This is a genomic window from Thermostichus sp. MS-CIW-30, from assembly GCF_054058015.1.
In genome coordinates, this window is sequence record NZ_JBSRZW010000007.1 from 1 (window position 1) to 111,340 (window position 111,340).

Below are 111,340 nucleotides of genomic sequence, written 5' to 3' on the forward strand. Positions count from 1 at the left end.
AGACTTTTGACCAGCAAACCTATATGGAGGAGGGCTTTCCTCCCGACACCAAGCCTGCGGCTATGGTGCGGGCCTCCAGCCCGAAAATTTGGTGAAGCCAAGATGGACGTGATCCCAGATGAACCGATTGTGATTGCCAGCCTGCTGAGCCTGGCTTTGCTGGGGATCTTGATTCTGAACTTGGCAGGGCGTGGGTCTGGGGATGCAGATTAAAAGGTTGACAAGCTTACTTATCCTTCTTTAGGATTAGGATCGCCTTGTCGGAGAGCGCCCCCATCGTCTAGAGGCCTAGGACACATCCCTTTCACGGATGCGACAGGGGTTCGAATCCCCTTGGGGGTATTGGGTCAGAGTTATAAGATGAAGCCGTCAACAGGGGATCCCTGGCAGCGGTGACACCTTACTCAGACTTTACTCAGAGAGGCTTTGCCGCCACAAACCACTCCAGATACAAGCTGGGAGAGCGGGTCATCTGGGATCCCCATACAAGCGGCATGGGCAGCCAGCCAACTGCCACTCCGTCGAGGGGGATCCCTATTCCACCCTTACTCCTCAACAGGGGAAAAATCTCCAAAGCAGCGGCCTAGAAGGTTAGGCTTAGTTGTCCAATCGGCTACGGCTTGGGTTTGAGCAGACCTAGGGCCTGCCAGGATCAGGTGCTGGCCACCAGAGCTTCAGCCGGCGTGGCGGCGACCAACAGCTCGTCTTTGATGAGCTCTGCCAGCTCTTGCAGTTGGCGAATCGCCTCTGCTCCTTCCAATTTCATGAGCTCTCGGTCATCCCGCATTTCTGTCCAGCTAATGGAGCATTCGGAAACCAAAAAGCGGATTAGGTGCCCCTCTCGTAAGCTGACCATAAACGAGGCACTCTCGAAAGACGTACCACAGGTGTAGCAAGAGGCTGGGTAGCCCCGCTTCTCCAAAACGATGGCCAGAGCCTGCAAACTCATCACCAGATCTTGAACATAGCTGCGGTATTGTTCCGCCAACCGTGTGAACATCACACTCCTCCCTAACGGATTGGCACTTTTGGGGCTCAGCCTAGCTGCAAATGACCTAACTAGTAATTTATGCTTAGGACTAGGATTACATCTATCATAACAATCGACAACCCCTCAAGGAAGTGATTAAGGCCACAGAGTAGGCAAAGTCTACTTCAGGGAAATGTAGTATTCAACACTTCTCTTAACAAAGACATCAAAATTTACCTCGAGTCAATGCTCTTATCTATCGGGATCCTCACCCAGTGCTTGGCCCAGTCTTTTCTCAAAATGGCTCAGGGCTGCTCGTGTCAGCAGGACAGTTGCCTCAAAGCTTTCTCTTGCAAGGGTCTCACCGATCGCGAAGTAAGACGCGGGCTTTTGACAAGAGACCGGCGGGAGTGTCAAGTGGGCCAAGGCTTGCAGACGAATGCAGATCAAGGTGGGTTCCCGCCCGATTATGCTGAGAAAATTCTCGGCATGGACAATTGAGAAGGAACGGCTTGATGCTGACACCTGTTGATCTGGAAAAACGAGTGGCTTATTTGCAGAGTCCCCAAGCCATTCGGGATCGCTGTCGGTTGCTATTGGAAAGGGTTTTGGCCGGTGAATCAGAGCATTTTCGCCTCGACCTGAACCGGCTGGGATCCGTAGCCGACTATGTGATCACCACAATGCGGGCCCATTATCCCAACGGGGAAATTCCCTTCCACAGCCGCTGGCAACATTTTCAAGTGGGATCCGGGGAGCGCCTAGCCCGTTTGGAAAATCGACTTAAAGACATGGATCCGCTGGAGCGGCTGCGATGCAAGTGGGATCTGGCCATCGTCAGCGTGTTGCTGGACGCAGGGGCAGGCTCTGCCTGGAAGTACCGGGATCCAGAAAGTCAGACGGTGGTGGGTCGTTCCGAAGGTTTGGCCTTGGCCAGTTTCGACTGGTTCTGGCGAGGTGGGTTTTCCAGCGATCCCCAGCAGCCTCTGCAGGTGGATGCGGCGGGCCTGGAGCGGATCACCTTGGCGGATTTGGCAGCAGCTTTCCAGGTGGGGCCGGAAAATCCTTTACTGGGACTGGAGGGGCGCTGGCAACTGCTGCAAAGGTTGGCACAAACTTTGCGGGCTCAACCTCATTACTTTGGATCCGGTCACAATCTTCCCCGTCCTGGCCGGTTGTGGGAAGCAATCCAACCCGAGGATCCCAGCGGTGGGATCAAAGCAGCACAGGTCTTCCAGGCAGTTCAGAGGGGGTTTAGCTCCATTTGGCCTGGGCGAGTCTCGCTGGCCGGGATCCCTCTGGGGGATGTCTGGCCCTATCCCCACCTGCCCCAAACGGAGCCGGGGAGCCATTGGGTGCCTTTTCACAAGTTGTTGCAGTGGATGACCTATTCTCTGCTGGAGCCGTTGCAGCAGGAGGGGATCCCAATCGGGGGTTTGGATGAGCTGACGGGTTTGGCGGAGTATCGCAACGGGGGGCTGTTTGTGGATTTGGGGGTGATCCAGCTCAAGCAGCCGGAGATTGGGCAGCAACCGCATCCCCCAGATTCGACGGTGATTGTGGAGTGGCGAGCCCTGACGGTGATTTTGCTGGATCAAGTTGCCTCCTTAATCCGGGAAAGGCTTGGCTGCTCTGCCCAGGAGTTGCCCCTGGTGAAAATACTGCAAGGGGGAACCTGGACGGCAGGGCGGCAAATCGCTGCCCAGCTCAGGCCAGATGCTTCTCCCCCCATCCAACTGCTCAGCGATGGCACGGTTTTTTAGGGATCCCCTTTCGAGATTCTTAAGAAGTTCTGTAATAATCTCAGGGCCAAATCAGGACGGGATCCCCAGTGCAGATGCAGGTACGAAGCGTGAAGACGCTCGGTGGCCCATCCTTCCTGTTGAAGCTGGGCGGGGGATCCCCAGCTGTAGATTGGGCTGGGGGAGATGGGGGTGCTGCGGGAGCGGTGAAATTCATGCCCGCGCAGGCGATCCCCGGCTGGCGCCAGCAGGGTTGGGCGCAAAACGGCAGCTGCGCGGTAGCCCAAACATAGCCGGTTGGCCATGTCTACTGTGATGGGCAACAGCCCGGCCATCGGGTAGGTCTTTCCCTGAAAATCGGTGAGGGATTGGCCCAGCACCATCAGTCCGCCGCACTCGGCGTAGAGGGGTGGGTGGGTGGGCGGGGGAGGTTGTTGGTTAATTCTCTCAGATAGAGGTGCTGCAAACAATTCCGGGAACCCTCCCCCCAGCAGCACGCCGTCACAGGGCTCCGGTGGCCATAGCCCCACCTGGAGGGGGGAATACTCCAGCAGCTCGGCTCCACAGGCCCGCAACAGATCCAAGTTGTCGGCGTAGTAGAAGTTAAAGGCGTGGTCTTGGGCCACCGCCACCCGTACCTGTTCGCAGCGGCGGGGCGGAGTCCTTTCGGTGAGAGGGGGGATCCCTGGCCACAGCTCTCCTACCGCTGGAGGAAGCCTCCGAATGAGGGGCAATAGGCTATCCCAATTGACGTGTTGCTCGGCCAGCTCGGCCCAGGCAGCTTGCCAGTGGGGGAAGTGATCCAGTTCTGAGACAGGCACCAACCCCAGGTGTCGGCTGGGCAACCGCAAATCCTCCCGCCGGGGAAACTGGCCCAAGACTGGGATCCCCGCTGCAGCCGCTGCCTGCTGCAAGATTTGTCCATGCCGCTCCGAGGCCACCCGGTTGAAGATCACCCCAGCAATGGAGAGGCGGGGATCCCAGCGGCTCAAGCCGTAGAGCAAAGCGGCCACCGTCGTTCCCATGCCGCTGCCATCGATCACCAGCACCACAGGGATCCCGAGCAGGCGGGCCACATGGGCGCTGCTGGCAAAAAAAGGCTCCGTTCCGCCCTCGGGGAGGGGCAGGGATCCCGGCGCTCGTCCATCGAAGAGGCCCATCACCCCCTCTACAATGGCTCCATCCTTGCCCTGGCAATGGTGGCGAAAGCAGCGCTGCACAAAGTCCTCGTCGGTCAAGAAGGGATCCAAAGTGCGACAGGGGATCCCGCTCACCGCCGTGTGAAACAGAGGATCAATGTAATCCGGCCCCACCTTGAAAGGTTGGATGCGCAGGCCCCGTCGCCTCAGAGCGGCCAACAGAGCCAGAGTGATGGTGGTTTTGCCGCTGCCGCTTGCTGCCGCCGCCAGCAGAATGGCCATCTTTCCTGCCCAAGGGTTAGAACTCGATGCCGATTTGCGCCTTGATCCCCTGGTCACGGAAGGGATGCTTGACCAAAGTCATCTCCGTCACCAGATCGGCTCGGTCGATCAACGCTGCCGGCGCGCCCCGCCCCGTCAAGATCAGGTGAACCCGCTCCGGTTTCTCCGCTAGCCCGGCCAACACCCTGTCCGGCGAGAGATATCCCAACTTGAGGGCGACATTGATCTCATCCAGAAGCACCAACTGAAACTCCCCGCTGGTGAACAGCTCCCGCCCCTTTTCCCAGGCCGCCTGTGCATGGGCGATGTCTCGCTCCCGGTCTTGGGTTTCCCAGGTAAAGCCCTCTCCCATGGCGTAAAAAGCTATTTTCCCCAGGCCCAGCTCTGGATGCTCGGCCAATTTCCGCAATAGCTTGGCTTCTCCTGGATCCCAGGCCCCCTTGATAAATTGCACCACCCCCACCGACAATCCCTGGCCGAGGGCGCGGAAGATCATGCCAAAGGCAGCCGTGGTCTTTCCCTTGCCCTGCCCGGTGTGTACGATGATCAAGCCCTTGTCATCTCGCATGCCCGACAGACGCTGCCGCTGGATCTGCTGGCGTTTTTGCATTCTTTGGCGATGCCGCCAGTTTGGGTCGGCCTCTGCGCCCGGTGAAGACTCCGCACCGCTATCGCAAGCGTCCTCAAGTTCTGTTGTCGAGAGGGGCTGGGATCCCGAAGCCGGTGCAGGCCAGCCAGACAGGGCGGGTTGGGCCATAATCAAAAGGAATCGAGATTCGCCACACAGGCTGAGGGGAACTGCACCACTGGCGCGACCGTCGGGGCAAACCCAAGTTCCCCACAGTGAACCGCCTTTATCCTAATCCGGTTTCATTCGGCTGGGATATGAGAGAACCGGCTGCTGCTTTCCGAGATAGCCTGCTAATGTACTGCTTCATCTGGGCAGTGCTGGCAATAGGGTGTTTTCAAGTCTTGCCCCGCATCCAAGTCGTATCTGCCGCCGAGTTGCAACCGTGGCTAGCGCCCAGCTACTTTGCAGGTCTGGGGGGATCCCTATTGGCAGCCTTGGGATCCCTGTTGGCCATCTCAGCCGAAACGACGCCAAATCCTGCCGACAAAAAGCATCTGCACCGCTTGGCTTGGGGATTGGGGACAGTTGGCTTTCTCGGCGTTCTCTCCCCCCTGGGCTTGGCCGGCGCATTCTTTCTCAAAGCCGCTCAGGGGACAGACTGGTGGCAGGGTCTGTTTGGCTGAAGCCGCCCACAGCTTATTTTTTTGACAAATGGGCGGAGGTTGGGGGTACTATAGGGACAAGTTCCGTTCTTTATCCAGAGCAGACTGAGGGACCAGGCCCAATGAAGCTGCGGCAACCCGGCGGAAGCCTCCGCTACGGTGCCAATTCCTGCGGTTAGTCAGTAACCGAAAGATAAAGGCAATAAAGTTTTCTCTAGAGGATAGCCCTCTTTGGCGGGGGACTTTTCTGGCAACTTTATCCTTTAGCAGCTCCCATAGCTCTGGTCGCGGCAGCGGGGCAAGGCCTTCGCGGCAGTGCTGGTGCGTCAGCGGTGCAGAACGCTTGCTGGTTGCTGGGCCTTTCCTCTGGCTGAGTTGGGGCTGGTGCGGAGCACCTGGGGATCCCTGGTTGGCTCTTTCTCCGACGGATAATGAACGAGCGGGTGAGCCTTGTTTTTTGTTCAGCTAGAAATCGCAGGAGCCCCGCACTATACCCGTAGGGTCAGTGTCGGGAGGAATGCGGAAGTTACGATAGAACCATGACCCAAGTTCTGACCGTCTCCTGTAAGCTCAAGGTGTCCCAGTCGCAAGCCGCAAAGTTGGACGCGACAATGGATGCCTTTGTGCAGGCGTTGAACTGGGTCAACCAAAACACGCCCGAGAAAGTCACCAACGCCGTTAAACTTCAATCTCTGTGCTACCGCGAAATCCGTGCCCGGTTCGGCTTGTCCAGTAACTTGGCTCAGCAGGTCTGCAGACGGCTGGCCGGTGCCCGCAAGGTTGCCCAACAGAAAAACCGCCCCGTCAAAGCGTTCAAAGGAGGCTTCGCTACCTACGACGCTCGTATCTTTTCGTTCCGCGAGAAAGACTGGACGGTGTCGCTGACCACGGTGGAGGGTCGAGAGCGCTTTGAGCTGGCGATTGGCCGCTACCAGAGAGAACGGCTGGCGGGCTCCAATCCCAAATCCGCCACTCTGGTCAAGCGCAAAGACGGCTCCTACTCCATTCAAATCTGTGTGGAAACGGAACCGTGCCCACCGCAACGCACGGATAGAGTGCTGGGGGTGGATTTGGGCAGGACGGATATTGCCCATACGTCAGAGGGGGACAACTGGAATGGACAGCAGTTGAACCGAATCCGAGACCACTACTCCAAGCTGAGGGCGGCACTCCAACGCAAAGCCAGTAAGGGCACCCGCAGTTCGCGGCGCAGATGCAGAGAACTGTTGCAACGGCTGTCTGGCAAGGAGAGGCGCTTTCAGGCGTGGGTCAATCATCGCATCTCCAAAGCTATTGTCTCTAGGGCAAAAGCTACCAACAGCGCTCTTGCTCTGGAAGACCTGACAGGGATCCGGAAAAGAGTCAATCAACAGCCGCGCAGCAAAGCCGAGCGGCGCAGGGCCAACAGTTGGGCGTTCTACCAACTACGTCAGTTTCTGGAGTACAAGGCGAGGGTTGCAGGGGTTTCTCTGATTCTTGTGCCGCCCGCCTACACGTCGCAGACCTGCCACTGGTGTTTGCACATCCATCCCGATCCTGCGCAATCCTACCGCAGTGGCAAGTCGTTCAAGTGTGGGCACTGTGGATGGGAAGGGGATGCGGATTTGAATGGTGCGAATGTGATTGCGCTCTTGGGGGCTGTCGTAAACCAGCCTAGAGGTCCGGGCTTGTTTTGTTCTCTGGTAGAGCAGAGCAGGCTCAGGGCTACTGAAAGCCCGCTCCGTACCGCTTTAGCGGTCGGAGTCGGGTAGTTTACGTTCTCAGTTCTAGCTTTTAAGGAGAAGGTTCGTTGTCCAAGTCGTTTTTGTTTTCCTCGGAGTCGGTGACGGAGGGGCACCCCGACAAAATCTGCGATCAGATCTCCGATGCCATCGTGGATGCCCTCTTGACGGCGGATCCCCTCAGTCGGGTGGCCGCCGAGGTGGTGGTCAATACGGGCCTGGTTTTGTTGACCGGGGAGATCACCTCGCAAGCGCAGGTCAACTTCACCCGTCTGGTGCGGGACAAGGTGGCCGAAATTGGCTATACCGATGCCAAGAATGGGTTTTGTGCCGAAAGCTGCGCGGTGTTGGTGGCTTTCGATGAGCAATCTCCCGATATTGCCCAAGGGGTGAACATGGCCCTGGAAAGTCGCGGCTCCCAGGAAGATCAATTCGACTTGGTCGGGGCCGGGGATCAGGGGTTGATGTTTGGCTTTGCCTGCGATGAAACTCCCGAGTTGATGCCCTTGCCCATTAGCTTGGCCCACCGCCTCAGCCGCCAGTTGGCCACGGTTCGCAAAAACGGCACCCTGCCCTATCTGCGCCCGGATGGCAAAACGCAGGTGACTGTGGCCTATGAGGAAGGTCGCCCGGTGGGCATTCACACCCTGCTCATCTCCACCCAGCACACACCCACGATTGGCGCCATTACGGAAGAGGCGGCGGTGCAAGAGCGGATCCGCGCCGATCTCTGGGAGGCAGTGGTCACGCCGGTGTTTGCCGAGCTGCCCATCAAGCCGGATAGCCACACCCGCTTCCTCACCAATCCCACCGGCAAGTTTGTCATCGGCGGCCCTCAGGGAGATGCGGGCCTGACCGGACGCAAGATCATCGTCGATACCTACGGCGGCTATTCTCGCCATGGGGGCGGGGCCTTCTCCGGCAAGGATCCCACCAAGGTGGATCGCAGCGCTGCCTATGCGGCTCGTTACGTGGCCAAGAACATCGTGGCAGCTGGCTTGGCGCAAAAATGTGAAGTGCAGGTGAGCTACGCCATTGGGGTAGCCCGCCCCATCAACATTTTGGTGGAAACCTTTGGCACAGGGCGCATCCCCGACGAAGAGCTGTTGCGGCTGGTGCAGCGCCACTTCGATCTGAGGCCGGCAGCCATTTTGGCCCAGTTCCAACTGCGGGAGCTGCCCCGCCAACGGGGGGGACGCTTCTACCAAAATGTAGCGGTCTATGGTCACTTCGGGCAAACTCACCTGGATCTGCCCTGGGAGCGCACCGATAAAGCCGCTCTGCTGCGGGAGGAGGCTCTTGCCAAGGCGACTGCCCTCTTGGCCTAAGAGGGGATCACTAAGACGGCCTGCTGCCTCAATGCTTGCCCTGGTGCAGTTGCTTAACCAGGTGGGGTAGCTCCGGCAGGATCAGGCTGCGCATAGCCAGTTGCACGGCTGCTGGGGAGCCAGGCATGGAAAAGATCAAGCACTTTCCGTGGATCCCGGCGATGGCCCGAGAGGCGATGGCCCGACTGCCAATCTGGGCATAGCTGAGCTGGCGGAAGATCTCCCCAAAGCCGGGCAAGGTCTTTTCCAGGAGAGCCTCGATGGCGTCGTAAGTGGTGTCGCGGGGGGCGATGCCTGTGCCACCATTCAACAAGATCACCGGCAGGGATCCGGCCCAATCCTGAACCTGCTCTCGAATGAGCTGCGGTTCATCTCGGAGAATGCAATATCTCTCCACCCGGTGGCCGGACTCCTGGAGGGCTGTGCAGATAAACTGGCCGCTGTGATCGGTTTCAGGGGTGCGCGTGTCGCTGACGGTGATCACCCCACAGGGCAAGGAGGCAATGTGCTCCGCACCGCTGTCGCAATCGAGGGGAAAGTTCATGGCCAGGATCCCTGAGGAAAGAGAGTGGCAAGCCCATCAAGACTGTCCCTGAGGGGGCTCGGCAGGAGTTGGAGGGTCAACGACCGTCTGCGAAATCTCCGGGAATGTGCTCTGCACCTCTGTCGCGAACGATGAGGACTCTGTCCCACCGGCACGAGGGGACTGGGCGAGCAGGCGGCGCAGCTTGGGGGGAAGCTCCTGCAACTGCTCCAACAACAAGTTTAGAGATATGGCCGGTTCTCTGGAAAACAGGGATCCCGCGGGGGGTACCGGCGGCAGAGGAGAACAGGCAAAGGCAGCCGCAGCCAAAGAGCGGATCCGCTCCTGCTGCTCCTGCCAAAGGAACTGGCCGATTTCTGGGGGAAAGGTAAGATGAGGAGAGCCGCGACGCTGCCAAAGGCGGAGAAGCTGCTCCACAGAGGCGGCCTTGTACCGCCCCTGGTAGAGGGCTTCTAGCAAGGCTGCCGGGATCCAAAGATCCGGGAACAACTGGCTCCAGCGCTCCACCCAAACCTGGCTGGGTTGACCTTCCAGCTCAAACCCATAGTGCTCCAGAAAGGTGGCAGGATCCATCAGCCCATGGCAGCCCAAGGAAACTCAACTCAAGCTAGTCCAGATCCGCCGAGACAAAGGGGAGATAAAGCCTTTCTCCCTGGATCTCGCAAGACAGCTCTCGTCCAAGAATACCCCTATTTGCCTTTCATGAAGGCTCTGTGAAGAGGCTATAAAGCTGCAAAGCTGCGGTACGCTTAAAGACTCAGTGGCTGACGGGCCCCAGCTCAAGCGCTGCCTCCAGAGCGCGCTCGCTATCAGGAAACTGCGTCAGCAGCCGTCCTAGGAAGGCGACATCTCCCGTCAGGCCGTACAGAGCCATGAGCACATCCCCAGCATAGCGGCTCTGGGGGAAGCGGTTCAGCAGCTCATTGCCGGCGTAGATCGCCTGGCGGGCATAGCCATCCTGCAGGGCTTTGGCTTCCAGAAAGTAGCTGTAGCTGAGGCTGCCAGGATCCACGTAGTCCGGCAGTGACGTGTCGAACAAGCTGGTATCTTCTGTCACTCCTGGGGGGAAGCCCGGCAGCGGATAGATGGCTGCCGTTTCCTCGGGAGGGTAGGTGGTGTACTGGCGGTAGAGGATCAGCACCTGCCGGTACAGGCTTTCTTCCTGAAGATGGGCAGGGGCGGTGGGATCCGCCAGCACAGAGCCGAGTAACTCTGCTGCTACAGCATGGTGATTGGCCCGCTGATAGTCCGATAGAGAACTGGAGGAAGCTGGTTGCGGCGGCGCGCTTCCATCAGCATCCCCACTCAGGCCACCGGCACGGGTTTGGTTAAACAGCCACAGGTACCCATTGCGCCAACCGTCGGCAGCGGCCCAGTGGGCGGCCAGTTGATAGCGTTGTTGGGGAGTGGATTGGGCTTGCCAACGGCTCAATTGGCGCCAGCGTTCTCGTTGGGCCTGGATTTTCGGTTGCAGAGGGGTGCGGCTGGCGGGCACGGGATCCCAGTCGTCCAGCCAGTAGCCGCCATCCAGCAAGGGGTAGCGATCCAACACAGCATCCAAAGCCAGATTTTCCGTCAGCTGCAGGGCTAGGTCGTAGCGGTGTTCGCGGGCGAAGCGAACCGCCAGAGCATAGCGGACGGCGGCGGCCAGAGGATGCTCGCCGTGGCGGTCGAGAAAAGCTTGCAACTCGCTGGGGGTTGCACCGCTGTCTAAGAGCAAAAGCAGGCGGCGGCGCAAGACGTAGCGCATGTCTCCATCGCCGAAGGGATCCGCCAGCCAATTGGCCAAAAGGACCAGTGCTTCTTCCCTTTTGCCCTGCCACTCCAAGGTGCGTGTCAGCCAGAGGGGCGGCTGCGCCGCTCTTCTAAAACCCTTGCCTTTGACCATTCCTGCAGTGCATCCCCCGATTTCTTGGAGGCCTGAGTTGCCAGCACCCTTTCAGGATAGGCTCTCCCTTAGCCGGCGGTTGCCATGGCCTTCAACCCCTTCAAAATCAGGTAGTCCAGAATACTGGTGTTCTCCTCGCCGCGATAATTAAAATTGGAGCGCACCAGCCACAGCCCCTTCTGAGTGCGGCAACAGAGGTTCAGCAGCGTGCGGGCCAAAATCTGTTGACGCGCCTGTAAATCCCGCGCCGCATCGAAAACCTCCCCGTCCCATTCCGGCGTCAGCACACGGCTGTTGTAGAGCACATGCCAGAGGGAGCGGGACCAGCTGGGGTTGGTGATATCAAACCAAAATTGGTAATCCGCCTCCAAACCCCGAGTGATGTAGGCCCCCGGAGTTGCAACTACCAAGTAACGGGAATAGTCGGGCTCGAAGCGGCTGCTGCTGGGGGTCTGTCCCGAGCGGATCATGGCCAAAAAGGCGGGATCCCCTTCGGCAGGGAAGGCCTGACGAAACCGTTGTGCCGCTTCCATCAACACGCGCAGCAGCTCTTGATCCTGAGGGGAAGCAATCACCGAGGCCAAGTGATCGGCAAAAAACTGCTGGAAGAAAGCGGCCAATGAAGGGCCGGGACGATAGCCGCGCAGCCAATCGAACAGTCGCTGGTAGCGCTCCAGGTTGGCAAACCCTACTCGCTCCGGCTGCCGTACTGCTGTTCGGGGACGCAGAGAACGCCCCACCGGATCCCAGGTATCTTCGGCCAACAGAGCTGCCCGGATGGGATCCAGCCCCAGCACCCAGCTCAACATCAGCCGCCAAGCTGGCAAAGTGGGAAAAGCACCCCACTCAGGGTGAGCCAACTCTGCTGCTGTGAGCACCGCCCGCACCAAGGGATAGCGAATCAACGCCGGGAAAGGGGCAATCGGCAAAACTGGCGCTTCCGACAATTGCTCCTGCAAGCTCAGGCTCACCCCCGCATCCATACGGGGCAGCAAAACAGCAATGCGATGGGCAGGGATCCCGGCCCCCAAAAGCCGGCGAATTTGGGCAACCATCACCTCCACCGCCGCAAACTGGGTCTCCTCCTCCAGCGTTTGCACCCTCGGCAGCTCTCCCCCCCTCGGCTCGGGCAGCGGATGGGAAAACTGGGGATCCAACACCCGCGCAATCTGCACCCCCAAGCGGATCATGCCTGCTGAGGCGCGATGGCTCCCTTCCAGAAACTGAACCTGCGTTTTTGCCATCAAGAAGTCAGCTACTGCCTCTGGGATCCCGGTCAAAGAGACCCCGCCGCCGAGGGTGTAGCTGAAAAATTGGCTTTGCAAATGGGCTTGCCCCTGCCGGTAAAACTCCAGCGCCACCCCGCAACTGTCTTCCGCCTGATCTACGATCAGATGATCCCACTCTTGCCAAAACTCCGCTAGCGGCAGGATGTGTTCGCCAAACAGCCGAATTTGCAGACCAAAATCCAAGGATCCCAACCGAAGCGCTGCCTCCCACAGCCGACCCACACAGCAGCCCATTGCCTGCAAAGCCTCTGCCCGCCGCGGATCTGCCTCCTCTGGCCAAGCCTGGGCCAGCCGGGATCCCACCTCTTCTGCCGGCAAACCCGAAGCCCCTGCAATATAAGCAGCACTGCTGATCTGATCCCAGATCTGGAACTCCTTGAGCCCGACCCCGGCAAAGGCTTCCCCATGCCGAGGGCACAAAGCGCAGGCTCGTTCGCAGAGAAATTGAGTGAGATCTTTGGCCAAGGGGATCGGCTCCAACGAGCGTGGCAACTGGGGGACACGCTCACACACCTGTGGCCAATGATCGGCCAGAGAGCGCCCAACCCGCTGCAAGAACGTCTCGATCCGCCACGGCCCCACCAAGCCCGAACTGGACTGCTGCAAGCGCCGCAGCACCTCATCCGCTTGCCGTTGACTCCGCACCAAAAATAAGACCCGGCCCGGATCGGCTCCTGCCTGCAACAATCTCCGATAGTGATCTACACAAGCCTGGGTCAGCCCACTGCCTGCCCAGCCCATTACACTTTGGAAGGGAGATGGCTTCCCTGGCCAATGGCTCTTTTCTTCCACTTGAGCTGCCCTTACCCTCTCCGGCCTCTCCAACCAACCCATTTTCTCAGCAAAAGTCTGGACAAACGGGCCTTCGCTTCATTATGATTGTTTTCCGTTGCCAACTGAGTCCATCCGCTTTGGCGACCTGGTGCGCTGCTACCCCAGATACTGCCTCTTTAGCAGGTAAGTCTGAGCAGCTCTCAAAAAAAGCAGTTTGGCGTGCAGCTTTGGGGGTGAACTAAGCAAAAGGCTCAGCGTTGCCGGCGCTGAACTTGGCCTCGGGGGATCCCTACCTTGCTCTTTCGCCTCAGCCGGCAGACTCAGCTTTGTCTTGAGCTTCCTGCTGCCACGCTATTGCTGTATGCCTATCCATCCGGCTAACTGAGCCATTGGCCTACGGCCTGCTTCGCGAACGGCTAGCCGATTGTCGGAGTGAGCTGGCTCTCAGTTGATGAAAACGAGTCGTGCAGGCTCGATTGGAGGTTCTTGTGGCACTTGGCATCCTCGGAAGAAAAGTCGGCATGACCCAGATCTTCTCTCCAGAAGGGCTGGCCATTCCGGTCACTGTCGTGCAGGCGGGGCCTTGCACCGTGACCCAGATCAAAACCCAAGCCACAGATGGCTACAACGCCATTCAGTTGGGCTACTTGCCCACTGCCGAAAAGCATCTCACGCGGGCGCAGCGGGGCCACCTCACCAAAGCGGGGGTGACAGAGCTGCTGCGCTACCTGCGGGAGTTCCGGGTTGACCAGCCAGAAGCCTACCAGTTGGGGCAGAAAATTACCGTCGAGATGTTCTCCCCTGGCCAATTGGTGGATGTGGCCGGTACCTCCATCGGGCGAGGGTTTGCCGGCTATCAAAAGCGCCACCACTTTGGTCGTGGCCCCATGTCCCACGGCTCCAAAAACCACCGCCGACCGGGCTCCATTGGCGCCGGTACAACCCCAGGCCGCGTGTTTCCGGGGATGCGCATGGCGGGGCGGTTGGGAGGTGGCCGAGTCACCACCCGCAAATTGCAGTTGGTGCAGGTGGATCCAGAGCGGGATCTGCTGGTGATCAAGGGTTGCGTGCCCGGGGTAGAAGGAGGGCTGCTGGAGATCACCCCTGCCAAGCAGGTGGGCAACAAGCGCTAAGGAGGGATCCCTGGGTGAAACCAAGGCTGACCCGCATCCGCAAAGACGAGGAAACCATGGCAAGTTGTGTGGTGAAAAATTGGCAAGGGGAAACGGTGGGCAGCGCGGAGCTGAGCCTTAAAGTTGCTCGTCCCGAAACAGCCGCCCACATCCTCTATCTGGCACTGCGCCGGCAGATGACCAATGCTCGTCAGGGCAACGCCCACACCAAGACCCGAGCTGAGGTGCGCGGCGGCGGTCGCAAGCCTTGGAAGCAGAAAGGCACCGGTCGGGCCCGTGCCGGCTCCATCCGCTCCCCACTTTGGCGCAAAGGGGGGGTGATCTTCGGCCCCCGCAAGCGGGAATACAACCTGGCCATGAACCGCAAAGAACGGCAACTGGCCCTGCGCACCGCTCTGCAAAGTCGGGTGGAAGACCTGATCGTCGTGGAGGATTTCCAGGAGCAGCTCAACCCGCCCAAAACCCGTGCTGTGGCCCAGGCTTTGCTGCGCTGGGGGGTGATGGAAGATCAATCGGCTCTGCTCATCGTTGCCGAACGCTCGGAAGCCGTAGAGCGGGCCGTGCGCAACATCGCCCGCGTTAAGCTGATCGGCCTGGATCAGATCAACGTTTTCGATCTGCTCAACGTCGATTGGGTGCTGATCACCGTTTCTGCCCTAGAGCAACTCAAGGCCCGTTGGGGATCCGACGCTGCGCCGGCAGTTCTGGAGACTCCCTCTGAGGATGCACCTCAGGCCGACCTAGCCGAAGATCAGGCCCTGCCCGGAGATGGGCCGGAAGATCAGGCCGTTCCAGAAAGCGAACACGAGGAAGCAGAGCAAACCCCAGCCCAACCTGAGGCCCAGGAAAACCAAGCTGCCCTCCAAGGACGTCCAGCAGATCCGCAGGGGCCAGAAGAGCAAACCGAAGAGCCCCAAGATCCAGCAGAAGAACTGGCTCAAGGAGCAGAGCCGTCAACGGTAGAAGAGGCCGAAGCAGCCCCAGCAGAGGAGGAAAGCGATGACTGAGAGCAAGCGGATCCTGGCCGACGTCCTGTTGCGCCCCGTCATCACCGAAAAGGCAACCGCCTTGAAGGAGCAGCGCAAATACGTCTTTGAAGTGCTGCCCACTGCCACCAAGCCGCTCATCCGAGCTGCTGTCGAAGAAATGTTCCGCGTGCGAGTCACTTCCGTCAACACCCTGAAGCCCCCGCGCAAGCAGCGGCGGGTGGGCCGCTTCGTTGGCTATCGCACCCGTCCCAAGCGAGCCATTGTGACCTTGGCCGAGGGAGATTCCATTACCCTCTTCCCGGACACCTAACCCCCCTTTTTGAGTTGTTGTCATCCCATCCCCCACCCCTACCCGAGCCATGGGCATTCGTACTCTCCGACCTTACACCCCCAGCACCCGTCACATGACGGTCTCTGACTTCGAGGAGCTGTCCCGTGACGAGAACGGCAAGCGGCCCAGACCGGAAAAGTCGCTGCTGCAATTTATTCACCGCAAGAAAGGGCGCAACAACCGTGGCGTCATCACCTGCCGGCACCGCGGTGGTGGCCACAAGCGGCTTTACCGCATCATCGACTTCCGTCGCGACAAGCGGGGGATCCCGGCGACCGTCAAAACTGTGGAGTACGATCCCAACCGTAGCGCCCACATCTGCTTGGTGGAATACGAAGACGGAGAGAAACGCTACATCCTCGCTCCCCGCAACCTAGAGGTGGGAGCCACCATCATGGCCGGGCCAGAGGCCCCCTTTGAGATCGGCAATGCCATGCCCCTGGAGCGGATCCCCTTGGGAACGGTGGTTCACAATGTGGAGCTGTATCCCGGTCGCGGCGGGCAGATCGTTCGCGCCGCCGGGGCTGGCGCTCAAGTGGTGGCCAGAGAAGGCAAATATGTCTCCCTCAAGCTGCCCTCCGGCGAAGTCCGCATGATCCGCGGCGAGTGCTACGCCACCATCGGCCAACTGGGCAACGTTGACCACAACAACATCAGCCTGGGCAAGGCGGGTCGTAGCCGTTGGTTGGGGCGCCGTCCCAAGGTGCGTGGCTCGGTGATGAACCCTGTGGATCATCCCCATGGCGGCGGGGAAGGGCGAGCCCCCATAGGCCGCAGTACCCCTGTCACCCCTTGGGGCAAGCCCACCCTGGGGTACAAGACCCGCAAACGCAACAAGCCCAGCAACAAATTCATCGTGCGCGGTCGCCGTCGCGGAGGCCGCCGGGACAAGGGCGGAAGGGCTGCTCAGTAGCCGCTGGCCATTCGCTCCCCGAAGCTTTTTCGACAGTGAATTGCTTATCAAACGGTTGAGGTTCTTATGGGACGTTCGCTGAAAAAAGGCCCCTTTGTGGATGCCAAGCTGCTTCTCAAGGTGGAGAAGATGAACGAGCGCAACGAGAAGCACATGATCAAGACCTGGTCGCGGGCCAGCACCATCTTGCCGGTCATGATCGGCCACACCATCGCCGTTCACAACGGCAAGCAACACGTGCCCATCTACATCACCGATCAGATGGTGGGTCACAAGCTGGGGGAATTCGTTCCCACCCGTACCTTCCGCGGTCACGCGGGGAGCGACAAAAAAGCCGCTCGCCGTTGAGAGGAATAACGAACAGGAAAGTATCGAGTAGGCAAGGAGAGGGCCATGGCCGATTCATCCCCTGAGGTTAAAGCGGTAGCCCGCTATATCCGTATGTCCCCCTTTAAAGTGCGGCGGGTGTTGGATCAGATCCGTGGGCGCACCTATGCCGATGCCCTGATTCTTTTGGAGTTCATGCCCTACGCTGCCTGTGAGCCGGTTCGTAAGGTGCTGCGCTCGGCGGTGGCCAACGCAGAGCACAACAACGGCTTGGATCCCTGGGATCTGGTGATCAGCCAGGCCTATGCTGATCAGGGGCCCGTCCTGAAACGGTTTCGCCCCCGCGCCCAAGGGCGGGCCTACCCCATTCGCAAGCGCACCTGTCACATCACCATCGCCGTCCGGCCCATAGAGGAAGCTGAAGCGGCGACGGCCTCTTAACCTCCTGTATTTCTAGCCCTTTACCCTTCAACCGACACCACCATGGGACAGAAGATCCACCCCACCGGTTTCCGCCTCGGCGTGATTAAGGAGCATCGCAGCCGCTGGTTTGCCGATCCAGCCCGCTACCCAGCCTTGTTACAGGAGGACGACCAGATTCGCACCTACCTGACCAAGCAACTGAGCAGTGCTGGTTTGGCCGATATCCAAATCGAGCGCAAAGCGGATCAAATTGACCTGGAGATCCGGGCTGCTCGCCCTGGGGTAGTTGTGGGTCGGGGCGGATCCGGCCTAGAGACTTTGCGCCAAGGTCTACAGAAAGAGCTGTCCGCGCTAGCGGGACAAAGCCCTGGTTCACGAGGTGGCGGCGAACGAACCATTCGCATCAATGTAGTAGAGGTCACCCGTGCCGACGCCGAAGCGACCTTGCTGGCGGAAAATATCGCCCAACAGTTGGAACGGCGGATTGCTTTTCGCCGCATCGTGCGCCAGGTAATCCAACGGGCCCAGCGGGCAGGCGTACAAGGGATCAAAATCCAAATTGCCGGGCGTCTCAACGGGGCCGAGATTGCCCGCACCGAATGGACGCGGGAGGGGCGGATCCCTTTGCATACTTTGCGGGCCGACATCGACTACGCCGAGCACCTCGCCCACACCACTTTCGGCATCATCGGGGTCAAGGTCTGGGTCTTCAAAGGGGAAGTTCTGCCCGGGCAGGAACGCCACGAACAGAAGTTTCCCCTGCAACAGCCCAAACGTCGGCAGCAGCGGCGGCGGCCCACCTTTGAAGATCGCTCGGCTCAGGAGGCCTGAGGGCCAACACCGGAACGTCCAGGGATCCCTATCGCAGTTGACTTAAGGAACGGCCATGTTAAGCCCCAAACGCACCAAGTACCGCAAGCAACAGCGCGGGCGCATGAAAGGCAAAGCGACCCGTGGCAACCGCATCAACTTTGGGGAATACGGCCTTGTGGCCCTAGAACCCGCCTGGATTACAGCTCGACAGATCGAGGCCAGCCGTCGAGCCATGACCCGCTATGTTCGGCGGGGCGGCCAAATCTGGATTCGCATCTTTCCCGACAAGCCCGTTACTCAGCGAGCCGCGGAAACCCGCATGGGATCCGGCAAAGGCAACCCTGAGTACTGGGTTTGTGTCGTCAAGCCGGGCCGTATCCTCTTCGAAATGGGGGGAGTGGCAGAGCCTATCGCCCGCGAGGCCATGCGCCTTGCCGCCCAGAAGCTGCCCATTAAGGTCAAGTTTGTAACCAAAGCCGACTTTGAAAAGCCAGAGCCCGCCCAGGCAACGGCTTCAGAGGTGGCCACCAGCAGTGTATGAGGAGAGTTCAGCCATGCCCATGCCCAAAATTGCTGATGCCCGTGCTTTATCGGACGAAGAGCTGAGCAACGAAATCTACGCCGTCAAGAAAGAGCTGTTTGAGCTGCGTTTGCAGCAGGCCACGCGGCAGTTGAACCAGCCCCATCTCATCCGGCTGCGCAAACACAAGCTGGCGCAACTACTAATTGTGGAGGGAGAGCGTAAGCGGGGCAAACGCCCAACCAAGGAGGAGTAATGGCTGTTCGGGAGAAGATTGGCATTGTTGTCAGCAACAAGATGCAAAAAACGGTGGTTGTTGCTGTGGAAAATCGAGTTGCTCACCCGAAGTACGGCAAGATCGTCGTCAAGACCAAGAAGTTTAAGGCCCACGACGAGGAAAACCGCTGTCAAGAAGGGGATCTGGTGCGCATCACGGAAACCCGTCCCCTTAGCCGCACCAAGCGTTGGCAAGTTGCCGAAATCCTGAGGGAGGTGAAGAAACTATGATTCAGCAGCAAACTATGCTGACGGTGGCCGACAACACCGGTGCTCGCAAGATGATGTGTATTCGCGTGCTGGGCAGCAGTGGCCGTCGCTACGCCAGCTTGGGCGATGTGATCATTGGTGTCGTCAAGGATGCCCTGCCCAACATGCCCGTCAAAAAATCCGATGTTGTCAAGGCCGTTGTTATCCGCACCGTCGATACGGTACGTCGCCCTGACGGCATGTGCATCCGCTTCGACGACAACGCCGCCGTGATCATCAACAATGATGGCAATCCCCGTGGAACTCGTGTTTTCGGCCCTGTAGCCCGCGAGCTGCGGGAGAAAAACTTCACCAAGATCATCTCCCTGGCCCCGGAGGTACTCTGATGGTTCGCCCCCTCAAACCCAGCCAAATTCAGCGCCTAGTTCGGCGCCCCGGCATTCGCAAGCACCGCAACAGCCTGCGCTACAAAATGTGTATCAAGCAAGGGGATACCGTGCAGGTGATCTCCGGCGATGACAAAGGCAAAATCGGCGAGGTGCTGCGCGTTTTTCCCGAGCGCAACATGGTTTTGGTGGAAGGGGTTAACATTGTTACCTACCACCGTAAACCCCAGCGAGAAGGGGAAAGTGGCCGAATTGAGACCAAGGAAGCTCCCATTCCCGTCTGCAAAGTGATGGCCTATTCCAAGAAGCAGGAGGTGGCCAGCCGTATCGGCTATCAAATCACCGCCGATGGTCGCAAGGTTCGCGTCCTTAAGAAAACGGGTGAGATTCTCGACTAAGCTTTTGATCCCTTTCCACCATTGGTTTGGCTCTGACCCAGCCCAGAGCCACAAGGAGAAGCCACCATGCCCCAGCGTCTGCAAATCCACTACAACACCGTCATCGTCCCCAAGCTGCAAAAGGAGTTGGGCTACACCAACATCCACCAGGTGCCCCGCCTGGAGAAGATCGTGATCAACCGCGGCTTGGGGGAAGCTTCCCAAAATGCCAAGGCTCTGGAATCCTCCATTGCCGAGATCAGCGCCATCACCGGTCAGCGTCCGGTGATCACCCGCGCCAAAAAGGCAATTGCCAGCTTCAAGATTCGCAAGGGCATGCCGGTTGGCCTGATGGTAACCCTACGGCGGGAGCGCATGTATGCGTTTTTGGATCGCCTGATCAACATTGCTCTGCCCCGTATCCGTGACTTCCGCGGCGTCAGCCCCAAAGCCTTTGATGGACGAGGCAACTACACCCTGGGCATCCGCGAACAACTGATTTTTCCCGAAATCAACTATGACTCTGTAGATCAGTTGCGAGGTATGGATATTTCAATTGTGACCACTGCTAAAACCGACGAAGAGGGCCGTGCCCTGCTCAAAGCCTTTGGCATGCCCTTTGCCTCTTAGCTTTGCCCACCCTGAGTTTCCTTGATTGATCTTCCGAGGAGCACTGATGGCCCACACCAACGACACGATCGCCGATATGCTCACCCGCATTCGCAATGCCACCATGGCTCGGCACGAGTCGGTGGCAGTTCCGGCCACCCGCATGACCCGCAGCATCGCTCGCGTTCTTCATGAGGAAGGGTTCGTCAGCGAATGGAAGGAGGAGGGAGAAGGGATCCAAGCCCGAGTGGTGTTGCGATTGAAGTACAAGGGCAAAGGCCGCAACTGCAGGCCCATCATCAATGGCTTAAAGCGGGTGAGCCGACCCGGCCTGCGGGTTTACCGCAACCACAAAGAGCTGCCCCGAGTGCTGGGAGGAATTGGGATCGCCATCATCTCCACCTCCAACGGCATTATGACCGACCGGGAGGCTCGTAAGCAGGGCATTGGTGGTGAAGTCCTCTGTCTTGTCTACTAGACCTTAAGTTTTCTCTGGTCAGGAGTTTTTCCCATGTCCCGTATCGGTAGACGCCCCATCGCCCTTCCTGCCAAGGTGGAGATCCAGATCGACGGCCAACACATTGCAGTGAAAGGCCCGAAAGGTCAACTGTCCCGCAGTTTGCCGCCCTTGATCACAGTCCAGCAAAACGCTCAGATGCTCACGGTCAGCCGTCTCAACGATTCTCGTCCTGCCCGCCAACTGCACGGCCTCTGCCGCACCTTGGTCGCCAACATGGTCGATGGAGTATCCAAGGGATTTGAGCGGCGGCTGGAATTGGTGGGCGTGGGCTACCGGGCTGCCATCCAAGGCAGCAAGTTGGTTTTGAACGTCGGCTACAGTCACCCTGTGGAGATCCCCTTTCCCCCCGGCATCCAAATTGCCGTTGAGGGAAACAACATCATTGTTGTCTCAGGCACAGATAAAGAACTGGTGGGCAATACTGCTGCCCGTATCCGAGCCGTCCGGCCCCCAGAGCCCTACAAGGGGAAAGGGATCCGTTATCTAGGGGAACAAGTTCGCCGCAAGGCGGGTAAATCCGGGAAAGCGAAGAAGTAAATAGCCCATTGCGAAAGCGGGACGGAGTCCTATGAAAGCCAGCCGCAAAATCACCACCCAACGTCGTCATCGACGCATTCGCCGCAAAGTCTTCGGCACTGCCGAGCGGCCTCGCCTGGCCGTGTTTCGCTCCCATCGACACATCTACGCCCAGGTGATCGACGATGTAGCCCAGCATACCTTAACCTCCGCCTCCACCTTGGACAGGGAGCTGCGCGAAAAATTCAAAGAAACCGGGACGGCTACTCAAGAAGCGGCTGCCTTGGTGGGCCGCTCAGTTGCCGAACGAGCCTTACAGATGGGCATTTCCCGCGTGGTTTTCGATCGGGGGGGCAAGCTCTATCACGGGCGCGTTCAGGCTTTGGCAGAAGCTGCCCGAGAAGCAGGGTTACAGTTCTAGCTACTGAGGACATAGCACATGGCTGAGCAGAGGGAACGTCGCAGAAGCAAAAAAAACCGCGAAGAGCAACCCACCGAGTGGCAAGAGCGGGTCATCCAGATTCGCCGCGTCACCAAGGTGGTCAAGGGCGGCAAGAAGTTGAGCTTCCGCGCTGTGGTGGTGGTCGGCAACGAGCGCGGCCAAGTCGGGGTTGGCGTAGGCAAAGCCAACGACGTGATTGGAGCAGTACGCAAGGGGGTTGTGGACGGTAAAAAGCACCTCATTGAGGTGCCCCTCACCAAAGGTTTGTCCGTACCCCATCCCATGCAGGGGGCAGGCGGCGGTGCCACTGTCTTGGTCATGCCAGCAGCTCCCGGCACAGGCGTCATCGCAGGGGGGGCAGTCCGCACCGTTCTGGAGCTGGCAGGAGTACGCAACAGCTTGGCCAAGCAACTGGGATCCAGCAACCCCCTCAACAATGCCCGTGCTACCATCGATGCGCTGCGGCGGATGCGTACCTTTAAGCAGGTGGCCCAAGACCGAGACATCGATGTGCGCCGCCTATTGGGCAAGTGATGGACAGGTATATCGAGCAAGTGAGCCAGAGGTAGACATGCGACTGGAAGACATTCGGCCTCAAGCAGGTTCGACGCGGCGGCGGCGGCGGCTAGGTCGTGGCGTTTCTGCCGGGCAGGGGGCCTCCTGTGGCAAGGGGATGCGGGGGCAAAAGGCCCGCAAGGGGGGTGGTACACGACCCGGCTTTGAAGGGGGGCAGACTCCCCTCTACCGGCGTTTACCCAAGCTTAAGCATTTCCCTCGCTACAGGCGGCGTCTGGAATACACCCTGGTTAACCTGCGCGCCTTGGCGGATCTGCCTGCCGGCAGCGAGGTCAGCCTGGAAAGCCTGATGGAACGAGGGATCGTCACCACCAACGATGGCCCGCTGAAGATCTTGGGGGATGGGGAAGTCAGCGTGCCCCTGACGATCAGGGCGGCGGCTATTACCGCTTCAGCCAAAGCCAAGATCGAGGCAGCCGGAGGTCGGGTGGAAATCTTGGGATCCTAAACCCCTTCTTCCCGTTGCTCTGGCCGGCTTCTGCCGGGTGGCGCTGAGTTGCACTTTTTTGATTTTGCTTTGATTTTGCCGACTGCACCACCGGCAGCGTAGAGTGGTAGATAGCTCACCTTACCTTTTGCTCCCGCGAGATTCTCTTCCCTATGGTTGACACACGAGGTTCCGCCCCCTCTGCCCAAGAGACCTTTATGCAGATGGCTATGGCCTCTGGCCTGCGCAGCCGTCTGTTTCTCACCTTGGGCTTGCTGCTGTTGGTCAGACTGGGCATTTACATCCCCATTCCCAGTATCGATCGGGCCCGCTTTGCTGCCGAAGCTGCCAACAGCCCTGTGTTTGGCTTGCTGGATGTCTTCTCCGGCGGGGGGATTTCTGCTTTGGGAATTTTCGCCCTTGGGATCCTGCCCTTCATCAACGCCTCAATTATCATGCAGTTGCTGGTCTCGGCCATTCCAGCCTTGGAGAACCTGCAGAAAAACGAGGGAGAACAGGGGCGGCGGCAGATTTCTCAGTACACCCGCTATGTCACCTTGGTTTGGGCCATCATCCAGGGCATTGGCATTTCCTTTTGGGTGCGGGAGTTTGCCAGTACCACCAATGAGTTGGCCTTCATGGCCTCCACCACCTTGGCTCTGGCGGCAGGATCCATGTTTGTGATGTGGCTGGGAGAGATGATCACGGAGAAGGGGGTGGGAAGTGGCCCTTCGCTCTTGATCTTCGTCAACATTGTTGCCACTCTGCCCCGTGCCCTCGGACAGACTATTAGCCTGGCCCGTGCCGATAGCAGCACCATCGGTGGCATCTTGCTGTTGCTGGCAATCTTTTTGGTCACCATTGTCGGCATTGTCTTTGTCCAAGAAGGCAGCCGCAAGATCCCTATCGTCTACGCCAAGCGCCAGGTGGGCAACAAGCTGTTCCGCGAGCAGAAAAGCTATCTGCCCCTGAGGCTAAACCAAGGGGGGGTGATGCCGATCATCTTTGCCTACTCGGTGATGTCCCTGCCTCTGGCCCTGGCCCAGTACACCCAAAACCTGACTTTGGTGCAAGTGGCCAACTTCCTATCCCCCACCTCCTGGTTCTACATTCCTTTTTATTTCGTGCTGATCCTCTTCTTCAGCTACTTCTACGCCTCTTTGCTCATCAACCCGGTGGATCTGGCTCAAAACTTGAAGAAGATGGGGGCCAGCATTCCAGGGGTACGCCCGGGCAAGGCCACTGCCGAGTATGTCGAAGGGATCCTCAACCGCCTGACGCTGCTGGGGGCTTTGTTCCTGTGCGCGGTGGCCATCATCCCGACGACGGTGGAACGGGCAACCGGCATCACCACTTTCCAAGGTTTGGGGGCGACCTCGCTACTGATTTTGGTGGGGGTGGCGATCGAGACCTCCAAGCAGATCCAGACTTATGTCATCTCACAACGCTACGAAGGGATGGTCAAACAGTAGTGCCGAGGTTGATCTTTCTGGGGCCGCCGGGGGCGGGCAAAGGTACACAGGCGGAGCGGCTGGCGGCCATTTACCACACGCCCAAAATTTCCACAGGCGATCTGTTGCGGGCCGAGGTGAAAGCCCAAACGCCCCTGGGGTGCCAGGCCAAGGTTTACATGGATGCGGGAGAGCTGGTGCCTGACGAGGTGCTGATCGGGATGGTGAAGGGGCAGTTGCAGCAGTCTCCGGAGCAGGGTTGGATCCTGGATGGATTTCCTCGCACCTTAGCCCAGGCAGAAGCCTTGGAAGAGCTGCTGCAAGAGCTGGGACAAGATTACGACTACGTCCTCAACTTGGAGGTGCCGGATGAGGTGGTGGTGGCCCGGCTGCTGGCCCGGGGCAAGGAACAGGGGCGCAGCGATGATGCGGATCGGTCAGTGATTCTCAAGCGGCTGGAGGTCTATCGGCAGCAGACGGCTCCCCTGATCGATTTTTATGAGTCCAAGGGGCGCTTGCAACGGGTCAACGGCAACCAGCCGGTGGAATCCGTACAGGAACATCTGCAGGCTCTTCTGGAAGGCTTCAGGAGGACGGCGTGATTAGAGCAGGAGCTGGAAATTCCCCCCAGCGGCGGGGCATGCAGCTTATTGAGATCAAATCTCGCCGCGAAGTGGAGAAAATGCGGCGGGCCGGTCGGGTGGTGGCCCAAGTATTGCAGGAGATCGCGGAGCGCCTAGAGCCGGGCTGGACTACGGCAGATATCGATACCTATGCTGAGAGACGGGTGGCCCAACTCAATGCTTTGCCCAGTTTCAAGGGCTACTACGGCTTTCCCGCCTGCGTTTGTGTCAGTGTCAACCATGAGGTGGTGCACGGGATCCCCAGTCCCCGCAAAGTGGTGCAGCCGGGAGATGTGGTCAAAGTGGATTTTGGCGCCATCGTCGAGGGCTGGCATGCGGATTCCTGTATCACCATCGGCCTGGAACCCCTGAGCGACGCAGCTCGGGATCTGATCGATACTGCGGCCAAAGCCCTGCAGACGGGCATCGACCACGTGCGCCACGGCGTTTGGCTTCAGGATGTCTCGGGTGCCATTGAAGATTACATCGAGGGGCGGGGCTATTCTGTGGTGAAGCAGTATGTCGGTCACGGGGTGGGGCGCAACCTGCACGAGGAGCCGCAGTTTCCCAACTATCGCACCCGCGATCTGCCCAATCCCAAGCTGCGCTCCGGCATGACGGTGGCCATTGAGCCGATGGTGAATGCGGGGGGAGAGGCAACCCGAGTGTTGCCAGACCAGTGGACGGTGGTCACGGTGGATGGCTCTTGGTCGGCTCAGTTTGAGCACACGGTCTTGGTTACCGAGTCTGGAGCAGAAATTTTGACCGATCGCACGCCTTTTCAGTCCTAAGGGATCCCCTAATGAAGGACTGCAACGGTTAGGATAGAAGAGATGGAGTATATTTTCATTTCTTAACAGCGCGTGTCGTCGCGGCTGTGGATTGTTCTGTTGTTTGTTATGTCGTTTTTGGGAGGGCTCATTGTCTAAGGAAGATGCCATTGAAATGGAGGGGGTCGTTACCGAATCCCTGCCCAACGCCATGTTCCGAGTGGATCTGGACAACGGCTTCAACGTGCTCGCTCATATCTCCGGCAAAATTCGCCGCAACTACATCAAGATCTTGCCCGGCGACCGGGTCAAGGTGGAGCTGAGCCCCTATGACCTCAACAAAGGGCGCATCACCTACCGCCTTAAGAAAAAGTAGGTTCCCTAGCTAGGCTGCTGAGGATGAAAGAGCTGAGCCAAGTTCTCAAGATCGGGCTCTGGACTACTGTCGGCGGCTTGGGTGCTCTAGCCGTTTTCAACGCTTGGATCTCTTCCCAAACTCAGCCTCTGCAGAGCCTGCTGCCGGGAGAGGAAAGGCATCACTTCTGGCGCGGCCATCGCCTGTTTTACAAGGTCATGGGATCCGGCCAGCCGTTGTTGTTGTTGCACGGCATTGGGGCAGGCTCCTCCAGCTATGAGTTTCGTGCCATTATGGCGGAGCTGGGGCAGCACTATCAAGTCTATGCTCTGGATTTGTTGGGGTGGGGCAACTCAGAACGTCCAGATTTGGAGTACACCGGCAGCCTCTATGCCGAGATGATCGGGGATTTTGTCCAGCAGGTGATCGGGCGACCGTGTCACGTCATTGCCAATTCCCTCTCGGCAGGGTTTGTGCTGCGCTCGGCCCGCCTACAGCCCCACCATTGGCAGAAGCTGCTGCTCATCGCCCCTCTGGGAGACAACAGCCTCATCCCCGATGCCCTCGGGATCCCTTTGGCCCAGATTGCCTATGGATTCCTCAGCCTGCCCGTTTTGGGGTTGGCCTTCTACAACGGCATCACCGCCCCCTGGAGTGTACGCTTGTTTACAGAGCAGAGCTTGTTCTGATACATTTACGCTGAACACTGCTGAACATCACTGTTCAACTATGCAGCGATAGCATTCTGTTTGTTTCCAAACAGAATGGCGGTATCCCGCAAAGCTTTGAGTAGAATACCCAAAGCGCAGTTTCCGTGTCGTCTTACTACCAATTTTCTGCTTTGCTTTGGCTACCATGTTGGCAGACTCGAAAGTAAACAGAAAGATCAACTGGTAGTAATCCGTACTGAACATATTATACATTATTTTCAGTATAGTTGAGCTTATTATTGACTAGAGTCATGCTCCCCCAGCTACGCCCTGGATGATGGGGTGGTGGACTACTATTACCAGGCAGCTCACCAAGCGGGGGCTCAATTTGCCCCCCGTTCTTTTCTCACCGGCAAGCTCAACTTGCCCATCGAAGACGACTTTCGCGTGGTGACCAAGCCCATGGTTCTGGTCTGGGGAGAACAGAACCGCCTCACCGGCCCAGAACAGGCAGAGCGGTATCGCGCTTTGCGCCCGGAGGTGCCGATATACCGGTTGCCAGGGGCTGCTTTTCCGCACATTGAAGCGCCGCAGACCTTTTTGTCGGTGGCTTTGCGCTTCTTGGCCGAAGCCGATCCTGCTCTACCGGGATGACGGACAGGGGATCCCTTTGCCCCTTGGCAGAAAAAAGTGGAAGATTGGCGCAAGAAGCAGCCCTAGCGCCAGGGGTAAGGGCCGTGCTCTCGGTTGACGTGACCATCCCGAGCGCAGAGGGGAGTTGATACAAGCCCGGCAACTCAAGTGGGCTCCCCGGCCTTATCTTCCCAGGGATCACCATCCACAGGAGTGGAGCTGGAAGGAGGAGGGGCAGGCTCAGAAGGAGGGGCCTCTTCTTTGGCATACTCCTGTTCCCAAGCCGGTTGTTCGGGGGCGGGTGCGGGCTCAGGCGGGCGTGGACGCACAGGCTGCGGCTCAGGTTCAGGCTCTTCTTCTGCGTAAACGTCTTCTTCTTCGGCCTCGTATTCCTCGTCGTATTCTTCTTCGTAATCCTCCTCAACGGCGGGACTCTCGACAGCACTGGGCAGGGCAGGAGCCGGGCTAACTCCGGCTTCCCAAGGGGGCTTACCGATTCCCAGGGTTTCCAAAATCCCCTTGGCCAGTTGGGTTAGGCGGGTCTCAGCGCCATCGGCAACAATAAGGCGATCCCCGCCCACAGAGACAATCTCATCGGTGGAGAGCAGATAGGTGCTGAGGATAAAGCCGGGTAAAAAGGTGAGGCCAAGGTTGGAGAGCACCAAGCCCGTGATGATGCCGGAGACGGAGTTGAACTCAAAATCTTTAACTTTGCCAAGGCGGATCCCTTCTTCGGTTACCACCTCGCTGCCAACCACGCGACTCAGGCCCTCCAAATCCAAGTTATCGTCCAAGTTATCGAAAACTTCTTCGCTGGGGACAAGAACTGCATCCTGACCCAACGCTGTTACTTGCCGCAGCTCCATCAAACGGGGGGATCCGGCAAGGGCTTTTTCCAGCACCCCCAGCACCAGAACCTGCTTGGCTTCCAGATCCGCCCAAACTTCGCTGACTACCCCAAGCCGGGCTGCGTTGCCCTGGCTGATCACCTGCGTTCCCAGAACCTGTGACCGCCGACGAACCTCTGATCGCACCAGCGCAACAGATCCTTTCCCAGTCGTCATGATGGTTTCCCCGTCGTAAGTCAAAACGTTCCCGTTGTTGGGCTGCGTGTCTGACACAGTTCGCCAGAATTAAGTAAGTTAATAGTACCACTGCCTGTCTCCTCCCTCGCGGGCTGCCCAGGTGGGATCCCGGCCAATCTGCCTGCTCCAGGCCAGAAACTGCTCTGCCATCGCGCCCAGGGAATAGTGCTCTTCTGCCCGTTGCCGACAGCGGCTCCTGTCGATGTGATCTAGGCGCTCTACAGCCTCTGCCAAAGCTGCCACGTTGTCCGGCTCGACGATCCAGCCGGTTTCTCCATCGCTGACAATTTCCGCGGGCCCACCCCGGCGGTAGGTAATCACCGGCACGCCACAGGCCAAAGCTTCCACCGCCACCAAGCCAAAGGCCTCCACCCACTTGGGGGTCATGATCAAGGCTGAGCATTGCCCCAAGATCCGCTGCATTTGCGGGGTGGGCAAAAACCCTCGGTAATCCAATTGGGCATGCGGGTACTGCTCTTGGATCTGCTGCCAGTAGCCTGGCTCTTGCAGGTGGCCTAGGATCACCACCGGCCTTCCCGTCTTCTCGGCTAGGGCAGCACAGTCTTCCAGGCCCTTTTCGGAGGCAATGCGCCCAATCCAACACAGGGATCCATTCCCTTGGGGCACAAAGTCGTAGAGGCGCAGATCCACCCCGCAGGGCAGATAGACAAAGGGATCCCGACCTGCCGCCATCTCGGCTCGGGCAAAGGCAAAGGTCTGGGCTTGCGCCCGCGAATGCACCGCCAGCCGACCAGGGTAGCGATGGGCAATGTGCTCTAGAGCCTGATCGACGGCATCGCTGAGGGATCCCATGCTGACGATGTGGGCCACCGGGGTGCGGAAAAAATCCGTCAAATAAAACGAGAGCCAATCGTAGCTCCAGTTCACGATTAGATCGAACTGATCTTGCAGGTGGGCAGCCCGCTGCCACAGGTTGGCCAGCAGAGAGGGGGTGTGGATCAGAACCGGCTGATCGCGGCGCTGGGTTTGCGCATAGGCCGGGGGAAGGCCCGCCACCGGCTCGATCACCTCCTCCGGCAACTCCGCCATTCGGGATCCCACAGGGGCCAACACCCGCACTTGGGATCCCATCTGGAGTAAGACACGCGTCAGGTTGGCAAGATTGAGCTCCACACCACCACCGGCCCCGGATCCCAGAGGTCCAACAGGGGTGGAGAGGAACAGATAGCGGTAGGGACGAGCCATAGGGAGAGCCTCGGTAGCTCAGCCCATTGTCTTCTCAATCCGGATACCCGACTCCTTTTGCCTGGCCTCAAAGCCCACAGCCTGCCCAGAACTTTATGAGGCTTTGGCTACAAAAATTTCTCCCTTCTCCACCTTGACCTTGTAGATGGCCAGGTCTGCCTTGGCCGGGCCACGGGTACGGCTGCCATCGGCAGCAAAAGCCGAGCCATGACAGGGGCAGACAAAGTTCTCCCCCCGCCAGTTCACATCACACCCCGCATGGGGACAGGCGGCATCCAAAGCCAGCAGAGAATCTTCTTTTTGCGGATCCCCGACCAGCCAGAGGGTGGCGGTGTTTTTCCCAAAGGCGTTTTCCACCTTGAAGGGGCCATCTTTGAGATCGGCCAGAGTGGCAACTTTCACAAACTCCGGCTCAGAAGCCTTAGAGCCAGAAGCAGTTCCCTGGGCCAGGGCAAAACGGCGCCGGGTAAACCCAGGTAACCAACCCACCAACGAGCCAAAACCGAGAGCCAGCCAGCGAAGAAAACCACGACGATTGTTGTACATGGCTATGTGTCCTTGGAGGTGTGCGAAATGTAGGTCATGAGCCAGCAAAAGACCGGCCCCTTCAGAAGGGATCCCCGTACAAATGCTGCCCTTAACATTTTGTTACACCGGAACAGTTTCGGCCAGGGCCAAGCCGCACTTTTTCCGGCTAGAGTACGCAGTAGCCCTCTTCGTTGCTTGAGTACCGGGGATGGGCTCTTGCACTGCTGGAGCTTAGGATCGAGAGGTAAACAGCTCAGCAACCGCGCAGGCAAAGCCGGGCAACAGGGGAGAAGACAACGCATCCTGAGCCAACAGCGTTTCTACCAAGACCAACTGGGCCTGTTGTCTGCGATACACCCCTACTCTCTGAGCCAGCCGATCGACGATCCAGTACTCTTGCACCCCATGCACAGAGTAGAGTTTCCGTTTTGCCAAGCGGTCTCGATCCTTATGAACTTTTCCAGGTGATAGGACTTCAACCACCAGCTCAGGGGCACCCCGAAAATGTCCTGCTTCATCTTGAATCTGTGATAGCCGCTCATAACTAACCCAAACAACATCGGGAGACACATTATCAAATTCGGAAAAGAGGATCCCTGGCATGATTGAGGGTTCTCCCAATCCTGTTTCTAGCGACCACCGATGCAGTGCGGAGAACAAACACCCGATAATGTGCTGATGTTTGTGATGAGGAGAGCGAGTCACCAGCAGTTCTCCGTCGATGATCTCGTAGCGGATCCATTCATTCTCTGGAAGAGCCTCGATATCCCGAGTGGTCCAGCGTACTTCTGTAGCAGTCATTAGCTATCCCTATAGCAATAAATGGTGCTATGCCCAGGGCACCCTGCTGCTGTACCTACGACACTGGGCCGACAACTGCAACGCTGTCGCAACAGCGGGAACCGCACTTGGCGTAGCCAAATCTTAGCCCAGGATCCCGTTCACAGAAGCGAGACGGAGTCCTTCCTCTCTAACCACGACGGCTCAATGGATAGAGGTTCTCTAGAGCTGGACTATTGGCTGCGCTATCGTGTGGGGCTAGTTGGGATAGATGCGCAAGCGGCGGTTGGGCTCTTCGCCAAAGCTTTGGGCCCGCAGGTGGTAATGTTCCACCAACTGGTGTTGGAGCTTGCGGATCAGAGGCGAACGGGGCAAAAGTTCCACCGGCTGAGACTTGGGAATGACAATTTGCTCCACCGCCAGGCGGGCTTCTTCCAGAGCTTCGGTTTCATCGCCTGAGCTGGCGCGAATGAACAGCTCCAGGTCGGAATCGGATCCATCTTCGCTTTCGATGTTGAGGATGTGGCGCAGGGCGCGGGCCAGGGCAATCAGAGTATTGGCCTTAACGGTGTGAATCGGGATCTGGCGGGAGTGGGCCATCTGCTGGATCTTGGAACGGCTGCGCACCTGGGATCGCAAGGCCAAGACAATGTCCGCCCCATCCAGGTCTTTGGTGACATCCGCCGGCAGTTTCAGGGTTTGGATCACCTGCTCCAGGTAGAAGCGGCTCACTCCGTAGGGGTAGATCATCAGCGGCCCATCCGGATTCTGCTGCCGTCCTGTCGGGGCTAGGGCGGATCCCTCCCAGTCCAAATCTTCTTCTTCGTCAGAGCCGGATTCCGCTTTGGATTCGGCCACCACCTGAGGGGCAGGACGGGATCCCGCTGGCGTTAGCGGGACGGAGTCCTCTCGCCTCTCCAGGAGCAAACCCGATTCTCCTTGCTGCTGCGAGCGACTTTCAAGCGGCTCTGAAGGCAGAGCTTCCATCCGTCCAGAGCGTTGCCATCCTCCCCGCTCCCGTGCTGCGGAGATTGTGCTGCCGGCGGGGGGCCATTGGGGGCCAGATAGGGCCGGGCGCTCATTCGTGACTATCACCACCTGGCCGCGTTCGTCTAAACTGCGGGTTTGGGTCAGCGGCTCGCGGTTGCGCAAGAGACGATCCACAGTGGCGGCCACATCTTCGTGGATGACCCAGCGGGATCGCTCCAGCATCTCTATGGCAATCTCAAACGTAGGGGGAGCTTTGCGCTCCAACACACTCTTTTGAGAGCCGCGCCGCCGCGCCTCTTCATCTCCCAGGGTGACGGATTGGATCCCGCCTACCAAGTCGGAGAGGGTGGGATTTTTGATCAGGTTGTCGATGCGGTTGCCATGGGCGGTGGCCACCAGTTGTACCCCCCGCTCGGCAATGGTACGAGAGGCCAAAGCTTCCAGTTCAGTGCCGATCTCGTCGATAACTACCACTTCGGGCATGTGGTTTTCCACTGCCTCAATCATCACCTTGTGCTGCAGCTCTGGGCTGGCCACCTGCATCCGTCTGGCCCGGCCAATGCCCGGGTGGGGCACATCGCCATCGCCGGCAATCTCGTTGGAAGTGTCGATAATAACCACTCGTTTGCCCAGCTCATCCGCCAGCACACGGGCAATCTCCCGCAAGGCCGTGGTTTTGCCCACCCCTGGTCGGCCCAGCAACAGCATGGAGCGCCCCTGTTCCACCAAGTCGCGGATCATGCTGATCACGCCGATAACGCAGCGACCCACCCGACAGGTAAGGCCAATGATTGTGCCTTGGCGGTTGCGAATGGCACTGATCCGGTGCAGGGTAGAGGCAATGCCTGCGCGGTTGTCACTGCTGAACTCTCCAACCCGGCTGATCACCTGATCCAAGTCGGCCCGGGTGATCACGTCCTCGGAGAGGTAATCGGCAAAGCCGGGGAAGCGGGCTTCGGGACGGCGGCCCAAATCCAGCACCACCTCCACCAATCGATCCAGGTGAGGATGCTGTTCTAGGCGCTCGCGAATTGGAGCCGGCAGGATATCCAAAAGCTTGCTCAGGTCGTCGCTGTATTGAACCTGGCCGGGAAAGCCGGTACGTTCACGTAAGCGGTGCGGAGCACTTTCCGGATCCATCGACGGACTTGGGGTTGAGGGCTGTACGGGGAAACTCATGGCTGAGCAACGTCGTTAAACGCAGGAAAAACAGGTTTGCCTAAAAGCAACGGATCGCCGCTTTACTTGCTGCACCAACTGCTTTGCCAACGGGATCCCTGCCACCAATCCAGGATTCCATCCTGACTCCGATGAGCTGTGAGCTGGCTCTTCCAGATAGGCTGACACCAACTGTCGCGCATAGCTGCCGAAGGCCACCCCCGCCACCGGCCACCGGGGATCCAACAGCGGCACCGTTTGGGCGTTGGTTCCTCCTGCCAATTGCACATAGCCGGGCAGGCCCATGTTCAGCACCTTCTCGGCCAACTTTAGGGCAGCTTTGCCGGTGCCAGCTCCAATATCGCCACTCATAGGCCGGCCATCCACCTGCCAGATCAACACTTCCGGCAAGGGATCCATAAGAGCCAGCAAATCCCTCAAGTAAGCCTCTAGGCCCGGGCCATCGTTAAAGCTAATTGAGATTGCCTGGAGCTGAGGTAGCCAGGGCTTCAGGGATCCCCACAATTGCTCGAATGACCTCTGGCGACCAATGCAGGTGTGAATCTCCACCGCTTGAATGCCCAGCTCGACCAAAGGCGGCAAAACTTCTGACAAAGCGACCTGGTAGCCGAAGGTGGCAATGCGCCGGTGGGGGCAAACCGGCTCACAGCGCCCACAGCCGTAGCACAGCTCTGTCTGGATGTGGACTTGAGCAGGAAGGGCTGCCTGTGTCAAGGCATGGGGAGGACAGACTGCCAAACAAGGCTGAGGACAGTCGGCAGGACAGACGGGAGCCGTCAGCACCGCCTTGCGGAAATGGACGTCTTCGCCGTCATTGACGCTGACCATCAACCAAGGGAACCCCGCCTGGGGATCTTCGGCTTGTGCCCGTTGGATCCCTTCTTGAGCGGCCCGCACTATGGCCGGATCGGCAGCAACATCAATGCAATCTGCCCCGGCCAGCGTGTAAAGGAAAGCCAGCTCCCGAACCGAGGGCAAGTGGTGGAAACTTGCGCCGCAGATCAGCTTAAACCAGGTACCCTGTTGCAGCGAGGCGGTTGGCAAGGTCACAGGCACAAGAAGCCGCTAGCAGGATGGGAATCTGAGCCGCAGGCCATCTATTTGAGATGGTAGCAAAGAAATTTCCAGGATCCTGAAGAGAGCATGACTCTAGTCAATAATAAGCTCAACTATACTGAAAATAATGTATAATATGTTCAGTACGGATTACTACCAGTTGATCTTTCTGTTTACTTTCGAGTCTGCCAACATGGTAGCCAAAGCAAAGCAGAAAATTGGTAGTAAGACGACACGGAAACTGCGCTTTGGGTATTCTACTCAAAGCTTTGCGGGATACCGCCATTCTGTTTGGACTTCGTCCCGCTAACGCGAATGGAAACAAACAGAATGCTATCGCTGCATAGTTGAACAGTGATGTTCAGCAGTGTTCAGCGTAAATGTATCAGGTTCAGGCGCTCTGCAGAGGTTGCCAACGAATTGACCGTTCTCGGCCCAGTTCCACCACAAACTTCACTCCCTTGTCTTCCCGACTCAGCTTCACCAGGTAGGAGAGTTCCTGTTGGCTGAACACATGCCCCTCGTAAAACCAAAACACCAACCCCTTTGCTTTCGGGGGCAAGGTGGCCCGATACTGCTCGATCAACGCGGGAAAGAAATAGGTGCGCCGCTCCGATTTGCCCAGCGTGGCAGGCCGTACCCCATGAATGCGCGTCAAATAGCTGGCCAGATCCCCGATTCCCTTACTGGAGAGGGTGACCACCTCATACCCAGCTCCGCGCAGCCGCCGCAGGTAGTGCCCTTCGGATCCCCCCTCTGGGGTTACAAAGATGGCCAAAGCCCCAGATTGCTCCAGTTGCTGTACAAACTTTGCACCTGAGCCGACCAGCAGCATAGGAAGAACTCCATGACTCGTCTAGGGTTGGACAAGCAGCCCACCTGCGCTCATTGTAACGGGATGGCGCCTGAAGCTGGGGATAGAAGCTGCCAATGGAACCCATAGAATACTGGCTATCTCCCTGTTTTGCAGAAGGGAGCGTAAAGAAGGGTTAAGATACGGGTAACCTGCTTGCAGGTCTCAACCCACAGGTGGCGGACAAAGGCGGATGGATCCCCCTAGTAGGGATGGCCTCCCCGCCACTTACACAGCGACAACAGATGAACCTCATCATGCGACGACGCGAGCTGTTGACCTTGGCGGTGGCCGGGTTGATTACAGCACCACTCAGCTTAGCAGGAGAGCAAAGAGCAATGGCCCAACAGACTTATCCCTTCACCAAAACCGACGCCGAGTGGCGGCAACTGCTCACCGAAGAGCAATACTATGTGCTGCGCCAAGAGGGCACTGAGCCCCCCTTCCGCAACGCTTACTACGACAACAAGGCCCCAGGTATCTATGTCTGTGCCGGCTGTGGGCAGGAGCTGTTTTCCTCAGCGGCCAAGTACGACAGTGGCACCGGTTGGCCCAGCTTTTGGGAGCCGATTGCTCCCCATGTGATCGGCACCAAGACGGACTGGAAATTGTTTGTGCCCCGCACGGAAGTCCACTGCTCTAACTGCGGTGGGCATCTGGGGCATGTGTTTCGGGATGGCCCCCCACCCACGGGTTTGCGCTACTGCATCAATTCTGCTGCCCTCAAGTTCATCCCAGCCACCGCCTAGAAATCCTCTTGGCTCCAGCTAAAACTGAGCCGCCTGTCTGGGTGAGCCTATGTCGGACTACACGTTCCTGGATGCTGCTTCGATTTTGCTGCGGGAGGGCCTAGAGGCTCTCTTGGTGCTGGTGGCACTGCTGGCCCTTTTGAGCAAGAGCGGGCAATCGGCTCAGAAGCGCTGGGTGTGGATAGGGGGATCCGCGGGCTTGCTGGCAGCGGTGATGCTCGGTCTGCTGGTGAAGCTGTTTTTCCAGCAGATGCTCACCCACACGCGACAAGAGGTGCTGGAAGGGATCACCGGGCTGGTGGCAGCAGGTTTGTTGTTCTCGGTCAGCCTTTGGTTGCACCGCCGGGCTGCAGTGGCTTCTTGGCAAACCTTTGTGCGGGAACAGGCGCAGGCGGCACTGGCCACGGGTCAGGTTTTTTCCTTGGCTTTTCTGGCCTTTGTGGCGGTGTTTCGCGAGGGGGCGGAAACGGTGCTGTTTTATGTGGGGTTGGCCCCTTCCCTCTCGGCAAAAGATTTTTGGCTGGGGATCGGCCTGGGATCCCTGGTGTTGGTGGCGGTGGCGATCTTGCTGCTGCAGGTGGGGCTGAAATTGCCGCTGGGAGTTTTTTTCCGGGGTCTAAGTCTGCTGATTTTCTACTTGGGCTTTAAGTTTTTGGGCAGTGGCTTGCACGCTCTACAGGTGGCGGACTGGCTGCCCATCACTCCTCTTGTTGGGATCCCAAAGCTGCGCTGGCTGGGCATATATCCCAGTTGGCAGACGCTGCTCCCCCAACTGGTGCTGCTGGGAATAGCTTTCGCCTTGTGGGTGAGACAATGGCTGCGGGCTGATTCTGCTCAGAGGCTTTCTTCGTGAAAAACGCTCTCCACGAGCCCTGTGGATTCCACCAGCCTTGAGCTTGATGAGTCCTGGTTCTGGTTTCGATGGATGGCAACCAAAAGGCTGCACCCAGTCACGCCTTCCAGTCCAAGAAAGCAAAGCCTACCGGCAGGGATCCGGCAGGCCGCTGGATTTTGTCGGAGATCCCCAGTAGGAAACCCTGTCGATCGCTACGGAATCGACAGAGAGCATCCACTCTGTGGGGTTCCCGAGAATCAGGTATCGTAGACCCGGCATTCAACAGCATCTGGGTTTTCAGCGCAGTGCTTCTCTAGGCTGCTGGGAGTCCTCGGCTGGTGGCTGCGAGCTGCCAGCACTTCTTCAACCGCATCCCAGGCCGCACGGCAGTGGGGATCCCCTTCGCCGTACTCAGAGCAGACGTTGCGAGCATTTTCCAGCTCTTTGGCGATCACTTCAGACAGTCCCATGTTCTCAAGCTCCTTTAGACTAGATGGGGCCGGTGGCCCGCTGATGTAACCGGTTGACGCAGAACCTGTAGGGATTCGGTGTAACCGAGGATCAACAGGTAAAAACCAGCCGATCCAGACGGGGAATAAGTTCAGGATAATGACCTTGTGCCAACCGAATTGATCAACCGGATACATTACCTATTCTAAACAGTGACGGCAGGGGGGTGCAGCTGCGCTTTCGCGATCTCTTTGGGATCAGGATGCGCAGGGATCCCTCAGGCTCCAAACAGTTGTTCAATCCGTTGCCGCACCTGCTCTGGGGATCCCTGTTGACGCACTTGACCTTCCGAGAGCAAAATCGCCCCATCTGCCCATTCCAGTTCCGCCAGCCGATGGGTTACCCAGAGGGCGGTGATGCCTTCTTGATCCACCAGTTGCCGGATGCACCGCAGCAAATCCGCCTGGCTGTCGGGATCCAACAGGGCTGTGGGCTCGTCCAAAAGCAGCACCTCGCTGCGCCGGGCCAAAGCCCCTGCCACTGCCACCCGTTGCTTCTGTCCGCCGCTGAGGCCGTGGATGGGCCGACGGATCAGGTGCTTTAATCCGACTTGCTCCAAGGCTGTTTCCACCCGCTGGTGAATTTCCGCCAAGGTCAGAGCCTCTGCTCCCAAGCCAAAGGCCACATCGGCTCCCACCGTGGGCATGAACAGTTGGTGATCCGGGTTTTGAAACACATAGCCCAGCCGACCGCGAATCTCCAGGTGGCCCGAAAGGGGCTGGGGATGGGTCAGGGATCCGGACAACAGTTGCAACAAAGTGGACTTGCCGCTGCCATTGGGCCCCAAGAGCATCCACAACTGGCCCTTGGGAATGACAAAACTGCACGCCTGCAAAACCGGCGGACGTTCCGGCCAAGCAAAGGTCAGGCTCTCCACCCGAATGGCCACCTCAGACATGGGGATCCCTTAGCGGCAGAGAGAAAAGGGCTGTCCTCAGCTTTGCAACTGGGCCAAAAAACCGGGACGGGTTCCCATGGGGCTGGCGCTGCTCGACTTAGAAGTCATTTGCACGCCACACAACTCACCGGTGAGCAGAAACACCTTTTTGCCGGTGCGGTCGCAGGTCAGCTCCAAACTCTGAGGGGATCCACTCTGCAGAGCATTGACGATGCTTTGGTAGGCCCGGTTGGCCGCTTCTTCCTCTTTTTGGTGGACAACGATGGGGGCAGGGTTCCCTTTCAGGAGCAGTTCCAGAGTGTACATGGCTGACCGTTGCGTAGTGGGCCGTGGGACAAAAGAGAGGCACCCAGAGGACGCCGTTGGCGACAGCAGGACGAAGTCCTTTTCCAGTATCGCAGGTTGGGCCAGGGTACCGGCAGGCTCAACAAATGACGGGGGAGTTTCTCTCGCCAGATTAGGCCAGGCCGGTGCCGAGAAAAGGCAGCAGGCTAATCAGCAACAGGCCCAACGTGGCCAGGGATCCCGCCAAGAAGGAGAGGGATCGCCCAATGGGAATATCGGCAATGTAGAAAAAGTTGTAGAGCAGCCGCGCCAGCAGAAACACCCCACACAGCACAGCTACCCCTTCATCTCCGCTGAGGCCAAAATACCAGGGATCCGAGTGAGGGCCGGTGATGTAGGCGATCAACGCTGCTGCCGCAAACATCCCAAAGGTCTCAAACCCGTTGGCGTGGGCCCAGGTGGCCCGTTGCCCGTAGGGAGGTAGCCTATCAAACATAGCCCGAGGAGCATGCAGGTCGTAGCCAACGCGGGCACGGGCATAGCCCACCACCCCCATGGGCAGATAGACCAAGAGCATGGCTGCCGCAATAGAGAACAGGGGGATAGCTGCGAGAGGAAGGCTTGGCAACATAAGGCAAAAGGACGGTGCAAGATAACAGGGGAGAGGAAGGAGCCCAGCTCGGGCAGGAGCTATTGCCGGGAAAACCAACACCAGAACCATTATCTACCGGGCTGGCCAGCCGGGCAGAAGCCTGATTTGGTGATTGATGCTTGGGTCAGGAGATCTTGCGGATTTGCCGGCGGCGCTCCTCATATTCAGCGCGGGTGATCAAGCCCTGTTTCAACAGGCTTTCCAACTGCTGTTCGGGATCCCGGGCTTCTCGCCCTTCCACACTGGTCCATTCCAGCTCGATCAACTCTCGGTTGAATCGAAAATCGAAATCGGCATTGCTCATGGTCAGGATCCACAGCCCTTCCAGCAAACAAAGGGCGCGTACCCCGTAGCTGAGGATCTGCAGCGGGATGGAAGGAACGAACACCATCAGCCCCGCCACCAAGTAGCCCCAGCCCCAGCGTTGGTGCCCCATATAGAAGCGCTGCAACCCTGGGATCAGCACCCCCAGCATCGCCAGCCAACCGGCCACCTCTCGGACCAACCGCCGACGTTCCTGCGGGGGCATATCAGGGCCCCTGCTCTCGGCCATAGACTGCACCAGCTAGATGTGCCATTAAGCTAGCTCAGTTTTGGCCGCACAGGGCTCAGGAACTTGGATCCAACCTCAGAAGATTTTTGAGCAGCATCCCGCCGCCTATACTTGATGGGGGCGGTTCGGGGAAGGAACATGGCAGAGCGGGAGCTATCGGTAGCGATCTTGGCAGCGGGCAAAGGTACCCGGATGCGATCACGGCTGCCCAAGGTGCTGCACAAGCTGGGATCTCTGTCTTTGATCGAGCGGCTGCTGCGCACGGTGCTGACGTTAAAGCCCCACCGCTGTCTGGTGATTGTGGGTTATGAACAGGAGCAGGTGCGCCAAGCCCTGCGGGAGTACCCGGTTGAATTTGTGGAGCAGGCCCAGCAATTGGGCACCGGACACGCCGTTCAACAGCTGTTGCCCGTCCTGGGCGGTTTTCAGGGGGATCTGCTGGTGATCAACGGGGATGTGCCCCTGCTGCGGGCAGAAACCCTGCAAGCTCTGGTGGAGCGCCACCGCCAGATGAACCCAGAGGTAACCTTGCTCTCGGCTCAGGTGGCGGATCCCTATGGCTATGGGCGGGTATTTTGCGATGCCCAACAGCGGGTGCTGGAACTGGTGGAAGAGCGAGACTGCACCCCGGCCCAACGGCAAAATCGCCGCATCAACAGTGGGGTGTATTGTTTCCACTGGCCGGCTCTGGCCCAGGTTTTGCCCCATCTCAACAGCAACAACGCACAGCAGGAGTACTACCTAACAGATGCCGTCAAGCGGGTGGGCAAAGCCATCGCTCTGGATGTTGCCGATCCGCAAGAAATTGTGGGCATCAACGACCGCCGCCAACTGGCCCAGGCGTACCAGATTTTGCAGGATCGCCTCAAGGAAGCCTGGATGGAAGCCGGGGTCACCTTTGTGGATCCCGACAGCAGCAGCCTCGAGGAAACGGTGGAATTGGCCCCCGATGTGGTGATCGAGCCCCAAACCCATCTGCGAGGGGTGTGCCGCATTGGGCCGGGAACCCGCCTGGGGCCGGGCAGTTGGATCGAGTCCAGCGAGATTGGATCTGGGTGTCACATTCTCTACTCGGTGGTCAGCCACAGCCGCATCGGCAACCACGTCTGGATAGGCCCCTACGCCCACGTGCGCCCCCACAGCCAGATTGGGGATCACTGCCGCATCGGCAACTTTGTGGAAACCAAAAATACCCAGATCGGATCCCACAGCAATGCCGCCCACTTGGCCTACCTGGGAGATGCCAAGCTGGGATCCCAGGTCAACATCGGCGCGGGCACCATCATCGCCAACTACGACGGCCAGCAAAAGCACTCTACCGAAATTGGGGATCGCAGCAAAACAGGCGCCAACTCGGTTCTGGTGGCTCCTTTGCAGGTGGGATCCAATGTCACCATTGCTGCCGGCTCCACCATTCCTGCCCGCTACCCCCTGCCGGATGACTGCTTGGTGATCGCTCGCTCCCGCCCGGTGGTCAAGCCCGGCTGGCGACTTGGGATCCGCTCTTCCCGCCCCCAGGAGCCCCAGCCCATGCCACCGGGATCCCTCAAGATTTATCCCTTGCGCCTCTTCCCCGGCCAAGATCTCAAGCAGGAACTAGAGCGATTGGCCCGGCAGCAGCCCTTGCAAGCGGGGTTTGTCCTCAGCGCTGTCGGCAGCCTCAGCCAAGCCATCCTGCGCCTGGCCGACCAAATGGGGGATCACCTGCTGTCGGAACGCCTGGAGATCCTGGCCCTGAGTGGATCCCTGTGCCCTGACGGAGTCCATCTCCATCTCACCGTTGCCGATGCCCGAGGCCAAACCTGGGGGGGACACCTGCGCCCCGGCTGCCTCATCTACACCACCGCCGAAATTGTCCTCGCCGACAGCCCGGAGTATCGCTTCTCCCGTCAACCGGATCCGGCCACCGGCTACCTGGAGTTGCACATCCAACCCGTGGCAGGGGATCCCTGCTGGCCGTCCCCACCCCCCCAACCCCAGCAAAACCAGCAGACAAAACCAGAGGCTGACAACAGCAGGCCGAAAAGCTTACAGTAGTCAACATGAGTTACCTAAAGCTAAAGGGGGCTTGTGAGCGCCAAGCCGAAAGCTTCACGGAACTCATGGACGCTTTGCGGTGTGGCGGGCATATTACTGGGTTTTCGGACGCAACTCATTCTTAACCGCAAGCAAACAACTCTAGCCGCCCAACACGCTGGGGTAGCCCGCCACGCCTATAACTGGGGCTTAGAAGTCTGTCGGCAAGCCCTGGAGAACCAGCAAAAACTTCCCACCGCCATTGACCTGCACAAGCGCCTATTGGCCGAGGCGAAGAAAGAACATCGCTGGTACTACCAGGTCTCCAAATGCGCCCCTCAGCAGGCATTACGCAACTTGGAGCAAGCCCTTAAGCGCTGGCGGGGTGGGTTGGGGAAGTTTCCCCGCTTCAAACGCAAGGGAGTGCGAGACAGCTTTTACCTGGAAGGGAGTATTCGCACTTCTGGCAACCGCATCAAGGTACCTATCTTCGGTTGGCTGCGCTGCGCAGAGCTGCTCCCGGTGACCACACCCAAGAACGTGGTTGTTAGCTTGAGAGCATGACTCTAGTCAATAATAAGCTCAACTATACTGAAAATAATGTATAATATGTTCAGTACGGATTACTACCAGTTGATCTTTCTGTTTACTTTCGAGTCTGCCAACATGGTAGCCAAAGCAAAGCAGAAAATTGGTAGTAAGACGACACGGAAACTGCGCTTTGGGTATTCTACTCAAAGCTTTGCGGGATACCGCCATTCTGGTTGGAAACAAACAGAATGCTATCGCTGCATAGTTGAACAGTGATGTTCAGCAGTGTTCAGCGTAAATGTATCAGCCGGACATTGGTACATCTCCTTCAAGTACGAAGCTCCAACACCCCAGGTGGAGAAGACCGGAGAGGTGGTGGGAGTGGATTTGGGTATCCATCACCTGGCCACCTGCTCCGGCGGGGAAGTGTTTCCCAATCCCAAGCCCTACCGCAAGGCCCAGCGGCGTTTGGTCAGGCTGCAACGGCGGCTGAGCCGTAAGCAGAAAGGCTCTGCCAACCGCAAGAAGGCGGTGGTGCAGTTGGGCAAAGCTCACAAGCGGGTGGCAGACATAAGGACTCCGTCCCGCTTACGCGATCGGCAAGACAATCTGCACAAGCTGACGACTTACCTGGCCAAGAGATACCGAGTGGTGGTGATAGAGGACTTGCAGGTGAGGAACCTGCTCCAGAACCGCAAACTGGCGGGATCCCTGTCAGACTGTGGGTTCTACGAGCTGAGGACTCCGTCCCGCTATCGCGAACGGCGACAGCTAGAGTACAAGGCCCGGCTCTACGGCTGTCAGGTGGTGGTGGCGGATAAGTTTTATCCGTCCAGCCAACTGTGTTCAGGGTGTGGCCACAAACAGAAGATGCCACTCAGCGAGCGGGTATTTCGCTGCCCGTGTTGTGGTCTGGGGATAGACCGCGACCGCAATGCAGCGCTGAACCTGGTGCGGTGGTATTTTGAGTGCTACTTAAAGCGCTCAACTACCCCAAGCTCTGGGGAAAGAGACGCCTGTGGAGATTCCTCTGGCGGGGTGGTAAGCCTGAAGCTTACTACCAGTCACGAGTCGTGGAAGCAGGAAGAAAGCAGAGACGCGACAGGCACTGAACACTCTGGAAGTGTTTGTTAGCGTTTCGTAGGTCTTTCGGAGCGGTCATCAGTACCCCGTTGAGCAGCCAGAAATTGCTAAGCTTAACGCACGGATGGCAGTATCCGGCCATGCCCCGAGTGACAACTGCTGACGAGCTGCTGACAGAATATGCCTCTGGCGAGCGCAACTTTCAAGAATCCAACCTGGTGGGGGTGGACTTGGTGCGCTCCAACTTGCAAGGGGTGAATCTGAGAGGGGCCAACCTCTCCTTTGGCAAGCTGAGTGGCATTAACCTGCAGGAAGCCGATTTGCGCGGCGCCGATCTCAGCTCGGCCAACTTGATGGGGGCCAACCTCCGCGGGGCCAATCTTTGGGAAGCCAACTTGATCGGCGCGGATCTCAGCTTTGCCGACTTGCGGGAAGCCAACTTGCACGGTGCCTACCTTTGGGAAGCCAAGCTAACCCGCGCCCAACTGCAGGGATCCGATCTAAGCGGGGCAAAAATCGGCGGAGCAGTGCTGACCGGCGCTGACCTCAGCGGAGCCACCCTACCCGACGGGAGTGTGCGGGCTTGAGCCACCCCCCCAGCAGACAAGGCAGAATGGAACTGTTGCGACGGGATCCCTGATGTTACTGCTGTTCAACTTGGTCTTGACACTGCTGCTGGCTTTGGGAGTGGCAGTCCTGGCCGGGCAAAACCCCACCACCCTGACCGTACATTTCTTAATGTGGCGCTCGGTGGAGCTGCCTTTGGGATTTCTCATCGCCGCGGCTGTCGGCTTGGGCCTGTTGACGGTGGGGCTGGGCTCTCTCCTCTGGCCTGGGCGCAGCTTTTCTGCCACCGCCCGCCAATTACAAGAGCGGGTGCGCCAACTGGAAATGCAGGATCAACCGCCCCAATAACGGCCAATTCCCAAAGGGATCCCCCTGCTTTCTGGCTTTGGCTCAACAGCTTCGATCCCCTGCAATTCTACCTGCAATTCTATAGTTGACTTGACAATCTTGTCGCTGGCCCTAGGGAAAGCATGCTGGAATGGCCCACCGATGCGAGACTGGGCGTAAGCTGAGAAAGGATCCCTTCGCCGTCTGCTTGATCAGTGCGTATCTCCAACCGTAACCATGCCTCATTCCCAACCTACTTCCCCGGATAGCTCTCCCCAAGACCCACGGGCCCTGCGCAAAGCCCTGCGCGGATCCAGTACCTACTTCGCCAAGGGGTTTGAAGAACACAAGGATCAAGCTCAACTGGAGCTGCAAACCACCTACAAAAGCCCCCTTGTGGAGCAAATCCGCGCCCAGGCTTACCGCTATCAGCGGGGTGACATCACCATTCACCTGGCCAAAGCCTTTGGCTTTTGCTGGGGCGTGGAACGGGCGGTGGAATATGCTTATGAAGCGCGGCGACGCTTTCCGGATCGGCAACTGTGGATCACCAACGAGATCATCCACAACCCTCTGGTAAACCAGCACCTGAAGGAGATGGGGATCCGCTTTGTGGAGAAAGGCCCAGACGGCAAGAAGGACTTCTCTCAGATCCGGCCCCAAGATGTGGTGATTTGGCCTGCTTTTGGGGCAAGTGCATCGGAAATGGCGTTTTTTCGGTCGCAGGGCAATGAGATTGTCGATACCACCTGCCCCTGGGTTTCCCGCGTGTGGAACCAAGTGGACAAGCACCGCGCGGCCCAATTTACCTCTGTCATCCACGGCAAGTACAACCACGAAGAAACCGTAGCCACCAGCTCCTTTGCCGAAAAATATCTGGTGGTGCTGAACCTGGAAGAAGCAGAATGGGTCGCCCGCTACATTTTGCAAGGCGGAGATGCGGCAGAATTTCGGCGGCGCTTTGGCAAGGCCACTTCCCCCGGTTTTGATCCGGATCGCGATCTAGAGCGGATCGGCATCGCCAACCAAACCACCATGCTAGAGGGGGAGACCCGCGCCATTGCCAAGCTGTTTGAGACCACCATGCTGCGCAAATATGGCCCCCAGGAGTTGGACAATCACTTCATGAGCTTCAACACCATCTGCAATGCCACCCAAGAGCGGCAGGATGCCATGTTCGAGCTGCTCGAGCAGCCTTTGGATGTCGTGGTGGTGATCGGGGGGTTTAATTCCTCGAATACCACCCACTTGCAGGAAATTGCCCTGGCCAAGGGCTTGCCTTCCTTCCACATCGATGGCCCCGACTGCATCCAACCCAACAACCGCATCCGTCACAAGCCCCTTCACCAAGACCCGACGGTTACCGAAGGGTGGCTACCCGATGGGCCGGTGCAAATCGGCATTACCTCCGGTGCCTCTACCCCAGACCGCGTTGTCGAGGAGGTGATTCAACGCATCTTCGCCCTGCGTGAAGAACCTCGGCGGATCCCTGCCTAGGGATCCCTTCCCTCTCCCTCTTGAGCGTGCTCAACACCCTTTTTCAGGTTTATCCTCCCTTGCTGGGCTGGACGCTGCTGGGGTTTGCTCTCCAGAAGGGGCTGCCCGGCGGCTGGAATCGTTGGCTGGATCCTCATGCTTTGGGGCGGTTCATGTTCTGGGTGGGGGTGCCCCTCAGCATTGTCGGGTTTATGCAGGGGGTGGATCTGTCGGGCCAAATCTGGGTTGCTCCCCTGATCTGCTGGCTGTCGGTGGGGCTGGGGTTTGCCTTGACCAGCGCTTGGCTGTGGTGGCAGCACCGTGGTGTGGGGGATGTCCCCAACTGTTGGAGCAGTGCCCAGCAGGGCAGCTTTCACCTGACCGCCACCCTGGGGAACACCGGGTATTTGGGCTATCCCATCTGTCTGGCTGTGGCCGGAAGGGCTTACTTTGGCTGGGCCCTGTTCTATGATCTGCTGGGCACTCTGTTCATGGCCTACGGGTTTGGCGTGTGGGTGGCCAGCCGCCACGGCAGTTCCCATGCCCAACCTTGGCAGGTGGGCCTCCACATTTTGCGCACCCCTGCTCTTTGGTCTTTTGCTATGGGCCTACTGCTGACCCGCGAACCCCTGCCGGGTTGGCTCTCTCAAGGGTTGGCGGCTTTTGCCTGGAGCATGATCCCGCTCAGTTTGATGATTTTGGGGATGCGGCTGGCCCAGGTGAAGCGCTGGGGATCCTTTCTTGCCGCCGGAGTGGCCCTCTTGATCAAAATTGTGATTGTGCCGCTCTTGGTGGGAATCGGCCTTGCCTTCACCCCCTACCCGCCTCTGGCCAAGCTGGTGCTGGTCCTGCAGAGCGGTATGCCCCCCGCCATCGCCACCCTGGTGCTCACGGAAGAATACGACTTGGATCGGGAAATTACCGTAACTGCCTTGGCCGTGGGGTACTTAGCCGCCTTGCTGACCTTGCCCCTCTGGCTGGGACTCTGGGGATCCTAATAGGCCAGGTGAGACAAGGTTTGCTCGAGGTAGCTATGCACCAGTTGATCCAGCTCTGCTTCCTGAGTGGGCAACTCCCGGCCCTGGAGCCATCCCCGAAAACCCGAGCTTTCCACAATGGCCTGCCGCAATGACTTCCAAACTGCTTGCGTGCGCAGTGCTGTATCGGAGCTGAGAGCAGGACTGATCATGAGAAGAAGGTGAGTAGGAGTGATTCACCCTCAGAATAGCTTGGATCCCAGTTGACTTTGGCTCTCTAGGATACAAATCTCCCCTCTATGCTGAGCAAGCCTTCTCTCAGTCGCTCAAGCCAAAAAATCCTCAATATAGTCATTCCAAACTAGATTGAGACACTCCCCAGGCGTTCCGCGCTGCTTCCGCGGCCACCCCCAGACCTTCTCCCAGAGGGAGAGAGGAGCTGGACAGAAATGTTTCATTCCTGTTTAAAATGACCATACATCCCATCAACTCGAGCAAGAGGCCCAGGGATCCCTAAACGAACAATTGGCTGCGCTGCTCGACCCGCAAAGTTGGCCCCAAGGCATTGAGAAGAGAGACGCCGTAGCTGCGGGCAATGATGCGGCTATCCAAAATAGCCACCCATCGAGTGGGGGAGCTGGGGTCTTCTCCCGAATCAGAGCCTTGCCGCAGAGGCGCGACGGCCCGTTGCAACTGGGCAGCAGCCACCGGCAAAAGGTACTGACGAAACCAGTCCTGCTGGGTGCGTTGCAGATATTGCACCCGTCCGGCCACCCTTGGGTCTTCCACAGAAGGGAAAGGCAAAGTGGCGATCACCATCAGTTCCGGGCGAGGCAAGCCGGCCTTGTGGTGCAGCCAGTAGGGCCAGTCGCAGACCAAAATGCCCTTTTCGCCGGGGAACGGGCTGTTTACCCGCACCCGTGAGCCGAATTCGGCAGCCAAAGCCGCCCCCACCTGTGCCTGCAGAGGTTGATCCGACACCAACACCACCACAAAGCCTTGCGCTTGAGGGATCAGCTTTTTCAGCTCTTGCAGCAGGTGATCCCGAAATAGAGGGCTGTTGGGCAGGGGGAGGCGCGGCAAGTAAAGGGAAAGCTCCGCCCCGCCGGAACGGGGCCAACCCTCGCCTGAGGCAAACCGCAACGGCGTCAGATCCGGCAAGCCCAACCGTCGCCGGTAGGTTTCCGCCTGGCGATCCAGATCCAGCGCTTCCCCGATAATCACCACCGGCTGTGTGGCCCAAATGGGGGCCAACCAATCCTGCAGAGCCGCCGGGCTGTGGTGAAGGGTGAGGCGACCGGTTTCTCGGTCGGTTTCGGCCCACCAAATCCATTTGGAGACGGGATCCCCCTCAGAGCTGAGCCGCCGGCGGATTTGATCCCAGGGATCCGGCAGCCAGCCGGGGTAGCCTGTCACCAAAGACAGCACAGCATCCAGGTGAACCTGTTCATCCGCATGAAGCAGACAGCGGGAAAGAGGCCGCCGCAAAAGCTGAAGGGACAAATTGACCTGAACCTGGGAGAGCTGCTCCGCCTCGGCAGGGAAGATTTGCCGGAGCTGTTGCCAATGGCTGGCTTCCAGGGTCACCGTTAGCGCCTGGTAGGCCCAATCTTCCAGGTCTTCGGCTCCATCCAGGATCAAAGGGATCCCTGTCGGCACTTCCGAGGATCCCTTTCTCAGGCGAGCTTGCAGCCAATCCAGGGGATCCACCAACAGCAACCCCTGGAAATCGGGATCCGGCCAACGGTCTTTTTGCAGGACGGGCTTATGCAACTGCAGGGTGTGCTGTAGCCAGGGGATCTCTTCCCCCAAAATTTGCGCCTGCACAGGAGCTGTGGCACAGAGCAAGGTGGGGTTGGGCCACATCAGGGCCGGCAGCAGATAACTGAGGCGGTGCTGACCCCCAGCAGGCACCTGGATCAAGGTGCTGCGACCCAACCGCAACCCTCGCGCCACCATGCGAGCCATCGTCAACTGGTGGGGCCACAGGGCTTCGGGAGACTGCCGCAAAAGCTGCCGCAACTGTTGGTGGACTTCAACCTCAATCACAGTTCAGTACGCCGGGGATCTGCCACAGACGGTAGGGTGAACTAGCCTATTCTAGGGTAGAGAAGAAAACCAAATCCCATCTCTGGGGTGAGCGATGTCTCTTCTTTCTGCTGTTCCCACAGAGGGCCAACCCGTTGCACAGACGGGATCCCTGCTTCTAGACCGCTCCGGGTGGGGCCGTTTGCGCATGAAGGGATCCCCAGGCTTGGACTATCTGCACAACCGAAGCACCCAAAATCTGAAGGCCCTCAAGCCAGGGCAGGGGGCCGACACGGTTTTCGTGACCCCCACCGCCGGCATCCTGGATTTGGCAACGGTGTACGTGGGAGAAGAAGACTGCTGGATCTGGACTTCACCTCAGCGGCGCAGCCTGCTGATGCAGAGTTTGGGGCGCATGCTGCCTTTGGTGCGGGGAGCACAGTTGCAAGATGAGACAGATCAGACCTTTGGCTTTGGATTGCTCGGCTCCCAGAGTCAGGCTCTCCTGGAGAAGGTGGTGGGCTCAGAAAGGATCCCGACCGGGCCTCATGAGCACTGCGCCGTGGAGATCCAGGGGATCCCTGTCCATCTGGCTTGTGGCACGGGTCTTGCCCAGCCGGGGTTTACCCTCTGGGGCACCATTGACCAGAAAGTCGCTCTTGAAGAATGCTTGCTCCAAGCCGGAGCCAAGCTGGCCCCACCTGAGCTGTGGGAAGTCCTCCGCCTAGAAGCGGGTCGCCCCGCCGCCGACCGAGAGCTGACCTCAGACTACAACCCCCTAGAAGCCGGCCTGTGGCGAGCTGTTTCCCTTGACAAAGGTTGCTACGTTGGCCAGGAAGTCTTGGCCAAGCAGGTAACCTACCGGCGCATTCGGCAAACTTTGTGGGGGATCCGCCTTCAAGGAGAAGCTCGTCCTGGCACAGAGATTTTGCGGCAGGGGGAAAAGATTGGGCTGCTGACCAGTGCAGGCCAAACTTCGCAAGAGTACCTGGGATTGGGATACGTGCGCACCAAGTTTGAGCCCGCCGAAGGTCTACAAGTAGAAGTCGGCTCGGTGCCGGGAGTCCTGACTCGAATGCCGTTTTTGAGCTTTCCGCCTATTGTCTGAGGTTGTTTTTGCAGACCTCTCTCCTCTCTTTTCTAGAGGGAGAAGCGTAGGCGAAACACCGCAACTCACCAGTCAAAGTGGCGGCGAAAGCGGGGATCCCGTCGATCCTTTTTGCGTCGGTTGCAGGTTTTGCACAACGTTTGCAGATTGCTGATATCGTTACTGCCCCCTTGGGCAATGGGGATGATGTGATCGATCTGAAGCTGAACCTCTGGGGGCGACTTTCCGCAACCGCGACAACGGAAGCCGTCTCTTTGGAAAACATACTCCCGCACGGCTGCTGGAATTAGAATCCTTTCGCCGGATTTTCTTTCTTTCATCGTTATTCATCCATACTGCGAAGATCGTCCAGTGGAGACTTTTCATCTAGAGGTTCTAATATCTCTTGGTCGGGTTCTTTTATCAGAAATTCAGGATTGTCAGGATAAAAGTCAATCGTAACTTCTACTCTTACTTTTACTCTACCGGTCTGCCAACCGTTAGTTTTAGGAGAAAGAATCGAGCATGGAACTCCTTCATGGAAAAAATGAACCCGATCTTCATAGGGAATATCTGTTTGTATCTCAGACGAACTCAAGTAACTGTCTAGTTCTCTTCCCATTTGGTCAAACTCCAGGAAATAAGAATTGATAGAATCGCAAAGCTTGGAAATCATGTAGACTTTCTGATTATTGTTCTCGTTGATAAAAGTGATAACTCCGTCTCCCAGTTGGCTGAGATTAATGGATGTTTTTGTCATCTTATCGACCTCAAGACATAGAGACAACTTGAACAGCCCGTAAATCATCCAGTATAGAATCCTCTAGTTTTCTGGGAGCGCTATCTCCAGAATCTCTATATGGGTCATCAGGAACAAACTCGAGATAAACTTTGACTGATATCTTGCCAGAGATCCACGACTTTCTGGGCTGTAAGACTCTAGATTCTATTCCATCCACGAGCATTTTAATGTCCGCATAAACCTTTCTTGATTTAAGGTAACCGTTTGTCCGTAAAGTATCTGAAAGAAGGTAATTAATAATTGCACTATGCAATCTACTTGGAAGGTAGACTTGATCACCAATTCCAACGACAGTTTCCCTATCATCTGACCTAAAAACTATCGGATCGACCACGGCATTGTCTCCTATTGCTAACAGACTTTACTGACTGACATCTCCCCGAATGTCATCCAAAGGCGATCTACTGCTCCCTGATCCCGTTTCTTCTGGCTCAAACTCAACCACTAGTCTCATCCTAACTCTACCAGCAATCCACGGTGAGCCAGGACGTAAGAGTTTAGCAGGAATTCCTTTCACGTTAGTTATTCCGTTCAAGTTGCTCCATAGAATCGAGACTCCCTTTTCGCTAAGTTTGCTGGATAAGTAGGATCTGATACTCTCATAAACAATCTCTGAGTACACCTGAGCAAACTCTTGCGAGTAGATTAGGCGTCCTCCTATATCAATGACAGTATTTTGGAAAATATCTAGCTCAACAAAGCACTCCTGAGATTGATCATTACTTGACACTTGCCCAACCCCCTCTATGTCTCTCTGGCTTAGGCTAGCTCTCACTTTCGCGAAGGTCATCCAGAGGAGATCCACTGCCGCCCTCTGAGACTGCATCCTCTGGCTCAAACTCTACAATGATCCGCAATCTGACTCTGCCTTTTTCCCAATCTTTCTTGCCCGGCACCAAGAGTTGACAAGCAAGTCCCTGCCCAAACCACTTCGCTTCTTGCAACAATTTTTCTTCTGGCTTGGGAGCAAGAAGGCTACTGGCAATGTTGAGCAAGTCTTCCGGCGGCAGGATCCCTGAGGATCTCAAGGCCGCAATGAACAAGCGATGCAGCTCTTCTTTCTTGGTCAAGTCCTCTTGGGCCGCTTTGACCAAGTTGGCAACCTTGAAAGTTTTCTCCCTTACAGAGAGGATCCCTTCTGGGTGCTGCTGTAGAGGTATCGATTTGGATCCCATGACTTTATCTGGATCAAGTGAAAGGCCAAAAACAAAGACAAGCCGCTCTATCTCAAATCATCGAGGATGCTATCCAACTCTGGAAAACTCTCGTCTATGGGTGTAGAACGACCAAGAGCGACTGCTTCGCTTGCATTGCTGTCACCTACTTGCTGTTCAGGAAGACTTGCCAAAATTTGAACTGACTCACCAACAGAGGAAGGTTCAGGACGAGTAATCAAGGGCAGCATCTCACGATTGAGGCCCAAAGCTTGCAAGCAGAGGTTGATCCCAGAAACAGCTTGGTTATACTTGTCTATGCTTGCCTCCAGTTCTTTCAGCCGCTGTTGGTTAAGCGCAATTTTCTCTTCAGCCTCTTTTCTGAGAGTTGCTTCCATGAACTGCTTTGCTTCTGGGTACTTTTGCAAAATCTCATCGGCTACTTGCTTGGCAACCGGCAATAGCTGAGTTTTTAGAGTATTGTTGGTCTCTTGTCGGAAGCTAGAACGCACTGTCTGGTTAATTTTCGGCTCAAAGTCAAGCTTGAGTAATTGTCGGATTCCAGGCTCTGCGTCGCGAATAGCAGAGATGTCGTATGATTGGCTGGTTTGTTTTAGGACTTCTCGAAACTGGTAGATCGAGAATGTTCCTTCGTCGTAGAAGCGGGGACTTTCTCTGAGGTAGCGGTCGCACTCTTTTCGGGCACCATTGACAAGAGAACTCAAAGTTACCTCCTTAACCAAAAGAAGCTTTTTCTCCAAGTCCCCATCGGATCCCAGTAGGCGAAACAACTGCCTGTAGTAGCTCGAGCTGCGAACTTCATCAACAAGGCGACGAAAGAAGTTCTCTACAAGCGTGCTGGCTGATTCTACCAGGATGTCCTCTAGATGGTTGGACAAATAATAAAAGGCTTCGACCAATACAGCTAAGAATGGAGCTGTGGAGTTGCGGGGACGAATGCGAACGGCTTGACTGTAAACATTGTCCAACGAAAAAGTATCCAAAAGCTCATCTAGCCTCCGTACCATCCTAGCCTGCAATTTACGGAAATCGTTCTCAAATTCTTTGTTTTCTCCGTTAATAACTTTATTGACTACTGTCTGGATATGCTCGTCAAACTCTCGGCCAATACTGGCTAGCTGCTGATTGATCAGCGTCAGCTCATAGGAAATCATGCTGTCAATCTCTTTGGGCTGGCTATCAATGTCTCGGTAGAGATCTAGATAGGACTTCCTCATCTCGATGCAGAGAGGTTGCAAATCATCGGCCAGCGCGGAAAATAGCTGTGGCCGCTTTTCTTCCGTTAAATAACGAGTAATCCCAGCCCGAAAGTCTTCAATACCGCTATCTTTAATCATATACTCAATCAAAGGTTTTCCCCACTCCCTCAGAATCCGAACGTAGTTATTTATGGGTGTGTCGTACCCATGTACAGAAGGGCGGAACGGGGATCCAACCAACCTACCTGACGTGCAGTACTTGTTAAACTCGCTGACAAACTGGGGCGTTTCTTCCTCACCACCCAATTCTTTGATGCTTTCTGAAAAGATTGTATCGAGTCCAAATCGATCCTCGGGGGTAGTTGCCTTGATCTGGGAACCATAGAAGCCGAGAAGGCCGCTTGTCTTAAATACGCGGAGTTGACGAAACTGCTGGTCGATAATGTTTTCTAGTCTATGCTTTAGTTGTGCGTTGTACCAAGTCTCATCAATCCGGTTAAACACATAGAAGACCCGATCCCTGATGCTGTCATTACCTTGAATGTGTTCAATAAGTTCTGTCTCTTCCTTGGTTAGTTCGCCTGTTGCAGCACACTTGAGAACGCAAACAACTGCGGACGTATCCGGATCGGCAATTTTTCGATAGGTGCGCTCTGCATCCGCTTTGACTGGAGCATCGATCCCAGGAGTATCGACAATAACGTTTCCATCTTCCAGCAAGGGGTGGTGGCAATAGTATTCCACCTTTCGCAAAACTGCGCTATTGGCGCCGCGCCGGGCAAAACCCGCAGCTTCTCTTAGGTTGCCGAAGTTGAGCTGCTCCATTGAGAAAACTTTGTTCTCGGTAGGGTGAATTTTGTCCCGGTTCTGCTGGAAACCTGTAATCAACAAGCGAAGTGCATCCGCCTGCTTCGCCCGCTCTGACTTGCTTTTGCCTCCCTCCTGCTGAATAATAGCCTCAGCACGCTCCTTCAGGGGATTCAGTGCAGTGTCTTCCAGCCTGCTGAGTGACGGAGCCAAGTTTAGGAAAGCGCAGAAGGCGGTCATCTGTTCTTGCACTTCCTGCTCGCTAAGAAAAGTGAGCACTACCCTCTCCGCATTTGGCTCTGCGTAGGCGATGTAGCACTCTGTCCCTGTGGCGTGCCCTTCGGCGCTGTAGAGAAGCTCTCTTTCTAAGAGGGCATTGATTAGCATAGACTTGCCAGCACTGAAAGCACCGGCAAAGACAATCTCGAAGGTTGGAGAAATAGCTTTGCTGAGGGAAGCTTGAATCCGAGTGGTATCTTGCTTGCCTGAAAAAGTGGAATCCTGATGCCAGAGTTGCAGGATAGCTTCAACCTGCTCTTTCAAGTTCTCACACTGAGGCAGGAGCTTTACAGACATAAGAGAGCAATCTCCACAGAGGCTGCCGGGATTATAACTTGCCTATGCTTGAGGTGAGGATTCCTACAACAATTTTCTTCAGTCCCGGAGCTGTGTGGCTATATGTGCATACACGTGAAGAGAGAAGAGCAGAACTCCCCAGACCGACATAGCAAAAAGGCTTAGGTCGTTGACCCAAGCCCGCCTCAGCATACTCATACCAGATGCCAGGAACCAGACTTGAACTGGTGACACGAGGATTTTCAGTCCTCTGCTCTACCAACTGAGCTATCCCGGCTCTGGACCTACTATCTTACGATGTCGAGGGGGGTTTTGACAACTGGTGGCGCCCCCAATTTAGCCAATCAATTTCTCCAAAGCCTCCATCTGGGGGATGCAGAGAACATCTCGGTTGCGATCCCGGCGGATCAGCTCCTCTTGCTCCAGTTTGGACAGAACGCGAGTGACCGTTTCCCGGGCTAGGCCACTTAGGCTGCTCAGCTCCCGATGGGGCAAGTTGGGGATCTCTACGCCACTTCGGCTAACCCGGCCACGGGATTCGGCCAAAAACAGCAGGATATCGGCAACACGGGCCGTACTACTGGCCTCGCGCAACTGCAGACGACGGTTGATCTGCCGTAAGCGGCGCGACATGAGCTGAGCAAGGCGGATGCCGGCCTGAGGATCAGAAGCCAAAAAAGCCAGGAAGTGTTGGGCCGACAGACAACTGACTTTGGTGGCGGTTAGAGCTACAACGTCGGTGGAACGAGGCGCTTCGTCCAAAGCAGCCATTTCCCCGAAGATTTCTCCTGGGCCAAGAATGGTGAGGGTGATCTCCCGGCCTTCGAGATCATGGGTGCGAATCTTGACCCACCCTTCCAGGATGAAATAAACGGCGTTACCCCAGTCATTTTGTAACAAGATGGCCTGGTTGACCGGGTGGGAGCGCAACGACATTTGCCCGGCCAGAGGCTCTAGCCTCTCAGGAGGAAAGCCCTCAAACAGGAGCATCAGGCGTAGGTCATCTGGAGTTACATCGCTCACCGTGGGATCCTCCTGCACGTGGTCAGTTCTGGTCGAGTGGGATGGGAAAAGGGTGGGCCTGCACAGACACGTCAACATGCCCCTCAGCCTACCGTCTCTCTCAGGTCTATGGCCCGCCGAGGCGAACTGCGTACCAATAGGACAGAGCTTTAGACCCAATTTTGACCTCTACTTTGGAAAGGGATCCCTGCCCAAAAAAGCTGCTGCCATTCTCTAACCCAGAAACGGCAAAATCCATCTTGCTGATGTTAATTCTCTCGACTTTGTGCAGTTTGAGTCGAGATCTAGACCTGCTGAAGTTGAGATGGCCAATCTTGGCTGGTATCCAAAACCTTTAAAAAAGGCCGTTCCGACTCGGAAAAATCCTGCCAGTGGGCCTGCTGTTGGGAGAGCATCTCGGCGGTGGCATCGGCAATGTCGGCAGAGGGCTGCTGATCCCCATCGATGCAGCCGGCTGGGGCCAAGAGGGGCTGAGGAGCTGAGCTACGGCGTTGTAGGCGCTCCCGCAAAACAGGTTCAGGGGCGTAGCAGTGGAGGATGCGCAGTGGGATCCCTTGGCGTTGGGCCTGATCAATGGCCATCCCCCGCAGGGCTTGCCGGTCAAACTTGGCGTCCAGAATCACGGTGTAGCCTTCCTGGGCCAGCTCTACTCCCAACTGCACCAAGCGGCGGTAGGTTTTATCGGTCATCTCCGGGGTATAAACCTCCGGCCCCCCCCGTTGCCGCAGAGGGATCCCGGCCAAATGCTTGCGCACCGCATCGGAGCGAATGTGAATGGCTCCCCGCTGACGGGCCAAGTGGCGGGCTACCGTGCTTTTGCCGGATCCCGACAATCCCGACATCAGGAACAACTGCCCCCGCTTGGGGAGGGTGTATTCCCAGGCAAGACGGTAATAGCGGGCGGCGGTGCTAAAGGCTGTGGCCTTGGCTTCCTCTGCTGCAGTGGGATCCTCCAGCAAAAAAGAGGTGACCTTGGCCCGCACGTAGGCCTGCCGATTGAGGTAAATAGGCAAGATCTTCAACCCTTCCCAATCTCCGGTTTCTTCCAGGTAGGTGTTCAAATAGGCGTTTCCCAGATCGGGGCGATGGCGGGCATCCAGATCCATCACCCCATAGGATATGTCGTACATGACATCCACAAAGCGGAAGGCTTCATTAAACTCGATGCAATCAAAAAGCAGGATCTTCCCTTCCCAAAAACAGATGTTGCCTAGGTGCAGGTCTCCGTGGCATTCACGAATGCGGTTTTGTTCTATTCTTTGTTGAAACAGCTCCTGCCGCTCAGCAAAAAAGCGATCGGTGTAGGCTTGGGTTTCTCGATATTGCTGAGCTGTTTGTGGGCCGCCGACGTAGCGCTGGGTTTGGGCGTAATTCTCGTCAAAGGCTTCTCGCACCCGTTCTGGCCGGCCAAAGCTGCGGATGTAGTCGTTGGTCTCGGTTTGGGCATGAAACGTCGCCACCACCCGCCCCAGCTCCTCCATCAAGGACGGCGTTAGCTCTCCCCGCTCAAACAGGTTGCTGAACAGTTGCTCTTGGGGAAATTGCCGCATTTGCAGAGCGTATTCTATGGGCTCGCCGCTGCTGTTGAACTGAAATCGGTCATCGGTCTGGACAATGGGCAACACTTGCAGATAAAGGCCGGGAGCACCGCGCTGGTTCATGCGCAGCTCTTCTTGGCAAAAGTGGCGCCGCCTCTCCAGGGTGGTGAAGTTCAAAAAGCCAAAGTCCAAAGGCTTTTTCACTTTATAGGCATAGTCGCCTGTCAGCAGAATATAGGAAATGTGGGTTTGAATAAGCCGAATGGGATCCTGTACCGGATGAGGGTAGAAGGCGGGATCCAGCATCGCTTGGATCAAGGGGGGCAGGTGGGTGTCGACCATGAAAAACGATAGAGATGGAAAAAGGGCTTGGACGGGGATCCCTATCTTCCGCCGACAGAGCAGATTGTCCTCCACCTATTCCTTAAAGGGCAAGGCGGCTTCTTGGGGGGAAAGACGGATGAGGCTGATCCCCTGCTGAATTAGCGTATCTTGAGCAGCACCGGAAAGAGCGTAGGGCCAGACCAGATATTTGGTGTTGATGTAGTCTTGTCCGCGCTTGGCCAGGTTTACCTGTTCCGAGAGCATGCGCACGTCTGGCCCGCGGCTGATAGTGGCTTCGGCCCGGCGAATGCGCTGCATCAGTTGGCTGAACAGCTCTTGGGGCTGCTGCACAAACACCACAATGGCCAAGTCACAGGGGTTGTAATAGTTGCCGATGCCGCAGAGGAGCAGGGCTTCACTGGAGAGAACAAGGGTTTCTTGATCCCCCAGAGCCACCACCGGATACAGAAAGGTGCGCACATCCTCCAGTTGCCAGTGGTTAAAAGAGTGGCTATCTACCTCCCCCCGCACCCAAGAGGAGATGGCAGGAAAAACTGCTTCGCTCAACAGTCGATAGGCCGTCTGGGGTCGCCCTAGCCAGCAGAGGGCATTTTCGTAGAAGCTCTCGTTCTCCAGCAGGTGGGGGGTGAGAGGAGCAACCATGGGCAGATCCTCAACGGGCTTTCTCCAGCATGCCTACTCGGGGATGGTTAAGGCAATTTTGCCCAGAACGGATCCCTGCTCCAGCAACCGGTGGGCGGCAGCCGCTTCGGCCAGAGGAAAGGTGTGGCTGAGCTGGATCCGCAGTTGGCCTTGGTCGATGAGGCGGGCACATTGCCTGAGGATTTCCGCCTGATTTTGTTGGGCGTTGGTCAGGCTTTTCAGCATCGGGGTGAGCATCAGCTCAAATCCCACCCGCAAGTTGCGGTCGCGAGCCACCCGCCAGTCGATCTCTGGGGCCGGGGCCAGCAGGGTGACGATATCTCCGTACACGCGCACTGCGGGGAAGGTCTGCTCCAATAGCTTGCCGCCCAAGGTATCTAGGGCAAGATCCACCCCCTCTCCCCCTGTCCAGTCCAAAACGGCGCGCACAAAGTCTGTCTGCCGGTAGAAGATGGGCAAGCCGGCGCCTAGGGAACGGACAAACTCTGCCTTTTCCGGGGTGCTCACGGTGGTGGCCACTTTGGATCCCCGTAGACGGGCCAGTTGAATGGCCACATGGCCAACTCCACCCGCTCCCCCGTGGATGAGCACACTTTGGCCGGCCTGGAGACGTCCCCGGTCGTAAAGCGCTTCCCAGGCGGTGATCAGCACCAGCGGGGCAGCAGCAGCCTCCGCAAAGCTCAGAGTTCTGGGCTTGGGAGCCACAAAACGCTCGTCCACCACGATCAGCTCGGCGTAATTCCCCGCCTGCCTGCCCAGACCCCCGTGGCAGAAGTACACCTCGTCTCCCACTGTAAAGTGCCTAACTCCGGATCCCACGGCTTCCACAATGCCGGCACCGTCACACCCCAAAATGGCGGGCATCTCCTCTGGATAGAAGGTGCCCCGTTGCCGCAGTTTGGTGTCGATGGGGTTGACGCCGGCTGCCCTCAGACGGATGCGCAGCTCCCGCTCGCCGCGAATTTGGGGCTCAGGTACTTCTCGGAGCTGCAGAACCTCTGGCCCGCCGGGCACACTCATGACTACGGCTTTCATGCGCTCAAGTTGTCAGCTTCAGTTGGGTTGGCCCGCTCAAAGGATGCAGGGTAGAGTTTGTTCTGGTGATGAGAAGATGGGCATCTCCCCATTGGGGTGTTGCTTTGCAACCCTGCGGAGTCTTGCAGCTGCTCTCTAGCCTATTTTAGCTAAACCGCCGAGAAGCCCCGCGCTGTATGCGCAGGGTCAACATACCCACGCAAAACCGAAGCCGTCACCCCACTCCATGAAGCAATAAAAAGGCTAGTGACTAGTGACTAGTCACTACGCACTACTCTACAGGGCGGTGGGGCATCCCGTCCTTTTCGCGTCAGCGGGACGTAGTCCTTAAGCTCAGGAAATGTCTGAAGCGATAGCAGGGGTCACTGAGAAGCCCGCGCTGTGTGCGTAGCAACCCTGCGGGAAGCTAGCTACAGCGTCGGGAGTATGTCACGCAGCCTGCGACTTCATGGGCTCCGAGTAGGCCAAAATGAACTGAATGAACTGGTCGATCTCCAGCAGAATGTGTTCCGCCTCGGCCAGAGAGGTCGGTACGGTTGCCAGCACCTGGGCATCTACTTCTGCAGCCTGCCCCGCTTCTCGCAAGAGGTTCATCGAGTTATGGCTGAGCAGGAGCTCCAGCTCGTTCAGGGTTACCATGGCCAGCTGCTCCTCGGCTTGATGGAGCTTATTTTGCAAAGTCTGAACTTGTTCGGTTTGCACCTTCAGCCTAGCTTCCGCCTGCTCAGCGCGAGATACAGCCAGTTGTGCAGCTTGCTGGGCCTCATCCCGCTGAGCTTTCAGGAAGGCCATCTCTTGCTCCAATTGTGCCAATCGCTCTTGCAGGCTGTAAATGTGCTGATCCCGGTCTCCCAAAGCTCGCTCCAGCTCGCGATTTCGAGCCTCCATCTGCTGACAAGCTTCGTTCGCTTGGGCCAGCTGTTCCGCCAAGTTTGCCATTTCCTCTTCCATGTTGGTGAGCCGACTCAAGCGTTCCAAAACCTGAGCATTTTCGGCTTCCAGTTTCTCAATCAGCGCTTGAGCGCTCAACAGTTCTGCTTTGGTAGAGTCCAGCTCGCCGCAGACTTGGTCGTAGTTGGCGATTAGCTCGCCAAGCCGGGCCTCTTTGGCTTGCAGTTCTTCTCGTAAGGAGTTCATCCAGCGGTCGCTCTGCTTAAGCTGCTCTTGCAAAATCGGCTTGAGCGGAAAGAGTCGTTTGATGTAGCGCTGTAGGCGGCTGTGGGACTGATCCAATTTGGCGAAGGCTTCATTGAGAGAGAGATAAGCCTCGCAGAGTTTCGTGTAGCGCCGAGCCACAGAATCAGGATGATCCATAGGGTTATAGAGTCCAGGTGGGGGTGCCGTGTCTATTTTATGCTGTTCATTCTATTGGCCAAGCCCGGAAAAGGAGGCATTCGATACAACAACTGGGGGCTTAATTTTACTTTAATATCCGGTGCCCCAATCTCTCTTGCGAGCCAAGGCCAAAGAGTCTGCCCAAATCCAGCTTCAGACATTGCCCACGGGCCATACGGAGACTAGAGCTTCTCCCCCAAGGCAATCATTCTCTTGACCGCAAAATGTTTATCTACACATTTAGTGTCTACAAGAGGATGCCCGCGAGTCCTAACGCTAGATACGCTGCAAAAGCAGGGCTCTTCATGGCTCAGACCGGCTGGGCATTGGGGATCCCTAGCTTCTCCAAATAGGCGGCTGCCCGCAGCAGTTTGGCTTCTTGATAGGGGGCGGCCACCAGTTGTACGCCAAAGGGCAGGGATCCGCTCTCGCGCAACGGCACTGAAAGCACCGGCAGGCCGATAAACGAGAGGGGCTGAGTGTAGAGGCCGAGGTTGGGCCGAGTGAGAACCTCTACCCCATCGATCACCATCTTCTCTTGGCCGAGCAAGGGGGCAAAGCAGGGGGTGGTGGGGGCGATGAACAGATCGATCTCCTGAAAAATGGCCTGCACCTGCTGGCGATACCAGCGGCGAAAGCGCTGCGCCTGCAAGATCCAACTGGCAGGCAACAGGGCTCCGGCCAAAAAGCGATCCCGGGTGGCCGGGTCAAAGTCGTGGGGGCGAGTTCGCAGGTTGGGCAAGTGCAGGTTGGCTCCCTCAGCAGCCGTGATCAGGAAGGCGGCGGCACGGGCGCGCTGGGCTTCCGGGATCCGCACAGTCTGGCCGACCCCCAAGGCTTGGGCCACCTTTTCTACCCCGGCCAAGATGGGGGGCTCTGCCCCTCGGGCAAAGTAATCATCCGCCACCGCGATGCGCAAGCCCTCGATCCCCTGCCCCAATTGCCCAAAGGTGGGATCTACAGGACGCCGGGTACAGACGGGATCTTGGGGATCCGGCCCTTGCATGACATCGAAGCTGAGGGCAATATCGGCCACTGAACGGGCCAAGGGGCCCACGTGGTCAAAGCTGGCGGCAAACAGAGCCGCTCCTGCCCGCGATAGACGGCCATAGGTGGGCTTGAGGCCGTAGACGCCACACAAAGAGGCCGGTACCCGAATCGAGCCGTTGGTGTCGCTGCCCAGGGCGAGAGGCACCAAACCTCCTGCTACTGCAGCTGCCGAGCCGCCGGAGGATCCCCCCGCACTGCGGCTGAGATCGTGGGGGTTGTGGGTGGGGCCGTAGTGGCTGTTTTCGGTGACGAAGCCGTAGGCGTACTCGTCCATGTTGAGGGTGCCCACCAAGATTGCCCCTGCCTGCTTGAGACGAGCCACCACCGTTGCATCTTGGATGGCCGGGGGATTCTCGCGGTTGATCGCCGAGCCAGCCAGGGTGGTGAGGCCGGCCACGTCAAATAAGTTCTTGACGGCAAAGGGCACCCCTGCCAACGGGCCTACAGGGATCCCTTGAGCCACCTGTCGATCCACCTGCTCCGCCGCTTGTAAGGCCGATTCCTCCAAGACAGCTGTAAAGGCATTGAGCTGGGGATCCCGCCGGCGAATCCGCTCCAGACAGGCGGCCACCACCGCTTGGGCGCTCACGGATCCCTGGCGGACAGCCCTGGCAATAGAGACCGCGTCGGCGCTGCCGAGAAGATGGGGATCCCCGGTCATGGCTGAGGGTCAAAGGTGGGATCTGGCTCAACTATCGGCGGCAACGGGAACTCCAGCACCTGTTGAGCAATGGGCAGAAAGCGGGCAAAATTTTCGATCACCCCTGCTCGGTGTTCAGGATGCAGGGGCAGTTGCAGCAGTTGGGCCATTTGATCGACGTAGGTTTCGGGATCCCAGGGTTGCATGGTTCTAGGGTCAGCAGGCCGGTTGCGGCAAAGATACCACAAGCTCGCCTGCGAACACCACCAGGCAGCCTCCAACAACAAGACCGTCGTTGGCTAGGGAGCGGCCATCTGCACAGCGTTGCCCTGCAGCGACCAGAAGCGCTCGTTGGGCAAGACAGGGCGGGTTATCGCCTGCCGTTCCAGCTCATTCAAAGCAACGCGACGGCTATGTGCAGAGCGATTGGAAGCAGCGCTGGCTTGCAGGCGTTTGCGGAACAGACGCAACTGCTGCTGCTCTGCTTCGGGAGAAACATGCTGGGCAAAGAGGGGATGCAAGATTTTCTCCTCCTGATCAAACTGAGCCCGCAATTGCCGATAGAAGTGAAGGGCAGCAGAGGGATCCACCTGCTGGGGAGTGCGCTCTGATTGGTGCAAAAAGCGCGTCAGCTCCGGAATCTGATCCCCCAGATGTTGCTCCAGCCGCTCAATTTGGTCGCTAAGGTGGGGATCCGCCTGGAGAGCCGACCTGAGCAGGGGGTAGAGAACATGCCGCTCCAGTTGAATGTGGCGGGAGAGGCGCTGTCGCAACCTTTGTACACAGAGGCGTCGCTGCTCCAGATCCAACTCCGGCGCTCGAGACAGGCGAGTCAAAAACTGCAGGATGACGCGGTGCTGTTCAGCACAAAGGGCAACCAGCGTACCGGCAGAGGTTGCTCGCGTCAGCGGGAGGGACTCCTCAGAGGACATGGCATTCACAGCAGAAAAGTTTCATCCTAGCTTAACTTTGTCAAGAAATGATGGCTTGCGTAAGGGTACGGGAATAGCGCAGGTGTCTTGGATACACTCGGGCAGCAATCCTGGGAAAAGTTGTCCAGATCTGAACTCCGGCAACGCCACTCTCTAGGCTTGCACAGGCCAGCGGCGTTTCCAAGCAGAAGTGGGCTCCAAAGGGGATCCCTGCTGTTCCCGTTGGCGTTGCAGACGGATTTGCGCTCTATCTCCTTTCAAGGTGGGATCCCGGTAGGGCACGGCAGCGCGGGTTTTCAGGTGCTCCCACTCCATGGGGGAAAGAGGCGGCAGGTGGTCAGGTTGGGGCGAGGCCACTGTCCCCGGCCAAGGACGACCTACCGGGGGGGTAGAGCCGATGAAAAGCCCTGCTTCCAACAGAGCCGCTCGCACCGCCGCTGCACAGGAATAGGTGGCCAAAATCCCGCTGGGGCGCATCCGTTCGGCCACGGCCCGCAAGAAATCCACCGTCCACAGCTCTGGGCAAACCGAAGGGGAGAAGGGATCCAAAAACACCGCATCTGCCCACCCCAGCGGCACCTGCAACACCGTTTGCCGGGCATCGCCCCACAGCAGCGTTCCGCGCCAGCGCTCCGATTGCCAGGATCCCTGTTCAATCCAGTGTTGCCATTCTTGCCCAAAGCTCCAGGTGGATCCCACCCCCGCCTGCCAAGCCTGGCGAGGTACTTCCGGGGATCGCTCTAGGCCGATTACTTCTACAGAACAGTGGGGCCGGATTTGCCAAATGGTTTCTAGGGCAAGGCCGGAGTTGTAGCCCAAGCCAAAGCAAATATCCAAAAGGCGAATGGGCTGGGCGGGATCCCGCTCCAAAGGCAGCCGATCCAGCCGGCAAGGGCGGACAAACTTCTCCAGAGCCTCCTGAGCGGCACCACTGACGTTGTGAAAAGCCTGTCCAAACTCTTCCGAGAAAAAGGTCAGGGATCCATCCCCTGTGGTCAGCACCTGCCACCGAGTCTTCATTGCCTGCTGTTGTCTCTATTTTCAGTTGGGCGATTCTTTGATAGCTTGAGAACGTTGAGATGTGTTTCGCAGCTCACCGGCAGGGCTCTCGACATCCCTGAGTAGGGAGGATATTTCAACAGCTATGTCTCTACTGGATTGGTTTGCGGAGCGGCGCAGACAAACCTCTCTGAACCTGACAGGTAGCAGCCCCTTCGACAAAGAGCGTCAGGTAAGAGAGATTGCCGACGGCCTCTGGCAAAAGTGTCCTGCCTGTGACACCCTGACCTACACCAAGGATCTGCAGCAAAACTGGCAAGTCTGCCCTAGCTGTGGGCATCACCACCGCATTACAGCCCCAGAGCGTCTGGAACAGCTTTTGGATCCCGGATCCTGGCAGCCCCTGGACGAACACCTGGCTCCCACGGATCCCCTGCACTTTTTCGACCAAAAGCCCTACTCCGAGCGCCTGGCCTCTTATCAGGAGCGCACCCAGCTCAAGGATGCCGTCCTGACAGGGTTGGGAAGCCTGGAAGGGATCCCGGTGGCGATTGGAGTGATGGACTTTCGCTTCATGGGCGGCAGCATGGGCTCGGTGGTGGGAGAGAAGATCGCCCGCCTCACGGAACGGGCCACCTGCGATCACCTGCCCTTGATCCTCTTTTCGGCTTCGGGGGGGGCCCGCATGCAGGAAGGGATCCTCAGCCTGATGCAGATGGCCAAGACCTCAGCCGCCCTACAAAGGCACCGCGACGCCAGACAATTGTTCATCTCCGTGCTCACCCATCCCACCTATGGCGGGGTAACTGCCAGCTTTGCCATGCTGGGAGATTTGATCCTGGCCGAGCCGGGCGCGCAGGTGGGGTTTGCCGGGCCGAATGTAATCGAGCAAACCATCGGCAAGGGCAAGCTGCCAGAAGGCTTCCAAACCGCCGAGTACCTGCTGGCCCAAGGGCTCATCGACGCGATTGTGCCCCGTACTGAGCTGCGCAAGCGGCTGGCCCAGTTGCTCTCTATGCACCGCCCCCGTTTGCATGTGTCCCTTCCTTCAATCAGCTCAGAGGCTTTAACCCTGCAGCCCATGCTGTAGGTAGATCTGGCTGGAACCTGAGATGGGTGGCCGAGGCGGGATCCCTTCCCTGCGGGGGATGGAGTTCCTGCTAAGCTCTGGGGCGGCTCTTACTTCATGGGTTTACACGGCTTCCCTCTGGCTTGTTGGGAGAGGAGCTGGGGGCGAGAGGGCAGATGTTTTTGGAGGGAGCCGCGCTGTCCCTGGGGATCTTCACAAGATTTCCTGGTGGGCGGTAGCGGATGGTGTTAAGGTGGGGCATGAGGTCTTCACTGGAAACGATGGATTTCAAGCTGCGCATCCGTACTGCTGAGACTCCACAAGGGCAAAAACTGGCGATTGTGCCGCTGGAGGGTCGTTTTGATGCCAAGGCCGCCTCAGAAGTTCGGCAATTGCTCCAGCAGGTTTTAGATTTCGGTTACACCAATATGTTGATCGATATGTCGTCGGTCACTTTTATGGACAGCTCTGGGCTGGGGGTGTTGATCTCGGCTTTGCGCAAGTGCCGTACTGCTGGGGGCAACCTCAGCCTCTGTTGCGTGCCGGAAAATGTGGCCCTCGTCCTCAACCTCACCTCTATGGAAAAGGTATTGACCTGCTTTAGCGACCTGGAGACCGGCATTGCCAACTTTTCCAGCGCTCCCACTGCTCGTTAGGCCGACATTAGGCCTTACTTTTGGGGATCCCCCGATGCTCTTTTCAGCCCATCAGCGAATTCTGGTGATCCCTCTAGCAATTTTCTCAACAATCTTCAGCCATGCCCCAGACCGGCCTCGATACCTTTCAGCTTCTCTACCAGCACCACCGTGGCCCCAGCTTCTGCGAGCGCATGGTGGCGACGGCTCCTGGGCGCTTTAACGAGGCGTTTTGGCAGTTCTGGCAGATGCACATCGAGCCCTGTCTGCCTCCTGCACCGCGCTTGTTGGATCTGGGAACCGGGCCGGGGTTTGCTCTGGGTCAGTGGGCGCAACGCTATCCCGGAGGACACTTCATCGGGGTGGATGTGATGCCCTACATGTTGGAGCGAGCGGCGGCAGATTTGAAGGGGATCCCTGGAATCCAGCTGCTGCAGGCCGACCTGCACGACCCTCACTTGCCGCTTGCGGCCAACAGCATCGATGCAGCTCAGGCAGTGGTGGTGTTGCACGAGATGGTGCAGCCCTTGCGCTTGTTGCAGGAGGTGTTGCGTCTACTCAAGCCGGGGGGGCGATTTTTGCTGGTGGATTGGGTGCGCGCCCCGCTCAGCCTCTACTTCGATGCCGATACAGAGGCCCAACTCTTCCAGTCGGACACGCCTTTGGAAACGCTGCTGGATCAGTTTACCCACTTCTACGAGCACAATCGCTTCAGCGCCGAAGACCTGGTGTGGTTGCTGGAGAAGGTGGGTTTCGCAGTGGTGGCTCAGCAGCTCTACAACCAAAATCGCTTTGTGCGACTTGCAGCCGAAAAGCCTATCTCGTAAACTACCCGGCTCCGACCGCTAAGCGGTACGGAGCGGGCTTTCAGTAGCCCTGAGCCTGCTCTGCCCTACCAGAGAACAAAACAGGCCCGAACCTCTAGGCTGGTTTACGACAGCCCCCAAGAGCGCAATCACATTCGCACCATTCAAATCCGCATCCCCTTCCCATCCACAGTGCCCACACTTAAACTTCTTTCCACTGCGGTAGGATTGCGCAGGGTCGGGATGGACGTGCAGGCATTTGTGGCAGGTCTGTGACGTGTAAGCAGGCGGCACAAGAACCAGAGAAACCCCTGCAACTCTCGCCTTGTATTCCAGAAACTGGCGTAGCTGGTAGAACGCCCAACTGTTGGCCCTGCGCCGCTCGGCTTTGCTGCGTGGCTGTTGATTGACCCTTTCTCGGATCCCTGTCAGGTCTTCCAGAGCGATAGCGCTGTTGGTAGCTTTTGCCCTAGAGACAATAGCTTTGGAGATGCGATGATTGACCCACGTTTTTGCTACGCAACGCTGACGCGACTGAAAGCGTCTTTCCTTGCCAGACAGCCGTTGCAACAGTTCTCTGCATCTGCGCCGCGAACTGCGTGTGCCCTTACTGGCTTTGCGTTGGAGTACCGCCCTCAACCGGGAGTAGTGGTCGCGGACTCTGTTCAACTGCTGTCCATTCCAATTGTCCCCGTCTGACGTATGGGCAATATCCGTCCTCCCCAAGTCCACCCCCAGCACTCTACCCGTGCGTTGCGGTGGGGATGGCTCCGCTTCCACACAGATCTGAATAGAGTAGGAGCCGTCTTTACGCTTGACCAGAGTGGCAGATTTGGGATTGGAGCCCGCCAGCCGTTCTCTCTGGTAGCGGCCAATCGCCAGCTCAAAGCGCTCCCGACCCTCCACCGTGGTCAGCGACACCGTCCAGTCTTTCTCGCGGAACGAAAAGATACGAGCGTCGTAGGTAGCGAAGCCCCCTTTGAACGCTTTGACGGGGCGGTTTTTCTGTTGGGCAACTTTACGGGCGCCGGCCAGCCGTCTGCAGACCTGCTGGTCGCGTAAGCGGGACGTAGTCCTTGCCAAGTTACTGGACAAGCCAAACCGAGCGCGAATCTGGTAATAGCAAAGGGACTGGAGTTTGACTGCGTTGACTACTTTTTCTGGTGTGTTTTGGTTGACCCAGTTCAACGCCTGCACAAAGGCATCCATTGTCGCATCCAACTTTGCGGCTTGCGACTGGGCTACCTTGAGCTTGCAGGAGACGGTCAGGACTTGGGTCATGGTTCTATCATAACTTCCGCATTCCTCCCGACACTGACCCTACGGGTACAGTGCGGGGCTCCTGCGATTTCTAGCTGAATGTCCAACTGCCCATAACGAGATGTTTTGGACTACGGAGTGCAGAATAGACCAATAAACAGAACAGTGTCCAAATCAATTCAGATTACTCTCGCTGTTTTCGTTCATGGCTGCAGGGATCCAATGGGCAGGCTGCGCCTGGGCAAACACCTGCACTTCAGTGCTCATCTTGCGCAGTTGGCGGGCTAACTTGATTGCCTTGTCGCGGGGAAGGGGTGGGCTCACCACCGCCGGCAGACAGCCCAATAGGGGTTTCAGGGCCGTTTTGGGCAGGCGTGCGTAGAACGATAAAGCCGAGAGGATCTCCTCTTCAAAATAGGGGTTGCGATACTCTAGGAGGCGCACCTGATACAGCTCTGGGGGAAGAGGCCGTCCTTGGGTTAAGCGAATCAGGGATTCCACCGTTCCCATCACATAGAGTTGATCGCCTTCTTTCAACAGGGTCTTGCCCTCTTTTTGCCAGATCTTGGGAAAAACACAGGGTTTCCCCGGTCGGGAGCGATGCAGCAAGATCACCAGGTCATAGTCCTGGGCCAGTTGGCGCAAGGATAGCCCCAGGTAGTGGCAATCGGCCGAGACCTCCAGCAGCGTCACCAGCAGAGTTTCCCCTTGCCAAGCCAGAGTGCCGTAGACGGATCCCACCAGTGCTGCTGTGGCAAAAGCCCGTGCCCCCAACCCGGTAGCGCTGTAGCTGATCCCCAGGGTCTGCATGTGGCGCTGCATGCGAGCCGCCAATTCGGGATCGGTAACCCGCAAAATGGTGCGGATCCCCGGCTGCAGGCTGTGGGCCGTCAGGGCCGTCTCCAGGTTGGTGAGATCGTCAGGGGTGGTGCAGATCAGGCAGCGGCTGCCTTGAATGCGAGCCTGCTGCAGCGTGCTTGCCAGGGCATAATCCCCACGAACCACCACCGCTCCCTCCCGTTCCGCTGCCTCCAAGAGAGGGTTCTCGCTATTGGGATCCACCACCACCACCTCGTAGCCCATCTGCCGCAACAACTGCAGCACCAAATAGCTCAGCCGCCCCAACCCTGCGATCACCACATGATCCTCTTTGGGCATACGGGCAGCCCGACCCAAGCCAAAGCGACTGCTCACCAATTTGTCGGTCACCAAGCCGTAAATCAACCCCACCAGGGCAGCCCCCACCAAGGTCATCATCACCGCCAGCACCTTCACCCCCAGCGGTGTTTCCGGCTGTTGAAAAGCCTCAATATCCCCGTAGCCCCCTGTCAGCACCACGATCGTCAGCAAAAGCCCCTCGATGAGGGGTTTGCCGATCATCCTGAAGTTGATCACCCCCAGCACCAGCATGACCCCCAAGGTGAAGGTGAGGGTGCGCACGATGGGCTTGACCTGTAGGAGTCCCTGCACTCCTCTGCGCAGCCAAGACCCAAGGGATCCCCGCCCCAACGACCTGCCTTGCCGTTGTTGTCGCTTGTCCTGCATCTGGCCGCTGGCCCAGCGCTGTGCCCGTGAGGAGCCCCGTCGCCCGTTGCGTTCCAACAGTTGCAGGTAGGCTCTGGGATCGCAAATGACCAAAACGCGATCCCCCTCCAGCAGCTCTGCCTCGTGGTCAAAGTCGTCGAAAACTCGCTGTTTGGAAAAGTTAGAAAGCCCATCCACCGGGTAATGAAACAGCACCCGCGCCCCAAAAGTTTCCTCCAGCTCCGAGAGGGGCATATGCAGCAGGCGGGAGTTGTATCCGATGGTCAGCTCTACCACGTTCCAGAGGGTGGTCTCTCGGTCTGAGACAAAGTAAGCCGGATCTGCCAGCTCTGGCGGAAGCGTGGCCGGCTGGGCTTCCAGCTGGGGCAGCTCAAAGTAGCCAACAAATTCGTCGGAAACGGCCTTAAGGGCAAAAGCCGGGGCAGCCAAAGCCGCCACCGATAGGGAAAAATGCTGCGGCAAAGCCGAGTCGAGATAGCGGGCAAGGCTGTGGTTGAACAGACGGGAGACGACACGCACCTGTGGATTGAGATCTCGAATCAGCAAAGCCAGCTCGAAATTGGCTTGGTCGCTGTCCTCCAGGAGCAGCGCCACCCTAATCCGCTCGATCCCAGCCCGCTGCAACACCCCCGGCTGGCGGGGATCCGCCTGTAGGTATTGCCACTGCTCTTCCAAATGAGGGGGCAGATCGGGAGCAACTACTACAGCGCGATGTCCAAAAGCTTCTAGGGCTTGGAGAGTGAGCTCCACCAAATCGTTGTAGCCGCAGACCAGGATAGAGACACCTGGATCCCTGCTATTCTCTTGCACCTGTGCATGAGGCGATCTCGAAAGGGAGCTCACCATAGCTCTGTCATCTACCCTGCTCCCTTTATACCCGAAGCCTCTTCAGCTTTCGCGAGTGCTGTCAATACCGCTGACCGCAAAGCCCTGGGTAGAGACCCGTTGCTCAACAAGACCGGCTGCGTTGCTGGCCATCTCAGGCGCTGTCGAGGACAAGGGGAAGCCACCCAGTTTCATCCCAAAGGGTGAGAAGTGAGAACAACTCCCAAGAGCTTGACCTGGTACTTGAGATCTCCTATCATTTCCTCAAGGCAAAGTTCTTGAATAAAAGTCTCAATAAGGTTGGCCCAAGATAAGAGCCAACAGAGTGAGGCTTGCGGGGACTGTCTTTGTCCTTTGGGCTTGGCTTTCCGGTGCTTTCTCAGAGAGAGCCTGGCCGGTGGAGCTGTGTCTCTTGAGATGTTTTTGAACTTAGGAGTTGGGTATGCGCTTATCGCGACGGCAATTTGTCAGTGGAGCCACGCTAGGTTCTGCGGCTCTGGCAGCAGGGTCTCTTCTGCGTCCGGCCCATGGCGCCAATCGGGAAGTGAACCTCTACACCTCGCGGCACTACGGCACAGACGAGAAATTGTACGAACTTTTCAAGCAGAAAACGGGCATTACCGTGAATTGGGTGCAGGGCAACGCCGATGAGATCGTCCAGCGCATCCGCAGCGAGGGATCCAACAGCCCCGCCGACATCTTCATGACAGTGGATATTGCCCGGTTGTGGCGCGCTCAGAACGAGGGCCTGTTTCAGCCCATCCAGTCCGAGACGCTCTCCAAAAATATTCCCGAGTATCTGCGGGATCCAGAGGGGTACTGGTTTGGCCTCACCAAGCGGGCGCGGGTGATCATGTACAACAAAGACAAGGTGGATCCCAAGGAGTTGTCCACCTATGAGGACTTGGCAAACCCCAAATGGCGGGGCAAGGTGCTCACCCGCTCCTCCAGCAACGTTTACAGCCAATCCTTGACGGCCTCGATCATCTTGGCCCACGGGATCCCGGAAACGGAGCAATGGGCCCGGGGCTTGGTGGCCAACTTTGCCCGTCCGCCGGAAGGGGGAGACACGGATCAGATCAAGGCCGTGGCCGCCGGGGTGGGAGACGTGGCTTTGGCCAACACCTACTATTTGCCGCGTTTGATCAAATCCGACAATCCAGAAGAGCGCGCCGTAGCCGAGAAAATCGGCGTCTTCTTCCCCAACCAGCAGGATCGTGGCACCCACGTCAACATCAGCGGGGCCGGCATTCTGAAAACAGCTCCCAACAAAGACGCGGCCATCCAATTTTTGGAGTTTCTCTCCGGGCCAGAGGCGCAGGCCATTTTTGCCCAGAGCAACAATGAGTACCCGGTACTGCCCGGGGCTGAGATCGACTCGGTGGTGGCCAGCTTTGGCACCTTTAAGGAAGATACGATCAACGCCGCCAGCATTGGCCGCGTCACCCCTGATGCCCTGAAGGTAATGGATCGGGCCGGTTGGAAGTAGATCAGGCCTCCAGGACAGGCCCTGAGTGCAGCCTTTCATTGCTTGACGCCGTGAACGTTAAGCAGCTTGACGGTTCTTGGCCAAGCGTCGATACTCTAGGACGGCGTTGCTTCCGTTCGAGGCCGCTCAGGCGTCCTGTCTTTCTTTTTCAAAAGCTTCTGGAGGTTTGCCAAATGAAACAACTGCGAACAGCAGGCTTGTTCTTGCTCCTGCTTTCTTTAACTTCTTTCTACACCAATAGCCCGGCAAAGGCAATTGAAAACCTTCCCGAAAAGGCTCCTGTTCCAAAGCGGGATCTGCTTTTGACCACAGAAAACGGCGTCAAAATCTACAATGGTGGGTTTGGCTCTGGCCTTGCCTTTGATGGCCAATATTTTTATGTGCTCACCGATCGCGGTCCCAATATTGATGGAGCTGAGTCAAACGACAAGATTTTCCCTAAGCCAGACTTTACCCCTCAAGTTGCCAGATTGTCTTTGGACGGCAAGGGCTTCAAGTTGGACAGGGTCATCCTGCTGCAAGACGAGACAGGCAAAAATCTCACCGGGATCCCCAATCCATCTGACTCGGGGGGAACGGGAGAGAATGCCTACGATCTCAGCGGCAAGCAGCTTGCGCCGGATCCCAAAGGTATCGATCCAGAGGGGATCGCGGTGGCCAAAGATGGAAGCTTTTGGGTTGCCGACGAATACGGACCTCACTTGATCCATTTTGATTCCAATGGCAAGGCCATCGAGTGGCTAAATCCTTTTGGAAGTGGAGTTGGCGGCAAAAAGCTTCCAGAAGTTTACAAAAATCGGCGCCCCAATCGCGGCATGGAGGGGCTAACTCTGACGCCCGATCAGAAATACTTGGTCGGCATCATGCAGTCTCCGCTTTTGAACCCCAACAAAGATGTTCAAAAGACCGCAACTGTTTGCAGGATACTCTTCTATGAACTGGCCACGGGCAAGTTCAAAGAATACCTCTATCCTTTAGAGGGAACTGGCACCGCTGTTAGCGAAATTGTCGCCATTACCGACACAACCTTCCTGGTTCTCGAACGGGATGGCAAAACGCCGGGAGAGGACAAAGAGGCTACGAAGAAGATCTACAAAATCGATACTGCCGCTGCCACGGATGTCTTTGATCCTGGTCCAAATGGCCTGCTGGTTAACGGCAAGACTCTGGAGCAGTTAACCCAAGAGGAAATCATTGCAGCGGGGATCAAGCCCGTTTCCAAAGAAGAAGTATTTGACATTATGTCGATCCCCAATTATCCCCACGACAAGCCCGAGGGGTTGGCCATTCTCAACTCAACTACCCTAGCGATAGTTAACGACGACGACTTTGGCATCGTCTTGGAAAAGGGCGCGGTTCAAGAAAAAACTATGCCTTACCTTGGTAACAAGCAAGACGAGAACATCGTTTATTTCGTTAAGCTGCCCAAGAGCTTGTTTTGAGAGAAAACTTGGTTGGGGATCCCTGGAGGATCCCCTTTTCTTCCCCAGGAGTTGCTCAAGAGGTAGCTCCCGCCTGTTGAGATGGACAAAGAGATGAGGTTGAAGTTGTTGAGCAAATCTCTGCCGGGAAGTGGCTTCTTTCCTCTGAACGGCTGGGCGCTTCTGACTCTGACCCTCAGCGGTCTCATTCTCGTTCCTGTCCTTACGGTGTTGCTCAGCCTTTTTGCGGACGAGCGGCAGGTTTGGGAGCACCTGGCCGATACGGTCTTGGGGCTTTATGTGCGCAATAGCCTGGTGATGATGGCAGGGGTGGCGGCGGGGGTCATCCTGGTGGGCAGTGGCACTGCCTGGCTGGTGACCATGTGTCAGTTTTGGGGGCGGGCCTGGCTGGAGTGGATGTTGGTGCTGCCCCTGGCGGCCCCCACCTATGTGTTGGCCTACGCCTACACCGATTTTTTGCAGGTAACCGGCGGTTTCCAGATCTGGCTGCGGCGGGTAACAGGTTGGGGGATCAGCGACTACTGGTTCCCTAACATTCGCTCGTTGTGGGGGGCGATCCTGCTGCTGATCCTCACCCTCTATCCCTATGTTTACCTCTCGGCCCGGCTGGCCTTTCAGGAGCAATCGGTGGCCTGCTTAGAGGTAAGCCGCTCCTTGGGCTACGGGCCTTGGGCCAGCTTTTTCAAGGTGGCTTTGCCGCTGGCCCGACCGGGGATCGTGGCCGGCTGTCTGCTGGCCTTGATGGAAACCCTCAACGATTTCGGCACCGTCAGCTATTTCGGGGTAGATACCTTTACAACCGGCATCTACCGCACCTGGACGGCCCTGGGCAATCCGGTGGCGGCGGCTCAGCTTTCGGCGCTGCTGTTGCTGCTGGTGTTGCTGCTGATAACGATGGAGCAGGTCTCCCGCCGGCGGGCGCGCTACTATCGCCAAGGGTTCAAACCCACCCCAACCCGTTACCGCCTACAAGGGATCCGGGCGGTGGGGGCTTGGCTAGCCTGTGGGATCCCAATTGGGCTGGGCTTCGTCGTGCCGGCCTTGATCCTGCTCCACATGACCCTGCGGCAGGGGGAGTTGGGTCGCCGCTTTTGGAGCTACGCCCAGAACAGCTTTTGGCTATCCACCATCACGGCTATCATTGCTGTTTCCGTGTCGGTGGTGGTGCTGTACGGGCTGCGCATGCAGGGGCTAGGACGGGCGGGATCCCCGTGGGGCCTGCGGCTGGCAGTGCAGTTGTCTTCTCTGGGCTATGCGCTGCCTGGGGTGGTGATTGCAGTGGGGGTTCTGATTCCCCTAGGGTGGTTGGATCAACTGCTGAGCTACCTGCGGCAGGTGGTGCTGCAACAGCCACCTGGCCTGGTGATCAGTGGCACCCTCACGGCTTTGGTGTTCGGCTACCTGGTGCGGTTTTTGGCCGTGGCTTTGGCCACCGTCGAGGCCACGCTGCTGCGCATTCCCCCCAGTTTGGATGAAGCGGCCCGCAGCCTGGGACAGGGATCCCTGGGCACCCTGTGGCAGGTGCATTTGCCCTTGATGAGGGGTGGCCTCTTGGGGGCTATGCTGCTGGTATTTGTGGATGTGATGAAGGAGCTGCCGGCCACGATGGTGCTGCGGCCCTTCAACTTCGACACCTTGGCGGTGCAAACCTACCGCTTGGCAGCCGATGAGCGTCTCGCGGAGGCAGGGGCACCGGCTTTGGCCATTGTCTTAGTGGGGATTTTGCCGGTGGTTCTGCTCAACTCCCAGATGGCGCGGCAACGCAACCTCGGCTCCTCAGGGGATCTCCTTTGAGAACCCTACAAGGCCTCCGCTCCGGCCACCACCTCCAGGATCTCCTGGGTAATAGCCGCCTGGCGAGCTTTGTTGTAGGCAAGACCCAGCGTGCGAATGAGCTCGCTGGCATTGTCGCTGGCGTTGTTCATGGCCGTCATGCGAGCTGCCAATTCGCTGGCCGCCGCCTCCTGCAAGGCCCGTAGCAACTGGTTGTTCAGGTACAGCGGCAGCAGTGCATCCAAAATCTGCACGGGATCCTGCTCAAAGATCATGTCCTGAGGTGGGGCCGAGACCGCTGCGATGACTTTGCTGCGCTCGACAGTAAACTCTCCGCCCCGCACCAAAAGACGAAAAATTTCATCGTCTTGAGTGGCCAACCGCGACGGATCGAGGGGCAACAGGGATTGCACCACCGGACGGGAGCTGATCAAAGAGACAAAGCGGGTATAGAGCAGCTCTACCTTGTCCACCTTCTCCGACAAGAAGGCCGAGAGGAGCTGATCCCCAATCTGGGCAGCCTCAGCCGCCGTGGGGATCTGCGACAAATTCACGTAGGTCTTGGCGATGGGAGCGGAGCGCCGCTGGAAATACTGCACCGCCTTGCGGCCCACCAGGTAAAGCTGCACCTGCTGCCCTGTCTCCTGCAGCTCGCGAACCCGCTCCTCGGTGCGCTTAATCACGTTGGCGTTGTAGGCTCCGCACAAGCCCCGATCCCCGGCCACCACCAACAGCCCCACCGTCTGGATGGGGCGCTGCTTCAGCAGAGGCAAGTTGACATCTTCCAGCCGCAGCCGAGTTTGCAGCCGATAGAAAACCTGGGCCAGTCGGTCGGCAAAGGGACGGGTGGCCATCACTTGCTCTTGGGCGCGGCGCACTCGGGCTGCTGCCACCAGCCGCATGGCCTCGGTGATTTTGCGGGTGTTTTTCACCGCCTTGATGCGATCGCGGATGCGCTTGAGGTTTGCCATAACCTACTCCCTCTATTTTGGTGGTCGACAGGGATCCGGGCCAGGAGAGATCCGCGTCACCCTAGGCCGCCTTGGCCACGAAGCTCTGCTTGAACTCTGTGATGGCCGTTTTCAAGATTTCTTCTGCCTCGTCGGTGAGTTGCTTGGTGGAGAGGACAATCTCGCCATACTTGGGATGGGTGGTGCCCAGGTAAGCCAAAAGGCCCTGTTTGAAGCTGGAGACCTTCTCCACCGGAATGTCATCCAAATAGCCTCGCGTCCCCGCATAGATAATGGCCACCTGCTGATCCAGAGACAGGGGAGAGTACTGTGGCTGCTTCAGCAACTCCTGCAGCCGTTGGCCGCGGGCCAACTGCTTTTGGGTGGCCTCATCCAGGTCAGAGGCAAATTGGGCAAAGGCCTCCAGATCGCGGTATTGCGCCAGTTCCACCTTGATGGAGCCAGCCACCTTTTTCATCGCCTTGGTCTGAGCTGCCGAGCCGACGCGGCTGACGGAAATCCCGACGTTGATGGCCGGGCGGATGCCGGCATTAAACAGATCCGATTCCAAGAAGATCTGCCCATCGGTGATGGAGATAACATTGGTGGGAATGTAGGCCGACACGTCATTGGCCTGGGTTTCCACGATCGGCAGTGCCGTCATGGATCCCTCTCCCAGTTGGCTGCTCAGCTTGGCGGCTCGCTCCAATAGCCGCGAGTGCAGGTAGAACACATCCCCAGGATAGGCTTCTCGACCGGGTGGACGGCGCAGCAGCAGTGACATTTGCCGATAGGCCACCGCCTGCTTGGAGAGATCGTCATAGACCACCAGGGTGTGTTTGCCCTGGTACATGAAGTATTCGGCAATGGTGGCGCCACAGTAGGGGGCCAGCCACTGCAACGGAGCTGGACTATCGGCGCCGGCAGCCACCACAATGCTGTAGTCCATGGCCCCTCGCTCGGTCAGGATGCCCACCACCTGGGCGATGGTGCTCTGCTTCTGACCAATGGCCACGTAAATGCAGATCACATCCTGCCCTTTTTGGTTCAGGATTGTGTCCACAGCAACGGTGGTCTTGCCGGTTTGGCGGTCGCCGATGATCAGTTCCCGCTGCCCCCGCCCGATGGGGATCAGGGCATCGATGGCGGTAATGCCGGTTTGCAGGGGCTCGTACACAGAGCGGCGATCGACAATGCCAGGTGCCGGAGATTCGATCAGGCGGGACTCCGTACACTGGATCGGGCCTTTGCCGTCGAGGGGGTTGCACAGGGGATCCACCACGCGGCCCAAGAGGGCTTCTCCCACCGGGATGCTGGCAATCTTGCCCGTGGATTTGACAGTGGATCCCTCTTGGATATTCCGCCCGGAGCCGATCAGCACGGCACCGATGTTGTCTTCTTCCAGGTTGAGGGCAATACCGGTGGTGCCATCCTCAAATTCCAGCAGCTCGCTGGCCATCACCTTATCCAAACCGTAGATGCGGGCAATGCCATCCCCCACCTGCAGAACTGTCCCCACGTTGGAGACCTGCATCTCCTGGTTGTACTGCTCAATCTGCTGTTTGATGATGGTGCTAATCTCGTCTGGGCGAATGGTAGGCATAGCAGTCCTCTCAAGTAATGGGAAGGGATCCTCAAAAACCAACTTAGGCCAACTGCAAGGCCAGCCGGCGCAACTGTCCACGCAAGCTGAGGTCGATCACCTGGGATCCAATCCTGATGACCACCCCTCCCAGCAGCTCCGGATCCTGAGTGGCTTGCAACTCCACACCGCTGGCCTGGGTGAAGTCCATCACCCGCTCGCGAATCGATTGCTGCTGAGCTTCCGTCAAGGGTATCGCCGTCGTCACTTCGGCCAGGACGATGTTCTGGAGCTTCCGCTGCAGATCCAAAAAGCGCCGGCAAACAGTCCCGAGAAACATGATACGGCGGCGGTCGGTCAACAACTTCAGCGCATTCAGCAGCAGAGGGTGGATCTGATCGGCAAATACTTGCTGCAGCAGGTTCTTTTTGGCCTCGGCCTTGATCACCGGGTTGGCGAGAAACTGGCCCAGCTCCGGCGTAGCCCGCAAAACCTCGGCAATAAAGCGCATATCGGCGGCAAAAGTGTCCAGCAATCCCTGGCCAGATCCAAGGGCAATGAGAGCCTCGGCATAGGGATCCACCACCTTCTCAGCCATTGTGCTGCTGATCATACCTTTCTCCTCCTTGAGAGCTAGCGGGCAATCATTTGGATCCCTCTCTCGATCAGGCTGCGGTGGGTCTCTTCGTTGAGGTGCTGCGGCAACTCCTGCTCCACCTTACTCAGGGCTTGGCGAACGATCTGCCGACGCAACTCTTGAAGAATCCGCTCCTGCTCGCTGGACAACTCTTTCTCGGCATTGGCCCGCAGCCGCTCAACTTCCCGCTCCGCCTGCTCCAACAACTCTTGCCGACGGGCTTCGGCGTTGGCTTCCGCCTGCTTGCGGATACGTTCAGCCTCCTGCTGAGCCTGGGCCAGCTTTTGCTGCTCCTCCGCCAGCTTCTCAATGGCTTCCTGTTTGCGCTGCTCCGCCTGCCGCAGTTCTTCTAGGATCCCCTCCCGCCGCTTGGCCAGGGCTTCTCCCACCACTTTGCGACCCAAGATAAACAGCAAGGTGAGAATGATCGCGATGTTGATCAGGTTGCTCTCGAGAATCTTGGCCAAGAGATCCCCCTCTCCTGCCTTGGCTTCTGGGAGTAGCTCCGTGGTCTCGGCCACAGCCAAGATCCAACCGGCCACCCAACTCCACACAGGCATCGCAAGCTCCTCCAAAAGTACTTCCAACCAGCGATCTAACGAGCACTGCCCAGCAGTTTCTGGGTAATCTGGGCGGCAATGGCATCCACCTGCTGCTGCAGCTGTTCGAGGGCTGCCTGCTTCTCTTGCTCGACCTGTAGCCGCGCCGCCTCCAGCTTCTGCTGGATCTCTGCCTGCACAGCAGCCAGTTTCTCGGAACGAATGCGAGCAGCTGCAGCCTCTGCCTCAGCGATCACCTGCTGGGCTTGCAAGCGGGCCTGGCTGATCTCAGACTCATACTGTCGGGTCAACGACACCGCCTTGTCCAACCGCTCTTGGGCTTCCGCCTGAGTGGTGCGGATGTAGTCGCTGCGGCTGTCGATAGCCCGCGTAACCGGCTCATAGAAGAGTGAGTTGAGCACTGCCACCAACAGCAAAAACTGAATGGCAATCAGGGGCAGGGTGGCATCCAGATCGAAAAGACCACCTTTTTCAGCCGCTTCAACAGCCAATAGAGTTTGGAAGAGCATGGGTGTTATGACCCCAACAGAAACTTAGGTCTACCGTCAGGCCGGGTTGGGGGGCGGATATGGCTCACCTCGGCCATCGCTGCGGCCCGCCCCCGTAGGACACTAGGCGAAGGGGTTGGCAAACAAGAGCACCAAAGCCACCACCAAGCCGTAGATGGTCAGAGCTTCCATGAAGGCCAGGCTAACCAGCAGGTTGCCGCGGATCTTGTCTTCCGCCTCCGGTTGGCGGGCCACCCCTTCCATCGCAGCAGCAGCGGCGTTCCCCTGTCCGATCCCAGGACCCAGGGATCCCAGACCAATGGCCAGAGCAGCAGCCAGAACAGAAGCAGCAGAGGTTAACGGATCCATAGTGAGATGCTCCTTGGTGATTGACACAACAACAACGTCTCTTGAGCTTCAGAGGTGATCGGGTCTGATACACTACAGCCTCAAATCACTCCCTTGTCGGCGGCTTTCAGAACCAATCTGTCAGCCCCAACAAACCTTACCAAAAGAAGGGATCCCTTGCGCTGGCCCACTTGAGATGATCCTCCGTGAAAAGGCCAAGGTGATCGGCCAAACAGCGGGATCAATCGTGGTGATCCCCTCCTCCATGACCTTCCAGCGCCTCTCCAATGTAAGCTGCCGAGAGGGTTGAGAAGATCAAAGCCTGAATTGCCCCCGTAAACAGGAACAGAACCATCACCGGCACGGGGATAAACAAGGGCACCAGCAACACCAACACCGCTATCACCAGCTCTTCGGCCAGGATGTTGCCGAACAGACGGAAACTCAGGGAGAGGGGCTTGGTGAAATCTTCCAAAACATTGATGGGCAGCAGAATCGGGGTAGGCTCAATGTATTTTTTGAAGTAAGACAGCCCCCGCTTGCTGATGCCGGCTACGAAATACATGATGCTGGTAAGCAGCGCCAAGCCAGCAGTGGTGTTGATGTCGTTGGTGGGAGAGGCCAGCTCCCCTTCCGGCAGAGGAATCAGCTTCCACGGGAAGAGGTTGCCCATCCAGTTGGAGACAAAGATAAACAGGAACAAGGTGCCGACATAGGGTACCCAGGGCCGGAAGTTTTTCTCGCCAATCTGGGCACGGGCAATGCTCTGCACAAATTCCAGGGCATACTCGACAAAGTTTTGCAGACCAGCCGGCTCCCGCTGCAGTTGACGGGTGCCCAAGATAACCACCGTCAAGATCAGGGCAATGGCGATCCAGCTGGCGATCAAAACCTGCCCGTGAACCGTGAATTTGCCCAGGTGCCAGTAAAGGTGATGGCCGACCTCGAGTTCTGCCAAAAGAGGAGGAGAGGAGAAGGACAGGTTCATGGGCATCACACAGAAGAAGATGAACGGGTCAAGGTCTGGACAAGATGAATGAGCAGGGTGACCTTGTAGGTCATGAACCCCAGGAAAATGGGCAATATCTGTAAAGACTTCACCTGAGTGGCTAAAACGATCAGCCCGACAAACAGAGCCAAACGCGTCACCCCCAAACGGTTGCGGCTTTTGCCCAGCTCCGCTACGCCGCGGCCCAGCATGCGCAGATAAACCACGCCAACAACCGCCCCCAGCAAGTAGTTGGCAGCTACCCCCAGAGAGTAAACCAGGGCCACTCCCACGGCAATGGCCAGACTTACCCCCAAGGTAACCAGCACCAGCCACAGCTGCAGCGCTTCATAGCTCCCGCTGCCAGCAACTGCTGCCCCCCTAGCTCCACCCTTCACCTTCCTCGCCAAATCGGGCTTCCCCAGGGCAAGGGGTGGCTCTGACGCAACTGGATCCCCTGTCTCTTCCTCCCGCTTCGGAGAAGGAGGTGCATTCTCCAAGGGAGGCAGTGGTCTGGGCTTCCACTGGGTCGCCTTCCAACGGGTAGAACTGTGAGAGAGGAGTCTGGAAGAACGGGCCATGGTTTCGAGGTCATGCCTCTCAAGGTTTGACCTTAACCCAAGATAACACGATTAAGTAACAATACTTAATGAGATTAAGTTGGGCCAAGGTCTGAAGGAGACTCCGCTGGTCGCTCAGACAGGCAGCTGGCCTTCCGAACGACAGGGATACTGATACATTTACGCTGAACACTGCTGAACATCACTGTTCAACTATGCAGCGATAGCATTCTGTTTGTTTCCATTCGCGTTAGCGGGACGGAGTCCAAACAGAATGGCGGTATCCCGCAAAGCTTTGAGTAGAATACCCAAAGCGCAGTTTCCGTGTCGTCTTACTACCAATTTTCTGCTTTGCTTTGGCTACCATGTTGGCAGACTCGAAAGTAAACAGAAAGATCAACTGGTAGTAATCTGTACTGAACATATTATACATTATTTTCAGTATAGTTGAGCTTATTATTGACTAGAGTCATGCTCCTCTGAGGAGCTAGCTAAGAATCTACCACTTTCGGGGATCGGTAGCGGCAAAATGGAAAACTTTCTGAAAGCTGTCTGGTGTAAAGTTTTGCTGGGGATGGTCAGCAGGCGTTAACATTCCGTAACTCTCTGTGTCCCGTCCTGGATCCCCCAGGTTTCATATACTAAGGGGCAGGAGTGGCAGAGGGTGAGGATGACTCCCCAGAGTTGGCTGGTGGATGCAATCTGGCTGGACTACCGCTTGGCAGTGGCGCTGACGGTGGTGATGCCATTGCTGCTGCTGATTTGGGCTTTTGCGGTGGGGTTGCGGCCCTTGATTCAGCTATTGATCGTTTATTGGCGGGTATCGAGCCTCTTGGCGGTGACGGTGTACCTGATGATTGGGGGCCTGCCCGTCAGCTTTCTCAGTGGAGCAATGGCGCGGCTGTTGATCTTGGTTTGTCTTTGGTTTTGGCGGGACTGGAGTGCTGCTCTCGAGCAGTCGAGAACCTGGGCGGCGCGAGCCTTTTTGCTCTGGCGGTGGGGCCTGACTGGTTATATGGGGGCCGGGATCCTCTTTTCGGGGGCCTTTGTGCCCTGTGCTTTCCGCACTTCTCTGCCAGAGGAGTGCCGGGCTTGGTTTGGGCCACCGCTGGGGTTTCGGGAGATCTTCCATCCCAATGTATCGCCGGAGCTGCTGGGGAGCGTGGGGGCCTGGGGGCTGGTGGCCTACCTGCTCTACAGCCTCTACTTTGTCTGGCGGCTGCGACCCGGAACTGATAAGGGGGAACTGGAAGCATGAGGGCCCTGCCTTGGCCCTTGGCCTTGGAGCGCTATAGCCAAGACCACCCGCAAGAGGTGCTACGGGTGGAGGTGGAAAGCGAGGGAGAGTCTGATCTGGTGCTGATCTACCGCGGCTACAGCAGCTCCTTGCGCCGACCCACTCCCCCCGATCCCGAAGCGGCGGTGATCCCTCCCCAGGCCCGCTTTTTGCAGTTGGAGCGCTTGGCTGCCCCCTATCACCCCGATCGCTCACGGGTTCTGGCTGTCTATCGCAACTGGGGAGAGCTAACAGCATGGCTGGCCCAAGAAGGGATCCCAGTGACGGAGTAAGGGATCCCTGGCACCTACCGCCCCACAGGACTGGGTTGCCGCTGGAGGATGGTGTATTCTGCCGGCTGCAAAAGCGAACGTCCTGTCATTTCGGGGGGCTGAGGCAGGCCCAAGATCTCCAGCAGGGTGGGGGCCACATCAGCCAAAGTGCCGTTGGAGCGCAACTTGACATCGCCGCCACAGCCGGGGATTTTGCGCCTTTCCCCCTCCACCAAAATGCAGGGAACGGGGTTGGTGGTGTGGGCCGTCCAGGGGTTGCCGTTCTCATCCCACATCAGCTCGGCATTGCCGTGATCCGCCAGGATCAAAGTGGTGCCTCCTGCATCCACCACTGCCGCCAGCAACCTGCCCAAACAGCGATCTACCGTCTCCAAAGCGCGGATGGTGGCTTCGTAGTTGCCAGTGTGACCTACCATGTCGGGATTGGCATAGTTGAGCACCACCAGGCTGTATTCGCGGCGGGCGATGGCCTCTATCGCTTTGTCGGTCACTTCCACTGCCGACATCTCCGGCGCCTGGTCGTAGGTGGTCACCAGCGGGCTTTGCACCAGGATGCGATCCTCACCGGGGAAGGGCTGCTCGATGCCGCCGTTGAAGAAGTAGGTGACATGGGCGTATTTTTCCGTCTCGGCAATGCGCAATTGCTTGAGGCCGGCCTCGCTCACCACTTGGCCCAGCAGGTGATCCAGGTTCTGGGGCTTGAACAGCACCTGCACCGGCAGCTCCGCCTCGTACTGAGTCATGGTGATGAAGGTGAGATCCGGCAGCAAGGGGCGCTGAAAGCCTGAGAAATCTGGGCAGACAAAGGCTTGGGTAAGTTGGCGGGCGCGATCTGGGCGGAAGTTGAAGAAAAGCACCGCATCTCCCGGCTGCACAGCCCCCGGAGCCAGGCGGGTGGGCGGGATGAACTCATCTGTGAGATCCTGGGCATAGAAAGCTTCCATCACCTCCGCGGCGCTTTGTCCACGGCCAGGGCCGTCTTGGGTCATGATCTCGTAGGCCTTTTGGGTGCGCTCCCAACGGCGATCCCGATCCATGGCGTAGTAGCGTCCGCTCAGGGTGGCGATGACGCCATTGCCCAGCCATTGCAGCTCTTTTTCCAGGGCGGCCAGAACCCTGGCACCATCGCGGGGCAAGGTGTCGCGGCCATCGGTGATGGCGTGGACATAGGCCGGAATCTCAGCCTGGGCCGCCAGCTTGAGCAACCCATAGAGATGGTCGATGTGGGAGTGAACCCCCCCCTCGGAGCAAAGGCCAACGAAGTGAAAACGGCCCCCTCGCTCTCTGAGCTGGCGACAAACTTGCATCAACAAGGGATCCTGGAAAAGGGATCCCGTCTCTATCGCGTCGCTGATGCGCACCAATTCCTGCGGCACCACCCGCCCTGCCCCCAAGGTCAGGTGCCCGACTTCAGAGTTGCCCATCTGTCCTGCCGGCAGGCCCACGGCCCGACCCGAAGCTTGCAGCAGGGTGTGGGGATAGGCAGCCCAAAGGCTATCCAGGACAGGGGTTTCCGCAGCCAGCACCGCGTTGCCATCGAGAGCATCCCGATAACCCCAGCCATCCAGGATCACCAAAACCACAGGTGCTACCGATTGCGAATCCATGAAATGGCCTCTCGTTTTATTTAAGACATAATACCAGCCCAGGCAACACGATACCGGATCTTACATTTGCACTCAAGATTTCAATATTATCAATCTTCTTTTGAGAGGATAAGGAAGTGCCTGCACAGGCAGGATGGAGTCTTTAGAGCCAACTCCTATGGACAACTGTGCTGCGGTCAAGAGTATTTCTGCGGATGAAATTGCAGATGGGATCCTCAGGGGCTGGGCTGCAACCGTTTGCGCAGAGACTCCGAGCGCCGCTTAGCAATGGCATTTCGGGGATCCAACTTCAGGGCAGTTTCGTAAGCTTCCAAGCTTGGGCCATAGAGATTTTTCTTCTCATAGGCATGGGCCAGATTGTTCCAAGCAGTTACATAACCGGGATCCGCAGCCACGGCATCCTTGTAGTAACGGATGGCCAAGTCGTACTGCCCCTGGCTGAAGTAGGCAAAACCGAGGGCGTTGCAGACGGGGGGAATGTTCTCCCCGGCCACTTCTAGGGCTTTTTTGAGCTGGGCAACCGCCTGGTCGTAGAGGCCTTTTTGCAAATAGACGCTGCCCAACTCGTAGTGCTCCTGCGGGGATCCCTTGCCTTTGCTCAGGCGGGGCTGCAGCTCACGGATGACCTTTTCCTGGGCCCGTACCCGCAGCACCTCCCGCAGGACAAAGAAGCCCGCCACGCCGAGGATACTGGCCAGAGCCACCAAATACAGGAGGGGAACGTTAACGCCCATTTTGCTTGATCCACTTGCCTGTGACTGGCCTCGCCGGCGTCACGCCTGCAGGTGAGCCTCGATAAACCAAAGATCTTTGTCAATCTGGCGCGAGATCTCGGTGAACAGGTCTGCTGTGTCGGCATCCCCCAGTTCGGTGGTGCGGTCAATGTTGCGGCGGACGGAAGCTGCATATTGAGCGTAACGGGCTGCCAAAGCCTGCAGGTGATCCCGACCCTCTTCAGCGGCCAGATCGTACTCCGGCAAGGTGGAGGTTTGGGCAACGATGCGAGCCGTGCCGCGGGCGATGCCCCCCAGCGCCGTAACCCGTTCCGCCAGCATGTCCACGTAGTTTTCCAGGGTGCTGGCAAAAGTGTCGAACATCTCGTGCAAGGCGATGAAGTGCATGCCTTTAACGTTCCAGTGGGCCTGTTTCACCTGCGTCTTCAGATCCAACGTGTCTGCCAAGGACTGGTTGAGCAGCTCCACCAGTTGCGCGCGAGCCTCTGCTGGCAAATCGATCTGGGTGGGGTAGAGACGGGTTTTCTCGGCGGTAACCATGGCCAACCTCCTAACTGTGTTTCCATTATCGGGGATCCGCTTCGGCTTCCCAACTGAGCCCATAGTAACACAAACTCAAAATGAGTATGAGTTAGGGGGCTACTTACCGATGCAGAAGCGGCTGAAAATCTGATCCAGCACCGATTCCGAGATCTCCTCGCCGGTGATCTGGCCAAGGGCATGTAGGGCGCCCCGCAGGTCGATGCTCCAAAAGTCCAGGGGGAGCTGAGCTTGGATGGCCTGCCCCACCTGTTCCAGGCTGGCTTGGGCTTGTTGGAGGGCAGCGGCCTGCCGCTGGTTCAGGCTTATCTCCAGATTGGGCTGGGGACGTCCCTGGGTGACAAGCTGCTCCAGGGCTTTTTCCAGCTCCGGGATCCCTTTCCCTTGGGCAGCAACGGCGGGGACGCGGTGGGCAATCTCGGGGGGGAGAGGGATCCCCTCTGGCGGGGCGAGGTCGGTTTTGTTGATCACCAGGATGAGGGGGCGATGGCGGATCGACTCGTAGATGGCGGCGTCGGCAGCCGTCCAGCCCGCTTGGGCGTCGATGACCAGCACCAGCACATCGGCAGCCTGGGCTAGGCGTTGGGAGCGCTCCACCCCCAGCCGTTCCACCGGATCTTCGGTGGCGCGGATGCCGGCAGTGTCCAGCAGTTGAACGGGGATCCCTTTTACCACCAGGTGGGATTCCACCACGTCGCGGGTGGTGCCGGGCAGATCGGTGACGATGGCCCGATCCTGTCCTGACCAAGCATTGAGCAGGCTGGACTTGCCCACATTGGGCCTCCCGACAATGGCCACCTTCACCCCGGTGCGCAGCAGTTGTCCCCGTTCTGCCGTGGCCAGCAGAGCTTGGATCTGGGTTTGTATAGCTTGGAGCCGGGCCTGCCAAGCGGCAACATCCAAGGGGGGCAGATCCTCTTCAAAGTCGAGGCGAGCCTCAATTTCTGCCAACAAACCCAGCAGCTCCTGGCGCAGGGCGCGAATGGATCCCCCTAACTTACCCTGCAAGCCTGCTAGGGCCATCCGGGCCGCCTGAGGGGAGCGGGCCGCCACCAGATCGGCCACACTCTCGGCCTGGGTGAGGTCAATGCGGCCATTCAGAAAAGCGCGCAGGCTAAACTCCCCCGGCTGAGCCAGCCGCGCCCCCTGCCGCAGGCATTGTTGCAACGTGGCCTGAACCACCATGATGCCACCGTGGCAATGCAGCTCTGCCACATCTTCGCGGGTGTAAGAACGGGGGGCCTGCATCCAAACGGCCAGCGCTTCGTCTAGGATTTGGCCTTTCTCGTCGCGGATCCAGCCGTAGAGGAGCCGATGGCTCTCCCAGACTGCGTTGCGGCGGGCAGGGGTAAAGATGGCTTGGACAATGGGAAGGGCTCGTGACCCGGAAAGGCGCACAATCCCCACGCTGCCCTGTTCAGGCACCACCGCAGTGGCAATGGCAGCGATCGTATCGGCCAGGGGCGCAGTCGGATCCATCCCAAATAGAGCCCTGAGGGAGTTCGAGCAGCCGTTGGATTACAGCTCGGCATCCACTGGATTACAAATCGACATTCAAGTTAAAAAGCCACGCCCTCAGGCTGAGGGCAAGGTAGCCTGACAGTGGAAACAACGCTCCTCCCAGTCTTTATGAAGCCGCTACGCACGTTTAAGGTCACTCCCTACCTGCCTACTCCGCTGGAAAGTCTGCGCTTGTTGGCTTACAACCTGCATTTTAGTTGGAACGTAGAAACCCGCAGTCTATTCCGGCGCATGGATCCCGATCTGTGGGATGCCTGTGCCCACAACCCGGTGGCTCTTCTGGGCCGGATTCGGCAGGAACGGCTGGATGAGTTGGCGGAGGATCCCGGCTTTTTGGCCCAGTTGGAACGGGCCAGCCAACAACTGCAGAGCTACCTGCAGGAGGACACTTGGTATCGCAAGTATCGTTCGGCCCAAGCGGTGGAAGGGGAGTGCTACGCCTATTTTTCGGCAGAGTTTGGTTTGGCGGATTGTCTACCCCTCTACTCAGGCGGCTTGGGGGTTTTGGCCGGGGATCACCTCAAGGCGGCCAGCGACCTGGGCTTGCCCCTGGTGGGTGTGGGCTTGCTCTACCAAAAGGGGTATTTCCGCCAGTACCTCAACCCCGACGGCTGGCAGCAGGAACGCTACCCAGTTAACGATTTCTTTAACATGCCCCTGGAGCTGCAGAGAGATGCGGAGGGCCGCGAAATTCGGATTGAGGTGGATTATCCCAACCGCAAGGTGTTCGCCCGCATTTGGAAGGTGACGGTGGGGAGGGTGCCCCTCTATCTTCTGGACACCAACATCGAGCCCAACAGCCAGTACGACCAAGACATCACCGATGAGCTGTACGGTGGCGACCAAGATCTGCGCATCCACCAGGAGATCATGCTGGGGATCGGCGGCGTGCGGGCTTTGCGCGCCCTTGGGATCCATCCCACCGTCTACCACATGAACGAAGGGCACTCGGCCTTTTTGGCGGTGGAGCGGATTCGCCTGTTGATGGTCGAGCAGGGGCTGAGCTTTGAAGAGGCTTGGCAAGTGGCCAAGTCCAGCCAGATGTTTACCACCCACACGCCGGTGCCCGCCGGGATCGACCTATTCCCGCCCGACAAGATCGATTACTACCTCGGCTTCTACTACAGCCAGATGGGCCTGAGCCGGGAGCGCTTTTTGGCTTTGGGACGGGAAAATACCGGCGACTTCCAATCTCCCTTCAGCATGGCAGTGCTGGCCATCAACATGGCCTCTTTTGTGAACGGTGTGAGCAAGCTGCATGGGGCGGTTTCCCGCAAGATGTTCAGCCGGCTGTGGCCTGGGATCCCGCTGGAAGAAGTGCCGATTACTTCCATCACCAACGGGGTACATGTCCGCACCTGGGTGGGGGAGGAGAACCAAGCCCTCTACGACCGCTACCTGGGGCCGGATTGGGCAGAGGCTCCTCCTTCGGATCCCCTCTGGCAAAAGGTGGATCGGATTCCGGATGGGGAACTGTGGCGGGCCCACGAGCGCAGCCGCTCCCGCCTGATTAACTTTACCCGCGAGCGCTTGATGGAACAGCTCCAGAAACGGGCTGCCTCAGCGGCTGAGATCCAACGGGCCTCTGAGGCCCTCAACCCGGAGGTGCTTACCATTGGGTTTGCCCGCCGCTTTGCCACCTACAAGCGGGCCACCCTTTTGTTCCACAACCTGGAACGGCTCAAGGCTTTGCTCAACCATCCTCAGTACCCGATGCAGTTTATCTTTGCCGGCAAGGCCCACCCCCGCGACATACCCGGCAAAGAGCTGATCCGCCAGATCGTGCAGGTGTCGCGGCAGCCGGAGTTTCGCCAGCGCTTGGTTTTCATTGAGGACTACGACATGTATGTCACCAGCTTGATGGTGGCCGGGGTGGATGTGTGGCTGAACAACCCCTTGCGCCCCCGTGAAGCCAGCGGCACCAGCGGCATGAAGGCAGCGGCCAACGGCGGACAGAACCTCAGTATTTTGGATGGCTGGTGGGATGAGGCCGATTATTACCAGACCGGCTGGCCCATTGGCCGCGGCGAGGAGTATGAGGATCGCGCCTATCAAGATGAGGTGGAGTCGAATGCCCTCTACGACCTGCTGGAACAAGAGGTTGCCCCTCTCTTCTACCAGCGCGGCAGCGATGGCCTACCCCATCAGTGGATCCAGCGCATGAAGCAGGCGATTCGCCTCAATTGCCCCCAGTTCAGCACGCAGCGCATGGTGTTGGAGTACGTCCAGCGAGCCTACATTCCTCTCAGCAACTACTTCGACCGCATGCGCCGTGACCACTTCGAGTCGGCCCGCCAGTTCGTTCGTTGGCAAAACCACCTGCAGGAGCATTGGTACAACATCCAGGTTCTCAACGTCCAGATCGAAACCCCGAAGAAAGCTGCCGCTGCCGGCCTTGCCTTGGCACAGGATGACCAAGTGGTGATGGCCAGGGATCCCCTCACCGTGACGGTGGAAGTGCGGCTGGGATCCCTGCGACCTCAGGATGTGATCGTGCAAGCTTACCAGGGGCCGGTCAATGATGAGGGCCAGATTCAGAAGGGACAGGCGACCCCCCTGCGCTATGTGGAGACGCTGGAGGATCGGGCCATCTTTTCCGGCCAGATTTGCTATGAGGCCAGCGGCTTGCAAGGGTTGGCCATCCGCTTGCTGCCCTTTCACCCCGATATGCACGATCCCTATGAGCTGCGGTTGATGCTCTGGGCCTAAGGGGGAGCCGGGATCCAGAGCACTCTCGCGTTAGCAGGCCAGGAGGGAGGGCAACTGCTCACACCTAAAGGGTTGGGAGGAGCACGGGGATCCCCTTTCTACTCTTGATCCAAGTGAGCTACGGGAGCTTTTTGGGCTTGAGCTGTTCGGCGTTTTTCGCTGCCAAATCGGGCAGAATCAGAGAGAAGCTCGCGAGCAGATTAAAAAAACAGGATACGTTCGTAACAGCGGTGCAGAGCAGTATGTTCAGAGCCCACGACTCTGCCGGTTTGCGCCTTTTGATTGCGGTTGCCCTGTTGCTGGGGAGCATGGCGAGTTGGCGGCAGGATCGCCTTTTGGCAGTGATGGGTCTGGCAGGTGCAGCGGCCATTTCTGCCTTCACCCGTCCGGCCATCTTGGCCTACAACCGTGGTCGAGAACGGTGGCTGAACCGGGATTTGCCGGGGGCTATTGAACAGCTCAGCTTGGCTCTGCAGCGGGATCCCTGCCTGGCCAACGCCTACATTTTGCGGGGAGAAGCCTACTTTGCCCTCGGCCAAGTTCCCCAAGCCTTGGAGGATTTCGGCCAGGCGACCCGGTTGGCCCCACGCCGTCCAGAACCCTATTTTTACCGCGGGCTGATTCGTCAATCTCAGGGGGATCTCCAGGGAGCAACGGCGGAGTTTGCTGAGCTGGTGCGCCTACACCCCAATGTCCCCCACCACCTCAGCTTGGCCAACCTGCTCATGCAACAGGGATCCCTGCCTTTGGCCCTAGCCCACCTGGATGAAGCCATCCGCCTGGATCCCACCTCAGCGCTTGCCCATTCCCAGCGGGCCCGTTTACACAGCTACCTGGGCACCTGGGAGGCGGCTTTGTCCGATTGGTCGCAGGCTATTGACTGGGATCCCAGCCCAGCCCACTACTACCAGCGGGGGGTGACCTACGCCTGTGGTGATTACTTTGACGAGGCCATTGCCGACCTCAGCCGCAGCTTAGAAAGAGAACCCCAGCAGCCCAACGTTCTCTACATCAGGGGCAACCTTCTCTATGCGCTGGGGGAGATCAAAGCTGCTTTGGACGACTACGAGCGGGCCTTTCGCCTGGAAGCGGATATGAACCGGATTGACCTCTCCGACGAGTATGGCTTGTACGGACGAGGGCTGGCCTACTGGAATATGGGAGATAAAGCAACAGCTTTTTCGGATTTGCAGGCAGCTTTGCAGGTCAGCCGCCGACATCACAACCTGGCCTTGGAGCAGCGGGTACGCCGGTCTCTGCTGCAACTTAGCAATCCCGATTCTGCCTAGCGGAATTGACGTTAACTAGCTATTCCTTAGTAGGTGCTTTGCCTGACGCTGCGACTCCACGACGCTGCCGCTGAGGCCCAGATCCTGAATCGCCTGCAGCGGCTGACAGAGTTTTCTGTTCCTGAAGCAGCGGGGGGCTGAGGCCAAAGCAGTAGCCGACATTGCGCACTGTGTGGATCAAGCTGGGCTGGCGCGGATCCCGTTCCAGCTTTTTGCGCAACGAGAGGATATGGGTATCGACGGTGCGAGGGTTATCGGTGGAATCCGGCCATGCTCGCTCTAGTAGCTCTAGACGAGAGACGGGATCCCCATCCGCCTGCACCAGCACCATCAGCAGGCTAAACTCCTGGGGCGTGAGGTCGATCCCTTCCCCGGCCAGGGCAACGCGCCGTTGCACCAGGTCAATTTTGAGATCCCCGTACTGCAGAAAGGTAGGGGGGATATGACGCTGTCGTCGCCGAGCCAAGGCTAGAAGGTGGGCATCCAGCAGTTGCATACTGAAGGGCTTGGTGAGGTAATCGTCCGCTCCTGCCTCCAGGCCGGCGATGATATCCGCCTCGGATCCCCGGTGGGAGAGTAGCAGAATTAACAGATCACATTGGCGATGGGCCCACCGGCACAATTGCAGCCCGCCGCGGTTGGACAGCTCCGCATCCAAAATCAGCAGGTGAATGGGCTGGTGTTGCAGCAGGGTCTTTGCCTGGCGAAGGGTCTCTGCTGCCCAAACTTGGTGTCCGGCCTGTTGCAAATGCCAACACAGCAAGCTGCGCAGATGAGGGTTGCCTTCTGCCAGCAAGATGTGCAAGGGTTGCATGGCTGTCCGGTTGGGATCCCGCCCACATCATAGTGCTCCGCACCGCTGACGCGACAGTGCTATGCCTCCGGCACCCTACCGGGAACCGCACTGCTGTCCCAGTAGATAGCGAGTCACCTTGGACTCCGTCCCGCTAGCGCGAACGGGCAATGCTGTTCGCCTTTGGCAGCGCGCGGCGTTATAGACTGACAATCTCTACCAAGACCAAAGGGCTCTGCACTGCTGACGCGATGGCCAATTCTCTCCCCCCCATTTCCGAGCGCAAACAGGATCACCTGGACATTGTTCTGCAGCAGGATGTGGCTGCCAAAGGGATCCGCACCGGCTTTGAGCGGTTTTTCTTTGAGCACGTGGCGTTGCCGGAGCTGCTGTTGTCGGAGATCGACCTGAGCTGCGAGTTCTTGGGAAAACGCCTACAGGGACCCCTGCTCATCAGCAGCATGACGGGGGGGACAGAGGCTGCCCATGAGCTAAACCGACAACTGGCCGCCGCTGCCCAACAGTTGGGCATTGCCATGGGGGTGGGATCCCAGCGGGCAGCCTTGGAACATCCAGAGCTGGCCCGGACTTACCAGGTGCGCCAAGTGGCCCCGAATATTCTGCTGCTGGCCAACCTGGGTGCCGTTCAGCTCAACTACGGCTATGGGTTGGAGCAGGCGCGACGGGCGGTGGAGATGATCGAGGCGGATGCATTGATTCTGCACCTCAATCCTCTCCAGGAGGCGGTTCAACCCCAAGGGGATCCCGACTGGCGTGGATTGTATGGCCGCATCGAACGGTTGGTGGCGCAGTTACCGGTGCCGGTGGTGGTGAAGGAAGTGGGCAATGGCCTCAGTGCCAAAGTAGCCCAGCAGCTGGCCGAATGCGGCGTGGCAGCCCTGGATGTGGCGGGGGCGGGCGGCACCAGTTGGAGCGAGGTGGAGGCCCATCGCCAACCAGATGCTCTCAAGAAACGCATCGCCCACAGCTTCAGGGACTGGGGGATCCCAACGGCTTTGTCCCTGCTGGAAATTCCTCGCCTGCTGCCGGACTTACCCCTGGTGGCCAGCGGCGGCATCCGCAATGGCATCGACGCGGCCAAAGCTATCCGTCTGGGAGCCGATGTGGTGGGTATGGCCGCCCCCGCTTTACACGCCGTCTCCCAAGGACAGATGCAGGCAGTGGTGGACACCTTTCGCGCCGTGATCGAGGAGCTGCGCATTGTTGCCTTTTGCACTGGATCGGCCAACTTGGCTCGGCTGCGACAAGCTACCCTGCGGCGGCAGGATACTTGGGATCCCTTGCCCTAAACTCCAAGCACTTGCCACAAACTGAGGGTCAATACCAGAGCCCCCAGATGATAGGGCCACTGTATGCTTTGTCGAGATGCTTTGTCGAGCTATTTTGCCGGTCAGCACCCAGGAGAGAACCAGAGCCAAGATAGCGTGGATCCCTGGAAAAACCGAATCACCGCCCGGTAAACCTGCCAGAGATAGAAAGAAGGGATCCCGGCTGGGAGAAAGTTGCTCAGGTTACCAGCAGCACCTAACCTGCCTCCATCTGGACGGTCAAGGCAAGTGCAATTGTCGGCTAATCCGCACCATCGGCCCCAGTCCCAGTCCCGTTGGGTTCAAAGCCTGCATCTCAAACAAGGCCAGAATGTGGCGCACTTGCAGCTCTGGGCGCGTAGAATTCACCCCCATCGCCACCACCAAGCCGCAATAGCCACCCGTATCCCGGCAACGCCGCTCCCAGCGCTTGCGAGCCATGGAGTGAACGGGATCATCTTCGGGAAACTCTCCAAACAGGTGCAGATCGCGATTGCCCGTTTGCACAATTTCCAAGTCGTAGCGATCGCCATCGAAGGGATCCACCCCTGTGTTGAAACAAACGCCCTGGGGCCCGCCTTCCCCACGCAAATTCTCGATGAGCTGCTTTGCTTTTGATCGAGAGGTGCGCACAATCACCACCGGCAGCCCTTCTCCATTTTTCACCAGCTTGCTTTGGGGGAGGGGATGCCATTGCCCCGTGCGACGCAGCATTTCCACCGTTGTCCACGGCAAGACCCCCAGGCCTATCTGCGCGCCCTCGGGCACCAAATCATCCCGCAGCAGGGTTTGGGCAGGTTCTTCCGCCTCCCCTTCCAGCTGCAGCAGCTCTTCAGCCACGTCCGGCAGGGTGCGCACCTGCACCGAAAGGGTTGCTCCCTTCTCTTGGGGATTGGGAATGCGGTACCGGCCTTGATAGGAGCGAAAGTCATCTTCCAGCTTGCGGTGGTACTGCTTGAAGAAGCGATGCAAGGCTTCCAAGGCCACCGATAAGGCCGCCGCCTCGTCCTCCTGCAAAGTCACGCGCAAGCCTTCCAGGGGGTGAATGGTGCCGAAGTTCGGCTCAACTTCCTCAGGATCCAACTCTGCCAAGTCCAGATCCGGCAGTTCGTTAAGTTCAGGATTACCAGCTTGGAATGTGAGATAGAGACAATCTTGTCTGAGGAAGGCTTCCTCCATCTCTTCGGGAGTATCCGGCTGGCCCGCATCCTGGCGAAACTGTTTGAGGGAGGGCAGCGAGCGATAGAAAAGTACCCCATACTCCATGCCCAACCGCCCCATCACCGAGACATAAAGGGTTTGGATGTCCCAGTGATCTAGGTCGATGGCCAAGATTTGGTGATCCTCTAGGTAATCCCAGGGAGCATCTCGCCAGAGGGTGAGGGCTTTGCCGGCCAGCAACTCAACATAGTGTTCCGGCAGAGGGGGAGGGATCCGTTCGTTGGCCTCTTCAAAGCTCTGCAGGATCTCGTCGATCAGAGGCAATTCCGGCTGGCATTCCACCTTAATGTCCAGCTGGTGCAGAATGCCGCGCAAGAAAAATTGCACCTCTCGATCCCGCACGATGATCTTCTGGGGGCGAGCAGGTGAGGCAGCATGGGGCCGCTCCATGGCCACAATCAAGGTTCGCACCATCGGCTCAAAGCCAGAATCGGCGGGCACCACTTCCATGGCCCGTACCACGCCCTGAACGCCATCTACCCAAAGAATGCACTCCCCCTCCGTTTGGGATCCCATGGGTGACGATCCTGAGAGCTTGTGGCGATCCCCTTCCCACACCGAGGGCACCTGGGGCAGCTTTTGCAATCGACGAACCGTAGCGGCTGGGAGACCGGACATAGACATCCAAGGAGAATCAGGAGCATGACTCTAGTCAATAATAAGCTCAACTATACTGAAAATAATGTATAATATGTTCAGTACGGATTACTACCAGTTGATCTTTCTGTTTACTTTCGAGTCTGCCAACATGGTAGCCAAAGCAAAGCAGAAAATTGGTAGTAAGACGACACGGAAACTGCGCTTTGGGTATTCTACTCAAAGCTTTGCGGGATACCGCCATTCTGGTTGGAAACAAACAGAATGCTATCGCTGCATAGTTGAACAGTGATGTTCAGCAGTGTTCAGCGTAAATGTATCAGAACAACCCAATCGGCTGAGTAGGTATGCCAAACTGAGCAGGGATCGGCCTTGGCCTCCTGTCAACAAGACCCAGGGATCCCGCTAATGCCAATCTAACCACCAGTGTAGAAGCTGAGTTCGGCTTCAGCGAGAGGAGACAGCAGAGCCAAGTTCCATGGCACCAGAAGCTGATGGTCAGATTCGAACTGACGACCGCTCGATTACAAGTCGAGTGCTCTACCAACTGAGCTACATCAGCAATTTCTGCTCACCGATTCTAGCATTTGTCCCCTGCGAACTGGGGCTCGCAGGGAAGGACGCCCAGCCGACTTCACGAGTCAGCTACTGCTGATCCACTGCCGGGCGAGCAATGGGAGCCAGGTAGATCACCAAAGCCCCTGCCAGAAACCCCAAGACGTTGCGCAACACCGGGATCCAATCCTGCGTGCGTGTGACCACCGGGCCGATACCGAAGGCCCCGAACAGAATGAACCACAGGGGAGAAATGAGCAAGGCCCAACGCCAGTTAAACAGCTCCTCCGCATGGCGGGGCTTGCCGGCAAACCCGAAGACAATCCCGCCCAAAATCGAGGTCACCAGCGTTAGGATCCACTGCTCTTGAGGCAGGCCGGGCACCACACGGCAGCCCCCCTGATGAAAGCAGCGATCCAAGACATCAACGGTCTCCAGGATGGCGCGTTGGGTGCCGTGCTCCCGCACATAGAATTGGTTGCCAAAGCGAGATTGCAGCTCAATCCAAAAGGTACGTGGCAAGATCTCGCGCACAGCATCCCCCACATTAAACGCCAGCAAGTTGCCCCCCCTGGGATCCGCCACCATCAGAACGCTGCGCTCATTCAAGCCCCAGTACTCTTTCACCTGACGGCCTGGAGTTTGATCAAACTGAGTCAGCACCCGCAGCTTCCAGCCGGTGTCTTGCTCTAACTTGTTCAGATGCTGGGCCAGTTGAGCTTCCTGATTGCTGGTCAACTGATCCGCCAAGTCCAAGACCGGCACGGGCGGCTGAGGCAGCTCCATCGGCACCACCGGCAGGGCAGGTTGCGCCCAGGTCAGGGATCCCCCGCCCACCGCAATCAACAGCCCAAGGCAAAAGCCCACCCCAACGCGGAGTATCCGTTGCCACTCGATGCTCATGCTGATCCCTCTCTTAGCTTTGACGCTGAGATACTGAGAAATGATGTTAAGAAATGTTTCAATTTCTTATAGATCTATCATGCACCGGAACAAGACGTTTGGCCAGAGGGATCCCGGGGAAGGAGCGGTGACAGGGGCAGTGCCTATATCAAGCTGGGGCTAAAGGTGCCGGCGGGGTCGAAGTGCTGCTTCAGCTTGCGCATCAGACTTGCAGCCGGGCCAAAGTCATGGGCAAGAGCCTTCTTCAGAGCCGGCGGCGCCTCCAGAAGCAGGAGAAATCCGCCTGCGGACTTGAGGTAGCGTTGCAGTTGCATTAGGGATCCCACTTCTGGCTGAACCAGCCAAGCCCGTCCTAGCCCACAGCCTCGGTGCAGTTGCACCTGAGCTCCAGGAAACAGGGTTTGAAACTGCTCCAATGTTGCCAGGCTCTGATTGGGCAGGCACCCGAACTTGGCCAGCACTGCTCCTGAGCCGGGTTGAGGCAGGGGCAGAGAGTCGGGATTCACTTCCTGCAAAGTCAGCCCTGCAGGGGCCAGCCGCCGCGTTTGGGCCATCTGCTGGGCGATTGCTCGCTCCGATCCATGAAAGCTGAGCCAAACCTGGGATCCCTCTGCCCTCAGCCAGAGATCCACCCCCACAGGGTTAACGGGGCCGGTCAGCACCTGCCGACACAAAACCTCCAGCTCCGGCAGGGATCCTGTAGCCAGCAAAGCAGACTGAGCTGCCGGCAACGGGTAAAGCCGTAGGCTCACCTGGGTCAAAATTCCTAGGCTGCCCAAGGATCCGGTGAACAGCTTCATCAGGTCATAGCCGGCAACATTCTTGACAACCCGCCCGCCCGCTTTGGCCACTTCCCCATCCGCCCGCACCCAGGCTATGCCCAGCAGCAAGTCGCGGATCCCGCCGTAACGCCGGCGCAGAGAACCCGTATCGGCAGTGGCGATAATGCCCCCCAGGGTAGCCCGCTCCGGATAGAGGGGATCCACCGGCCACCATTGCCCCCGCTCGGCCAAGATGTGTTGCAGTTCCGCCAAAGTCATGCCAGCTTCCACCGTGACGGTGAGATCAGCAGCCGCATGGTCGATGAGCCGGCGTAAGCCGCGCGTGCTGAGAACCAAATCCACCGGCTCCACAGAGTGGGCCCAGCCCCACTTGCTCCCCTGCCCCAGCGGCAGCACTTTCCGCCCTTGGCACTCCTTTAAGATTCCGGCCAATTCCGAGACCGTTGATGGAGTCTGGATCGGCAAGGGATCCCCTGGATCAGATAGCAAGGTCGCCAGTGAATGGGGAGAAGACATTGGGGAAAGCGAAGCAGAGAGTGACATCCTCCCGACGCTGACCCTACGGGTACAGCGCGGGCTTCCTAACCTCACGGTTAGGCATTCCTGCCCCACGCCACTTATCTAGGTCATAGACCCCCGACAGAACGACTTGGCAGGCTGTTTCCGTTCCCCAGAGTCCCTGGGCTACTAAATTCTCTAGTCCACGATGCAAAACCATTTCTGCTGCTGCATGGTCACGATGAGTTCGATACCCACACTCAGGACAATGATGCTCTCTAATCTTCAACCCCTTACTGACAGTGGCAAAACATTTGGGGCAGGTTTGGCTAGTCCCGTTGGAGTTGACTTTAGCGAAGTACACTCCACGTTTCCAGCACACCCATTCCAACAGAGACAGAAATTGTCCAAAAGCGACATCGACACAATCTTTTCGCAGCATTCCCCGTGTCAAGCCTGTGACATTGAGGTCTTCCGCAAAGATGGTTTGCGCTTGGTCACAAAGCTTATGAGCCGTCTTTAGGTGGAAATCTTTACGACGGTTCGCAATCCGATGGTGCATCCTGGCAACCTTGATTTGTGCCTTCTCCCAGTTTCGTGAGCCCTTTTGTTTTCGTGTCGCTCTGCGTTGCAGCAATTTCAGCTTGCGTTGCATCGACCTAAAAAACTTGGGCCGCTCCTGGAAGCTGCCATCTGAGACCGTCAAAAACCGTTCCAATCCCAGATCAATCCCAATCGCACGACCGTGAACCGGAGCATCGGGAACCGATATGTCCGATTCGATGGTAACGACGACATACCATTGCGTCCCTCTTACCTTGGACAGTACCCTCACCTGCTTGACCTTGAACCCATCTGGGATAGGACGATGCAAGTTGATAGGCACTTTTCCTATCTTTGGTAGCTTGATACTGCTGCCGGAGATGGGATTGTCCTTGAACTGGGGAAACACAAAAGACTTTAATTGGCCTTGTTTCTTGAAACGGGGGAACCCATATCCCCGCTTCTGGAATGCCTCCCAAGTATCATGCAGCCTGCGAATCGTAGTCTGCAAGACCTGAGAATGCACCTTGGCCAAATGCGGGAATTGCTTCTTTGTTTTGGGTAGGTTATTTTGCTGACGATAGCAAGACGGGAATGGCTCATCGGCAGGAATGATGTATTCCTTCTCCAGTGAGCATCTGTCTATGGGACACTTACGGGAAGCAATCCAGTCTTTGAGTTCGCGCAAAGCGTAGTTGTACACGCCTCTGCACGTCTCAAGCCACGACCGCAGCTCGGCCTGCTGCGCGGCGTCTGGATAGATCCGGTAAGTGTAGTTCATGGTCAGCATAGTGGCAGTTTACCACAAGCTATAGCTGCTGGTAAATACTTGTCTTATCCCATCGAGAGAATCGACAAGTGCGGGGAGTCCATGTATCCCGACGCTGATGCTTTGCATACAGCGCGGGACTTATAGCTCCCCGCGCCCCTCCTTTGTTAAAGAGAGAAAACCTGTCCAAACCAGCCCAATTGCGGGGTTATCCCACCCTACCTCAGTCTGCGGGCAACAAGAACCTCTGTTTGGAGAGATGGCCCTCAACCAGAGCCGGCCTTCAGTGCAGTACCGCCCTTACACAGGTCTGCCGAAAATCTCGGAACCAAAGCTCTGTCTCGCCGCTGCTCACCCAGGAAGATCCTGAAGAGATCCATAAGTCTACACAACTTTCTTTCCCCCGCGAACTAGTATTTGATAGCGGTGGGAAGTCCGTGCACAGCGGATCGGGCTCCATAGGCAAAAATTTTGTAAGCCCTGTAAGCAATGTAAACAAAAACAAAAAACGGCAACAGTAGAAAACGTAGTCTGCAAACGCTGTGGGCGGATTGTCTGCTAGGGTAGATGCTCTCTGTATTGGGGAAAAGCAGTCGTGAGTGCGATTAGCAACATCATCTTGGTGGGTATGGGGATTCTCCTGACCCTGGCAAGCCTTTGGTACGGGCAAAACCACCATCTGCTTCCCGAATCTGCTGCCGAATCAGCCCCCTTGTTCGACAGCCTCTTTAACAGCACCATAACCATTGCCACAGGGATCTTTTTGGTGGTACAGGGTGTACTTCTCTACTGTATTGTCCGCTACCGCAAGCGGCGAGGCGACAAAGGCGACGGGGATCCCAGTCACGGCAACGTGCTGTTGGAGATCGTGTGGACGGCGGTGCCGGCGGTGATCATTCTTTGGTTGGGCTTGGCCAGCCTAGATGTCTATCAAGCTGTTTACGGGGGTGCTCACGTCGGCGGCCATATCCACGCGGCCATGGCGATGGAGTCTTCCCACGAAGCTGAGGCGGGGGATCCCGGCTACGCCTACACGCCTGCGGTGCTACCCGGGAAGAAGATGGGCCAGCCGGATCTGGTCGTTCAAGTGCAGGGCATGCAATATGCTTGGATGTTCACCTACCCGGATTCCGGCCTGGTGGCCAGCGAGCTGCACCTTCCTCTAAACAAGCGGGTGCGCTTGGATATGACGGCTCTGGATGTGAACCATGCCTTCTGGGTGCCGCAGTTTCGCCTCAAGCAGGATGTGATCCCTGGCCGAGAGACCCACCTGGAGTTTGTGCCTACCCAACTGGGGCAGTACCCCATCATCTGCGCAGAGCTGTGCGGCCCCTATCATGGGGTGATGGCAGGGCAATTGTTTGTGGATACGCCGGAAGACTTCGAGCGCTGGCAGCAGGAGCAAGTTTTGGCCGCCCGTGGCGAGGGCAGCACCTTGGCCCTCGTTTCAGATTTCTCGCCAGTCCATCCCTCTCCTCGGCCAGGCTCCCCTGAGGCCGAGTCTGCCTTTGCCCATGTCCACCACCAGCGTTTGGGCGTCTCCCCCTCAGATTTGAAGTCTCTCCAGTTCCATTCTGGATCCCTTCCTTCCGCAGGCTAGCTGGGATCCCCAACATCCCTTTGGCCTGCGCTTGTGGGAACAACATTCTGCCAACGCGATATAGGAGCTTTTGTGCAATGACCCAGCTGCAAGACAGCCCAAGACTTGTTGCTGCACCGAAGGTTGAACTGGAACTTCCTGCTGAGCCTTGGTGGCGCTTCTTTACTTTTTCCACCGATCACAAGGTCATCGGGATCCAGTACTTGGTGACCACCTTTTTCTTCTACTTGGTGGGAGGGGCGCTGGCGACGGCAGTACGGGCAGAGCTGGCTACTCCAGAGGCCGACTTTCTCGGCTTTGAGCGGTACAACGGTGCCTTTACCCTGCACGCCACGATCATGATCTTTTTGTGGATCGTGCCTGCTTTGGTGGGGGGCTTTGGCAACTACCTAGTACCGCTGATGATCGGGGCGCGGGATATGGCCTTCCCCAAGCTGAATGCAGTGGCCTTTTGGCTGGTTCCGCCCACAGGGATCCTGCTTTTGGCCAGCCTGTTCATAGAGGCTCCGGCTGCCGGCTGGACTTCCTACCCCCCCCTCAGCTTGATCAGCGGCAAGGTGGGGGAAGAACTCTGGATCCTGAGCATTTTGTTGGCAGGAACCTCTTCCATCCTGGCGGCGGTTAACTTCATCACCACCATTCTGAAGATGCGCATGCCCGGCATGAAGATGGAAGACATGCCCCTGTTTTGTTGGGCCATGCTGGCAGCCTCTGTTCTCACCCTCATTGCAACACCGGTTTTGGCCGGTGCATTGATTTTGCTTAGCTTTGACCTCTTGGCAGGCACGGCCTTTTTTAACCCCAGCGGCGGCGGGGATCCGGTGGTGTACCAGCACATGTTCTGGTTCTACTCCCACCCGGCAGTTTACATCATGATCTTGCCGGTCTTTGGCATGATCTCCGAGATTTTGCCGGTGCATGCCCGCAAGCCCATCTTTGCTTACAAAGCCATTGCCTATTCCAGCTTGGCCATTTGCTTTTTGGGGTTGATCGTCTGGGCGCACCACATGTTCACCAGCGGCACCCCTGACTGGATGCGGGTGTTCTTCATGATCGCCACTATGGCTATTGCTGTCCCGACGGGGATCAAGGTGTTTAGCTGGCTGGCCACTTTGTGGGGCGGCAAGATCCACTTCCGGTCGGCCATGCTGTTTGGCATGGGCTTTGTCTCGATGTTTGTGATCGGGGGGTTGAGCGGCATTATTCTCGCCTCGGTGCCCCTGGATATCCACGTCCACGACACCTACTTTGTGGTAGCCCACCTGCACTATGTGTTGTTTGGGGGCAGCGTGTTCGGGATCTATGCCGGTATCTACCATTGGTTCCCCAAGATGACGGGGCGCATGTTGAATGAGTTTTGGGGACGGGTACATTTTGTGCTGACCTTCGTCGGCTTCAACATCTGCTTTCTGCCGATGCACAAGCTGGGCCTGATGGGGATGCCCCGCCGCGTTGCCCAATACGACCCGCAATTTGCCGATCTGAACTGGATCAGCTCGGTGGGCGCCTTTATGCTCGCCCTTTCCACTCTGCCCTTTTTGGTCAACGTCATCTACTCTTGGGTGGCTGGGCCAAAAGCTGGGGATAATCCTTGGCAGGCCCTGACACTGGAGTGGACAACTTCTTCTCCCCCGCCCCATCACAACTTTTATGGGGATCCCATTTTGCTGACCGGCCCCTATGACTACGGTTTGCACAGCAAGGAGACGCTGGACTACTTTGCTGCTCAGTTGCAAACCTTGCGGGAGCTGGCGCTGGCAGAAGCGGAGCCTACTTCTTCTTAGCAGGCCGGATGCCCGGTGGGCGGCTGATCCCCTGCTCACTGGGTATTCCAGTCTTGGCTGGGCTGCTTGTACAGCCTCAAGAAGTCTCAGGAATTCAGGAATTTAGGTGGAAAGGAATATGCAAGGATCCCTTGCCTCTGAAACGCTGATGGTTGGCCACTCAAGGGCCCACACTGCCCATGCTGAGCACCCAGATCATCGCGTCTTTGGCATCTTGATGTTTTTGGTGGCAGAAGGCTGCCTATTTTTGGGGCTTTTCATGGCCTACCTGGCCTATAGCCTCACCGCCCCGGTGTGGCCGCCGGAGGGAACCCCAGAGCGGGAATTGCTTTTGCCCGGGATCAACACGGTGATTTTGCTCTCCAGCAGCTTCGTCATTCACAAAGCTGGGTCGGCCATCAAGGCCGATGATGTCAGGGGTCTGCGGCTGTGGTTTGCCCTCACAGCGCTGATGGGGGCGGTTTTCCTGGCAGGGCAACTCTATGAGTACAGCAACCTGGAGTTTGGCCTCACCACCAACCTGTTTGCCAGCACCTTCTATGTTTTAACGGGGTTTCATGGTCTTCACGTGATGGCAGGGTTGCTGTTTATTCTGGCAGTGCTCTGGCGCTCCTTTAAACCCGGCCACTACAGCGCCCAACATCATTTTGGCGTCGAAGCTGCCGAGATCTACTGGCACTTTGTGGATGGGGTTTGGGTTGTGCTGTTTATTCTGCTCTACTTGCTCTGAGCTCGGCCTTCACCCAATATAGCCACGATTTGGATCAGCGCTTCTTGAAAGGCATCTCGTTCCGGCTGTCCTTGCTTGAGGTTGTATTCCAATTGCAAAAGCTGCTGCATTGCTTTCAGTAAAGCTGTGGTCTTCAGGGATCCCACCTCTTTTTGCAGAAAGTAAACCCGGTTGGGATTCCCGATTTCTGCTTTCTGGGCGATGACCTTGGGATCCCGTTCTCCCTGATCCAGCAGCAGCCGCACCCATAGCCAGGTGCGAAATTGGCCTACCAACACCGCCAGAATCCTCAGGGCCGGCTCGTTGTGATCCAGCAGATGGGTCAAGATGCGTAGGGCTTGTTCCAGATTCCCTTTGCGCAGGGATCCCGCCAATTGAAAGCTGTTGTAGGCGCTGGCGGGAACTAACGCCTCGACTTGTTCAGGAGAAATGGGATCCTGTTGACCTGCCGTAAACAGGGCCAGCTTTTCCAATTCCATCGCCAAGCGACGGGAGTCATTGCCCACCGCCTCGGCCAATTTCTGGGCGGCTGCCGGGCTGAGGGCCAGATCCCGTTGTTCAGCTTCCCGCTGCACCTGCTGGAGAATGCCCTCCTCATCCCAAGGGGCCAGTTGGGAAAACTCGCGGACAATGGCCGTTTTCTTGAGGATTTTGGTGGATTTCAGGCGCCCATCGGGTTTATTGCTGGTGGTCAAGAGCAGATGGGTGGTAGGGGGTAACTGGGCCAGTGTGCGCTCCACTTCTTCCCACAGATCTTCCGGGCAATGTTGGGTGAGTGTTGTCTCTTCCAGCCAAACCAAGCGGGCGTTGGATCCCAGCGGCGGGGTCATGGCTTGGTTGAGCCCGGCAATCGTGGATTCCGGCGGCAGGCGATCGTAGTTAAAAGCAGCCCAGTGGGGATCCAGCACTTGGTCGCGCAACTGCTGCACCGCCTGCATCAGGCGATAGGTGTCATCTCCCCAGTACAGGTAAACGGGCACGCTTCGACCGAGTGATTTACGAGATGCTTTTCCCCTACTTCCTCCATTTTGCGTAGGTCAGTTCCCCTTGTCTAAGCGGTTTGGCCGGGATCCCTGCTCAACTTGGTGGAGGGAGTCAGTCCAAGTGAAGATACCGAGCCCAGCTTGACTCAAGTTGTTTAAGAATAGGTCAAGTACTCGCCCTGTCTGGCGAAAACAAAGGCATCTTTACATAACTTTCATAATCCAGAAGTCTCCGCAGCTCAAAAAGTTCTGTATTCCCACTGAAGAGGTTTCGTAGACCTTCTCCTACAGTTGAATTAAGAGCAGAGACTGCAGGGTTAAAGATTATGGATGGCATTGGCGAGTTTGAGTATAAGATGCAAATCTTAGCCCGTTGCATGGGATCCGCCCTGGGTCTGGGCCGTCCTACTCGTATTCAGATTCACTATTCCAACCTCAATTCCCAAAACAAAACCAAAGCGAAGGAAGGTCAATCTGAGTCAAAAAGTCTATCCTCCCTAGGCGATCAGATCTCTTCGAGTCTCAGCAATCAGGGCAAAAGAGGATCCCAAGGTCAGGCTTTAGCCTATGTTGCCTGAAGAGTCTTTCGAGAATTAATCTGTAGTAATTCAGGAGGATTTTTGACTGCGGCGATCCAACACTTACTTAGAAATTGGGACAGATCTTTCTTGTGGTTTTTCTAGTTACTCTTTCTTTGCATTCTATAGCGATTTGTTCTTAAGACCGAAAACTCAACTTTGACAATTCTTCTTTGACAATTCTTCGATGCTTTTCGTCTTGTAGAGTCTTGTGAGTTAGCCGATTCTTTATTTTTGTTAACGAGGACTTTGTCCGGCTGACGCGATAAGAAGTTGCGCTCTTCTTCGTTGTCTCTTTGCCTCTGGGGATATAGACTAAAGCTTTGTCCCGCTGGTGAAACCAGTAGGATGACTTGAGGTGTGGGGATTTGGGCCCAACACGCCCCAGAGGATTATGGAACGAGCAACGCAACGGTGGCACGGTTTTCTGCTGCGCGACTTTCCCATCAAGGCTTGGCAGCAGGGGAGCCTTTTGGGTCGTCTATTGGGATCCCTGCAAAGTTGGGGGAAGAGCAGCATATTGGTTCAAACTTCCGACCGGATTGGCCTGGGGCTAGTGCTGCTCTACTGGATTTTCTCTGCGCAAAGCTCCACCGGCATCCTGGGCCTGATTTTGCTGGCTATGGCTGCTCTGGTGGGCCTGTGCGCTTTGGTGGAAATGCCGATTGGGCTGCCGCTGCATCTGCCCCTGGGCCTTTTCTGGGGAATTGCCACCTTGGCAACGATTCTCTCTCCGGTTCCCTACGCAGCGCGGGATGGCTGGCTGAAGCTGACTCTTTATCTAGCCGGCTATCTGTTGTTGCATCGTCTGCTGCGCAAACCCCAATTCCGAGATGGGATTGTGGGATCCCTGCTTTTGGTCAGCTTGGTGATGGGGATCCATGGCCTGCGGCAATACTTATATGGGGCAGCGGAACTGGCCACCTGGGTGGATCCGGAGTCGGGTTTGGCGGGTCTGACGCGGGTGTACAGCTATCTGCGCAATCCAAATCTGTATGGGGGCTACTTGATCCCGGTCATTCCCCTGGGGCTGGCCGCCACTTGGATTTGGCCCAGTTGGGGGGCGAAACTCCTGGCCGGGTTTACGACGGCGGTGAACCTGATTTGCCTGTTGCTCACCTACAGTCGTGGCGCCTGGATTGGGGGGCTGGCCATGCTCACCCTGATGGCCGTGCTGTTGGCACAGTGGCATTCTGTCGATTTGCCAGCCCGCTGGCGGCGTTGGGCCTTGCCGGCCCTGTTGGGCGGAGGGGGGGCTGCTCTGTTGCTCGGGATCCTGACGGTACGCTCCCTGCGGCTGCGGGTGCAGAGCCTTTTTTGGGGGCGGTTGGATACCAGCAACAACTTTCGCCTCAATGTCTGGGCGGCGGTGCTGGAGATGATCCGCGACTTTCCCATCTTGGGGATCGGCCCCGGTAATGTTGCCTTTAACCGCGTCTACCCCCTTTACCAACGAGGCAACTTCAGCGCCCTCGGAGCCTATTCGGTGCCGCTGCAGCTCACCGTGGAGACTGGCTTCATCGGATCTTTAACTTTCGCCTGGTTCCTCTTGGTGCTCTGGGATCACGGCTGGAGATGCTGGAAAACTTTGCTCAACTTGCGGGATCCCCAGGGTCTATGGGTGGCAGCAGGCTTGGCCGCTTGCACCGGCATGATGGCCCACGGCTTGGTGGATACCATCTGGTATCGTCCCCAGGTACAAATGCTGTGGTGGCTTGCGGTAGCGCTCATTACAGCCAGCTTGGCCTCTCTTAGCCCTCAGCCGCTTACAGATGCTGGTGAGACGCCAGTGGGGACTTCCTCCCGTTAAGGTAGCTTAAGCTTGACCTTCCAGTCTTGACGGGAGCCAACCCAGAGTGGTAAGCATCTTCAGTAGGAGATAAAAAATGTATCCGTTTTTACAATTCACAGGTGTTGGTAGTGTTAGAAATTAGCGGAACTGTTCAGGGTGCAGGAGGCAGATGAAAAAAATCGAGGCCGTAATCCGGCCATTCAAGTTGGATGAGGTCAAAATTGCTTTGGTCAATGCCGGGATTGTCGGCATGACCGTAAGTGAAGTACGGGGTTTTGGCCGGCAAAAGGGACAAACCGAGCGTTACCGGGGATCCGAGTACACGGTAGAGTTCCTACAAAAGCTGAAAGTGGAGATCGTGGTCGAAGATGACCTGGTGGATACGGTGGTGGAGAAGCTGATTGCAGCGGCTCGCACCGGCGAAATTGGGGACGGCAAGATTTTCATCAGCCCCGTCGAAAAAACCATCCGCATCCGCACTGGCGAGCTCAACCAAGATGCCCTATGAGAAGGGATCACGTTCAGGGTTTGGGTTGCCCGGCCTGAGCCTCGTGTGAGTTTGCTTCATGTCTCTTTTGCTGTATATCTGATGAGGTGTTCTTGCCCTACTTTTCGGGTAATGTGTTGCGAGAAGTACTGTCCCTTTAGGTGAGTCGAAAAGCATGAGTACGACAATGATCCAAAAGCTCAAGAGCCAGGTGCCCCAGTGGCTTTGGCGACCGGCCAAGTGGAGTCTGACTGCCGCTCTAATGGCTGCGCTGGTTTTTCTATTCGGCCAGGGAACTGCCTTTGCTCAAGAGGCCGAGGAAGTTCAGAAACACGCTGACGTTGTTTGGACGATCGTGTCGGCGGCCTTGGTGTTCTTCATGCAGGCAGGGTTCGCCATGGTGGAGACGGGCTTTACCCGCGCCAAGAATGCCGCCAACATCATGATGAAGAACTTGATGGACTTCTGCATGGGCTGTTGCGCCTTCTGGTTCATCGGGTTTGGCCTCATGTTCGGCAAAAGTGCTGGCTTCTTCGGCACTGACTGGTTTGCTTTTGGCTGGCAGCAGGCTTACGAGGCAGATGGCTGGCCCTTTACTTTCTTTGTCTTCCAGATGGTGTTTGCCGCTACCGCCGCCACCATTGTTTCCGGAGCGATGGCAGAGCGCACTAAGTTCTTGGCCTACTTGATCTACTCCATCGTTATTTCTGGGCTAATCTACCCCATCTCTGGGGGTTGGGCCTGGAACGGGCTGTTCGGCGACTACAACGGCGGCACAGCCGGCTGGCTGGAAAATCTGGGCTACATTGATTTCGCTGGATCGGGGGTGGTGCATTTGGTAGGGGGCGCTGCGGCCTTGGCAGGTGCGATCGCGCTTGGCCCTCGCATTGGCAAGTACGGCCCTAATGGAGAGCCGCGGGCGATCCCTGGCCACAACCTGCCGCTGGGGATGTTGGGGGTGTTTATCCTCGCCTTGGGCTGGATCGGGTTTAATGCCGGTTCCACCACTGCAGCCTCTGTCGATATTGGCTGGATTGCCATGAATACGCTGCTGGCAGCTTCGGCTGGAGCAATTGGGGCGATGTTCACCTCTTGGGTTCATTTTGGCAAGCCGGATATGACCTTTGTCGCCAACGGGGTGCTGGCGGGCTTGGTGGGCATCACTGCCCCTTGCAATACAGTTCATCCGCTGGGGGCCTTGATCATTGGCTCGGTGGCCGGAATCCTCGTGGTGCTCTCCGCGGTGATTTTGGATACGGCGCTGAAAATTGATGACCCAGTGGGCGCGGTTTCCGTGCATGGCACCTGTGGTATCTGGGGGGTGTTGGCAGCAGGGATCCCTTGGTTTGCTCACGCCAATTCAGAGGTTACCTGGGCACAGTTCGGCGTGCAGGTGGTAGGCGCTCTCGCTCTCTTCTTCTGGCCCTTCATCACCTGTCTAATCCTGTTTTTAATCCTCAAGGTAACTGTTGGCTTGCGCGTCAGCGCCGAGGAAGAGATTGCCGGTTTGGATGTGGGCGAGCACGGCAACATAGCCTACCCTGACTTCGTTACTGCTGCCACCGAGGTGGAGGGAGCTTGAGCTGTTGCGCTCGGTTCGACGGGAGGCTGTCGGATCTGAGCGACACGGGACTGAAAATCAAGAGAGGGGGTCAGGTCTGGCCCTCTCTTTTGTGGCTTGTTGACCTCAAGCAGTACACTGGGATCCGGTTGAATGCGCTTTTGGATCCCATGCACCTTCTGATCCCGGCGGCTGGCAGCGGCAAGCGAATGGGGGCTGCGGTCAACAAGCTGTTGCTGCCGCTCTTGGGTCAGCCAATTTTGGCTTGGACGTTGCAGGCTGCGGATCGAGCCAGCTCCATCGAGTGGATTGGCATTCTCTCCCAACCCGGCGATTGGCCGGCCATCGAGCAGATCCTGGCGGCAATGGATCTGTCCACGCCGGTGCAGCTTTTACAAGGGGGGGCGACGCGGCAGGAGTCGGTTTACAGGGGGGTTGAGTATCTCTATAACCTGGGAACAGTAGAGCGGGTGTTGATCCACGATGGGGCCCGCTGCCTAGCTACCCCTAAGTTGTTCGATCGCTGTAGTGCTGCTTTGCAGCAGGTGGATGGTTTCATCGCGGGGATCCCTGTCAAGGACACGATTAAAGTCGCTGAGGCAGGCCCAAAAGGGATCCAAATTCAGTCAACCCCAGAACGCAGCCGGCTGTGGGCAGCGCAAACGCCGCAGGGGTTTCGCCTGTCGATGCTATGGCAAGCCCATCGGGAGGCTCTGGCCCAGGGTTGGCAGGTAACCGATGATGCAGCCCTATTCGAGAAGCTGGGTTGGCCAGTCTACATCGTCGAAGGGGAGGAATCCAATCTGAAGCTAACCACCCCCCTGGATGTGTTGCTGGCCGCACAAATCTTGCAGCAGCGTCTCGGACCAGCGCGTTAGCTCAATTCAATCCCGGTAGGGCCAGTCTCAACCTTGGGAATTAAAAGTAGGGAGGAAGAAATCTAGGTTCACTAAGAGCACTTTGATCACCCCATCTCTTGTGGTCCGTTGGAAATGAAAATGATAAGTCTGGCTGTTTAGAATCTAATGCACCCAAGACACCTGAAACCAAGCAAAAGATGAGATTAATGCACTTTTCACTTTCTTCATAAACTTGCCGTTCTGAGAACCGAACTACAACCCAGCCTCTATCCGCTAGATAAGCATCACGCTTACTTTGCTTAGGATCATTCACAGTATGGGCTGGCCTACACAGATTACCTTCAAGAAACCATGGCTCATCAATTTCAATGTCAATGAGTAAAACGAGTGATCTTTTTCCATCTCTAGATACCTGCATTGCGATATCAGCTAGAAATCGCAGGAGCCCCGCACTGTACCCGTAGGGTCAGTGCCGGGAGGAATGCGAGGTTACAATAGAACCATGACCCAAGTCCTGACCGTCTCCTGCAAGCTCAAGGTAGCCCAGTCGCAAGCCGCCAAATTGGACGCGACTTTGGAGGCTTTTGGCCAAGCCTTGAATTGGGTCAACCAGAACACGCCGGAGAAGATCGTCAACGCGGTCAAGCTGCAATCCCTTTGCTACTACGAGATTCGAGCCCGGTTTGGCCTGTCCAGTAACTTGGCTCAACAGGTGTGCAGACGGGTAGCGGGTTCCCGCAAAGTGGCTAAGCAGAAAAAGCGTCCCGTCAAGGAGTTTAAGAGCGGCTTTGTTACCTACGACGCTCGCATCTTTTCGTTTCGTCAAAAAGACTGGACGGTGTCGCTGACCACGGTGGAAGGGAGAGAACGCTTTGAACTGGCCATTGGCAACTACCAGCGTGGGATGCTGGCTGGTTCCAACCCAAAAGCTGCCACGCTGGTCAAGCACAAAGACGGCTCCTACTACATCCAGATTTGCGTAGAGGAAAAACCACCCAAGCAACAAGATACCGACAAGGTGATCGGGGTGGACTTGGGGAGGACAGATATTGCCCATACGTCAGAGGGGGACAACTGGAATGGACAGCAGTTGAACAGAGTCCGAGACCACTACTCCCGGTTGAGGGCGGTACTCCAACGCAAAGCCAGTAAGGGCACACGCAGTTCGCGGCGCAGATGCCGTCAACTGCTGCAACGGCTGTCTGGCAAGGAGAGGCGCTTTCAGGCGTGGGTCAATCATCGCATCTCCAAAGCTATTGTCTCTAGGGCAAAGACCACAAACAGCGCTATTGCCCTGGAAGACCTGACAGGGATCCGGGAAAGAGTCAATCAACAGCCGCGCAACAAGGCCGAACGGCGCAGAACCAACAGTTGGGCGTTCTACCAGCTGAGGCAGTTTCTGGAATACAAGGCTCTGCGTGCAGGGGTTTCTCTGATTCTTGTGCCGCCTGCCTACACGTCGCAGACCTGCCACCGGTGTTTGCACGTCCATCCCGATCCTACGCAATCCTATCGCAGTGGGAAGCAGTTCAAGTGTGGGCACTGTGGATGGGAAGGGGATGCGGACTGGAATGGGGCCAACATGATTGCCAAGCTTGGGGCTGTCGTAAACCAGCCTAGAGGCCCGTGGTTGGCTTGCCAACTGCAGGGCTACCGTTCGCGCCAGCGGGCCGGAGGCCTTAAGCCCGCCCTGTACTGCGAAGCAGTCAGGGCCGGGTAGTTTACGTTCCGTTGGGCGCTCCGGCATCTGTGGCGGCTCAGGCTCCGGCGGGCAAGGTGGGAGATCTGGCCCCCTCAAGAGGAGAGCAATCGGCTGGGGTAAAACAACGTAGGGATAATAGTCTTTCCGAACGTACCTTAAGATGGGATGCGAGTGCCTGTCGTGATCTTGCATGCTTGAGCCTCCAGATAAGTTCCCTTGGAATCCAGTTTGAAAAGACTTTGGAAAAGGGATCTTCAAAGAGGCCCTTGAAGGGGTAGGAAGCAAGCAAATGCGCGAACCGACGTCGTGGCCTGTCTACATTGTCGGGGCTGGCCCCGGGGATCCGGAGCTGATTACCCTGCGGGGGCAAAGACTGCTGGCGGAAGCCGATGTAGTGTTCTACACAGGTTCTTTGGTGCCAGAGGGAGTGCTGGCCCATTGTCGCCCTGGGGTTGAGGCCATTGACACCCGCTCCTTCACGCTGGAAACGCTGCTGCCGCAAATTGTGGAACGGGTCAAGGCGGGGCGGCGGGTGGTGCGGCTGCAGGATGGGGATCCCTGCCTTTACGGCGCTCTGCACGAGCTGCTGATCCGGCTGGCGGAGGCAGGGATCCCTTTTGAGATCGTGCCGGGAGTAAGCGCCTTTCAATTGGCAGCCGCCCGTTTGCAGGTGGAGTTGACCATACCCAAGTTGGTACAGACGATTATCCTCACCCGCGCCAGCGGTCGCACCCAAGTACCGGAAGCGGAAGCCCTGGCCGGTCTGGCAGCCCACCGCGCTTCTTTGTGTCTGTATCTGAGCGCCCGCCACGTAGAACA

At 57.6% G+C, this 111,340-nt stretch carries 115 protein-coding genes, 3 tRNA genes, 2 pseudogenes and 1 riboswitch (1 of these 121 cut by a window edge); of the genes and pseudogenes, 61 read left to right on the forward strand and 59 right to left on the reverse strand.

Annotated elements, in window-relative coordinates; genetic code table 11:
- The first annotated feature begins 269 nt into the window (after positions 1-269).
- A tRNA-Glu gene (locus ACVWXW_RS04400) sits at positions 270-342 on the forward strand.
- A 310-nt stretch (positions 343-652) separates the two neighbouring features.
- Here ACVWXW_RS04400 and ACVWXW_RS04405 read toward each other — a convergent pair.
- Positions 653-1,000 carry a DUF1815 family protein gene (locus ACVWXW_RS04405; protein WP_011434143.1) on the reverse strand — a complete coding sequence of 116 codons (348 nt, stop codon included), beginning with the start codon at positions 998-1,000 and terminating at the stop codon, positions 653-655.
- Between the two features lie 485 nt (positions 1,001-1,485).
- Here ACVWXW_RS04405 and ACVWXW_RS04410 point away from each other — a divergent pair, with 485 nt between their 5' ends.
- Positions 1,486-2,733, forward strand: a complete 1,248-nt coding sequence (locus tag ACVWXW_RS04410) for a URC4/urg3 family protein (protein ID WP_457402984.1) — start codon at positions 1,486-1,488, stop codon at positions 2,731-2,733.
- On the opposite strand, the gene ACVWXW_RS04415 is transcribed toward ACVWXW_RS04410, so the two are convergent.
- Together ACVWXW_RS04415 and cobO are read right to left on the reverse strand one after the other, a co-directional pair.
- On the reverse strand, positions 2,730-4,133 hold the full coding sequence (locus tag ACVWXW_RS04415; RefSeq protein WP_414399977.1) for a cobyrinate a,c-diamide synthase: 1,404 nt from the start codon (positions 4,131-4,133) through the stop codon (positions 2,730-2,732). The genes ACVWXW_RS04410 and ACVWXW_RS04415 overlap by 4 nt on opposite strands.
- A 16-nt stretch (positions 4,134-4,149) precedes the next feature.
- Entirely contained in the window at positions 4,150-4,890 is a 741-nt protein-coding gene (gene cobO / locus ACVWXW_RS04420) for a cob(I)yrinic acid a,c-diamide adenosyltransferase (protein ID WP_083757680.1), read from the reverse strand.
- 128 nt (positions 4,891-5,018) lie between these two features.
- Here cobO and ACVWXW_RS04425 point away from each other — a divergent pair, with 128 nt between their 5' ends.
- The 3 genes from ACVWXW_RS04425 (at position 5,019) to metK (ending at position 8,415) form a co-directional block, all read left to right on the forward strand.
- The gene (locus ACVWXW_RS04425; RefSeq protein WP_011434147.1) at positions 5,019-5,387 is read left to right on the forward strand and encodes a hypothetical protein; all 369 of its coding nucleotides are present in this window, start codon (positions 5,019-5,021) and stop codon (positions 5,385-5,387) included.
- A 67-nt stretch (positions 5,388-5,454) separates the two neighbouring features.
- Positions 5,455-5,566, forward strand: a riboswitch (SAM riboswitch).
- A gap of 339 nt (positions 5,567-5,905) precedes the next feature.
- Positions 5,906-7,117 carry an RNA-guided endonuclease InsQ/TnpB family protein gene (locus ACVWXW_RS04430; RefSeq protein ID WP_457402986.1) on the forward strand — a complete coding sequence of 404 codons (1,212 nt, stop codon included), beginning with the start codon at positions 5,906-5,908 and terminating at the stop codon, positions 7,115-7,117.
- Between the two features lie 38 nt (positions 7,118-7,155).
- On the forward strand, positions 7,156-8,415 hold the full coding sequence (metK, locus tag ACVWXW_RS04435) for a methionine adenosyltransferase (protein WP_041436796.1): 1,260 nt from the start codon (positions 7,156-7,158) through the stop codon (positions 8,413-8,415).
- 28 nt (positions 8,416-8,443) lie between these two features.
- Here the strand turns inward: metK and ACVWXW_RS04440 are convergent, their stop codons facing one another.
- The 4 genes from ACVWXW_RS04440 to ACVWXW_RS04455 form a co-directional block, all read right to left on the reverse strand.
- A complete protein-coding gene (locus ACVWXW_RS04440; protein ID WP_457402989.1) occupies positions 8,444-8,959 on the reverse strand; it encodes a MogA/MoaB family molybdenum cofactor biosynthesis protein in 516 nt (171 codons plus the stop codon).
- Between the two features lie 36 nt (positions 8,960-8,995).
- A complete protein-coding gene (locus ACVWXW_RS04445) occupies positions 8,996-9,532 on the reverse strand; it encodes a hypothetical protein (RefSeq protein ID WP_457402991.1) in 537 nt (178 codons plus the stop codon).
- Between the two features lie 184 nt (positions 9,533-9,716).
- The gene (locus tag ACVWXW_RS04450; protein WP_414329181.1) at positions 9,717-10,847 is read right to left on the reverse strand and encodes a hypothetical protein; all 1,131 of its coding nucleotides are present in this window, start codon (positions 10,845-10,847) and stop codon (positions 9,717-9,719) included.
- Between the two features lie 68 nt (positions 10,848-10,915).
- A complete protein-coding gene (locus ACVWXW_RS04455) occupies positions 10,916-12,928 on the reverse strand; it encodes a hypothetical protein (RefSeq protein ID WP_457402993.1) in 2,013 nt (670 codons plus the stop codon).
- A gap of 470 nt (positions 12,929-13,398) precedes the next feature.
- On the opposite strand from ACVWXW_RS04455, the gene rplC reads away from it, so the two are divergent.
- The 24 genes from rplC to ACVWXW_RS04575 all read left to right on the forward strand — a co-directional run bounded on the left by rplC (position 13,399) and on the right by ACVWXW_RS04575 (position 27,201).
- Positions 13,399-14,043: a 50S ribosomal protein L3 gene (gene rplC / locus ACVWXW_RS04460; protein ID WP_457402994.1), complete on the forward strand. Its 645-nt coding sequence runs from the start codon at positions 13,399-13,401 to the stop codon at positions 14,041-14,043.
- A gap of 14 nt (positions 14,044-14,057) precedes the next feature.
- Entirely contained in the window at positions 14,058-15,050 is a 993-nt protein-coding gene (gene rplD, locus ACVWXW_RS04465) for a 50S ribosomal protein L4 (protein WP_457402995.1), read from the forward strand.
- Complete coding sequence (locus tag ACVWXW_RS04470) at positions 15,043-15,342, forward strand: 50S ribosomal protein L23 (protein ID WP_457393075.1); 300 nt, start codon at positions 15,043-15,045, stop codon at positions 15,340-15,342. Before rplD ends, ACVWXW_RS04470 begins: the two co-directional genes overlap by 8 nt.
- 49 nt (positions 15,343-15,391) lie before the next feature.
- The gene (rplB, locus tag ACVWXW_RS04475) at positions 15,392-16,276 is read left to right on the forward strand and encodes a 50S ribosomal protein L2 (protein WP_457393077.1); all 885 of its coding nucleotides are present in this window, start codon (positions 15,392-15,394) and stop codon (positions 16,274-16,276) included.
- A 66-nt stretch (positions 16,277-16,342) separates the two neighbouring features.
- Positions 16,343-16,624 (forward strand): 30S ribosomal protein S19, encoded by a 282-nt coding sequence (rpsS, locus tag ACVWXW_RS04480; protein ID WP_414331934.1) that lies wholly within the window; start codon positions 16,343-16,345, stop codon positions 16,622-16,624.
- 45 nt (positions 16,625-16,669) lie between these two features.
- The gene (gene rplV / locus ACVWXW_RS04485) at positions 16,670-17,044 is read left to right on the forward strand and encodes a 50S ribosomal protein L22 (protein WP_457387574.1); all 375 of its coding nucleotides are present in this window, start codon (positions 16,670-16,672) and stop codon (positions 17,042-17,044) included.
- A gap of 42 nt (positions 17,045-17,086) precedes the next feature.
- A complete protein-coding gene (gene rpsC / locus ACVWXW_RS04490; protein ID WP_457385386.1) occupies positions 17,087-17,857 on the forward strand; it encodes a 30S ribosomal protein S3 in 771 nt (256 codons plus the stop codon).
- A 55-nt stretch (positions 17,858-17,912) separates the two neighbouring features.
- Entirely contained in the window at positions 17,913-18,380 is a 468-nt protein-coding gene (gene rplP / locus ACVWXW_RS04495) for a 50S ribosomal protein L16 (RefSeq protein WP_011434159.1), read from the forward strand.
- Between the two features lie 13 nt (positions 18,381-18,393).
- Positions 18,394-18,615 (forward strand): 50S ribosomal protein L29, encoded by a 222-nt coding sequence (rpmC, locus tag ACVWXW_RS04500; RefSeq protein WP_457387575.1) that lies wholly within the window; start codon positions 18,394-18,396, stop codon positions 18,613-18,615.
- A complete protein-coding gene (rpsQ, locus tag ACVWXW_RS04505; protein ID WP_011434161.1) occupies positions 18,615-18,866 on the forward strand; it encodes a 30S ribosomal protein S17 in 252 nt (83 codons plus the stop codon). Before rpmC ends, rpsQ begins: the two co-directional genes overlap by 1 nt.
- On the forward strand, positions 18,863-19,231 hold the full coding sequence (gene rplN / locus ACVWXW_RS04510) for a 50S ribosomal protein L14 (protein ID WP_011434162.1): 369 nt from the start codon (positions 18,863-18,865) through the stop codon (positions 19,229-19,231). The genes rpsQ and rplN overlap by 4 nt, the downstream gene beginning before the upstream one ends.
- Complete coding sequence (gene rplX / locus ACVWXW_RS04515) at positions 19,231-19,629, forward strand: 50S ribosomal protein L24 (protein WP_414349594.1); 399 nt, start codon at positions 19,231-19,233, stop codon at positions 19,627-19,629. Before rplN ends, rplX begins: the two co-directional genes overlap by 1 nt.
- A gap of 66 nt (positions 19,630-19,695) precedes the next feature.
- Positions 19,696-20,238 carry a 50S ribosomal protein L5 gene (gene rplE / locus ACVWXW_RS04520; protein WP_414328930.1) on the forward strand — a complete coding sequence of 181 codons (543 nt, stop codon included), beginning with the start codon at positions 19,696-19,698 and terminating at the stop codon, positions 20,236-20,238.
- 46 nt (positions 20,239-20,284) lie between these two features.
- The gene (gene rpsH / locus ACVWXW_RS04525; RefSeq protein ID WP_011434165.1) at positions 20,285-20,695 is read left to right on the forward strand and encodes a 30S ribosomal protein S8; all 411 of its coding nucleotides are present in this window, start codon (positions 20,285-20,287) and stop codon (positions 20,693-20,695) included.
- Between the two features lie 33 nt (positions 20,696-20,728).
- Positions 20,729-21,274, forward strand: coding sequence for a 50S ribosomal protein L6 (rplF, locus tag ACVWXW_RS04530; protein ID WP_011434166.1), 546 nt, complete (start codon positions 20,729-20,731; stop codon positions 21,272-21,274).
- Between the two features lie 31 nt (positions 21,275-21,305).
- Positions 21,306-21,674, forward strand: a complete 369-nt coding sequence (gene rplR / locus ACVWXW_RS04535) for a 50S ribosomal protein L18 (RefSeq protein ID WP_414328929.1) — start codon at positions 21,306-21,308, stop codon at positions 21,672-21,674.
- 18 nt (positions 21,675-21,692) lie between these two features.
- Entirely contained in the window at positions 21,693-22,229 is a 537-nt protein-coding gene (gene rpsE / locus ACVWXW_RS04540; RefSeq protein WP_011434168.1) for a 30S ribosomal protein S5, read from the forward strand.
- A gap of 37 nt (positions 22,230-22,266) precedes the next feature.
- Positions 22,267-22,719: a 50S ribosomal protein L15 gene (gene rplO, locus ACVWXW_RS04545; RefSeq protein WP_457402996.1), complete on the forward strand. Its 453-nt coding sequence runs from the start codon at positions 22,267-22,269 to the stop codon at positions 22,717-22,719.
- 152 nt (positions 22,720-22,871) lie between these two features.
- Positions 22,872-24,170, forward strand: a complete 1,299-nt coding sequence (secY, locus tag ACVWXW_RS04550) for a preprotein translocase subunit SecY (RefSeq protein WP_457402997.1) — start codon at positions 22,872-22,874, stop codon at positions 24,168-24,170.
- On the forward strand, positions 24,170-24,751 hold the full coding sequence (locus tag ACVWXW_RS04555; RefSeq protein ID WP_457402998.1) for an adenylate kinase: 582 nt from the start codon (positions 24,170-24,172) through the stop codon (positions 24,749-24,751). Before secY ends, ACVWXW_RS04555 begins: the two co-directional genes overlap by 1 nt.
- Positions 24,752-24,789: 38 nt before the next feature.
- On the forward strand, positions 24,790-25,563 hold the full coding sequence (map, locus tag ACVWXW_RS04560; RefSeq protein ID WP_414349590.1) for a type I methionyl aminopeptidase: 774 nt from the start codon (positions 24,790-24,792) through the stop codon (positions 25,561-25,563).
- 130 nt (positions 25,564-25,693) lie between these two features.
- Positions 25,694-25,918 (forward strand): translation initiation factor IF-1, encoded by a 225-nt coding sequence (gene infA, locus ACVWXW_RS04565; RefSeq protein ID WP_011434173.1) that lies wholly within the window; start codon positions 25,694-25,696, stop codon positions 25,916-25,918.
- Between the two features lie 23 nt (positions 25,919-25,941).
- Positions 25,942-26,586 (forward strand): alpha/beta fold hydrolase, encoded by a 645-nt coding sequence (locus ACVWXW_RS04570; RefSeq protein ID WP_457402999.1) that lies wholly within the window; start codon positions 25,942-25,944, stop codon positions 26,584-26,586.
- 306 nt (positions 26,587-26,892) lie between these two features.
- Positions 26,893-27,201, forward strand: a complete 309-nt coding sequence (locus ACVWXW_RS04575; protein ID WP_457403000.1) for an alpha/beta fold hydrolase — start codon at positions 26,893-26,895, stop codon at positions 27,199-27,201.
- Between the two features lie 143 nt (positions 27,202-27,344).
- Here ACVWXW_RS04575 and ACVWXW_RS04580 read toward each other — a convergent pair whose 3' ends face one another.
- The 7 genes from ACVWXW_RS04580 to ndhN form a co-directional block, all read right to left on the reverse strand.
- Complete coding sequence (locus tag ACVWXW_RS04580) at positions 27,345-28,214, reverse strand: PRC-barrel domain-containing protein (protein WP_457403001.1); 870 nt, start codon at positions 28,212-28,214, stop codon at positions 27,345-27,347.
- A 108-nt stretch (positions 28,215-28,322) separates the two neighbouring features.
- The gene (locus ACVWXW_RS04585; protein WP_414384084.1) at positions 28,323-29,471 is read right to left on the reverse strand and encodes a glycosyltransferase; all 1,149 of its coding nucleotides are present in this window, start codon (positions 29,469-29,471) and stop codon (positions 28,323-28,325) included.
- A 93-nt stretch (positions 29,472-29,564) separates the two neighbouring features.
- Positions 29,565-30,017, reverse strand: a complete 453-nt coding sequence (locus ACVWXW_RS04590; RefSeq protein ID WP_414330183.1) for a QcrA and Rieske domain-containing protein — start codon at positions 30,015-30,017, stop codon at positions 29,565-29,567.
- A gap of 213 nt (positions 30,018-30,230) precedes the next feature.
- Complete coding sequence (locus ACVWXW_RS04595) at positions 30,231-30,800, reverse strand: Uma2 family endonuclease (protein ID WP_457403002.1); 570 nt, start codon at positions 30,798-30,800, stop codon at positions 30,231-30,233.
- A 237-nt stretch (positions 30,801-31,037) separates the two neighbouring features.
- Positions 31,038-32,909, reverse strand: coding sequence for a R3H domain-containing nucleic acid-binding protein (locus tag ACVWXW_RS04600; protein WP_457403056.1), 1,872 nt, complete (start codon positions 32,907-32,909; stop codon positions 31,038-31,040).
- A 54-nt stretch (positions 32,910-32,963) separates the two neighbouring features.
- Positions 32,964-34,004, reverse strand: coding sequence for a Light dependent period protein LdpA domain-containing protein (locus ACVWXW_RS04605; RefSeq protein WP_457403003.1), 1,041 nt, complete (start codon positions 34,002-34,004; stop codon positions 32,964-32,966).
- A gap of 391 nt (positions 34,005-34,395) precedes the next feature.
- On the reverse strand, positions 34,396-34,839 hold the full coding sequence (gene ndhN, locus ACVWXW_RS04610; RefSeq protein WP_414344253.1) for an NAD(P)H-quinone oxidoreductase subunit N: 444 nt from the start codon (positions 34,837-34,839) through the stop codon (positions 34,396-34,398).
- Between the two features lie 275 nt (positions 34,840-35,114).
- Here ndhN and msrB point away from each other — a divergent pair, with 275 nt between their 5' ends.
- Positions 35,115-35,606, forward strand: coding sequence for a peptide-methionine (R)-S-oxide reductase MsrB (gene msrB, locus ACVWXW_RS04615; RefSeq protein WP_457403004.1), 492 nt, complete (start codon positions 35,115-35,117; stop codon positions 35,604-35,606).
- Between the two features lie 49 nt (positions 35,607-35,655).
- Positions 35,656-36,459, forward strand: coding sequence for an FTR1 family iron permease (locus ACVWXW_RS04620; protein ID WP_457403005.1), 804 nt, complete (start codon positions 35,656-35,658; stop codon positions 36,457-36,459).
- 239 nt (positions 36,460-36,698) lie between these two features.
- Here the strand turns inward: ACVWXW_RS04620 and ACVWXW_RS04625 are convergent, their stop codons facing one another.
- The 5 genes from ACVWXW_RS04625 to ACVWXW_RS04645 all read right to left on the reverse strand — a co-directional run bounded on the left by ACVWXW_RS04625 (position 36,699) and on the right by ACVWXW_RS04645 (position 39,339).
- Positions 36,699-36,911, reverse strand: coding sequence for a CP12 domain-containing protein (locus ACVWXW_RS04625; protein WP_457384595.1), 213 nt, complete (start codon positions 36,909-36,911; stop codon positions 36,699-36,701).
- Positions 36,912-37,168: 257 nt separating this feature from the next.
- A complete protein-coding gene (locus ACVWXW_RS04630; RefSeq protein WP_414331746.1) occupies positions 37,169-37,849 on the reverse strand; it encodes an energy-coupling factor ABC transporter ATP-binding protein in 681 nt (226 codons plus the stop codon).
- 36 nt (positions 37,850-37,885) lie between these two features.
- Positions 37,886-38,155, reverse strand: a complete 270-nt coding sequence (locus ACVWXW_RS04635) for a hypothetical protein (protein WP_457403006.1) — start codon at positions 38,153-38,155, stop codon at positions 37,886-37,888.
- Positions 38,156-38,306: 151 nt separating this feature from the next.
- Positions 38,307-38,765, reverse strand: coding sequence for an MAPEG family protein (locus ACVWXW_RS04640; RefSeq protein WP_414344246.1), 459 nt, complete (start codon positions 38,763-38,765; stop codon positions 38,307-38,309).
- Positions 38,766-38,910: 145 nt separating this feature from the next.
- Complete coding sequence (locus ACVWXW_RS04645; protein WP_414344244.1) at positions 38,911-39,339, reverse strand: SHOCT domain-containing protein; 429 nt, start codon at positions 39,337-39,339, stop codon at positions 38,911-38,913.
- A gap of 138 nt (positions 39,340-39,477) precedes the next feature.
- Between ACVWXW_RS04645 and glmU the strand changes: the two are divergent.
- From glmU to ACVWXW_RS04690, 9 genes and pseudogenes are all read left to right on the forward strand, one after another.
- A pseudogene (glmU, locus tag ACVWXW_RS04650) lies at positions 39,478-40,830 on the forward strand (bifunctional UDP-N-acetylglucosamine diphosphorylase/glucosamine-1-phosphate N-acetyltransferase GlmU); the annotation flags it as partial.
- 39 nt (positions 40,831-40,869) lie between these two features.
- Entirely contained in the window at positions 40,870-41,376 is a 507-nt protein-coding gene (locus ACVWXW_RS04655) for a PPC domain-containing DNA-binding protein (RefSeq protein WP_414355965.1), read from the forward strand.
- Between the two features lie 81 nt (positions 41,377-41,457).
- The gene (locus tag ACVWXW_RS04660) at positions 41,458-41,919 is read left to right on the forward strand and encodes an RNA-guided endonuclease InsQ/TnpB family protein (RefSeq protein ID WP_457403007.1); all 462 of its coding nucleotides are present in this window, start codon (positions 41,458-41,460) and stop codon (positions 41,917-41,919) included.
- Positions 41,920-41,967: 48 nt separating this feature from the next.
- Positions 41,968-42,151, forward strand: a pseudogene (locus ACVWXW_RS04665) (hypothetical protein); the annotation flags it as partial.
- Positions 42,152-42,171: 20 nt separating this feature from the next.
- The gene (locus ACVWXW_RS04670) at positions 42,172-43,020 is read left to right on the forward strand and encodes an RNA-guided endonuclease InsQ/TnpB family protein (RefSeq protein ID WP_457403008.1); all 849 of its coding nucleotides are present in this window, start codon (positions 42,172-42,174) and stop codon (positions 43,018-43,020) included.
- A gap of 89 nt (positions 43,021-43,109) precedes the next feature.
- On the forward strand, positions 43,110-43,556 hold the full coding sequence (locus ACVWXW_RS04675) for a pentapeptide repeat-containing protein (protein WP_414328976.1): 447 nt from the start codon (positions 43,110-43,112) through the stop codon (positions 43,554-43,556).
- Between the two features lie 52 nt (positions 43,557-43,608).
- Positions 43,609-43,884 carry a lipopolysaccharide assembly protein LapA domain-containing protein gene (locus tag ACVWXW_RS04680; RefSeq protein ID WP_011434193.1) on the forward strand — a complete coding sequence of 92 codons (276 nt, stop codon included), beginning with the start codon at positions 43,609-43,611 and terminating at the stop codon, positions 43,882-43,884.
- 216 nt (positions 43,885-44,100) lie between these two features.
- Positions 44,101-45,360, forward strand: coding sequence for a 4-hydroxy-3-methylbut-2-enyl diphosphate reductase (locus ACVWXW_RS04685; protein WP_457403009.1), 1,260 nt, complete (start codon positions 44,101-44,103; stop codon positions 45,358-45,360).
- 26 nt (positions 45,361-45,386) lie between these two features.
- Entirely contained in the window at positions 45,387-46,337 is a 951-nt protein-coding gene (locus ACVWXW_RS04690) for an AEC family transporter (RefSeq protein ID WP_457403010.1), read from the forward strand.
- Here ACVWXW_RS04690 and ACVWXW_RS04695 read toward each other — a convergent pair.
- Positions 46,334-46,528: a hypothetical protein gene (locus ACVWXW_RS04695; protein WP_457403011.1), complete on the reverse strand. Its 195-nt coding sequence runs from the start codon at positions 46,526-46,528 to the stop codon at positions 46,334-46,336. The two genes, ACVWXW_RS04690 and ACVWXW_RS04695, sit on opposite strands and share 4 nt — an antisense overlap.
- A 301-nt stretch (positions 46,529-46,829) precedes the next feature.
- On the reverse strand, positions 46,830-48,365 hold the full coding sequence (locus ACVWXW_RS04700) for a hypothetical protein (protein ID WP_457403013.1): 1,536 nt from the start codon (positions 48,363-48,365) through the stop codon (positions 46,830-46,832).
- A 94-nt stretch (positions 48,366-48,459) separates the two neighbouring features.
- Here ACVWXW_RS04700 and ygfZ point away from each other — a divergent pair, with 94 nt between their 5' ends.
- The gene (ygfZ, locus tag ACVWXW_RS04705; protein WP_457403015.1) at positions 48,460-49,452 is read left to right on the forward strand and encodes a CAF17-like 4Fe-4S cluster assembly/insertion protein YgfZ; all 993 of its coding nucleotides are present in this window, start codon (positions 48,460-48,462) and stop codon (positions 49,450-49,452) included.
- 65 nt (positions 49,453-49,517) lie between these two features.
- Here ygfZ and ACVWXW_RS04710 read toward each other — a convergent pair whose 3' ends face one another.
- The 16 genes from ACVWXW_RS04710 to ACVWXW_RS04785 form a co-directional block, all read right to left on the reverse strand.
- Complete coding sequence (locus tag ACVWXW_RS04710) at positions 49,518-49,772, reverse strand: HNH endonuclease (protein WP_011430012.1); 255 nt, start codon at positions 49,770-49,772, stop codon at positions 49,518-49,520.
- 2 nt (positions 49,773-49,774) lie between these two features.
- Positions 49,775-50,191 carry a KGK domain-containing protein gene (locus ACVWXW_RS04715; RefSeq protein ID WP_457403016.1) on the reverse strand — a complete coding sequence of 139 codons (417 nt, stop codon included), beginning with the start codon at positions 50,189-50,191 and terminating at the stop codon, positions 49,775-49,777.
- Between the two features lie 10 nt (positions 50,192-50,201).
- Positions 50,202-50,567 carry a KGK domain-containing protein gene (locus tag ACVWXW_RS04720; protein ID WP_414388738.1) on the reverse strand — a complete coding sequence of 122 codons (366 nt, stop codon included), beginning with the start codon at positions 50,565-50,567 and terminating at the stop codon, positions 50,202-50,204.
- A 27-nt stretch (positions 50,568-50,594) separates the two neighbouring features.
- Positions 50,595-51,059 (reverse strand): KGK domain-containing protein, encoded by a 465-nt coding sequence (locus ACVWXW_RS04725; protein WP_457403017.1) that lies wholly within the window; start codon positions 51,057-51,059, stop codon positions 50,595-50,597.
- Complete coding sequence (locus ACVWXW_RS04730; RefSeq protein ID WP_457403018.1) at positions 50,998-51,408, reverse strand: KGK domain-containing protein; 411 nt, start codon at positions 51,406-51,408, stop codon at positions 50,998-51,000. Before ACVWXW_RS04730 ends, ACVWXW_RS04725 begins: the two co-directional genes overlap by 62 nt.
- Positions 51,409-51,455: 47 nt before the next feature.
- Complete coding sequence (locus ACVWXW_RS04735; RefSeq protein ID WP_011434199.1) at positions 51,456-53,990, reverse strand: dynamin-like GTPase family protein; 2,535 nt, start codon at positions 53,988-53,990, stop codon at positions 51,456-51,458.
- Positions 53,991-54,194: 204 nt separating this feature from the next.
- A tRNA-Phe gene (locus ACVWXW_RS04740) sits at positions 54,195-54,267 on the reverse strand.
- Between the two features lie 59 nt (positions 54,268-54,326).
- Positions 54,327-54,980 (reverse strand): Crp/Fnr family transcriptional regulator, encoded by a 654-nt coding sequence (locus ACVWXW_RS04745; protein WP_011434200.1) that lies wholly within the window; start codon positions 54,978-54,980, stop codon positions 54,327-54,329.
- Between the two features lie 317 nt (positions 54,981-55,297).
- Positions 55,298-56,893, reverse strand: a complete 1,596-nt coding sequence (locus tag ACVWXW_RS04750; protein WP_457403057.1) for a bifunctional aminoglycoside phosphotransferase/ATP-binding protein — start codon at positions 56,891-56,893, stop codon at positions 55,298-55,300.
- 75 nt (positions 56,894-56,968) lie between these two features.
- A complete protein-coding gene (locus tag ACVWXW_RS04755) occupies positions 56,969-57,538 on the reverse strand; it encodes a hypothetical protein (protein ID WP_414332236.1) in 570 nt (189 codons plus the stop codon).
- A 33-nt stretch (positions 57,539-57,571) separates the two neighbouring features.
- Positions 57,572-58,573 carry a zinc-dependent alcohol dehydrogenase family protein gene (locus ACVWXW_RS04760; RefSeq protein ID WP_457403019.1) on the reverse strand — a complete coding sequence of 334 codons (1,002 nt, stop codon included), beginning with the start codon at positions 58,571-58,573 and terminating at the stop codon, positions 57,572-57,574.
- A gap of 429 nt (positions 58,574-59,002) precedes the next feature.
- Positions 59,003-59,869 carry a hypothetical protein gene (locus ACVWXW_RS04765; protein ID WP_457403021.1) on the reverse strand — a complete coding sequence of 289 codons (867 nt, stop codon included), beginning with the start codon at positions 59,867-59,869 and terminating at the stop codon, positions 59,003-59,005.
- Between the two features lie 349 nt (positions 59,870-60,218).
- On the reverse strand, positions 60,219-61,619 hold the full coding sequence (locus ACVWXW_RS04770) for an AtzE family amidohydrolase (RefSeq protein WP_414383519.1): 1,401 nt from the start codon (positions 61,617-61,619) through the stop codon (positions 60,219-60,221).
- A complete protein-coding gene (locus tag ACVWXW_RS04775; protein WP_011430915.1) occupies positions 61,616-61,804 on the reverse strand; it encodes a DUF4089 domain-containing protein in 189 nt (62 codons plus the stop codon). Before ACVWXW_RS04775 ends, ACVWXW_RS04770 begins: the two co-directional genes overlap by 4 nt.
- A 93-nt stretch (positions 61,805-61,897) precedes the next feature.
- Positions 61,898-62,530, reverse strand: coding sequence for a hemerythrin domain-containing protein (locus ACVWXW_RS04780; RefSeq protein ID WP_457403022.1), 633 nt, complete (start codon positions 62,528-62,530; stop codon positions 61,898-61,900).
- Between the two features lie 153 nt (positions 62,531-62,683).
- The gene (locus ACVWXW_RS04785) at positions 62,684-63,550 is read right to left on the reverse strand and encodes a tRNA (5-methylaminomethyl-2-thiouridine)(34)-methyltransferase MnmD (RefSeq protein ID WP_457403023.1); all 867 of its coding nucleotides are present in this window, start codon (positions 63,548-63,550) and stop codon (positions 62,684-62,686) included.
- A gap of 124 nt (positions 63,551-63,674) precedes the next feature.
- Here ACVWXW_RS04785 and accD point away from each other — a divergent pair, with 124 nt between their 5' ends.
- The 3 genes from accD to ACVWXW_RS04800 all read left to right on the forward strand — a co-directional run bounded on the left by accD (position 63,675) and on the right by ACVWXW_RS04800 (position 66,060).
- On the forward strand, positions 63,675-64,619 hold the full coding sequence (accD, locus tag ACVWXW_RS04790) for an acetyl-CoA carboxylase, carboxyltransferase subunit beta (protein ID WP_457403024.1): 945 nt from the start codon (positions 63,675-63,677) through the stop codon (positions 64,617-64,619).
- Between the two features lie 239 nt (positions 64,620-64,858).
- Entirely contained in the window at positions 64,859-65,254 is a 396-nt protein-coding gene (locus ACVWXW_RS04795) for an STAS domain-containing protein (RefSeq protein WP_457403025.1), read from the forward strand.
- Between the two features lie 101 nt (positions 65,255-65,355).
- Entirely contained in the window at positions 65,356-66,060 is a 705-nt protein-coding gene (locus ACVWXW_RS04800) for a class I SAM-dependent methyltransferase (protein ID WP_414415895.1), read from the forward strand.
- A gap of 18 nt (positions 66,061-66,078) precedes the next feature.
- Here the strand turns inward: ACVWXW_RS04800 and ACVWXW_RS04805 are convergent, their stop codons facing one another.
- Positions 66,079-67,320, reverse strand: coding sequence for an RNA-guided endonuclease InsQ/TnpB family protein (locus ACVWXW_RS04805; RefSeq protein ID WP_457403027.1), 1,242 nt, complete (start codon positions 67,318-67,320; stop codon positions 66,079-66,081).
- Between the two features lie 153 nt (positions 67,321-67,473).
- Positions 67,474-69,654: an NAD-binding protein gene (locus ACVWXW_RS04810; protein ID WP_457403028.1), complete on the reverse strand. Its 2,181-nt coding sequence runs from the start codon at positions 69,652-69,654 to the stop codon at positions 67,474-67,476.
- 457 nt (positions 69,655-70,111) lie between these two features.
- Between ACVWXW_RS04810 and ACVWXW_RS04815 the strand changes: the two genes are divergently transcribed.
- The 3 genes from ACVWXW_RS04815 to ACVWXW_RS04825 all read left to right on the forward strand — a co-directional run bounded on the left by ACVWXW_RS04815 (position 70,112) and on the right by ACVWXW_RS04825 (position 74,394).
- On the forward strand, positions 70,112-71,158 hold the full coding sequence (locus ACVWXW_RS04815; protein ID WP_457403029.1) for a Fe(3+) ABC transporter substrate-binding protein: 1,047 nt from the start codon (positions 70,112-70,114) through the stop codon (positions 71,156-71,158).
- Between the two features lie 173 nt (positions 71,159-71,331).
- Complete coding sequence (locus tag ACVWXW_RS04820; RefSeq protein WP_457403031.1) at positions 71,332-72,600, forward strand: esterase-like activity of phytase family protein; 1,269 nt, start codon at positions 71,332-71,334, stop codon at positions 72,598-72,600.
- Positions 72,601-72,693: 93 nt separating this feature from the next.
- Positions 72,694-74,394 carry an ABC transporter permease gene (locus tag ACVWXW_RS04825; protein ID WP_457403032.1) on the forward strand — a complete coding sequence of 567 codons (1,701 nt, stop codon included), beginning with the start codon at positions 72,694-72,696 and terminating at the stop codon, positions 74,392-74,394.
- Positions 74,395-74,399: 5 nt separating this feature from the next.
- Here the strand turns inward: ACVWXW_RS04825 and ACVWXW_RS04830 are convergent, their stop codons facing one another.
- From ACVWXW_RS04830 to ACVWXW_RS04865, 8 genes are all read right to left on the reverse strand, one after another.
- Positions 74,400-75,344, reverse strand: a complete 945-nt coding sequence (locus ACVWXW_RS04830; RefSeq protein ID WP_414330493.1) for a F0F1 ATP synthase subunit gamma — start codon at positions 75,342-75,344, stop codon at positions 74,400-74,402.
- A 61-nt stretch (positions 75,345-75,405) separates the two neighbouring features.
- On the reverse strand, positions 75,406-76,926 hold the full coding sequence (gene atpA, locus ACVWXW_RS04835) for a F0F1 ATP synthase subunit alpha (protein ID WP_011434218.1): 1,521 nt from the start codon (positions 76,924-76,926) through the stop codon (positions 75,406-75,408).
- A gap of 43 nt (positions 76,927-76,969) precedes the next feature.
- The gene (atpH, locus tag ACVWXW_RS04840) at positions 76,970-77,518 is read right to left on the reverse strand and encodes an ATP synthase F1 subunit delta (RefSeq protein WP_457403033.1); all 549 of its coding nucleotides are present in this window, start codon (positions 77,516-77,518) and stop codon (positions 76,970-76,972) included.
- Between the two features lie 20 nt (positions 77,519-77,538).
- On the reverse strand, positions 77,539-78,102 hold the full coding sequence (locus ACVWXW_RS04845) for a F0F1 ATP synthase subunit B (protein WP_457403034.1): 564 nt from the start codon (positions 78,100-78,102) through the stop codon (positions 77,539-77,541).
- A 35-nt stretch (positions 78,103-78,137) separates the two neighbouring features.
- A complete protein-coding gene (locus tag ACVWXW_RS04850) occupies positions 78,138-78,611 on the reverse strand; it encodes a F0F1 ATP synthase subunit B' (RefSeq protein WP_414349846.1) in 474 nt (157 codons plus the stop codon).
- A 102-nt stretch (positions 78,612-78,713) separates the two neighbouring features.
- Complete coding sequence (gene atpE / locus ACVWXW_RS04855; RefSeq protein ID WP_235280127.1) at positions 78,714-78,959, reverse strand: ATP synthase F0 subunit C; 246 nt, start codon at positions 78,957-78,959, stop codon at positions 78,714-78,716.
- Positions 78,960-79,179: 220 nt separating this feature from the next.
- Entirely contained in the window at positions 79,180-79,926 is a 747-nt protein-coding gene (atpB, locus tag ACVWXW_RS04860; RefSeq protein ID WP_414349847.1) for a F0F1 ATP synthase subunit A, read from the reverse strand.
- Positions 79,927-79,931: 5 nt separating this feature from the next.
- Positions 79,932-80,426 carry a hypothetical protein gene (locus ACVWXW_RS04865; protein ID WP_457403035.1) on the reverse strand — a complete coding sequence of 165 codons (495 nt, stop codon included), beginning with the start codon at positions 80,424-80,426 and terminating at the stop codon, positions 79,932-79,934.
- 730 nt (positions 80,427-81,156) lie between these two features.
- On the opposite strand from ACVWXW_RS04865, the gene ACVWXW_RS04870 reads away from it, so the two are divergent.
- Positions 81,157-81,744: a DUF3177 family protein gene (locus tag ACVWXW_RS04870; protein WP_011434226.1), complete on the forward strand. Its 588-nt coding sequence runs from the start codon at positions 81,157-81,159 to the stop codon at positions 81,742-81,744.
- Positions 81,741-82,055: a DUF7734 family protein gene (locus ACVWXW_RS04875; RefSeq protein WP_414330481.1), complete on the forward strand. Its 315-nt coding sequence runs from the start codon at positions 81,741-81,743 to the stop codon at positions 82,053-82,055. The genes ACVWXW_RS04870 and ACVWXW_RS04875 overlap by 4 nt, the downstream gene beginning before the upstream one ends.
- Positions 82,056-82,069: 14 nt before the next feature.
- Here the strand turns inward: ACVWXW_RS04875 and gpmI are convergent, their stop codons facing one another.
- From gpmI to mnmE, 4 genes are all read right to left on the reverse strand, one after another.
- Positions 82,070-83,662: a 2,3-bisphosphoglycerate-independent phosphoglycerate mutase gene (gene gpmI / locus ACVWXW_RS04880; protein ID WP_414413735.1), complete on the reverse strand. Its 1,593-nt coding sequence runs from the start codon at positions 83,660-83,662 to the stop codon at positions 82,070-82,072.
- Positions 83,663-83,877: 215 nt separating this feature from the next.
- Positions 83,878-84,396 (reverse strand): tetratricopeptide repeat protein, encoded by a 519-nt coding sequence (locus ACVWXW_RS04885; protein WP_011434229.1) that lies wholly within the window; start codon positions 84,394-84,396, stop codon positions 83,878-83,880.
- A 39-nt stretch (positions 84,397-84,435) separates the two neighbouring features.
- Positions 84,436-84,936 (reverse strand): DNA starvation/stationary phase protection protein Dps, encoded by a 501-nt coding sequence (dps, locus tag ACVWXW_RS04890; protein WP_414344460.1) that lies wholly within the window; start codon positions 84,934-84,936, stop codon positions 84,436-84,438.
- Positions 84,937-85,035: 99 nt separating this feature from the next.
- Complete coding sequence (gene mnmE, locus ACVWXW_RS04895) at positions 85,036-86,415, reverse strand: tRNA uridine-5-carboxymethylaminomethyl(34) synthesis GTPase MnmE (protein ID WP_457403036.1); 1,380 nt, start codon at positions 86,413-86,415, stop codon at positions 85,036-85,038.
- A gap of 150 nt (positions 86,416-86,565) precedes the next feature.
- Between mnmE and glgP the strand changes: the two genes are divergently transcribed.
- Positions 86,566-89,166, forward strand: a complete 2,601-nt coding sequence (gene glgP, locus ACVWXW_RS04900; RefSeq protein ID WP_457403037.1) for an alpha-glucan family phosphorylase — start codon at positions 86,566-86,568, stop codon at positions 89,164-89,166.
- A gap of 242 nt (positions 89,167-89,408) precedes the next feature.
- Positions 89,409-90,455, forward strand: coding sequence for a tetratricopeptide repeat protein (locus ACVWXW_RS04905; RefSeq protein WP_457403038.1), 1,047 nt, complete (start codon positions 89,409-89,411; stop codon positions 90,453-90,455).
- 19 nt (positions 90,456-90,474) lie between these two features.
- Here the strand turns inward: ACVWXW_RS04905 and ACVWXW_RS04910 are convergent, their stop codons facing one another.
- On the reverse strand, positions 90,475-91,269 hold the full coding sequence (locus tag ACVWXW_RS04910) for a response regulator transcription factor (protein ID WP_457403039.1): 795 nt from the start codon (positions 91,267-91,269) through the stop codon (positions 90,475-90,477).
- A gap of 230 nt (positions 91,270-91,499) precedes the next feature.
- On the opposite strand from ACVWXW_RS04910, the gene fni reads away from it, so the two are divergent.
- The gene (fni, locus tag ACVWXW_RS04915) at positions 91,500-92,558 is read left to right on the forward strand and encodes a type 2 isopentenyl-diphosphate Delta-isomerase (protein WP_457403040.1); all 1,059 of its coding nucleotides are present in this window, start codon (positions 91,500-91,502) and stop codon (positions 92,556-92,558) included.
- A gap of 258 nt (positions 92,559-92,816) precedes the next feature.
- On the opposite strand, the gene ACVWXW_RS04920 is transcribed toward fni, so the two are convergent.
- From ACVWXW_RS04920 to ACVWXW_RS04940, 5 genes are all read right to left on the reverse strand, one after another.
- Positions 92,817-94,415 carry a DUF6930 domain-containing protein gene (locus ACVWXW_RS04920; RefSeq protein WP_457403041.1) on the reverse strand — a complete coding sequence of 533 codons (1,599 nt, stop codon included), beginning with the start codon at positions 94,413-94,415 and terminating at the stop codon, positions 92,817-92,819.
- A 468-nt stretch (positions 94,416-94,883) separates the two neighbouring features.
- Positions 94,884-94,956 (reverse strand) — tRNA-Thr (locus ACVWXW_RS04925).
- Positions 94,957-95,039: 83 nt separating this feature from the next.
- The gene (locus ACVWXW_RS04930; RefSeq protein WP_083757667.1) at positions 95,040-95,852 is read right to left on the reverse strand and encodes a TPM domain-containing protein; all 813 of its coding nucleotides are present in this window, start codon (positions 95,850-95,852) and stop codon (positions 95,040-95,042) included.
- 143 nt (positions 95,853-95,995) lie between these two features.
- Positions 95,996-97,099, reverse strand: coding sequence for an FAD-binding oxidoreductase (locus ACVWXW_RS04935; RefSeq protein WP_457403042.1), 1,104 nt, complete (start codon positions 97,097-97,099; stop codon positions 95,996-95,998).
- Positions 97,100-97,193: 94 nt separating this feature from the next.
- A complete protein-coding gene (locus tag ACVWXW_RS04940; RefSeq protein ID WP_457403043.1) occupies positions 97,194-98,456 on the reverse strand; it encodes an RNA-guided endonuclease InsQ/TnpB family protein in 1,263 nt (420 codons plus the stop codon).
- A 583-nt stretch (positions 98,457-99,039) separates the two neighbouring features.
- Between ACVWXW_RS04940 and ACVWXW_RS04945 the strand changes: the two genes are divergently transcribed.
- From ACVWXW_RS04945 to ACVWXW_RS04955, 3 genes are all read left to right on the forward strand, one after another.
- Positions 99,040-100,044 (forward strand): cytochrome c oxidase subunit II, encoded by a 1,005-nt coding sequence (locus ACVWXW_RS04945; protein ID WP_457403044.1) that lies wholly within the window; start codon positions 99,040-99,042, stop codon positions 100,042-100,044.
- Positions 100,045-100,121: 77 nt separating this feature from the next.
- The gene (gene ctaD, locus ACVWXW_RS04950) at positions 100,122-101,828 is read left to right on the forward strand and encodes a cytochrome c oxidase subunit I (protein ID WP_457403046.1); all 1,707 of its coding nucleotides are present in this window, start codon (positions 100,122-100,124) and stop codon (positions 101,826-101,828) included.
- Positions 101,829-101,946: 118 nt separating this feature from the next.
- Positions 101,947-102,558 carry a cytochrome c oxidase subunit 3 gene (locus tag ACVWXW_RS04955; protein ID WP_414351249.1) on the forward strand — a complete coding sequence of 204 codons (612 nt, stop codon included), beginning with the start codon at positions 101,947-101,949 and terminating at the stop codon, positions 102,556-102,558.
- On the opposite strand, the gene holA is transcribed toward ACVWXW_RS04955, so the two are convergent.
- Entirely contained in the window at positions 102,546-103,538 is a 993-nt protein-coding gene (holA, locus tag ACVWXW_RS04960; protein WP_414341931.1) for a DNA polymerase III subunit delta, read from the reverse strand. The two genes, ACVWXW_RS04955 and holA, sit on opposite strands and share 13 nt — an antisense overlap.
- 975 nt (positions 103,539-104,513) lie before the next feature.
- Between holA and ACVWXW_RS04965 the strand changes: the two genes are divergently transcribed.
- The 4 genes from ACVWXW_RS04965 to ispD all read left to right on the forward strand — a co-directional run bounded on the left by ACVWXW_RS04965 (position 104,514) and on the right by ispD (position 108,837).
- On the forward strand, positions 104,514-105,929 hold the full coding sequence (locus ACVWXW_RS04965) for an IctB family putative bicarbonate transporter (RefSeq protein WP_457403047.1): 1,416 nt from the start codon (positions 104,514-104,516) through the stop codon (positions 105,927-105,929).
- A gap of 151 nt (positions 105,930-106,080) precedes the next feature.
- A complete protein-coding gene (locus tag ACVWXW_RS04970) occupies positions 106,081-106,419 on the forward strand; it encodes a P-II family nitrogen regulator (RefSeq protein ID WP_011430352.1) in 339 nt (112 codons plus the stop codon).
- 154 nt (positions 106,420-106,573) lie between these two features.
- Complete coding sequence (locus tag ACVWXW_RS04975; RefSeq protein WP_457403048.1) at positions 106,574-107,980, forward strand: ammonium transporter; 1,407 nt, start codon at positions 106,574-106,576, stop codon at positions 107,978-107,980.
- A 149-nt stretch (positions 107,981-108,129) separates the two neighbouring features.
- On the forward strand, positions 108,130-108,837 hold the full coding sequence (gene ispD, locus ACVWXW_RS04980) for a 2-C-methyl-D-erythritol 4-phosphate cytidylyltransferase (protein WP_457403050.1): 708 nt from the start codon (positions 108,130-108,132) through the stop codon (positions 108,835-108,837).
- 40 nt (positions 108,838-108,877) lie between these two features.
- On the opposite strand, the gene ACVWXW_RS04985 is transcribed toward ispD, so the two are convergent.
- Positions 108,878-109,237, reverse strand: a complete 360-nt coding sequence (locus tag ACVWXW_RS04985; protein ID WP_414423957.1) for a DUF559 domain-containing protein — start codon at positions 109,235-109,237, stop codon at positions 108,878-108,880.
- Positions 109,238-109,321: 84 nt separating this feature from the next.
- On the opposite strand from ACVWXW_RS04985, the gene ACVWXW_RS04990 reads away from it, so the two are divergent.
- Positions 109,322-110,539 (forward strand): RNA-guided endonuclease InsQ/TnpB family protein, encoded by a 1,218-nt coding sequence (locus ACVWXW_RS04990; RefSeq protein WP_457403051.1) that lies wholly within the window; start codon positions 109,322-109,324, stop codon positions 110,537-110,539.
- Between the two features lie 271 nt (positions 110,540-110,810).
- A protein-coding gene (gene cobM / locus ACVWXW_RS04995; RefSeq protein ID WP_457403052.1) for a precorrin-4 C(11)-methyltransferase crosses the window boundary here: on the forward strand, positions 110,811-111,340 show its 5' portion. 271 nt of this gene lie beyond the right edge of the window; the window shows 530 of its 801 coding nt (coding positions 1-530); the start codon lies at positions 110,811-110,813; the stop codon falls past the right edge of the window.

Coding starts and splice junctions, on each gene's coding strand:
- rpsH (WP_011434165.1), top strand. CDS start 20,285: ATGGCCCACACCAACGACACGATCGCCGATATGCTCACCCGCATTCGC.
- ACVWXW_RS04440 (WP_457402989.1), bottom strand. CDS start 8,959: ATGAACTTTCCCCTCGATTGCGACAGCGGTGCGGAGCACATTGCCTCC.
- ACVWXW_RS04985 (WP_414423957.1), bottom strand. CDS start 109,237: ATGCAGGTATCTAGAGATGGAAAAAGATCACTCGTTTTACTCATTGAC.
- ACVWXW_RS04620 (WP_457403005.1), top strand. CDS start 35,656: ATGTCGGACTACACGTTCCTGGATGCTGCTTCGATTTTGCTGCGGGAG.
- rplX (WP_414349594.1), top strand. CDS start 19,231: ATGGTTCGCCCCCTCAAACCCAGCCAAATTCAGCGCCTAGTTCGGCGC.
- ACVWXW_RS04425 (WP_011434147.1), top strand. CDS start 5,019: ATGAGAGAACCGGCTGCTGCTTTCCGAGATAGCCTGCTAATGTACTGC.
- ACVWXW_RS04685 (WP_457403009.1), top strand. CDS start 44,101: ATGCCTCATTCCCAACCTACTTCCCCGGATAGCTCTCCCCAAGACCCA.
- ispD (WP_457403050.1), top strand. CDS start 108,130: ATGCACCTTCTGATCCCGGCGGCTGGCAGCGGCAAGCGAATGGGGGCT.
- rplR (WP_414328929.1), top strand. CDS start 21,306: ATGAAAGCCAGCCGCAAAATCACCACCCAACGTCGTCATCGACGCATT.
- rplE (WP_414328930.1), top strand. CDS start 19,696: ATGCCCCAGCGTCTGCAAATCCACTACAACACCGTCATCGTCCCCAAG.
- rplO (WP_457402996.1), top strand. CDS start 22,267: ATGCGACTGGAAGACATTCGGCCTCAAGCAGGTTCGACGCGGCGGCGG.
- ACVWXW_RS04805 (WP_457403027.1), bottom strand. CDS start 67,320: ATGACCCAAGTCCTGACCGTCTCCTGCAAGCTCAAGGTAGCCCAGTCG.
- dps (WP_414344460.1), bottom strand. CDS start 84,936: ATGGTTACCGCCGAGAAAACCCGTCTCTACCCCACCCAGATCGATTTG.
- fni (WP_457403040.1), top strand. CDS start 91,500: ATGGCCAATTCTCTCCCCCCCATTTCCGAGCGCAAACAGGATCACCTG.
- ACVWXW_RS04770 (WP_414383519.1), bottom strand. CDS start 61,619: ATGACCGGGGATCCCCATCTTCTCGGCAGCGCCGACGCGGTCTCTATT.
- ctaD (WP_457403046.1), top strand. CDS start 100,122: ATGACCCAGCTGCAAGACAGCCCAAGACTTGTTGCTGCACCGAAGGTT.
- ACVWXW_RS04415 (WP_414399977.1), bottom strand. CDS start 4,133: ATGGCCATTCTGCTGGCGGCGGCAGCAAGCGGCAGCGGCAAAACCACC.
- ACVWXW_RS04780 (WP_457403022.1), bottom strand. CDS start 62,530: ATGTCCTCTGAGGAGTCCCTCCCGCTGACGCGAGCAACCTCTGCCGGT.
- ACVWXW_RS04850 (WP_414349846.1), bottom strand. CDS start 78,611: ATGCTCTTCCAAACTCTATTGGCTGTTGAAGCGGCTGAAAAAGGTGGT.
- ACVWXW_RS04825 (WP_457403032.1), top strand. CDS start 72,694: ATGAGGTTGAAGTTGTTGAGCAAATCTCTGCCGGGAAGTGGCTTCTTT.
- ACVWXW_RS04755 (WP_414332236.1), bottom strand. CDS start 57,538: ATGGTTGCTCCTCTCACCCCCCACCTGCTGGAGAACGAGAGCTTCTAC.
- ACVWXW_RS04990 (WP_457403051.1), top strand. CDS start 109,322: ATGACCCAAGTCCTGACCGTCTCCTGCAAGCTCAAGGTAGCCCAGTCG.
- ACVWXW_RS04675 (WP_414328976.1), top strand. CDS start 43,110: ATGCCCCGAGTGACAACTGCTGACGAGCTGCTGACAGAATATGCCTCT.
- ACVWXW_RS04745 (WP_011434200.1), bottom strand. CDS start 54,980: ATGCTCCTGTTTGAGGGCTTTCCTCCTGAGAGGCTAGAGCCTCTGGCC.
- rpsS (WP_414331934.1), top strand. CDS start 16,343: ATGGGACGTTCGCTGAAAAAAGGCCCCTTTGTGGATGCCAAGCTGCTT.
- ACVWXW_RS04710 (WP_011430012.1), bottom strand. CDS start 49,772: ATGAAAGAAAGAAAATCCGGCGAAAGGATTCTAATTCCAGCAGCCGTG.
- rpsQ (WP_011434161.1), top strand. CDS start 18,615: ATGGCTGTTCGGGAGAAGATTGGCATTGTTGTCAGCAACAAGATGCAA.
- ACVWXW_RS04445 (WP_457402991.1), bottom strand. CDS start 9,532: ATGGATCCTGCCACCTTTCTGGAGCACTATGGGTTTGAGCTGGAAGGT.
- cobO (WP_083757680.1), bottom strand. CDS start 4,890: ATGGCCCAACCCGCCCTGTCTGGCTGGCCTGCACCGGCTTCGGGATCC.
- ACVWXW_RS04585 (WP_414384084.1), bottom strand. CDS start 29,471: ATGGCTCGTCCCTACCGCTATCTGTTCCTCTCCACCCCTGTTGGACCT.
- mnmE (WP_457403036.1), bottom strand. CDS start 86,415: ATGGATCCGACTGCGCCCCTGGCCGATACGATCGCTGCCATTGCCACT.
- accD (WP_457403024.1), top strand. CDS start 63,675: ATGTCTCTACTGGATTGGTTTGCGGAGCGGCGCAGACAAACCTCTCTG.
- ACVWXW_RS04750 (WP_457403057.1), bottom strand. CDS start 56,893: ATGGTCGACACCCACCTGCCCCCCTTGATCCAAGCGATGCTGGATCCC.
- ACVWXW_RS04800 (WP_414415895.1), top strand. CDS start 65,356: ATGCCCCAGACCGGCCTCGATACCTTTCAGCTTCTCTACCAGCACCAC.
- ACVWXW_RS04470 (WP_457393075.1), top strand. CDS start 15,043: ATGACTGAGAGCAAGCGGATCCTGGCCGACGTCCTGTTGCGCCCCGTC.
- ndhN (WP_414344253.1), bottom strand. CDS start 34,839: ATGCTGCTGGTCGGCTCAGGTGCAAAGTTTGTACAGCAACTGGAGCAA.
- ACVWXW_RS04885 (WP_011434229.1), bottom strand. CDS start 84,396: ATGGGCGTTAACGTTCCCCTCCTGTATTTGGTGGCTCTGGCCAGTATC.
- ACVWXW_RS04730 (WP_457403018.1), bottom strand. CDS start 51,408: ATGGGATCCAAATCGATACCTCTACAGCAGCACCCAGAAGGGATCCTC.
- ygfZ (WP_457403015.1), top strand. CDS start 48,460: ATGTCTCTTCTTTCTGCTGTTCCCACAGAGGGCCAACCCGTTGCACAG.
- ACVWXW_RS04930 (WP_083757667.1), bottom strand. CDS start 95,852: ATGAGCATCGAGTGGCAACGGATACTCCGCGTTGGGGTGGGCTTTTGC.
- ACVWXW_RS04625 (WP_457384595.1), bottom strand. CDS start 36,911: ATGGGACTGTCTGAAGTGATCGCCAAAGAGCTGGAAAATGCTCGCAAC.
- ACVWXW_RS04715 (WP_457403016.1), bottom strand. CDS start 50,191: ATGACAAAAACATCCATTAATCTCAGCCAACTGGGAGACGGAGTTATC.
- rplF (WP_011434166.1), top strand. CDS start 20,729: ATGTCCCGTATCGGTAGACGCCCCATCGCCCTTCCTGCCAAGGTGGAG.
- rpsE (WP_011434168.1), top strand. CDS start 21,693: ATGGCTGAGCAGAGGGAACGTCGCAGAAGCAAAAAAAACCGCGAAGAG.
- ACVWXW_RS04905 (WP_457403038.1), top strand. CDS start 89,409: ATGTTCAGAGCCCACGACTCTGCCGGTTTGCGCCTTTTGATTGCGGTT.
- ACVWXW_RS04910 (WP_457403039.1), bottom strand. CDS start 91,269: ATGCAACCCTTGCACATCTTGCTGGCAGAAGGCAACCCTCATCTGCGC.
- map (WP_414349590.1), top strand. CDS start 24,790: ATGCAGCTTATTGAGATCAAATCTCGCCGCGAAGTGGAGAAAATGCGG.
- ACVWXW_RS04655 (WP_414355965.1), top strand. CDS start 40,870: ATGCCACCGGGATCCCTCAAGATTTATCCCTTGCGCCTCTTCCCCGGC.
- ACVWXW_RS04410 (WP_457402984.1), top strand. CDS start 1,486: ATGCTGACACCTGTTGATCTGGAAAAACGAGTGGCTTATTTGCAGAGT.
- ACVWXW_RS04970 (WP_011430352.1), top strand. CDS start 106,081: ATGAAAAAAATCGAGGCCGTAATCCGGCCATTCAAGTTGGATGAGGTC.
- atpE (WP_235280127.1), bottom strand. CDS start 78,959: ATGGATCCGTTAACCTCTGCTGCTTCTGTTCTGGCTGCTGCTCTGGCC.
- ACVWXW_RS04830 (WP_414330493.1), bottom strand. CDS start 75,344: ATGGCAAACCTCAAGCGCATCCGCGATCGCATCAAGGCGGTGAAAAAC.
- ACVWXW_RS04680 (WP_011434193.1), top strand. CDS start 43,609: ATGTTACTGCTGTTCAACTTGGTCTTGACACTGCTGCTGGCTTTGGGA.
- rplV (WP_457387574.1), top strand. CDS start 16,670: ATGGCCGATTCATCCCCTGAGGTTAAAGCGGTAGCCCGCTATATCCGT.
- ACVWXW_RS04940 (WP_457403043.1), bottom strand. CDS start 98,456: ATGAACTACACTTACCGGATCTATCCAGACGCCGCGCAGCAGGCCGAG.
- ACVWXW_RS04815 (WP_457403029.1), top strand. CDS start 70,112: ATGCGCTTATCGCGACGGCAATTTGTCAGTGGAGCCACGCTAGGTTCT.
- ACVWXW_RS04975 (WP_457403048.1), top strand. CDS start 106,574: ATGAGTACGACAATGATCCAAAAGCTCAAGAGCCAGGTGCCCCAGTGG.
- ACVWXW_RS04775 (WP_011430915.1), bottom strand. CDS start 61,804: ATGCAACCCTGGGATCCCGAAACCTACGTCGATCAAATGGCCCAACTG.
- glgP (WP_457403037.1), top strand. CDS start 86,566: ATGAAGCCGCTACGCACGTTTAAGGTCACTCCCTACCTGCCTACTCCG.
- ACVWXW_RS04795 (WP_457403025.1), top strand. CDS start 64,859: ATGAGGTCTTCACTGGAAACGATGGATTTCAAGCTGCGCATCCGTACT.
- ACVWXW_RS04630 (WP_414331746.1), bottom strand. CDS start 37,849: ATGTCTGAGGTGGCCATTCGGGTGGAGAGCCTGACCTTTGCTTGGCCG.
- gpmI (WP_414413735.1), bottom strand. CDS start 83,662: ATGGATTCGCAATCGGTAGCACCTGTGGTTTTGGTGATCCTGGATGGC.
- ACVWXW_RS04725 (WP_457403017.1), bottom strand. CDS start 51,059: ATGCAGTCTCAGAGGGCGGCAGTGGATCTCCTCTGGATGACCTTCGCG.
- ACVWXW_RS04820 (WP_457403031.1), top strand. CDS start 71,332: ATGAAACAACTGCGAACAGCAGGCTTGTTCTTGCTCCTGCTTTCTTTA.
- rplP (WP_011434159.1), top strand. CDS start 17,913: ATGTTAAGCCCCAAACGCACCAAGTACCGCAAGCAACAGCGCGGGCGC.
- ACVWXW_RS04635 (WP_457403006.1), bottom strand. CDS start 38,155: ATGTACACTCTGGAACTGCTCCTGAAAGGGAACCCTGCCCCCATCGTT.
- ACVWXW_RS04450 (WP_414329181.1), bottom strand. CDS start 10,847: ATGGTCAAAGGCAAGGGTTTTAGAAGAGCGGCGCAGCCGCCCCTCTGG.
- rpmC (WP_457387575.1), top strand. CDS start 18,394: ATGCCCATGCCCAAAATTGCTGATGCCCGTGCTTTATCGGACGAAGAG.
- rplN (WP_011434162.1), top strand. CDS start 18,863: ATGATTCAGCAGCAAACTATGCTGACGGTGGCCGACAACACCGGTGCT.
- ACVWXW_RS04645 (WP_414344244.1), bottom strand. CDS start 39,339: ATGGCCGAGAGCAGGGGCCCTGATATGCCCCCGCAGGAACGTCGGCGG.
- ACVWXW_RS04430 (WP_457402986.1), top strand. CDS start 5,906: ATGACCCAAGTTCTGACCGTCTCCTGTAAGCTCAAGGTGTCCCAGTCG.
- ACVWXW_RS04955 (WP_414351249.1), top strand. CDS start 101,947: ATGCAAGGATCCCTTGCCTCTGAAACGCTGATGGTTGGCCACTCAAGG.
- ACVWXW_RS04870 (WP_011434226.1), top strand. CDS start 81,157: ATGACTCCCCAGAGTTGGCTGGTGGATGCAATCTGGCTGGACTACCGC.
- atpH (WP_457403033.1), bottom strand. CDS start 77,518: ATGATCAGCAGCACAATGGCTGAGAAGGTGGTGGATCCCTATGCCGAG.
- atpB (WP_414349847.1), bottom strand. CDS start 79,926: ATGAACCTGTCCTTCTCCTCTCCTCCTCTTTTGGCAGAACTCGAGGTC.
- rpsC (WP_457385386.1), top strand. CDS start 17,087: ATGGGACAGAAGATCCACCCCACCGGTTTCCGCCTCGGCGTGATTAAG.
- ACVWXW_RS04965 (WP_457403047.1), top strand. CDS start 104,514: ATGGAACGAGCAACGCAACGGTGGCACGGTTTTCTGCTGCGCGACTTT.
- msrB (WP_457403004.1), top strand. CDS start 35,115: ATGCGACGACGCGAGCTGTTGACCTTGGCGGTGGCCGGGTTGATTACA.
- ACVWXW_RS04760 (WP_457403019.1), bottom strand. CDS start 58,573: ATGAAAGCCGTAGTCATGAGTGTGCCCGGCGGGCCAGAGGTTCTGCAG.
- ACVWXW_RS04845 (WP_457403034.1), bottom strand. CDS start 78,102: ATGCCTGTGTGGAGTTGGGTGGCCGGTTGGATCTTGGCTGTGGCCGAG.
- ACVWXW_RS04920 (WP_457403041.1), bottom strand. CDS start 94,415: ATGTCCGGTCTCCCAGCCGCTACGGTTCGTCGATTGCAAAAGCTGCCC.
- ACVWXW_RS04595 (WP_457403002.1), bottom strand. CDS start 30,800: ATGACTGCTACAGAAGTACGCTGGACCACTCGGGATATCGAGGCTCTT.
- secY (WP_457402997.1), top strand. CDS start 22,872: ATGGTTGACACACGAGGTTCCGCCCCCTCTGCCCAAGAGACCTTTATG.
- ACVWXW_RS04785 (WP_457403023.1), bottom strand. CDS start 63,550: ATGAAGACTCGGTGGCAGGTGCTGACCACAGGGGATGGATCCCTGACC.
- ACVWXW_RS04590 (WP_414330183.1), bottom strand. CDS start 30,017: ATGTACAACAATCGTCGTGGTTTTCTTCGCTGGCTGGCTCTCGGTTTT.
- ACVWXW_RS04875 (WP_414330481.1), top strand. CDS start 81,741: ATGAGGGCCCTGCCTTGGCCCTTGGCCTTGGAGCGCTATAGCCAAGAC.
- ACVWXW_RS04695 (WP_457403011.1), bottom strand. CDS start 46,528: ATGATCAGTCCTGCTCTCAGCTCCGATACAGCACTGCGCACGCAAGCA.
- ACVWXW_RS04600 (WP_457403056.1), bottom strand. CDS start 32,909: ATGGATCCGGAAAGTGCTCCGCACCGCTTACGTGAACGTACCGGCTTT.
- ACVWXW_RS04570 (WP_457402999.1), top strand. CDS start 25,942: ATGAAAGAGCTGAGCCAAGTTCTCAAGATCGGGCTCTGGACTACTGTC.
- rplB (WP_457393077.1), top strand. CDS start 15,392: ATGGGCATTCGTACTCTCCGACCTTACACCCCCAGCACCCGTCACATG.
- atpA (WP_011434218.1), bottom strand. CDS start 76,926: ATGCCTACCATTCGCCCAGACGAGATTAGCACCATCATCAAACAGCAG.
- ACVWXW_RS04405 (WP_011434143.1), bottom strand. CDS start 1,000: ATGTTCACACGGTTGGCGGAACAATACCGCAGCTATGTTCAAGATCTG.
- ACVWXW_RS04640 (WP_414344246.1), bottom strand. CDS start 38,765: ATGTTGCCAAGCCTTCCTCTCGCAGCTATCCCCCTGTTCTCTATTGCG.
- ACVWXW_RS04735 (WP_011434199.1), bottom strand. CDS start 53,990: ATGTCTGTAAAGCTCCTGCCTCAGTGTGAGAACTTGAAAGAGCAGGTT.